Below are 100470 nucleotides of genomic sequence, written 5' to 3'. Positions count from 1 at the left end.
CAGTGGGAGAGGGAGAAAAGCGGGCCGGAGCAGTGAATAAAAACGGCATCGGACGGTTCCCTCTCTCCAGTGGGAGAGGGAGAAAAGCGGGCCGGAGCAGTGAATAAAAACGGCATCGGACGGTTCCCTCTCTCCAGTGGGAGAGGGAGAAAAGCGGGCCGGGGCAGTGAATAAAAACGGCATCGGACGGTTCCCTCTCCCCTGTGGGGAGAGGGTTAGGGTGAGGGGAATTACTGCTTACGGAAAAACTCGTTATACAACATATATAAATGCGCCGCGCTCCACGAGAAGTTGGGCGCTCCCTGCTGGGCGCCGGTCAGCGGATTGTAGTTCTCCTGAATAGGGCCATCGGCGGTTAAGCCTTTGGCGTGCTGGAAGAAGGCGTCCGCCAGCTTCAGCGCCTCATCGCGATGACCGTAGCGCTCCATTCCCTTCAGGCCGAACCAGAACTGATCCACCCACACTCGTCCGCGCCAGTAAATATCGGCGCCAAAGGCCGGGTTGGTCAGCGCGGCGGTACCCAGCGGCACAAAGGTGTTGAACTCTTTCGGGTCGAGCATCACCGAAACCACATCGTCAGCATGTTGCTGCGTCGCTGCGCCGTTAAACAGCGGCGACCAGCCTTCCGGCCCTTTGCCGCGCTCGACGATCGGTTTACCGGCGCAGCCGTTGGCCAGCGGTTGTTCCTCGATACGAATGTCGTAATAGAAGCGGGTCTGCGGGTCGAACATGCAGGTATTGATATAATCCGCCAGCTTCGCCGCCAGCGCCTGATAGCGCTTTGCCTCTTCCGCTTTGCCAAGAATGGTCGCCATCTGCGCCAGATAGTGGTTATCGCTGTACATATAGCTGGCCTGATCGACCGACTCCTGAAGCAGCGAATACCCCAGTAGGTTGCCGTTGCGGTCGCGGTTTTCGGCGAATTTCACCGTCCAGTCGCTGCGTTTGCCGCCGTTGGCGACGTATTTATCCAGCTGTTCTTTATCGATAAAACCAAATACCGCCGCATCGTCGCGCCCGGATTCCCACGATGCCGCTACCTGCGCCGGGATTTCGAGGCTGTCGTAATCGCTTTTGGCCGTCACCTGCTCGTAGGCGCTAAGGCCGGAAAGCGTCTGCTCGGTTTGCCCTTTTTTCACCGTGAACAGCATGGCGCCGTCGGTGGTGTTGTGCGCCTTATCGCGGGTCGCGCCATATTCCGGCACGCCGTTACCGTTATGGTCGCGGTTGCGTAGCCACCAGTCGTGATAGGCCACCAGCTTCGGATACATCTCTTCCAGCCATGCTTTATCTTTGGTGACGTTATACACCTCCATCACCGACCAGGCCGCGAGGCTTGGCTTGGTGTTGCGTTCGTTCCAGTTGCCGCCATCGCCGCCGCGCTCGGGGCTCAGGTTCCAGGCAATCAGATCGGGCACAAATCCGGCATCCTGCGGGCGCACCTTATCATTGGCTTTAATCTGCCAGGAGAAGACGGCGCGGATATTCTCTTTGGCGATATCCGGGTTGAAGTGGGCCATGGCGTAGGCCTGTTTCCAGGTATCCCACGGCCAGGTCTGGTTGCCGGAGAACCAGCGGCCGGTCACGGATGGGGTGACGGTGTGGTAATGCACCGCGCCGCCCGGCGCGCGCCAGTTGCCGTTGAGCGTCTCAATGGCTTTCACCGCCACGCGGGTCTGTTCAGCGGTAGCGTCTGGATTGCTGAGCCCTTTTTGCAGATAGCCGTCCCAGCGCTGTTCGGAGGCGGTGAGATAGTAAGCCGGGCGCGCCAGAATATCGCGGATCTGCGCTTTTTCCCGCCGCGCTTGCTCCGCGGTGAGCAGGTGCGAATAAGTGGTGTAGAGGGTGGTGGAGCCGCGGATCTCCGCGCTGCTGGTGAAGCGGTGACCGTCGATACGGGTCTCGGTTGCCAGCGAACGGTGGATCTGATACTGCGATTCGCCGGAAGTCATCAGGTCAGAGGCGGCGCGAACTTTACCAAAGCTGACCGTCAGGCCGTCGGGCGTGGCGTTCAGACGGCGCTGATAGTCCGGGAAGGCTTCATCAATGGTTTTGCCCGATAGCGCTTTACCCTCTTTGGCGGCCAGTTTTTCCAGTAATTCGCCATCCCATACCAGCTTCAGTGGAGTGTTGCTGGTGATTTTGGTCTCCACTAGCGAGGTATGGGCGCTGGCGAAGCGCAGCGTCATCTCCACCTTCACGCCGGGGGCGGTCAGCGTTTGTTTCAGTGCGCCGGGCAGGCTCCAGGCCTGCAGGGTGAAATCGACCTTTTTGCCGTTCTGATACACCGTCAGGCGATCGAAGTTGGTGGCCATAAAGTTGATGTACTCTTCGGTCAGCAGCGCCGGTCCGGGGAAACCGCCCATGGTCGCCGGGCCGTCGGGCAGCAGGTGGCCGTGCCACGCCCCGAGGTCGAAAAAGGGGTTGAAGCGCTGGTGGTCATCGGCGTCGAAATCCTGCATATACTGCGGCGCGCCGCTACGATCGATGACGTTTTTAAACGCCTGCGCGGTGACGGCGTGGGCGGAAAAACTCAGAATCAGCGCGCAGGCCAGCGGCGTCAGCGTAGTGGTGAGGTTCATGGTATCTCGGCTCCTTGTTACCAGTAGAAGTATTGCATCAGGAAAATTTTGTCGCTCGGGTCGCCGCTGGCGTTGCTGGTATAGAAACGGCTGTCGGCGGCGGTGGCGAAACGCCCGCCGCCGTATTCGTACCAGATGCCAAATTGCATAAACGCGGTGGTTTCATCAGCGGCGTGGTCCGGGCGGTGTTTGGCGTAGCTGTATGCGGTGGAGAAGTAGAGCCCGCTTAATGCTTCATACATGGCGCTGGCCATAAAGCCGGTTTCACTGCCGGGAACATCCAGCCCTTTGGCGCGACCGGTATGATGCCAGGCGCGGAAGGCCAGATTGGGCGACAGAACGCCGGTCAGGAATAGCTGTCCGGTGCCGTCGGTCACTTCAAGGCCGTTCATCCAGGTGACATCTTTGACGATGTCGTACTGCACGTAGCCGTTGATCATCGCCGGATAGGTGTACTTATCGTCATAGCGATCATATTTGCCGAAGTGAAGCCAGGCCTTGCTTTCATCGTGATGACCGGCCGGCGTGGCGGTGACGCTATAGCGGAAATCGCCGATGCGGTTTTGTACCTTCAGCGCGTACATGATGTCGCGGGTATTGGGGATCACATAACCCAGATCGGGGGTAAAGTCGCCCCACCACTGCAGGTCGTCCAGCGACGAGTCCTGGCGCAGGCTGAGCATGATCTCGGTGTTGTTATCGGTTTTATAGCCGCCATAGAGGCGGTTAAGGCCGCCTTCCACGCCGCCCCAGCTGTGGCCGGGCGTCCAGGCATTGCCCTGGCTATCGGCCTGTACCGTCCAGGCTTCGCCATAAATCAGCCCGAACCAGTGGCCGTTTTTGACTTCCAGCCCGCCCTCGATATAGGTGCCATCGCTGTATTTATGTTTGTCCTCGCCTTCTAAATCCATGTATCCGCCAACCCCCAATTCGCCGTAAAAGCGATAGGAGGTGGTGGTTAATTCCGGCGTTTTGGTATCGTCGTGCTCGGCCGGATGGACGGCCTCAGCGGCCGCCGCAGGGGCGCAAAAAGCCAGGGCAACGAGTGCCCCGTATAAGTAAGTGTGAGTTTTCATTTTTTTAAGGTTTTTAAGAGGTATGGGAAGCCGGAGCCGCTTCTATTTGTTGTTGTTCCTGGGTTAATCCTTTGACGTATCTGCTGTATTTCCACCACGCGAAGCCAAGGAAAATCACAATCCCGCCAACGTTGTAGAAAATAATGGTCAGGATGTTGCCGCCGGTTGGGAAGGTTGAGGCGACGAAGCCGATGGCGAAAATCACAATCAGCATGGATACCACCACGATGCCGGTGGTACGCGAGCCCATGCGGAAATCGCGCGGCAGATGGTCGAGTTTGCGTCGCAGGTTGAGGTAGGCCAGCATGATGAACAGCGGCGGCAGCATTGAAGCGGCGGCGGTCATGTTGATGATGGTGTTCATCAGATCCTGCACGGTGTTTGATCCCAACGTCGGGATGATCATCAGCGGAATGACGATCAGATACTGGATCCAGGCCGCGCGCGCCGGGACGCCGTTCTCATTGAGCTCGACGGTTTTTTTACCAAAGATGCCGGAGGGAATTTCCGAGAAGAAAATTTTAACCGGGGTGGCGGTCCACATCAGCAGCGAGCCAAACATCGCGGTAAACGAAACGAGGCCGACGAAGCGGTTCATCAGCATTTCCGGCAGGCCAAAGTAAGCCGCCAGGCCGTGGAACACCTGCACCGATCCGCCGGTAAACTTCAGCTCTTTGCTGCTGACGAAGACGTTGATCAGCACGGAGGAGATCGAGTACAGCACGCCGATGAAGATCCCGGCGAGGATGATCACTTTAACGAAGGATTTCGAGCCGCCTTTCACATCGTTGACGTACACCGCCACCGATTCCGCGCCGCCCGCCGCCATAAAGATCCACGTGGTAATACCGAGGAACGCCCAGTTGAAGTTAGGGATCATCGCCTCGACGGTGATCGGATCCGCTGGCTGCACGCCACCCACCAGCGCGGTACCGGCCAGCAGAATATAAGAGAGCGTCAGCAGCAGCATCAGCGATGAGGTGACGGAGGTGATAGGCCCCAGCATTTTCGCGCCGTTGGTGGAGATCCAGGTGGAGAAAGCGAACAGCGCCATGCTCAACACGGTGGTGGCGAACGGCGTCAGAATGTATTCGTAGCCGAGGAAGGCGTAAGAGGCATAGGCGATCACGCGCGGCAGCAGCGAGGTGAAGAAAAACAGGTTTACGAACCAGTAGGTATAGGCGGTGATAAACGCCCAACGGCCGCCGAGCGAACTCTTCACCCAGGCGTAAACCCCGGCCTCGGAGTTTTTATTCAGCGACACGAACTCGGCGATAATCAGGCAAAACGGAATGAAGTAGAACAGGGTGGCGAGGAAGAACATCGGCGCCGACGCCAGCCCCAGTTCGATATTGTTGTTGATGACGTTATTGAAACTGTAAACGGCGGCAAAGGTCAGCGATAGCAGGCCGAACTTGCCGATGGTATTACGTTTAGTATCAGACATAACACATCTCCACACATTGTCCTTCAGAGGGTCGCTGAAGGGGGTTGTGTTGTTTGTAGGGTAGAGGTAGTTAAGAATTAATGTTGATTTTAGTAAAAGTTTTAGTAAATAGAAGTAAAGAAAACGAATAGCTTTAACTCGATCACGAAAAAGGTTGAGTAATACGTAATCAGGCGGGGTTAAAAAAATCCCGCCAGCCGACGAGGGGCTGACGGGACGACAGGAACGTTATTTACCGGCGGCGGCAGCGTTAACCGGCGCCGCGGCGCGCAGACGTTGCTGCTTTTTTTCAAAGCGGGTGATCCACCACCACGCCAGGCCGGAGAAGACTGCGGTCATAAAGACGTTGATAAAGAAAGCGTTAACCAGATCGACGCCCGGCGGGAAAGCCGAAGCAGTCATGCTGATGACGAAAATAACCATCAACATGGTGACCACGCTCATGCCCACTTTTCTTGAGCCCATACGGAAATCGCGCGGCGTGTCATCGTGTTTCCAGCGGAAGACGAAGTAGGCGGCCATGATGAACAGCGGCGGCAGCATGGCGGTGCCGGCGGTGAGATTAATGGCGGTGTTCATCATCTGCTGCACGCTGGCGGAGCCGAAGCCGTTAACAATCAACATCAGGAAAACGAACAGGAACTGCCACCAGGCGGCGCGTACCGGCACGCCGTGGGCGTTCAGCTCGGTGGTTTTTTGGCCGTAGATACCCTTCGGGATTTCCGAGAAGTGGATTTTGACCGGCGCGGCGGTCCACATCATCATGCTGCCGAAGATAGCGATAAACAGGATGATGCCGACGAAGCGGCCCATCAGCGCTTCAGAAATGTGGAAGTAGGCACCGAGACCGGTAAAGATTTCCACCATTCCGCCGGCGTAGGTCAGGTTTTCACGGGCGACAAAGACGTTAACCAGCAGCGAACCTAAGGCGTACATACCGCCAATCAGCACCCCGGCGGTGATGATGACTTTAATAAAGGATTTCTGCCCGCCCTTGGTGTCGTTGAGGTAGGCGGCAACGGTTTCCGCGCCGCCCGCGGCCTGGAAAATCCAGCACATGATACCGAGCGTCGCCCAGTTGATGGTCGGCTCCATCGCCGCCAGGGTAATCGGCTGCGCCGGGACGTGACCGGAACCCAGCGCGGTCAGCGCGCCGACGACGTAAATCGCGAACAAAGCGAACACGCCGTAGGCTACGCATTCGGAAATTTTACCCAGCCAGGTCGCCCCTTTGGTGGATATATGGGTAGCCATGGCGAACAGCACGATGGAGATAAGCGAGGTCACCATCGGCGAGAAGGGGATCGCGTAACCGGTGATCGCATACGAGGCGTAGGCCACCACGTTCGGCAACAGCGAGAGGAAAAAGAACAGGTTCACAAACCAGTAGAGGAAGGAACCAAGATAGGCGGCGCGGGTGCCCAGCGGCTGCTTCAGCCACGCGTACATCCCGGATTCGGAGTGTTTGTTGGCCGAGACGAATTCGGCGATGATAAACACGAACGGGATAAAGTAAACGATAGTGGCGAATAAGAAGATAGGCGCGGAACTGAGGCCTAACTCAATGTTATTATTGACGATATTTCGCACGTTAAAGACGGCGGTAAAGGCCATCGATAGCAGCGCGAACTTGCCGATTTTGGCACGTACAGATTCGGACATACGTCCTCCAATCATTCATCTACCCGCCGCAGCGGGCTGGAACCGAAAGGCCAACGGGCGTACCCGTTGACCTCCCTTGTCGCTTAACGCGGGTTTACTTATTGAGGAAGTATCCGTCTTCAACCGTGACTCGCAGCACCACTTTTTTTACCGGCGCATCGCAGATAAAGCGGTAGGCTTCGTCGATATCGCAAATCACCATCTGCCCTTCGTGAACCTTCACCGTTTCACCGATCCCTTTCAGGTATTCGCGATCGGTTTCGTCGCGGTAGCAGGCGACGGTTTGCAGATTTTCTTTGGCGGCAAACTCGATTTTCTGCTGCCCCTGCAGGTAATAGTGCACCTCAAAGTAGCGGCGGTTGCCGACAAATAGCGCATCGGTCGTACTATCGGTTTCCACCCGATAGGAGAGCGAATCACCAATGGAATGCGCCACACCCGGGCGGATGTTGTCGATGTTATTGATGGCTTCCACGCAGCGCTGCCATTTGCGGCCGCTATGATAAACCTGCTTAAACTGTTCTAAATTATCGAGAATTCTCATTGTTCAGCCTCGCTGTGTGCAACGGGGGAAAAGAAACCGGCGCCGAAGCTATGGTTCGCCAGTACCTGCGAGGTGCCGCATCCGCCCTCCAGCGGCAGCAGCGTAAAGCCATAGTTGAAGGTGTTGAGCCAGACGCGCCAGCTATCCAGCACTTCGCTGCCCCAGGAGTTGGAGCCGAGACCGAGCAGTTGCGCATCGATATTCAGGGTGATGTCATCGCTGCGCTGCAGTTCGTTGCAGTGCTGGGCGGCGTGCAGATTTTCTGCCGTATAATGCCAGGCGCTGACGTTGAGCGGATTGCGCGGAACGACCAGCAGACCGCTGCCGTGGCGGTCGCTGAACGATGCCCAGCGCACGTGCTGACGATTACCGTTGTTCTGCGGGAACGGATAATTGACGAACATATCGTCGACGGTGGTATGCCAGATATCAATGATGTTGCTTTGCTGGCTGTCGGCGTAGTTCTCGCCCGGCCCGCGGCCATAGTAGTTCACCTGGTCGAACTCACCGTTAATGCCCAGCATAAAGCCGATGCACGGGACGATGTGTGGATAGTCGCCGTAGCGCTCGCCGGCCAGCTCAACGTTGATGTGGCCCTGTGGGGTAATCTGCCAGCGATAGGTACAACGCATACCGAAGTCGAACACCGGCGGCGCAATCACGCTGCGGGTGGTGATCACCACCGTTTCGCCCTCTATTTCAGCGCTGAATTCGCGCAGATGCTCCTGCATTATCTGCAGGTGGGCCGGCTGCCACAGTCCTTCGTATTCCTGTTTATGGTTATCAATCATTGGTTTGAAGAAGTTAATCTTCGGCTCGCGGGTTACCTGGTCGACGCCGTTGACCTGCCATTCGCTCAGTTTGCCGCTGACCTTGCTGAACACCACGCGGAAGTTATGGCCGCAGATGGTGTAGCTGAGGCGTTCATCGACAATCTGCAGCGGCGTGGCGCTGGCGTTTAACAGCGGCGTTCGCGCGGCGGTTCGCGCTTTAAGCGGGAACTGATAGACGGCGATATCGTGATTGGCTTCGCTATACGGGGTGCGCGAATCTTTGGTCACCATGATGTTGACGAAAGCCTCACGCTCGTCGAGCTGCGGCAGGGCGATTTGCAGGTCGCGGCCGCTGTTCGGCGCCAGGTCTTTCACTTTCAGCAGCTGACTGGAGAGCGTTTCGCCTTCGGCGCGCACTTCAACGCGCAGGGTGTAGTCATCGAGAGTGGAGAACCACAGTTTGTTTTCCACCCGCAGTTCGCCGCGGCAGATATCCCGCGCCTGCACTTTTACCGGGGCGATGACCTGTTTGTATTCGCGCAGGCCCGGCCCCGGCGTCTGGTCGGAGAAAATCAGCCCATCAAGGCAGAAGTTGTAGTTGTTCGGGTAGTCGCCGTAATCGCCGCCGAATTTGTACCACACCGCGCCGTTATCGTCGCTGGCCTGAATCCCGTGGTCGCACCATTCCCACACGTAGTGGCCCTGGATGCAGTCGTGCTGGTAGAAGACGTTCTGGTATTCGGTTAATCCGCCGGGACCGTTGCCCATCGCATGGGCGTACTCACAGATAATGCGTGGTTTTTCATGCGGATGCTCGCCAAATTCGTTCATCAGCGGCACGCGGGTGTACATCGTGGAGATGATATCCACCACCTCGGCGTCGCGATCCTCTTCGTAGTGCACCAGTCGGGTATCATCCAGCGCTTTGGTGGCGTGGTACATGGCGCGGATGTTGCAGCCATAACCGGATTCGTTACCCAGCGACCAGATGACGATCGACGGATGGTTTTTCTGCGCGTGCACGTGGCGCACGATGCGCTCAACGTAGATGTGTTCCCAGGCCGGATCGTCGGTGATGGCGCTGAGGTTGCCGACGTTGGCGAAACCGTGGGACTCCACGTCGGTTTCCGCCATCACGAACAGTCCGTAGATATCGCACATTTCATAGAAACGCGGGTCGTTCGGGTAGTGGGCGGTGCGCACCGAGTTGATGTTGTGCTGCTTCATCAGCAGCAGATCTTTTTCCACGCGATCCATGCCGACCGCGCGGCCTTTCTGATGATCGTTATCGTGGCGGTTTACGCCGTGCAGCATCACGTAGCGGTTATTGATATAGAACAGGCCGTCACGCACTTTAATATCGCGGAAACCGACGCGCTGCGGGATGATTTCCAGCACCTCGCCGGCGGCGTTCTTTAACGTCAGCACCAGATGATAAAGATACGGGCTTTCCGCCGACCACTGCTGCGGCGCGCTCACATCAATCGTGAAGCCGGTGTTCAGCTGCTGGCTGACCTGCAGTTGACCGACGTTGCCCGAATAAAGCGCTTTTTCGCCGTCGAACAGGGTATATTCCAGCGTCGCCGCCGCCGTCTGCGGAGCCAGGTTTTCCAGCGTCAGCTGGCAGGAGAGGGTCGCGTCGATGTAGTCATCGTTAAAATCGGTGCGCACGGTGAAATCCTGCACGTGCAGCGGATTTTTCCCCACCAGATAGACGTCGCGGAAAATGCCCGCCGACCACCACATGTCCTGATCTTCAATATAGGTGGAATCCGCCCACTGCATCACGCGCACGCACAGCAGGTTGTCGCCAGTTTTCACCGCCGCGCTGATATCGAACTCGGCGGTCAGGCGGCTGCCTTTGCTAAAGCCGATGTACTGGCCGTTAACGTAGACTTCGAAATAGGTTTCGACGCCATCGAATTTGATGATGGTTTGCTTGCCCTGCCAGCCGTCGCCGAGGGTGAACAGGCGCTGGTAGGCGCCGGTCGGGTTATCGGTCGGGACATAGGGCACGTCGATGGGGAAGGGGAAACCTTCGTCGGTGTACTGCAGCTGGCCGTGGCCTTCCATCTGCCACATACCCGGTACGGTAATCGGCCCCCACTCGTTCTGATAGCATGAGGTAAAGCTCTCCGGTACCAGCAGCGGGTTGGTGAAAAAGCGGAAGTTCCACTGCCCGCTGAGGGACAGGAAGCGGCTGCTGGTTTCGCGGGCGAAGGTCCGCGCCTGGGCCAGTGAGTCGTAAGAGAAGAAATACGCCCGCGGCGGCAGCCTGTTTTCATGAGTGAGTTGAAGGTTTTCCCAGCGATTCATATCGCCTCCCTGAACGGCTTAATAAGATAAAACTCATTTTAGTAAAACTTTTACTAAATAAAATCGCCAGGGATGATTTACTTTAACTTGATCACAAAATGAGCCACTTTATGCCGGGTGGCGGCTGCGCCTTACCCGGCCTACAGAATGGCGTTCCGGCCAGGACCGGTAGCCCGGCTAAGCGGAGCGCCGCCGGGATGGGGTTGGATTAACGGGTGGTGCCGCGCAGCTTCAACACGCTGGGAACAAAAACGTTAAGCGGCAGGGCGCGGCCATCGCGGGCCTTCTCGATCAGCAGGTTCACCCCCTGACTACCCATCATTTCGGAGTGGATCCGCACCGTCGACAGCGGCGGGAAGGTAAAGCGCGCGGTGGGGATATCGTTGACGCTAATCAGCGAAATATCTTCCGGGATCGCCAGCCCGCGTTCGTGAATGGCGCGCAGCACGCCAATGGCGATGGAGTCCGAGGCGACAAACAGCGCCCGCGGAAATTCCGCTTGCGCCAGCATCTGCTTCGCCAGCTCATAACCGGACGAGCTGGAAAAACCGCCGCGCCAGATATCATCGGCTGAAACCACGCCCTTCAACTGGCCGTACTCCACAAACGCCACTTCGCGAATATCGGCCTTGCCGGGCTGGTCCTGGCCGCCGATAAATCCAATACGCGACGCGCCCTGCTGGATAAAGAAGTCGACCACCTCTTTAGCGATACGTACCAGGTCGATATCCACCGCATCGTACGGGCTGCCGGCTTCGTGGAAATCAATAAAGCAGATATTGTCGGTCAGCGCGCTGGCGGTTTCGCGCAGCTCGCGCGTCGGCTGGCCGATAATCAATACGCCGGTGACCTTTTTCAGCTCGGGCAGGGTGTTATTGAGATAGCAGTTGGTGAGCTCGATGGCCAGCTTTTCACACTGGGTTTCAATACCGTGGCGAATGGCGAGATAGTAAGGGTCGTTAATTTCCAGCTCTTGCTGGTAGCTGTACAGCGCCAGGATATGATGGTGGCCGACGGGTAGGACCTGCGTTTTACGCGCGCTGCTGCTTTTATACTCCAGCTTCTCCGCAATCTCGAGAATGCGATGCTTGGTCTCTTCTTTCACGTTCAGGGTGGGATCGTCGTTTAACACCCGGGAAACCGTCGCCAGCGAAACACCCGCTTCGGTCGCAATGTCTTTTAGCGTTGCCATCTTTTTCCTTTATCGGACGTTGCCCATGTTTGCTCATCCATTGTAAAGCAAGCGTCGCGTCCTGCACCTTATTTCAGTAAAAAACGCCTGCGCGCGAGGGCTGTTTTCCCCGGCGATAGCGTGACAGAAGTAGCATTATTCTCAGCATTATGCAGACGAACGGCAAAAACTTGCTATCTTTTAGTAAAAATTTACTGGAGGTGAGAGATGGATACCGTAGCTTACGCTGATTTTGCCAAACTGGAGATGCGCGTCGGCAAGATTGTCGAGGTGAAGCGCCATGACAATGCTGACAAACTGTACATTGCGCGGATTGATGTCGGCGACCGCACGCTGCAGACGGTCACCAGCCTGGTGCCCTACTACAGCGAAGAGGAGCTGCTGGGGAAAACGGTGGTGGTGCTGTGTAATCTGGCGAAAGCCAAAATGCGTGGTGAAACTTCTGAGTGCATGCTGTTATGCGCGGAAACCGAGGATGAAAGCGAAAGCGTGCTGTTGACGCCGGAGCGCGCCATGCCGGCAGGCGTGCGGGTGGTATAACGCGAAAATACCCTCTCCCAGCGGGAGAGGGTCGGGTGTGAATTATGTCTCTTCGACCGAAACGCGCAGTGCCGCCAGCGCCTTGCGCGCCGCCTTCAGCACCTGTTCGCACTGTTCGAGGGTGAGCGTCAGCGGCGGTTCAACGCGGATCGTCTTGGCGTTGTTTAACGTCCCGGCGACCAGCACCCGCTGTCTGAACATCTCGCTGGCAAAGTTATAGCCAATCTCGTTATCGACAAACTCAATGGCCATCAGCATGCCTTTCCCACGGACTTCATTCACCAGATCCGGATATTCGCGCGCCAGTTGACGGAAGCCGTCCAACAACAGATCGCCTTTTTGCTCCGCCTGCGCCGGCAGGTTCTGCGAGAGCAAGACGTTGATCGTCGCCAGCGCCGCCGCGCAGGCCAGCGGGTTGCCGCCGAAGGTGGTGGTGTGCAGGAATGGGTTATCGAACAGCACCGAGAAGACCTCTTCCGTCGCCACCGTCGCGCCGATCGGCATTACGCCGCCGCCGAGCGCTTTAGCCAGACATAGAATATCCGGCTGCACGTTTTCATGCTCGCAGGCGAACATCTTGCCGGTGCGGCCCATGCCGGTCTGTACTTCGTCGAGGATCAGCAACGCGCCAAACTCGTCGCACAGTTTACGGACCGCCGGTAAGTAACCCGCCGGCGGCAGGATCACGCCGCCTTCGCCCTGGATAGGCTCAAGGATCACCGCCGCGACGTCATCACCGGTTTTCTTGCATTCGCTCAGAATGGAACGCATGGCGTTGATATCGCCGAACGGCACGTGGCGGAAGCCCGGCAGCAGCGGCATAAACGGTTTACGGAAGGTCGATTTCGCGGTGGCCGACAGCGCGCCGAGCGATTTACCGTGGAATGCGCCGCTGGTGGCGACGAAGGTAAATTTGCCGCGCGGAGACTGATAGGCTTTTGCCAGCTTCAGCGCCGCTTCCACCGATTCCGTGCCGCTATTGCAGAAGAAACTGTATTTGAGCTTGCCGGGCGTTAGGGCCGCCAGCGTTTTCGCCAGCATCGCCCGCAGCGGGTCCAGCAGCTCCTGGCTGTGAAGCGGTTGTTTCGCGAGTTGATTTTCGACGGCGGATACCACAACTGGATTACGGTGCCCTACATTGAAGATGCCAAACCCACCAAGGCAGTCGATAAACTCCTGTCCCTGGGTGTCGACAAGCGTATTTAACCCTCCCGCTTGCCACTCTACGGCTCCGTAATCCCCGCCGGCTGTGACCGATTTTCTATACTCCAGAAACCCCGGGTTCACATGTTCTTTAAAGTATTCTCTCACCTCCTGGTTCAGTGCTTTCATTTCGTCATGGGAGAGCGATTGCTTCTCGATGAGATTCAGTGCGTGCGCGCTGCAGGCCAGAGCCGATGCGCTGGAAGGTAACCTGTTCAAAATGTGCTCCTGGGGGGGCGTATCACATGATACTGAATTAAGTATTGCAGGGATTACGCCAGCCTGGCAGCGACGATGAAAATCGGGATAAACGCAAAGTTAAGGCGCAAATGTGCAAAATTTAATCTCATAACTTAATTATTGGCACGTTTTATTCCTGAGGCTGCAAGATAAACTGCCGTTGGGGTGTGAAGCGGTATGAATTGGGGTGGTGCAGGCTGCCGCGTGATGGAGCAGCCTGGGAACTATTGTGGTGCGAGAGGTTAATCGAGCTGGGAGATTTCCATCGCCGCGCGGTCAATCACGCCGATGATCTGTTTCAATTGAGCGTCGCTGATGCTCTGCTGGTTGACCTTCAGGTCCAGCACCGCTTTAAAGTTCTCCAGCGCGCGTTTCATCTGCGGATTTTTGCGCAATTCGCAGCCGACCATGCGTTCCTGCAGGCGCGTCTGAATTTGGCTTAACAGCTCGCCGCTTTCGGCGCGCAGGCGGCGCCCCTCTTCAGTGATAGCGATTTTTTTACGCCCATTCTCCTCTTCTACGCTAATCAATCCCTGATCCTGCAGCAGGTCGAGCGTCGGATAGATGACGCCGGGGCTGGGGCTGTAATTGCCCTGCGTCAGCGCCTCAATCTCTTTAATCAGCTCATAGCCGTGGCTGGCGTTGCGCGAAAGGATATCGAGGATCACCAGGCGCAATTCGCCGTGGCCAAAGAAACGCTGGCGGCGTCCGCCGCCGCGACGGCCCTGTTCGCCGTGGCCCTCTTCGTGATGATGTCGCATCGATGCCTCCTGTATTTTTGATATATCTAATTTATATCTAAAAAAATAATAAATGACAACGGTTTATTTTTAATTTATTGATAAGAAAGAGTTTATTTTTGCTTTTGGCTTTATTGTGACTTTCTCTCGCTTTATATCAAAAAAAACTTGCCATTTTCACTAATGGCAATCATTATCATTTGCACTGAGTTTAGATATATCTATTTACCCTTCAACAAGGCGACGACGGATGACCACAATTAAACAAGCAAAATATCCGCAGCGCGTGCGTAACGAACTACGTTTTCGCGAATTAACCGTGCTGCGCGTTGAGCGTATCGGCCAGGCGTTCCAGCGGATCGTGCTGGGGGGCGAGGCGCTGGATGGCTTTGTTTCACAAGGTTTTGACGACCACACCAAACTATTTTTCCCGCAGGCGGGCAGCGTATTTACGCCGCCGGAAGTGACCGACGAAGGCATTAACTGGGGCGAGGGCGTGCGCCCGGCGACCCGCGACTACACGCCGCTGTACGATGCCGAACGCCACGAGCTGGCCTACGATTTTTATATCCACGATGGCGGTATTGCCAGCCGCTGGGCGCTGGAAGCCAACGTCGGCGATAAGCTGGTGATCGGCGGGCCGCGCGGTTCGCTGGTGGTGCCGGAAGATTACGCCTGGCAGCTTTATGTCTGTGACGAGTCGGGCATGCCGGCGCTGCGCCGCCGCCTTCTGGGATTACGTCAGCTGCCGGTGACGCCGCAGGTGACGGCCATCGTCACCATCGCGGATGCTTCGTATAAAGATTATCTGGCGGATCTCGACGGCTTTAATATCGAATGGGTGGTAGGCCACAACCCGGCGTTCGTCTCCGAGCGGCTGGCTCAGGTTAAGGTACCGTCAGAAGATTATTTTATCTGGCTGACCGGAGAAGGCGGCGTGGTGAAATCGCTGCTGGCGCGCTTTGAGGTGCCGAGTATCGATCAGCAACTGGTGCGTTCGCAGGCGTACTGGCATAGCAAATAATAGATAGAACGGTAAACCCGGATGGCGGCGCGTTGCGCCTTCTCCGGGCTACCTTTCAATGGTGTTATGTCGCCCCGGTAAGCGCAGCGCCACCGGGTGAGGCTTAGCGTTCCGCCAGCGCCTTAAACACCATCGCCACCGCGTGGGCGCCGGGGTCCATATTGCCGAGCAGGCTCTCGCTATTGAGATAGGAGGCGCGGCCGGCGCCGGCTTTGCTCGACTGGCAGGTGCGATCCGCGCCGGCCTGCGCCGCGACAAAAGCGGCCTGCAGGTTATCCGGCTCGGACAGCAGCGCCGCCAGCGCCGGCTGCAGGGCATCAATCATCGTCCGGTCTCCCTCATCGGCGCCGCCGTAAAATTTCATCTGCCCCAGACCGGCATTTAGCGCTTCCGCCATGCTGGCGCCTTGCTCCAGCTTCTGTCCGGTGGCGGTGAAGAAAATCGACATCAAGACGCCGCTGGAGCCGCCCATTACCACCGTGAGGCGTTCGCCAATCAGTGCGAACAGCGTGGGTAAATCATTGAGCGGCAGTTGCTGGCGTTGCAGCAGAGCGGCAATCTCGCGCGCGCCGGCGGCGAAAGTGGAGCCGGTATCGCCGTCGCCCACTTTGGCGTCCAGCGCGTTGAGATGGGCTTCGAGGCCGGAGAGGGTGCTGGTCACCTGCGCCACGTAATCGCCCACCTGCGGGTTGGCCGATGGCGTAAAGGCGACGCGTGCGCTGGCGAGCGCGGACGGCATGATATTAACGGCCCGCGGCTGCACCGGCTTCTGCCAACTGGCAGTTTCGACATCCGACAGCAGCGCCTTTTCAATGCTCTCTTCCAGTACGATAGTGGTCAGCGAGAAGCCTTTCATATCCAGCGCCGTTACCAGCGAAGCGGGGCCAATCAACCAGTCAACGCGCGCATGGAGTGGGGTGTTGGCCAGCTCGCGGGTCAGAATCGCCATCTCGGCCACCGACACGCCGCCGAGATTATTGAGCATCACCGCCAGGCGGCCGGTTTCAGGTAGGGCGGCGGTTAGCTTCTCTACCATAATCTGCATGATTTCCGCGCTGTTATGGGTCGCGATCGTCGAAGCTCCCGGCTCGCCGTGGATGCCCATCCCCAGCTCGGCGTGGCCAGGCTGATGGCGCGGCGCGCTTTCCGCTTCCTGCGGCAGGTGACAGCTGGCCAGCGCCACCCCGATGCTGGCGGTATGGTTGGCGGCGTATTGCGCTTCGCGCAGGACGGTGGCGAGGTTGAAGCCGCGCTCGGCGAAATAGCCCGCCACTTTATGCACCAGAATGGTCCCGGCGATACCGCGCGGCTGTTTGTTATCCGGCAGCGAAATATCGTCGCCGACGATCAGCATCTCCACGTTGTAGCCAAGACGGCGCGCTTTCTCCGCCGCGAGGCCGAAGTTAAGCCGATCGCCGGTGTAGTTTTTAACGATCAGCAGACAGCCCGCCTCGCCGGTCACCGCCTGAATCGCGGTGAGTACCGCATCGACGCTCGGCGAGGCGAACAGATCGCCGCAGACCGCGGCGGTCAGCATGCCTTTACCAATAAAGCCGACGTGCGCCGGTTCATGGCCGGAGCCGCCGCCGGAAATCACCGCCACGTTGTTTTTATTCAGATCGCGGCGCACCACCACGCGGATCGCCGGGTCGCTCTCCAGCCTGGCGAGGTTGTTCCACGGGCTGGCAATAATGGTTCCCTCGATCACGTCGTTAACGAGGCTGGCGCGCTGGTTAAAAAAGAATTGAGACATAGTGGTTCCTGAACAGTAAGCGAAAACTCACCCTCCGGAGGCGGGCCTCCGGAGTGGTAACGGTCAAAGTGGATTTAGCGACGAATAAGACGTTGCTGAAGCATATCGAGCGTGATGGCTTCGCCAGGCTGAATATCATTCAGCGCGTTGCCCTGCTGGCATAGCCAGGCGATCCCCGCCGCGCGGGCGATAATCGCGCCGTGGGCCTGTTCGCTGCCGTCGCGCAGGCACAGGCCGGTGACCTTGCTGGCATCCAGTTGGAGTACGGTCGAGGGATAAATATTGTCGGCGATAATAATCGTCGGCTCACTGGCGAATGGCAGCGTCTCCTTAATACCCTGCAGATGGCGTAGCGTGCGCTGCAGAATATCTTCGATATCGATATAGCGCGCCTGCAGGTAGGCGTCATCCAGCTGGCGATACTGTTGGCTGAGCTCCATCAGCACCTGATGCCACGCCCATTCCGCCGAGCACTGTTCGGTGAGCAGACGATCGTTGGCGGCATCAAACAGATCTTCATCGTCGAGTAAAGTGTGATGACCGGCGAAGATCGCCGCGATATCGGCGTTAAATTTGTTTTCCGCCAGCTCGGTGAGCGCATTGAGATCGGCCAGCGTCTGGTCGATCGCCTGGCGCAGGCGCTGCTGCTCGCGGGCGATGTCGGCGGCGGCGGGGAGCGCCGGTTGGATCGGCGCCAGCGGATAAAGCAGCGCCGCGCCTTCAACACGCGCAGGTATGGCGGGTTCCGCAGTCGGCTGCGCCTCCGGCGACTCGCCGAAGTTATCGGCGGCTAGCGCCTGAAACGCCGCCAGCGCCGCATCGGCGTCCGGACCGCGGGCCAGCAGGCGCAGCTTATCGTGGCGGCGCACCTGCAGCAGAGCGATTTGATTCAGACTGTCCGGGGTAACGCATTTGCCGTTTTTCTCCAGCACCAGGTCGGCGTTAAAACCCGCCAGCGCGGCGACCAGCTTCGATGCCGGACGCACGTGCAGGCCGTTGTGATTGTTAATAATGACTGAAACCGATTTAGCGTCGCCGTCGTCAGCAAGCGTTGGGGCGGCGGCGTCAGGCGTGTGCGAGGGTAAACCCAGCTGAACCCGCTTGGCTTCCAGGGCGTTCATGGCATCGGCGATAACCTTGTCGATCCCGGCGCCGGAGGCGGCGCTGACGGTGGCCGCCAGCGTCCCTTCGACCAGCGGCGCGGCGCACAGCCGCACCTTTGCCGCAATCGCCGGATCGAGCAGATCGAGGGCGGTTTCGGCGCTGAGCAGGGCGCTGCCGATATCCATCATCACCAGTACATGGTCGGTATCGGCGACGGATTCAATCGCCTCCATGACTTTAATCGGATCGGTGCCGATCGGGCAGTCGGGATCGTCGATCCCGGCGGCGATCGCCAGCTTACAGCCATCGTTCATTAACATCTGCCGGGCCAGTTCTCCGACACCTTCGCCCAGCCGGGCGCTATGAGAAACAATAACCAGGTTTACCATCGCGATTTCCTTACTCTTTGGCGGCGGCAGCCAGCATCTGAACCATAAACAGCACCGAGGTCGCGCCGGGATCCTGATGCCCGATACTGCGCTCGCCGAGATAGCTGGCGCGGCCTTTACGCGCCTGCATGGTGATGGTGGCGTGGGCGGCGCGCTCGGCCACTTCGCAGGCGGCATCCAGCGCGGCGGGGATAGACAAATGCTGCTCGCTGGAATGACGCAGGGATTCCACTACCGGCAGCCAGACGTCGCACATCGTCTTATCGCCCGGCTCCGCTTTACCGCGGTTGACGACGCCGTCCGCGCCTTCGCGGATCATCTGATAAAGCTCGTCGAGGGTCAGGCTCTGATGCGCCTGGGTGACCTGGGCGGCGCGGATAAAGAAGGTGCCGAACAGCGGGCCGCTGGCGCCGCCGACGTTGGAAAGCAGCGTCATCCCGGTATTCTTGAGAATAAAACCGATGTCTTTATCGGCGATCGACGGCAGCTTTTCGACGACTTTGCTGAAGCCGCGATGCATATTGAGGCCGTGGTCGGCGTCGCCGATCTCTTTATCAAGGCCGGTGAGAAAATCGCTCTGTTTGGTGAAAATGTCGCCGCAGCGGTACAGCCAGTCGACGATTTGCGTTCTGTTCAGTGACATGTCGTGCTCCTTATTTTCCCCAGTTCAGCGCCGGGGTATGGACCGGGGCGTCCCATAACGCCAGCGTGTCATCATCCGCTTTCAGCAGGGTGATGGAGAAACCTGCCATATCCAGCGAGGTGCAGTAGCTGCCGATGAGGTTGCGTTCAATCACAATGCCGGAGGCTTCGCAGCGCTGGGCAAGGCGGTTGTAAACGCCATACAGTTCGGAAAGCGGCGTGGCGCCGAGGTTATTGACCAGCGCGATAACCCGATCGCCGTTTTGCAGCGCGGTTTTGCTCTGTTTCACTTCCTGCCACGCCCCCTTGACGTTATCCCACTGGCGCAGCGTGCGGCTGTATGCGCCGTTTTCCAGCAGGGTATCGAACATCTCATCGACGGTTTGGTCGAGCGAGCTGAAGCGGCGGCGGTCGATACCCGGCTCGCCATGGATGCCGACGCCGAACTCCATCTCATCATCTTTCAGGGTAAAGGAGGGCTGTCCGGCGGCCGGTACGGTGCAGGCGCCCAGCGCGATGCCAATCGAGTGGCCAAGGTTATTTAAACGGCGGCCCAGTTCGGCGCAGGCTTCCAGCGAGTCGCCGCGTTCGGCGGCGGCGCCGACCAGTTTTTCAATCAGCACGGTATTGGCGACGCCGCGGCGTCCGGCGGTGTAGAGGCTATCTTTTACCGCCACGTCGTCATCCACCACGACGGTGGTGACCTTAACGCCGCTTTCGTGCAGCAGCTCGGTGGCGGTCTCAAAATTCAGGATGTCGCCGGTATAGTTTTTGATAATCAGCAGGACGCCTTCGCCGCCGTCAATCTGCATCGCGCATTCGAACATTTTGTCCGGCGTCGGCGAGGTGAAAATTTCCCCCGGGCAGGCGCCGGAGAGCATGCCCTGGCCGATGTAGCCGCAGTGCATCGGTTCGTGTCCGCTGCCGCCGCCGGAGAGCAGCGCCACTTTGCCGGCGACCGGCGCATCGGCGCGGGTGACATAGACCGGGTCCTGGTGCAGCGTCAGTTCAGGATGCGCTTTCGCCAGGCCGACGAGTTGTTCGCTGAGTACATCTTCCACACGGTTAATCAGTTTTTTCATTGTTTATGCTCCGTAGGGTAGGGGAGGTCGCCTGTCTATAAGGGTAGCCCGGCGATGTAATGATTCTGGCTGAGCGGGCGCAAAATAAAACGCTGTCAAAATGAGTTCCATAACGGAACGTAGAAAATGATTTTTGTTCCTTTATGGAACGTTATTCGCCGATAAACAGGAAAATTGCGAGCCAGCGCTAATAATGTGGCCGTTTTTTTCTGCTATCAGAGATGAGGCTATGATGATTTTTTTCGCCATTGTGCCGCATTGAGGCGATTTTCTGCGTTAAAGAGGAGGGACGATAGCGGCTTTTTTGCCAAAATGAGCCGATCGCGATCGCAATCCCATCGCTTTCTCAGTCATGTCGTTTCAATGTGAAACGCATTATTTTTTTATCTGTTTCAGAACAGAACAAAAAAGGGAAAAATTTTTTTCGCTTTTGCTCGCCCTACAGTGGATGCATCGCTCCGGCAGCGTGGCTGTAGGCGCCATTGATACCAGGCGCCGCGGCATGACGGCCAGGGCTCACGTGTCAACATATGCACTTATTTGAGGGTGAAAGGAATGCTAAAAGTTATTCAATCTCCAGCCAAATATCTCCAGGGACCTGATGCCGCCATGCTGTTCGGCGAATACGCTAAAAACCTGGCCGACAGCTTTTTTGTTATCGCCGATGACTTCGTGATGAAGCTGGCGGGCGACAAAGTATTGAACGGCCTGCATAGCCACAATATTAGCTGCCATGCGGAACGGTTTAACGGCGAGTGCAGCCATGCGGAAATCAACCGCCTGATCGCTATTCTTAAGCAGCACGGCTGCCGCGGCGTGGTGGGTATCGGCGGCGGGAAAACCCTCGATACCGCTAAGGCTATCGGCTATTACCAGAAGCTGCCGGTGGTGGTGATCCCGACAATTGCCTCAACCGATGCGCCGACCAGCGCGCTGTCGGTTATCTACACCGAGGCGGGCGAATTTGAAGAGTATCTGATCTACCCGAAAAACCCGGATATGGTGGTGATGGACACGGCGATTATCGCCAAAGCGCCGGTACGCTTGCTGGTGGCCGGGATGGGCGATGCGCTCTCCACCTGGTTTGAAGCCAAGGCCTGCTTCGATGCGCGAGCCACCAGCATGGCGGGCGGGCAGTCCACGGCGGCGGCCTTGAGCCTGGCGCGCCTGTGCTATGATACGCTGCTGGCGGAAGGCGAAAAAGCACGCCTGGCGGCTCAGGCTGGAGTGGTGACCGATGCGCTGGAGCGCATTGTCGAAGCCAACACCTATCTGAGCGGTATTGGCTTTGAGAGCAGCGGCCTGGCCGGCGCGCACGCGATTCACAACGGTTTCACCATTCTTGAAGAGTGCCACCATCTGTATCACGGCGAAAAAGTCGCTTTCGGCACCCTGGCGCAGCTGGTGCTGCAAAACAGCCCGCTGGAAGAGATCGAAACCGTGATGGGCTTCTGTGAAAAAGTCGGCCTGCCGATCACCCTTGCGCAGATGGGCGTGAAAGAGGGTATTGAAAGCAAAATCCACGCGGTCGCGAAAGCCACCTGCGCAGAAGGCGAAACCATCCACAATATGCCGTTCCCGGTCACCGCGGATAGCGTCTACGCCGCCATCCTTACCGCGGACCTGCTTGGGCAGCAGTGGCTGGCGCGTTAATTCGTTTTCGCCTGACCGAGACGCCGCAGCATAATGCGGCATGAACTTTCCCCTCCGGCAGCCGCTGCCGGAGGGTTTTGTCGTTTTAACTGTGTTAACTACAGCGGAAAAGGGATATGACAGCTCAGACTCAGGGCGCGGAAAATGAAGTTTCAGCCGTTATCAGCCAGTCGTGGCATCGCTGCAGCAAATTTATGCAGCGGGAAACCTGGCAGGCGCCGCATCAGGCGCAGGGGCTGACCTTTGAATCGATCTGCCGTCGCAAAACCGCGCTGCTGACCATCGGTCAGGCGGCGCTGGAAGATGCGTGGGAGTTTATGGCCAACCGCCCCTGCGCACTGTTCATCCTTGATGAGTCGGCCTGCATTCTGAGCCGCTGTGGTAACCCGCAGACACTGGAACAGCTGGCGGAACTGGGATTTCGCGACGGCAGCTACTGCGCGGAGAGCATTATCGGCACCTGCGCGCTGTCGCTGGCTTCGATGCTTGGACAGCCGGTCAACACCGCGGGCGACGAGCACTTTAAGCAGGCTCTGCGGCGCTGGTCGTTCAGTTCGACGCCGGTGTTCGATAACCATGGCCGCCTGTTTGGATCGATTTCGCTATGCTGTCTGCGCGAAGAGTGGGCTCCGGCGGATCTGTCGCTGACCTTGGCCATCGCCCGCGAAGTGGGTAACTCGCTGCTTACCGACAGCCTGCTGGCGGAATCTAACCGTCACCTTAATCAAATGTATGGCCTGCTGGAAAGTATGGACGACGGGGTGATGGCGTGGAACGAGCAGGGAGTGCTGCAGTTTCTCAACGTGCAGGCGGCCACGCTGCTGCATCTCGATACCCAGGCCAGCCAGGGGCGAAATATCAACGAACTGCTGACCCTGCCGGCGTTGCTGCGCCGCGCGATTAAACAGGCCCGCGGCCTTAATCATGTGGAAGTGACCTTCGAGAGCCAGCATCAGTTTATCGACGGGGTGATCACCCTGAAGCCTATCGTGGAGGAGCAGGGCAATAGCTTCATTTTACTGCTCCACCCGGTGGAGCAGATGCGTCAATTAATGACCAGCCAATTAGGCAAAGTGAGTCATACCTTCGAACAGATGTCGGCGGATGACCCGGAAACCCGCAGGCTGATCCACTTTGGCCGCCAGGCGGCGCGCGGCGCTTTCCCGGTGCTGCTGTGCGGCGAGGAAGGGGTGGGTAAAGAATTACTGAGCCAGGCTATCCATAACGAAAGCGAGCGGGCGCCGGGCCCGTATATTTCGGTTAACTGCCAGCTGTACGCCGACAGCGTACTGGGACAGGATTTTATGGGCAGCGCGCCAACCGACGATGAAAATGGCCGCCTCAGCCGACTCGAACTGGCTAACGGCGGCACGCTGTTCCTGGAAAAAATAGAGTATCTGGCCCCCGAACTGCAGTCGGCGCTGCTGCAGGTGATAAAACAGGGCGTGCTGACGCGTCTTGATGCCCGACGGCTGATTCCGGTAGATGTGAAAGTGATCGCCACCACCACCGTCGACCTCGCCAACCTGGTGGAGCAGAACCGCTTTAGCCGCCAGCTGTACTATGCGCTGCATTCGTTTGAGATAGTCATTCCGCCGCTGCGGGCGCGGCGCGGCAGCATTCCTTCGCTGGTGCATAGCCGTCTGCGTCGGCTGGAGAAACGCTTTTCATCGCGGCTGAAGGTCGATGACGACGCGCTGGCCCAACTGACCGCCTACCCGTGGCCGGGCAATGATTTTGAGCTTAATAGCATTATTGAGAATATCGCGATGAGCAGCGATAACGGGCATATCCGCTTAAGCAATCTCCCCGAACATCTCTTCTCTACCCGGCCTGGTAGCGAAACGGCCTCATCGCTACTGCCGTCGAGCCTGTCTTTCCGCGCCATCGAGAAAGAGGCGATTATCCAGGCGGCGCGAGTGACCAACGGCCGGGTACAGGAGATGTCGCAGTTGCTGAATATTGGCCGTACCACGCTGTGGCGCAAGATGAAGCAGTACGATATCGACGCCGGGCAGTTTAAGCGCCGGGGGCAGGATAAGGGTTAAGCCAGCGGCGTTAATATTTTTCCGGCAGCTCGTTGACAATATCGACGAGCTCGCCGTTTTTCATCGTGATATAGCCGCCATTTTTCAGATCGGAAAGTACCTGAAACAGATAGCTACGCGACATTTTCGTGCGTCGCAGGATAAAGTTTGCCAGGCTCGGGTCGTGTAATACGCCCTCATTTTTCTGCTTGAGATAGCGATAAATCATGGAGCGAATGACAAAATAGCGGGTGCCAATAGCTCTTTCGTCATGCGCATCGAGCAAAAACGCCAGCGTGATGGCCATCATGTTCATCAGGAAGGTGAATTTATCGGGCTGAGTAAAATGTTTCTCAAAGTATTCGAGATTACAGCTGAACACTTTGACATTTTTTTTGGCGGTATAGTGCAACTGAATGCCCGGACCATAATTCTCGACAATACCAAAAAACATCCCTTTGATGCCTTTGCCGATCTGAAACAACTTTTTCGGTTGGGTTTTCGCTTTTCCAGAGGTGAGAATAAAGTTGTGCTCCTGCATCTCAACGGCAATGACGCCTTCAAGAACAATAATAATCTCGCCTGTACTCAGGGTGAAAGGCGTATCATCAGCAATTTGGCGTATATTATTGCTGTGAGTTAACGAGTCTATCGCCTTTATATTCTTTGAAATCATCTTATTATATTCATCGATGATGTGGGAATAGGGCGTTTGAATACGACTCATTTTCTCTCCGGACTTAACTCTACCGCTTTATTACTCTTTGCTATTTTGCAGTGGCGATACTTTATATTTTAACGGCGCGGAATTACGCCTGATACAAAATATCTAAATTTAAAAGCTAGCGCCAGATAGCAAGCATCACTTTTGCAGTCCGTTAACGGACTGATCTATCGCTCTTTTTAAAACACTCACTTAGACTGTTTTAGTGGGGTAGTTGGGCTTCTTTTTTTAGTAACTAAGAATCCACTTAAATATTGAATGATAATATTGCTTTTGCCGCGGTTTTATTTAGTGAAACGGTGATGGTGATTGGCTTTGCATAAATGAAAAAATAAAATTGTACGTGTGGATTTTTATTGCTTTCTCTACTTCACTTAAGCGGAATCGCCTCAGTAGCGACAAGGTTTTCGCTGATGTCGCTCATCTCATGTTGAGACTTATCTAATCTGACAACGCCTGCCTGACATTAGCCAAATCGTAAGTGAAATCAGGCGCATTCTGAGCAATGAGGTTTGAAGATGAATAAAAAATATAAGGGTATCGGCGTGCTGGCATTTGCCGCCGGCTCGCTCTTACCCGGCGCGACGGTCAATGCCGCCGATCAAAATGCGGTCGCTCCCAGCGATGGGGCGGCAAAGAAGCCCAATATTATCCTGATCGTCTCTGACGATACCGGCTATGGCGACCTCGGCGTCTACGGCGGCGGCGAAGGCCGCGGTATGCCGACGCCAAACCTCGACAAAATGGCCGATGAGGGGATGACCTTTTTCGACTTCTATGGCCAGCCAAGCAGTACGCCGGGCCGCGCGGCGATGCAGACCGGGCGCATTCCCAACCGTAGCGGTATGACCACCGTGGCCTTCCAGGGGCAGGGCGGCGGTTTGCCGAAAGAAGAGTGGACGCTGGCCTCGGTGCTGAAAACCGGCGGCTATAAAACCTTCTTCACCGGTAAATGGCACCTCGGTGAAGCCGATTACGCGTTACCTAACGCGCAGGGCTACGACGAAATGAAATACGTCGGCCTCTACCACCTGAACGCCTATACCTATGCCGATCCGACCTGGTTCCCGGATATGGATCCGCAACTGCGTGAAATGTTTGCTCGCGTCACCCGCGGCGCGCTCTCCGGCAAGGCAGGCGAAGCGCCGAAGGAAGAGTTCAAAATCAACGGCCAGTATGTGAATACCCCGGTCGTTGATGGCAAAGAGGGCGTGGTCGGCATCCCATTCTTCGACCGCTACGTCGAGAAGGCTTCGCTGGACTATCTTGAAGCAAACGCAAAATCTTCCGAACCCTTCTTCATGAGCATCAATTTTATGAAGAACCACCAGCCGAACATGCCGGATCCGGATTACGTCGGCAAGTCGATGTCGAAGAGCAAATACGCCGACTCGATGGTGGAAATGGATGCCCGCGTAGGCCATATCATGGATAAGCTGCGTGAGTTGGGGATCGATAAAAACACCCTTGTGGTATGGACCACCGATAACGGCGCCTGGCAGGACGTTTATCCGGATGCCGGCTATACGCCATTCCGCGGTACCAAAGGCACTGACCGCGAGGGCGGCAGCCGCGTTCCGGCTATTGCCTGGTGGCCAGGCAAGATTAAAGAGCACAGTCGTAACCACGATATCGTTGGCGGCCTCGATCTGATGGCGACCTTTGCTTCAGTGGCCGGGATTAAGTTACCGACCAAAGACCGCGCTGGGCAGCCGATTATCTTCGATAGCTACGATATTTCGCCGGTACTGTTCGGCACGGGCAAAGATCCGCGTACTTCCTGGTTCTACTTCACCGAAAACGAGTTGACCCCGGGGGCGGCGCGCGTCGGCCACTATAAGGCGGTGTTTAACCTGCGCGGCGATAACGGCGCGAAAACCGGCGGCCTGGCGGTGGATTCCAACCTCGGCTGGAAAGGGCCGGAGTCGTATGTCGCGACGGTACCGCAGATTTTCGACCTCTGGCAGGATCCGCAGGAACGCTACGATATCTTTATGAACAACTATACCGAGCATACCTGGACGCTGGTGACCTTCAACGAAGCCATCACTAAGTTGATGAAAACCTACGTCGAGTATCCGCCGCGTAAGCCACAGAGCGAAGCCTACAGTGGGCCGATTACCCTGTCGCAGTACCAACGCTTTAGCAATATTCGTGAACAGTTAAAACAAGAAGGGTTCCAGTTGGCGATGCCGACCGGCAACTAAAATGACGTTGGCCCGGGCGAAATGTCCGGGCCTTTTGCTGTTGTGAGCATTCTCCGAAATGGGTTCTGGTCGATGAAAAAAAGCACCACCATTCCATTAACGCCTTTGCAGAACCAGGGGCGCTATCTGCCCGCCTATAAACGTCGCTATCACATGATGGCGAAGCCTAGCGGCTCCACCTGCAACCTGGACTGTCAATACTGTTTTTATCTGCATAAAGAGCAGCTTCTGCATCAGCCGCACGACAAAGGAATGAGCGATGAGGTACTGGAGAATTTCATTCGTCAGTACATTCAAAGCCAGGATGGCGAAGAGATTATTTTCTCCTGGCAGGGCGGCGAGCCAACCCTGATGGGGCTGGAGTTTTTCGAAAAGGTCGTTGCGCTGCAAAAGAAATATCAGCCGAAACACCAGCGCATTGAGAACGATCTGCAGACCAATGGCGTGCTGATTAACGATAAGTGGGCCGCCTTTCTTAAGCAGCACAATTTTCTGGTCGGCGTGTCTATCGATGGCCCGCGTGAGATCCACGATCGCTTTCGCGTGACGCGCAGCGGCAAACCGACCTTCGACAAGGTCATGGAAGGGATCGCGGCGCTGAAGCGTCACGGCGTGCCTTTTAACGCCCTTGCGGTCGTCAACCGGGTCAATGCCCGTTTCCCGCGCGAGGTATATCGTTTTCTTACCCGCGAACTGGGCGCTACCTATATCCAGTTCACGCCCTGCGTAGAGGCCGCCGAGTTTAAAACTACCGCGCCGCAATTCTGGCGCGAAGAGACGATCCCCATCACCGGCAGCCGCCGGGCGAAACCGGGGGATCTGGATTCGATCGTCACCGACTGGTCGGTGGATCCCGACGATTGGGGACATTTTCTGACCGAAGCTTTTGATGAATGGGTGACCTGTGATCTGGGCCGCGTGCAGGTCAATTTGTTTGAAACCGCCGTGGTGCAAACCATGGGACTCCCATCCCAGTTATGCATTACCGCGCCGTTTTGCGGTAAGGCGCTGGCGATTGAGAAAAACGGCGACGTCTACTCCTGCGATCACTACGTCTATCCGGAATATAAGCTTGGCAATATTAAGGCGCACAAGCTGGCGCATATGGTCTTTTCCGAGCGGCAGAAAGTGTTTGGGATGGGCAAGAAAGAGACGCTGCCGGCCTACTGCAAAAGCTGTCCGCATCTGAATTTATGCTGGGGCGAATGCCCGAAAAACCGCATCGTGCGCGCCCCGGACGGCGAAGAAGGACTCAATTATTTATGTCCTGGCTTTCGCCATTTTTACGCGACGGTTAAACCGACGCTTGAGAAAATTGCCGCCATGCTGAATTAGGTCTGGCTTTCGGCGGTGGAATAAGAAGGATAAACAATGAAAAAAACAGTATTGCTCAGCATGCTGCTATTGAGCTTCACCAGCGCGGCAGCCACCGATATGCTGCCGGCATGGAAAGATACCCCTGCTAAACAGGCAATTGAGCAATGGGTGCAGGGGGCGACGCGTGAAGGCGGAGCGGACTTTATTCCGTTAGATAAGCGCTACGTGGTTTTTGATAATGACGGCACCCTGTGGCCGGAAGCGCCGCTGACTTTCCAACTGCAGTTCGCAGTGGATGAAGTGAAAAGACTGGCGCCGGAACATCCGCAATGGCAAAAAGATCCGCTGGTGGCGGCGGTACTGAACAACGATTTGAAAACAGTAGCGGCGGGCGGTGAAAAAGGGCTACTCAAGTTGCTGGCGTTAACCCATAGCGGCATGACCACCGAAGAGTTTAGTCAGCGAGTCAGCGCATGGTTTGACAGCCATCAGGATAAACGTACTGGTTGTCGCTATGACCAGTTGGGATATCAGCCGATGCGCCAACTGCTGGACTATCTGCGCGCCAATGGCTTTAAAACGTGGATCGTTTCCGGCGGCGGAATTGACTTCATGCGCGTGGTGTCGGAGAAAATGTACGGTATTCCGCCGGAGCAGGTTATCGGTTCGTTCGCGCTCAGCGAGTTTAGCCTGACGGATAATGGTACCGAGCTGCGCAAAACGATGAAAGGCGCATTCAATGATGACGCCGCGGCCAAACCGGTGGCGATCCACCTGTTTATGGGCCAGCGCCCGGTTGCGGCTTTTGGTAACAGCGACGGCGATTTGGCGATGCTGCAATACACCGCAGCCAACCCGAACTATAAAACCTTTGAGCTGCTGGTCCACCATACCGATGCGGCGCGAGAGTATGCCTACGACAGCCATCCTTCCGCCAGCGGCAAGCTGGTGAAAGGATTGACCGAGGCGAAACAAAAGGGTTGGACAGTCGTCGATATGCAGCAGGACTGGAAGACGGTATACGACCCGGCGCAGTGTAAGGCGAAATAAAAAACGCCCCATGTTGGTCCGGGCAATGGCGGTGAGTTCGGATCCGTATTTTTGCCGGATGGCGGCTGCGCCTTATCCGGCCTACGGTCCGTGTGCCTGGCTGAAACTGTCGGTGTTGATCGCCTCAAAATCCCCGGTGGCGCTACCGCTTACCGGGGCTACAGTACTGTGCGGTCTGGTAGCCCGGATAAGGCGCAACGCGCCGCCTCCGGGAAAATCCCTGGTGGCGACGGGCCGCCCTCTGTGCGCTCCCTGCGCCACGGATAATTGTCTAAGGGGCCAGCGGCGGCAACGGCTGCGGCTGCCAAAATCGCCGCCAGCGCCGGTTGATGCCGAGAAGCGTTCGATAACTCCAGCGGCGGCCAAACCATCCGCCTCCGACCGCCGCGGCGGCAATGAATACCCACATCAGACTTTGCCAGGAGACCATTCCCGTTGTTCCGCGCAGCGCTTGCTCCGCGCCGCCCTGTCGCGCCGCGGCGACGTTCAACGTTTCTCCCGCCAGCTTCGCCGTTCGCCATTGATGATTAACGGTATCCCACCAGCGCAGGCTAATCGGCGGTAGTACCAGCGTACCGCTATGACTGGGTAAATAGCGCAGTCGTTCCACCCGGTGGGCGCCGATGACATCGCCGCGCTCGCTTTTTAATGCCTCACTGACCGGCGCCAGACGCTGGCTCTCGCTACCGCTAATGGCGTACAGCAGCGGTGGAATTTGCCCCGGTAGCGCATCCCGCGCCTCGACGGTCACGATACGGTCAACGACATCACCGACCCGCAGCGTGGCGTCTTTTCCTGCGTGATACTGTTGAATTTGCTGGTTGAGCGTCAACTGGCTGGCCGGTAAAAAATGGTCTGCCTGAGTGGTATTGGCAGGCCAATTAACCGGGCGTTCCAGTGCCGGAAGATGCACCGTGACCGGCGCCTGATTGGCGGATGACGCGGTGATATCGAGCGCCGGCAGGCGCAGCACGCCCTGCTGCCAGGCGCTGACCTGACGTTCAAGGCGAATGCCGCTCCAGACGATCCCGTTCTTTTTGCGCGTCACCAGCTGTGAAGGCAACGCGGTAGGCAGGAGTTCGCCGTTTTTGACCGCAAACTCGGGCCACTGCGGCGGCGGGTTAAACCAGCTATCCGTCCACCAGGTGACGGCCACCCGAACCGGCTGGCCGGGGACGATCTGCGTCGGCGCTTCCAGTTCACGGGTGATGTCCATCGCCGCATGCGCCGGCAGGGTGGCGGCCAGCAGAAAAAGTAGCGCTTTGTTCATGGCGTGGTATCTCCCGAGCCGTTGCGATACAGGCTTTTCAGTAGCCCCGTTGGCGAAACATCCAGTGCATCAAACCATTGATTAACCTGCGGACTCTCCCCGGCGATGGCGCCGATTTGCTGCTGATCGATGCCCTGGTTTTTCTGCAGGTCGTGGACCAGCTTATCCGGGCCGTCGTCCATCGCATCGCCCTGCGCCTGTTGGCGCTCGCGCTCTTGTTGGCGAATGCCCATCACAATCTGCGAGATTTTATCGCGATTTTGCAGCGCCATGGGCCAGTCAGGATGTAGGTAGAGGGCGCGATCGTAGCTGTCGAGCGCCTGCTGCCACTGCTTTTGCTGAGCATAGCTGTTGCCCAGCCACAGCAAGGTTTCCGCGGTTGGCGGCGCGGCGCGAAACGCGCCGGTGGCGGCAGGAAAGTTGCCCGCCCGATACCAGGCGATACCTTGCCATAAAGGGTCGTGATAATGCCCGGCGGCAGCGGCGTAGTCGCCGCGGTTGAAGGCGTGCTGCCCCTGGATATCCGGGCGAACCCAGGCATCGAGCCAGGCGGCATCGCTGTGCGGCGACCACAGCAGCGCGGGAAATAGTAGCGCTACCATCAGTAACTGGCGTCGCCAGAACAGCAGCAGGAACAGCATCGGCACGATCAGCAGGTAGCCGCTGTTTTTCCAGTGCAGATCCTGGCGGGCGTTATTTTGCTGAGTCACCGATTGTTGAATGTGGCTGGCGATGACGCGCAGATCGTCACCATCATCGCTGACCAATGTCACCGGGATCCCGGCGTCGCGCAGCTGGCGGAAACGATCGACGTTTAGTCGGGTATCGATGCCGAGGCTGGCGTACTTATCCGGCAGCGTTCCACCCGCGGCGGTGCCGGGGACCCAAATTTGCAGCGGTAGATGTTGCCCTTTCAGCCAGGCGACATCGGCAGGCGATAGGGTATCGGCAACGAGGATCAGGCTACGCGGGCTGTCTTTGGCTGTGGGCCGGTTTTTTAACGCCAGTGCGACGGCCTGCGGCAGGGCGGAACCGCTACCTTCCGGCAGCAAAGAGGGCGACTGGGCGTTGAGAAATAGCTGATAAAACTGCGGATCCTGGGTTAACGGCGTGGTGAGAAAGGCCTGGCTACTGTAGACCACCAGACCGAAATGCGACCCGGGCTGCTGTTGCATCAGCGCGGCGATTTTATGCTGCATGCGCTGATGACGCGAGGGGGGAAGATCCTGGGCATACATCGCCAGATCCTGCTGCAGGATCACCATCACGTTGCTCTGCGGGGTGAGCGCCGCCGGGAGTTCGCGCTGCCAGCTTGGGCCCGCCAGTGCGATGACACCGAGGGCCAGTAGCCACGGCAGCAGCCGGGTTAACCTGCGACGGCGCTGAATAATCAACGCGCGAAAAGGTTTATCCATTAGCGTTGACCAGGCGCAGGCGCCGTAGCCTGGAAGCCAGGCCACCAGCACACACAACAGCAGCGCGGTTAAGCGCCACGGATAGAGGAAGTGAAAATCGCTCATGCCATTTTCTCCCTGAGGACACGCCCGCAGGCGGCCAGCAGTAACAGTAACAGCGCAGAGGCGAGCGGCCATGGATAGAGCGCCTGATGCCATGACCAACCGAGGCTTTTAACCTGCGCCGGGGTGAGGGCGTCGATTTGTTGCCAGACGCTATCCAGCGCGCTGCCGGAATGCGCGGCGGTCCAGCTCTGGCCGCCGGTGGTTTTCGCGATGCGCTGCAGTAGCGGCAAATCGACTTTGTCTTTGCTGGTATCGCTGAGGTCGCCGAAGGCGATGGTATGAACCTGGACATGGTGGTCGGCGGCAAGCTTTGCCGCCAGTTCAGGCGACAGCTGCGAAGCGGTATCGTTGCCGTCGGTGAGTAAAATCGCCAGCTTATCGGCCTGCTTATCAGGGCCATTATCCAGTACCTTAACCGCCACGCCCAGCGCGTCGCCGATAGCGGTTTGCTGGCCAATCATGCCCGGCGCCAGTTGATTAATGCGCGTTTGCAGCGCCTGTTTATCTTCGCTTATCGGCGCGAATGGCCAGGCTTTGCTGGCGAAGATTACCATGCCGATGCGGTCGGATTGCCGGGCGGCGACAAACTTGCGCACCGATTGCTGTACCGCCTGCAGGCGCGTATTACCGCCCTGGATGTCATTTTTGGCCATTGAACCGGAGACATCGAGGATCAGCACGATGTCGCGCATCGGCCTGCTGATGTACTGCGGCGGCGTCAGGTATTCCGGCCGCGCCAGCGCGCAGACCAGCAGCGACCAGATAAGCCAGAACAGCACGGCGCTGGCCCCGCCACCGCGTTTCGGCCGGGTATCGAGCTGTAACGCGTCAATTAGCGAGGGTAAAAACGGTACCCGCACGCGCTCGTCGGTGGAAGTTGCCGGGAGCGGGAGAAAACGAGTGAGCAGCGGCAGCGCCAGCAGTAGCGCGGCCCAGGGCCAGGCGAAATCAATGTGGGCGAGCCATTCAGACATGTGGAAGCTCCTTTAGCCACTGCGCTAACTGAGCGCGAAGCCGCGCCGTCTGCTGGTCGTTCAGGGCGTTGTCTGCCCGGCAGTAACGGGAGATGAGCTGGTCGCGCAGGTCGGTATCCAGCGTCAAAGACGCCAGCACGGCTTCCGGCGCCAGCGTTTGGCTAACCGTGCGACGTGGCTGGTGGACCAGTTGTACGCGTTTAATCAACTGCATCCAGCTATCGGCGGTATGCTGATGATTGAGCGCCAGCAGCGCTTCCCGCCGCCAGCGATTGCGACGCCAGCGGGCGTAGCGGATAAGCAGGAGCAGCGCTGCCAGGCTTGCGGCAATCGCAAGCAGAATCAGCCAGCCGATTGGTAGCGGAAACCCACTGGGGGCGGAGGGGAGCGCGGGCGTTAGTAGATCCGGCACCGCATAGCCTTTCTCAAACATTTAAAGCCCTTTTTGTAACTGACGCAGCAGGTCCTGAGTTACCGTCAGATGATTAACCCGAATACCTAACTGGTTGAGTTGCTGCTGCTGACGCGCCAGCCGACCGATGATGTGTTGGCGAATATCGGCGCTGAGCGCAGAGGTGAGAGTGACGCTGGCGCTGCGCCCGCCGTAGCAGGCGGCCAGCGTGCCGGAGCGCGGCAGGCGAAGATGAAGGTCGTCGAACAGCACAAATGCGCTGACTTCGCAGCGTCGGCGCAGATGCGCCAGCATGGCCTGCGCTGGGGCGTCGAGGTCATGAAAATCGCTCAGGATCGCGACCCAGGCGCCGCGTGGAATCGCGCTGACGGCGCGCTGCAACGCCTGCGCCAGCGTCTGCGCGCGCTGAGGCTCATGAGGATATTGTTGGGCCAACAGCTGATTATAATGCGTCAGATTATCCAGCAGCTCGGGTAGCGCGCGCCGTGGGGCGCTACATGGTTGCAGCGCCAGCGTGGTATCGTTAAACACCAGGCTGCCGAGGCGATCGCCATCATGATGGCTGCGCCAGGCCAGCAGCGCGGCGGTTTTTGCCGCCGCCGCCGATTTCGTTTGTCCGCGGGTGGCGAAGTACATATCTAATCGTTGGTCGACCAGCAAAAAGACCGGGCGTTCTCGCTCTTCATTGTACTGGCGCAACCACGGCGTACGTAGACGGGCGGTTGTCTGCCAGTCGATCATTCGTACATCGTCGCCGGGTTGATAACGACGCAGGCTATCGAAGTTGAGCCCACGGCCCTGCTGGCGGGAGGCGCGTTCGCCGGACAGCGCACCTGGCGGGATCTGCCCGGGCGGGTTTGCAATCAACCGCGACTGTGGCGCGAGGTCGAGCAGAATCTGGCGATTAACGCAGAGATCGCTCATTAGATCACCACGGCGTTCAGCAGCATGGTAATCACATCGTCGGCGCTGCAACCATCGGCGCTGGCCTGATAGCTCAGCATCAACCGGTGGCGCATCACCGCTGGCGCGATAAAACGCACGTCTTCCGGACGAACCGCGTCACGTCCCGCGAGCCAGGCCTGCGCGCGGGCGCAGCGCTCCAGCGCTAAGGTACCACGCGGGCTCAGCCCGTAGGCCAGATAGCTGGCTAACTGCTCGCTGATGCGCTGCGGCTGGCGGGTGGCGTTGACCAGTTCGACTATCCAGGTTTCGATAATCGGCGCGACGTGGATTGCGCTTATTTCCTGCCAGCAGGAGGCGATCTCCTGTTGGCTGAATTGCAGAGATTCCACTTCCGGCGCAGGGGCGGTTTTTGTCGCCGCGCTGTATTTCGCCTGCTGCTCGGCGCGAACCAGTTGCATCACCTGCTGTTCATGCTCTTTCGACGGATAGTCGACCTGCACTTTCATCAGAAAACGGTCAAGCTGGGCTTCCGGCAGCGGCCAGGTTCCTTCCTGGTCGACGGGGTTCTGCGTCGCCAGCACCATAAAGACACCCGGCAGCGGCCAGCTTTTGCCCGCTACGGTGACGTGGCGCTCTTCCATCGCTTCCAGCAGCGCTGATTGTACGCGGGCCGAAGCGCGGTTGATTTCGTCCGCCAGAATCACGTTACCGAATACCGGCCCCGGGCGAAAACGAAATTGTTCTTCTTCGCGGCCGGCGTTTTGCTGATAAATTTCGCTGCCGGTTATATCCGAGGGCAGTAGATCCGGAGTGAATTGGATACGGCGGAATTCACCGGCAATATGCCGCGCCAGCTCGCGGACGGCGCGGGTCTTCGCCAGCCCCGGCAGCCCTTCCAACAGGATATGCCCATCGCAGAGCAGGGCGATGAGCAGCATTCGAACGACGTTTTCCTGACCGAGCACCTGCGTGTTCATGCGCTGCTCCAGCTGTAGCATTTTCTCGCGAAGGCTCATCGATTGACTCCTTTAAAATCGCGTTTCACCAGGGTGACAATGCCCGCCAGAATCGGCTCGGCATAGTTGAAAAAGGCCTTAATGCCCGGACAGAGATAGTTCAAGCCGGCTTCGCCGTCGGCGGTGAGCACCAGACGGTTTTTCGGGCATTCGCCGTGGCAGAGCTTCAGGTAAGGGCACTGCTTGCACTGCTGCGGTAGCGTGTCGCATTTACCCATACCGAAAGCCTGCTGACGTTCGGAGAAAGCCATCCGCGCCAGGCTGTTATCGGCAATATTGCCGATTTGATATTCGGGATAGACGTAGTGATCGCAGGAGAAAACATCGCCGTTTTTCTCGACCGCGAGGCCTTTGCCGCAAAATTCCGCGGTGGTGCAAATTTGCGCCGGCATGCCCATCATTTGGGCCACGGCGGTTTCGAACAGATTGACCTGTACGCGGCCAAGATCGTTGTTCACCCACTCTTCGAAAGTCGCGATCAGGAAGCGTCCCCACTCGTCCGGGTCGACCGACCAGTCGGTGACGATAGCGTCTAAATCGCCGGGGCGCGCGCGGCGGCTGCCGACGGTGGGGATGCTGTCATCACGCCAGAAATGAGGCGCGGTCTGGGTAAAGTCCACCGGTTCGACGCAGGGGTTAAATTGCACGTAGGTCGCCCCCAGTTCGCGGGTAACAAAGCGGTAAACCTCTAATGGGAAACGGGCGTTGGTACGGTTGACGGTGACCAGCGCATTGAATGGTACGCCGTGGCGTTTCAGGGCGTCGACGCCGGCCATCACTTTATCAAATGTCGGTTTGCCGCTACGGGTGATGCGATAGCGGTCGTGCAACTCTCGCGGGCCGTCGATCGACAGGCCAACAAGGAAATGATTTGCTTTGAGGAATTCAGCCCAGGCATCGTTAATCAGGATACCGTTGGTTTGCAGATCGTTTTCGATCCGCTGGCCGGGCTTTTTATACTGCTGTTGGAATTTCAGCACTTTGTGGAAAAACTCCAGTCCCATCAGGGTCGGTTCGCCGCCCTGCCAGGAGAAGACCACCTGTTCGCCATCCTGTCCATCGATGTACTGGCGGATAAAGTTTTCCAGCGTTTCATCGCTCATGTAGCTGCGCTTTTCCTGCTGGAGTAAGTGTTCTTTGTGCAGGTAAAAGCAGTAGCTACAATCGAGATTACAGGCGGAGCCGCTGGGTTTCGCCATCACATGAAAGCGACGTTGGTAGGCGGGGCCGTTACCCGCGTACTTTTCTGCCGAAGGTAATGCGTTAACAGGCACGGTGGTGCTGTGTTTCATAAATAACTCCCGGATTAGTCAGGTCGAGGGTAAGGCGAGGAGAAAAACAGGGCGGCGAACCGCCCTGGGAGATGGATTACCGTTACTTGCCGGTTTTCGCGCTCTGGTCAAGCATTGCGCTGACATCGGAGACGGTAAAGGAACCCGGCTTCTGACGCGGCGGGAATTCTTTAAACGTCGCCAGCATATCTTTTGCCGACTTCTGCGCGCCGCCCAGCAGGAACAGACGATCGTAGAACCAGGTGTCGTAGCCCATGCCGTCGGAACCTTTCTCCAGCGGATCGACTTTCAGATCGAAGATCAGCGGAGTGCGCAGTTTGGTGAACGGATAGCGCCACAGATCGAGGCCGGTGTGCTCCTGGATCATAAAGTGGATCTTCCAGCGGCCCTGACGCATCGCCAGCAGATCGCCGTCATCGCTCCAGTAGAAGAATTCATTACGCTGGTCTTTCCCTTTGCCCTGCAGGAAGTCGAGCTGGTTATAGCCATCAAGGTGAACCTTGTAGGTAATTGACGGCGTTTTATAACCTTTCAGCATTTCCTGTTTAATGTTGCTGTCGCCGGCAGCGGCAACCAGCGTCGGGAACCAGTCGTAACTGGCGAACATATCGTTCACCACGGTGCCTGGTTTGATGTGGCCCGGCCATTTGATCATCGCCGGAACGCGGAAACCGCCTTCCCAGCCGGTGTTTTTCTCCCCGCGGAACGGGGTTTCGCCTGCGTCTGGCCAGGTGGCGGTCATCGGACCGTTGTCGGTGGTGTAGATAACGATGGTGTTATCTTCGATACCAAGATCTTTAATTTTCTGCAGCACCTGGCCGACGATTTTATCGTGCTCAACCATGCCGTCGGCATAGGTTCCTAACCCGGTGACGCCGACGCTATCGTCTTTGAGGTGGGTTTTGTTGTGCATACGGGTGGTGTTGAACCAGGTAAAGAATGGTTTACCGGCTTTCACCTGACGCGCCATAAAGTCGTTGTTGGCGGCCAGCGTCTCTTCATCTACGGTGCCCATACGCTTAACGGTCAGCGGACCGGTATCTTCGATCTTGCCGTCAGCGGTGCTCTTGATCACGCCGCGCGGGCCAAACTGTTTACGGAAGTTCGGATCTTTCGGGTAATCCGGGTTTTCCGGCTCTTCTTCGGCATTCAGATGATAGAGGTTGCCGAGGAATTCATCGAAACCGTGCGCGGTCGGCAGGAATTCATCACGGTCGCCCAGGTGGTTTTTACCGAACTGCCCGGTGGCGTAACCCAATTGCTTGAGGACGTTGGCGATGGTCGGATCTTCTTTCTGCAGACCCTGCGGCGCTCCCGGCATACCGACTTTACTCATCCCGGTACGGAATGGCATCTGGCCGGTAATGAAGGCGGAACGACCTGCGGTGGAGCTCTGCTCGGCGTAGTAGGAGGTAAACTTCGCGCCCTGCGCGGCGATACTGTCAATGTTTGGCGTCTGGTAGCCCATCAAACCCTGATTGTAGGTGCTCAGGTTCAGGTAGCCGATATCATCGCCAAAGATAACTACGATGTTAGGCTTTTTAGCATCCTGCTTCGGCGCTGCCGCGTCGGCTGCGTGAGCAACGGTCACTGCGCCGGAAGCTAATGTCAGCATACTGGCTAACATTGTTCTCTTAAAGGGAATGTTTTTAAACATAGCTCGCTATCCTTTTATTTTTCCGGATTTTGAAATGATCTGGAAAAATAGGTTGTTAACGAAGCGTCTAATTTATTTTTAAATTAGCAAGGATGTTTTAGGTTAAAAATAAATTAGACGCTTCAATGGGCGAAACCGTGTTACGGTTCTCGTCGGTGTTGGCATTTTATTTAGACGTATCGGTCGATACGAGAGTGGAGTCTCTAAACGGACTGAAATAAATGGCAGGATGAACTAAAAATGCTATCTTTAATTGACAGGGTTAACTTTGCCAGATTATTTTTATGCATATTTAAATAAATAGGTATTAATGGGGCAACATGAAAACGACTTATTCCGATGTTATTGATCAATATAACCATGTTGTCGCCAGCGATCTTGAGTTGATTCAACCGTTGATCTCGGCAAATCAGCCACGAATCATCAAAGATAACGGTGTGTTTAAAATAGAACCCGGCGAAGTGGTTATTGTTGTTGAAGGCATAATTGCGATAGAAGTGGAATACAATGCGGGTTTTGGTTCCGCGAGTAAACGCGGCGCGCGGAGTAAAACGCTGGACATGCTACAGATCGGTAAAGGAATCCGCGGTATGATTTTCGGGCTTATTGAAAGCTATGGTCCGGCGCTATCGCTAAAATATACGGCGAAGAAAAATGTCAAAATTGTGACCTGCAGTAAAGAAGCGTTTGAACACTATTTTATTCAGCGTGAGCGCTTTGTTTATCTGATGGAAGTCATGGCCTTTCAGTTATCGCTGATTATTGATGCGCATCACGAAAAGAATTTACCTTCACGCTACGATACGATTAAATCGATGATTTATCGTTACAAAAAACAGCAGGATGCGGGAGTATTGCATGATGAAAGCCTGGCAAGCTTTATTCTAAAAAGAACCAAGATGTCGCGCAGCTACCTTTTTAAAATTCTTGCTGAGCTAAAAGAGGGGGGATATATCAAAATGGAGAACGGTGAACTGGTCGATATTGTGCACGAGCTGCCGGAGAAATTTTAAACTGCTGTTGTTGCGCTAAGGTCATTTCAGACGCGCGGAGGTCAGCTAACAGAACCAGGGATTACTTTACTCTTCATTACGCTTGCCCGCAGGGGGGCGATATGTTTCGCCGAAGCCAGTTATCGTGCGGGATCTTGCCCGTCGTGTTTCTTCTACCGCGATGAGAATGCGGTGATAGTTGCCCTGCACTGGCAGTTTATGGGTTTGATTTTGTCTGTGCATGGCACTAAAATGCAGTCAATTATTCTGTTGTAAATTCATCCTGCTAGTGAAATAAACCATTGTTTTTTCGTTTTAAAGGATACGATTTTGCTGAGAAGGGAGGCTTCTTTGTGTTCAATGGTGCAGCGCGCTCTGACGTAAACAATTTCATTAATATAGAAAAGGGAAGGCGCGGTAGAAAGAGCCAACCGTTTATCTCTTTCTCCAAAAACGGGGGGCATGTCAGGATCGCGACTTTCATTGCTCGTCACGGAGAACATGTTGATATTCAAATAGATTATTCCACAAGAACCATCCGGGTTAAGAAGGTGGAGCACCACGGCGTGCGTATTAACGTCGGCGGCGTCTTTACCCGTAAGGTGCTGGTGAAACAGTTTCTGTTTGGCGAGAAGAAGACTATCCGCGTTGATCTCACCAAACAGGACGATGGCTGGTTTTATGGCGACTTGCCGGTAGAGTTTACGGCCAATTGCGCATAGTGCGTTATTGCCTGAATTAGCCATTATTCAGCTATGTCGATATGGAGATAGCTGAAGATGGCTTTTTTATATCAATGGGATATAAATACGAGTCATTATAGTTTCGTATTAAAAATTTATTTTTAAGTAAATAAGTGCCATTAAACTCTATTAAATAATAGTTATTTCCAATGATATCTTTGCAATAATTAAGGGAAAATAGAGAGGCAAAAAAGGAAACGATAATTAATGGAAAATTTACTCAGACACTGTGAACAGGTTGCTGCTGGCCCCTATAGCCGCGACGCCCGCGCGCTGGCGCATGAAGTGATCGATACCATCTCGGCGGGCGTCCCGCCGGAGCAGCTGATTCTCCCGTGGATGTCCGTTAAAGAGGGGCTGCCCGACGCCAATAGCGGGCGCTACGTGTGCGCATATACGCCAGAACAATCTCAGGACCGCCGCTATCAGCTGGTCTCCGCAGCCATGTTCCGCGCCGTTTGTCGGGACGCCACCCACTGGTTTTATATGTGGGAAGCGCTGTGAGTGGGGAAGATAGGATGCTGTTCTACTGGCTATTTTTTAACAATAATGTTGTCGTAAAAATAAAGAGTATGGAATCAGTATCGGGGCATGGCAAATGGATGTTTTATGCCGCCTAAGGTGTCCCTGAGCGAACACCTAAGGCGAGTATTATTAATTAACAGCGTCCTGCGGCTTTTGATAATGCATCACATGTTTTACTAGTAGAACTTGCTACACCACCAGCGCAAATAGCATCAGAAACCGTACTGCTTCCCCCTATTGATATCAGTCCATAAAGTTTTGGTTCTGCAGCTTTAGTGACATAACAACGGTGTGCTTTCTTACCTATTGTCGCCACAAAATTGGTTTTAACGCCATTTTGCTGAACATCTGAAATTGTCACGTCAGAAGCATTGACATTTAATGTAAACGCTGCGGCATCTCGCATTTCGTTTTCTGTCGCGATCGGTGGTTTTGATACGCATCCGATTAATAAAATGGCGGGAAGTATGCATGTCGTTAATTTAAAAATTTCCATTGTGTTATCCATTATATAATTATGCGAAATGTATATATAGATTACAGGTTGATACATTTCTTTGATTTTGGACATCATTTTATATGTGCAATGAGAGTTGTGTTAATGCCAATGGGTTAATGATAATTTGGAAAAAGAAATTTGAGGTTAGTATTCATTTTGGTGATGTTGTAGATGTTTGATTGAAGGGCTTTATTTAATTAAACCATTGAGTTTGTGAATGCTTTTGTTTTTAAAAATTAACTTCTTCCATTTTTTCATCAAAATAATAATTTATGTCTGTTATATTTATGGCGTAAGGTAAGATAGTTATCAATACATTTAAATAGCAATCTCCCTTTACGCATTCGCCATTTATTCGGGCTCGCCGAATTTAGTGAGACAGCGATGCCGGTGACCGGATAGTGCGACTGACGATCACAAATCCGCGATTCTTAATCGATGCCGGGTAAAAAATGGCTTATCGTGCCGTGGTGCGCGAAGCCGTTTGGGCAGCGTCAATGGCTACACTGAATACTGCATATTATTCGCCAGTCGCGGCGGTTTTCATTTTTACGCCAAGTGGCGCGCGGTGTCATAAAGGATGAGAGATGAGTAAATCAGAGAATCAGACAGAGCGCGATGCAGGCTATCGCCGCGTGCGGCTGGAGGATATCGCTACCCGTTGTCGTACCTCGCTCAGTACCGTGTCGCGGGCGCTATCGGGCGAAAAAGGGGTCAGCCACGAACTGCGCACGCGTATTCAGGAAGTGGCGCGGGCCATGCGATATACGCCGGCTCAGGAGCTGGGCGGCGCGCGAATTGTGCTGGCTATTTCACAAGTGGCGATGCTGGATTACAACCGCTATCAGTTTAGCTGGTACGTCCTGCAAGGGCTAAAAGAGCGAGCGAAGGTGCTGGGCGTTGATCTCATTACTCATCAGCTCAGCGATAATGACAATGGCGCCCTGCAGGCGCTGCTGGAAGAAGCGGACGTAGGCGGCGTGCTGGCGCTGACGGTGGACGACAGCGGTTTTCTGAATACGGTGGCGAACCTGAAAAAACCGGCGGTGTTGGTGAATACTGACGATCCGTTAATGCGCTTGTCCAGCGTGCTGCCCTGTAACCGTTCGGCCACGCGCATGGCCTGTGAATATTTGCTCGAGCGCGGCCACCGCGACATTCTTTTTTTAACCCACCCAGGCAGGCGAACCATTGAACAGCGTGAAGATGGTTGGCGGGAAGCGATGCGCGCTCGCCAGCTGTTGTGCGACGATTCGCGGATCCTGACGGTAACCGACTGGCTGCCGGAGCTGGCGGAGCAGGCGGTGATTGCGCGTTTCCGTGATACTCCGCGCGAGTGTACGGCGATACTGTGCGCCAATGATTCGCTGGCGATCGGCGCGATCAACGGCGTGCGGGCCTTAGGACTGCGTGTGCCGGAAGATATCTCGGTGGTCGGTATGAATAATCTGCCGCAGGCGGAGTTTGCCACACCGCCGTTGACTACCGTTCACCTTCCGGTACACGAAATCGGCACGCTGGCGCTGGAGCTGCTGCAGGATATGATTGCGGGTAGTGTCGAAATTCCAAGGCGGGTTGAGCTGGCGTGCGCCATCGTCGAACGTCAATCGGTGGCCCGTATCGCCTGATACGCGCCACCGGTAAAAAGAGCGGGTTAGTCGAATTTAGCCCGCTCCATCTTCGGCACTAACAGCAGATACATAATCGCCCATGCCAGCAGATAAGCTACAGAGCTGATGGCGAACAGCGCCCAATAGTTACCAGAGGCTTCAAGCACGGCGCCAATCACCGTAGAGAAGATCACGCTGCCGATCATCCCGAAGGTACTGCCAATTCCCACGACCGAACCGACGGCTGCGCTCGGGAACAGATCGGATACCGAGGTCAGAATGTTGGCAGACCACCCCTGGTGCGCCGCCGCAGCTAACCCGACCAGCGCGACGGCGGCCCACAGATTTTCGACCTGGGTGGCGGCGAAAATCGGCAGGACCAGGCAGGCGCAGATCAGCATCGTGAGTTTACGTGCGCTGGCGGTGCTAAATCCTTTACTCATCAATTTGCCGGGTAACCAGCCTGCGCCGAGGCTGCCGACGATGGCGAAGAGATAAATAACGATCAGCGGCAGTCCCAGACCTTCCATGTTGATACCGCGGGATTCGTTGAGCCATTTTGGCAGCCAGAAGAGGAAGAACCACCAGATTGGGTCGGTCAACATTTTGCCTAATGCCACGGCCCACAGTTGGCGATAGCCCAGCAGATGCGTCCATTTAATGGCCGAAACGCTGACGGCGTCTTCTTTATCCTGAGCAATCCACGCCTGCTCTTCGGCACTGGCCTTCGCTTTCACCGGACCAAAGGCGATGAACCAGGGAATCAGCCACAGTAAGCCAATGGCGCCGAGAATTAAAAACGCGCCGTGCCAGCCGTAATGCACTGCGATAAGCGGGATCAGCGCAGGCGAGATAACTACGCCGATATTGACCGCGACGCCAAGAATGCCGGTCGCCAGCGTGCGTTCCTTTTTAGGATGCCACTCGGCAATCACCTTCATCGCCGCCGGGAAGTTAGCGGACTCGCCTAGCCCAAGCAGGACGCGAACCAGCGCAAACCCCGCCACCGAACCGACGACCGCATGCGCCATCGCCGCGACGCTCCAGACGACCATCGCCGCCGCATAGCTGATTTTGGTCCCCAGTTTGTCGATAATTCGCCCGCATACCAGCGTGCCGACGCCATACGCGACGGTAAACGCATTGACCAGCCAGCTATATTCCATTTGCGTCCAGCCGATATCTTTTTGCAGCATCGGTGCCAGCAAGCCGAGGATCTGGCGATCCATATAGTTAACCGTTGTGGCAAACACCAGCATGGAGCAGATGACCCAGCGATAGTTGCTTTTCGGTTTAGCCATTTCTCGAGCGGGATTGTGCAGCGTATTCGGATTAACATCATCAGAGGCCTGCCCGGAAGGCACCGCCTGTTTGTCGATTTGCGTATCCATTATTATTTTCCTTGCCCGGTCTCTGCCGGGCGTTGGTTACAGAGGAAGTTCACGGCTGCTGCCCACGACGCTCCACTGCTGTGGGTCCAGCGTGCGGTTCTCGGCGCTCACTCGTCCATCGGCCAGGAAGCGCACCGTTCCGTACTGCGGATCGTTCACTTCAATACTGCCGTCGTCGTGCTGCATCATGGTCAGGTCGCTGAAACATGCGCTGAAGGTCTCGAGGGAGCTATCGACTCGATCGTTGATGCGAACCAGCCAGCGGGTTTGTTGCCCGTTAAGGCGTATTTCACAGCCGCGGGTTGGCCCCGTATTCACCGTTTCAAACGGCTGATTACCCACCAGCAGCGCCATACCGTCACCGCTGCGTACCGCCGCGCGCTGGCCGCTAATAACGACCTCATCAAACTGGCTTTGCGGCAGCCAAGCGTGAGTAAAGTCAGGCTGATCGGCGTGCAGATTGAAAGTCAGCACCGCCAGCCCGCGATATTGCTGCACGCGCGGCAGCGTGCCGCAGCCGCCCCAGTAAGAGGGGCGACCGAACCCGCCGTGCAGGGTCTCGCCTGGATGGTTGATCCAGATCTGCGCTTCGGGTTGGTTGCCAAGACGTAAATGGAACGGCGTCTCCTGATAGCCCCATTCTCCCCAGCGATAGCCGGCGATGGACCCCATCGCCGCATGGTGATTTTTGTAGTGATAGAGTTTGGCGATCCGGTTAGCGCCCTGGGCAAAACACCACTCGATGGCGCTCTCTTTTTGCCAGGCGGCAACTTCTGCTAGTTCCGCCGGAACGGTGAGCAGGCCATCACGCAGCAGCAGGGCTAATTGCGGCAGCGTATGGAAACGACAGCCATAGTTACCTTTGCCCCACAGCAGACGCGAAATCGCCGCCAGTTCCAGAGAGCGTCCGGCGCGTAGGGTGTGTTCGTAAGAACGTCCCTGCGAGGCGGTCAGAAAACCCTGGTGGGCGGAGTGGGCAATCTGCGCCAGCAAGCGCGTGATTGCCGCGATGGCGCGCTGGCTTATTTGCGCGTCGCCGGACAGCGCCGCCAGCGCGGTGAGACCTTTTAAATCAATGGGGAAGTAGGGCGCTGAGTTCCATTCGGCCATTTCACACTGCTCGAAATGGTCCAGCCAACTGATGACCCGCGCTTTACCCGCCGCCGCCTGCTCGCGCCCGCTGCGCCCGGAACGGGTGAAAGTCGCGTCCGGGAAGAGATTGCCCGCCAGCAGCGCCGCGGTGTGGAATAACAGGGCGTGGTTCTCAGAGAAGTACCACTGTACATCGTTACCGGGTTCGTCCATCCAGTAACGAAAACGCAGTATGGCGTCATCGATGTGCCCGCGAACCGCAGGATCGATCTTGTCGCCCCATACCGTCCGGCACCACAGCAACGGCACAAGGGTAAAGTCGGCGCAATCGTGACAGTCGAGCACCGACGCCAGGACCCCATCCAGCATCTGCTGGGTTTGCTCATCGTTCAGGCCGCAGGCCAGGCGCGCCAGCGCTTTGACGCTGCTGTATTCACCTTCATGAGCGACTACCTCCAGCGCTTCCGCGATCCGCGCTTCCAGCGTTGTCGGGATTGCCGTCTGGCGGTCGGCGTGGCAGATTTCGACGCCCAGCGTGCGGCTTATCTTGAACCCTTCACGCTGCAGCGTAATGTGGAAATTGCGGAAGTCCGCCGGGATAGCTTCGCTTTCGGCAATGGCGACCAGCGACTCGCCGGCGGAGAGTCGGCTATCGAGCGTGACCGGTTCATCCAGCGAGATAAAATCCCCCAGCACGTTGACGTGCAGGCAGTAGTCCGTCGACGCGGGTTGAGGAAATACGAGGCGAATGGTGCCGCGGTTATATACCGGATGCTCGAAGGAAACGCCGTCCAGTAACTGCTCCATCTCTTTGACCTGCGCGTCGGTCAGCGGCGTTGCCAGCGCAATACGCAGCGGCTCGCCGTCAAGGTAGTCGAGTTGGAAAAAGAAGCGAATATCGCGTTCGGCTAAGTCATCAAACCACAGTTCCAGCTCGTTTTTCCCCGCCTGTAGCGACAGGCTGAATTCACGCTGGTTTTCGAGGTTACGCTGATAATCAGCCATCCAGAGTACTTCTTCGCCGTTAAGCTTCAGCAGCGCGCCGCCGCAGGTGGCGAGGCGAAAACGATACTCGCCCGCCTGTGGGCAATCGAGCAGCGTTCTGGCCCAGGCGCCGACGCGGGTTGGGCGAAACCAAAAGCCGGAGAGATCGACCCTGTCGGAAGCAAAAGGGAACCACCAGCGAGAGTAGTTTGCGCTGGCGAAAGGCTGCGGTTTTTTTTCAGCAAAGTGCTGGCGAAAATCGTCGCGGCACGGGTAGGTATGAGGAATGAAGTTTTTATGTTTACTTAAAAAGAAAAACGGGTCCATTTCGCCAGCCATCGGCGTGTCCGCCGTGTCATAGCGTAAACTGGTAATATCGGATAGCTGCCAGTAGCGCACGGCATTACCCGCCGTTAAATTAAAATTACTATATTCGATAGCCATTATTATTTTCTCCAAAAGAGAAGGGCGGTATTTTATTTTTTATCAGCGAGGCGCAAACCTTCGCTCAGGCATAATATTGCTAATGCCTGTCCATAGCCGGTAGGTTGTAATGGAATATCTTTATAAAATTGCAGGGTGCGCCCCATTCGGGTGCCATAAGAAACATTGTGTACCGTTCCTGCGGCATCAATATTATCCTGAACAATCTCCAGCGCTTTCATACCCGCCTGTAGCCATCGTTCATCGCCAATGCCAATACGCGCGCCTTTTAATAAGCCATAGCCAAAACCGGCGGTGGCGGAAATTTCGATGTAAGAGTCAGGATGGTCGAGCAGGGTGTGCCAGGCGCCATTAGCGGCCTGCAGGTCGATTAAGGTATTAACCTGCTTTTTCAGGCACTCTATCAGGTACTCCCGAACGCCCGCGCCTACGTCGGCTAGTTCCAGTAATTCGAGTATACCGACGGTAATCCACGCATTACCGCGCGCCCAGCGGGCTTTAGCGAAGTTGCTGTTCTCGACAAAGCTCCAGCCGTGGTACCACAGCCCGGTTTGCGGATCGTTGAGATAGCGCGCATGCAGCAGGAACTGCCGAACGGCTTCATCTACCAGCTCCTGGCGCCCGGAAACCGTACCGTAGTGCGCGAGGAACAGTACCACCATGAACAGCGTATCGTCCCAGATCTCCATGTCGTTAATGCCGTCGGAAACCACATGCTGGAAGCCTTGTTCCGGCGTACGCGGCAGTTCCGTCATCACGCGATTTGCCCAGTTATCCAGCACCTGCTGGTAGTGCGGCTGCCGGTTATGGGACCAGAAAAGCGAGAGGGGAAGCATCGGCGCGGTGGTATTGACGTTGAGGCCTGGGAGACCTTTTTCGATATTTCCCTGAAACCACTGGTCAATAATTTGATATAGCTCATCAGACTTCGTGTTTTCCCATAAACGTACCAAACCAAATAGCCCTACGCCCTGCGGCCATTCCCAACTGGAAAATGAAATATAATCCCCGGCGCTACCGTCAAGATTGGGTTCATTAAACCGTCCGTTATCTTTTAATTCAGTAAATCCGCGCAGCAGTAAATCAATATTTTTATTCAGTGAACGCTTTTCCATTTTTTATTCTCATTCTAGCTCTAAGGATGATTTGGCTATAAGAATTAAATCACTACGCATTTCATATGCGCAATACGAAAAAATTTTGCGTTTATATTTTGTGAGCCTTGCCGATATTTTATTGCCCTGCGCGGGCGTCGTTTTTTGCGAAACAGGGACAAGAACTGTTGATAAAACAAGAGGTTGTTGGAACATTGTTTCATTTTTGATTTTGGAAGCGCTAAAATTTTTTGCGTAGTTACCAAAATGGCGTTATGCATGTCGAACAGCGATTAGGAATCACATGCCACTATTGAACCAACCGCCTGATTCATCTAGCCGTGTTTGGCGAACCACTCTACTCATAGCCACTATTCTGGTTCATCTCTGTTCCCCGTAACTACTGCAAGGGCAAAGCCATCCCATCCTTTAGAACCCACTGTTTGTATGGCCGTGGCGGTAAGCAATGGATGTTTGGCCAGCAAAGAAAGAAATGTGCGAATCCCTTTGACATTGTCGTCTGAACTTTCGCTTTGCAGTATTTCACCGCCGCGAACAATATTATCGGCAATGATAAGCGTCCCAGAACGAGAGAGACGCAAAGCCCATTCCAGATAAGCGGGATTATTTTTTTTATCAGCGTCGATAAAAATGAGATCGAATGGCCCTTTCAGTGAAGGTAATATGTCAAGAGCCTGCCCAATACGAAGGTCTACACGGTCGCACAGGCCCGCGTCATGCACATTGTGTAACGCGATCTCCGCATGCCGTTTCTCGGCCTCTATAGTGGTTACTCGACCGCCTGGCGGTAGCGAACGGGCCATCCAGATCGTACTAAAGGCACCCAGCGTACCTATCTCAAGAATACGTTGAGCCTGTATTAATGTGATAAAGAAGGCGAGCGTTTTCCCTTGCATTATGGATATATCATGTTCCGGCAACCCCGCGTCGTGGTTCGCCGCCAGTATCTTGTCTGACATATCATCTGAAGGGGAAAAAAGAGTAGAAAACCATGCGTCGACTGCTAACCATTGTTCTGATTGTGCTGCGGAAGTGGGAGTACTCTTCACGGGATATCTTCCTTATCATCTGTTTAATCAGATTACTTAAGAATAGTTGTACCCAAGTATTTTGCAAACCAGCACATCTATACATCATTATTATTTTAAATTATAATATAATCTAGCATTTTCCTTGTTAAGGTTGTGGGTAATGGGTATGAAATCAAAATATCACGATATTATTAATTCATCCGCTCTTCTTTTTAATGTTGAAGGTTATATATTACCCAGTATTGACAAGATTTCTGAAGCTGCCGGTATATCTAAAATGACCTTTTATCGTTATTTTAATGATAAAGAGTCATTAATCCGAGCTATTCTTGAAGATAAACATCATAAGTTTATTTCAGAGCTTGTGGCTATAACCGAAAAGGAAAATACTCCGAAAGATAAACTTTTCGCAATATTCAATTTTTATCATGAGTGGTTTGCGCGTTCTTATTTTCATGGTTGTATTTTTTTTCGTGCTGTGGTGGAGTTGGGAAATAGCATGCCAGCACTCTGTAACATCGTTTTCGATTTCAAAAGTGATTTACTTAAGGTCGTGAGGGATATATTAAACGAATGTCTGAAGCCAGAGCCGGCTGAGCGTGTTGCGGTTATTATTGTTATGCTGATTGATGGTGCCATCTCGATGAGCCAGACAATGGACAAAGAGGTGCGGGAATATCCTGCGGCCATGACTGCGTGGTCAGCAGCAAAAGCTGTAATTTATTCTGAAGGTGGAGAGTTAGAGTGACAATCGCGGCGCTTGTATGCCCTAAACACTGACATTGATCGGAAACTCAGTTTTTTTATCCGACTTATTTAAAATTCTCATCTCAACAACCTCTTTTTACCCCTAATGATACATATGTGTAACATTTTTGTTGCATGTATGTTGGCGTCTGAGTAAAGTCGAAACTCTGGGATAGTGAGGGGTTAATCATGATAAATAAAAGTGAATCTTTATCGGTAATTGACAGAGATATAGCCTTAAAATTTGAAAATAAACTGGATGCTTTATTTCTCCAACTAATTGATAGTAATGATATTAATTCAATTTTTGAACGGCGGCCACAGACAGCGCAGCAGCTAATGAGCTTAGCGTCGGAAGCGTGTTTTAATGCCTTTGAGCATCAGAATGAAGAGGCGCTCCGTCAGGTTCACCAGGCGCTTTTCTACGCATATCACTCTCATCTCGCCGAACCACTTTCTTGTTCTAGTCGAAATCAATACCATCCGGTATTGTTGCAGGTACGTACTTTTCTTGAGTCGCAGTGGCTTTTTAGCGAAAAACGCCGTGTAAGATCTCAAGCATTGTTTTTATCTCCGGGAAATATTATTGAGGAACTTCAGCGACTATGGAAGAGCCATTCAGTTTCGTCTCATGCGTTGTTTGATTTTTTGGAGCATGAAGCTAATAGCCATCAGCTCTATTATTTTTTCAAAAGCGACAGTGCATTAAATTTACTTTTCTTTGATCTGGTCGCGATGACGTTGGTTGGTTCTTTCCCCGAAACTCGTGGTGAAATTAGTCAGAATTTATGGGATGAGATTGGACAGGGTAGCAATGAATTTACCCATGTAAATTTATATAAGGATTTGCTTTATCGTCGTGGTATTAATTTACCAGACGATCACTATACCCATCTGTATGACTGGCAGGGGCTGGCCGGATATAATCTATTTATGATGGGGGGCGTCACTCGCTGTCATTACTATAAATTGATCGGTATGATGGCAATGACCGAATTGCTCGACCCGTCACAATATGAAAAGCTTGTTAACGGTAGTCGTCGCCTTGGTCTTTCGGCGCGAGATGTGCATTACTATAGTGAGCATATCTCTGTTGATGTCGACCATGCTGATGGCTGGCTTAACAATGTCATTATTCCCGTCGCTGAACGTTATCCTGAGGCGTTGGAGGAGATCTACTTTGGCGCCCAGTTACGTTTGCAGACGTGTCAGGATTATTACGATAATTTGCTCAGAACGCTAAAGGCTTTGTAAAATGTATCCGCCGGGGCACCCGGCGGATACATTTATTTATGCCAGATGTTCGCGCAAGGTTGTGCCTGTGTATTCGTCGCGGAATAATCCTCGCCGTCTTAATTCAGGTACTACCCAGCGGGTAAAATCCTCAAACCCGCCAGGTAACCAGGGGGCCATGATGTTAAAACCGTCTGTTGCCCGTTGACGAAACCAGTATTCCATCTCATCTGCTATTTGTGCTGCCGTTCCCACGAGCTGCCAGTGTCCTCTGGCACCTGCAACATGTTGACAGAGTTGGCGCAGCGTATAACCCTGACGCTCGGCCAATTCCAGCAACAATTGACGACGGCTACGGCTGGCGTTGCCTTCGGGAAGCGGCGGAAGAGGAGCATCCATGGAGTAGGACGAGAGATCTACGCCACCAAGCTGCACCTGAAGGAGAGAAAGCCCCACGCTATCATCAATCAATGACTGTAGCCGAGCGTGTTTTTCCTCCGCTTCTTGAATGCTTTGTCCTACAAACGGGAATAGCCCTGTCATGATTTTTGGCGCTGGGCGACTGGCTAGCGCCGCACGACGATGAATATCCTGATAAAATTCTTGTGCACAGGAAAAATCATGTTGTGCTGAAAAAATGACTTCACTTGTGCGCGCAGCAAGTCTGCGCCCGGCATCAGAAGCGCCCGCCTGAACGATAATCGGATCGCCGCCTGGACAAGCGGGAACATTCAGCGGCCCTTTCACCCGGAAATTTTCGCCACGGTGGTCCAGGATATGCAGCCCATCGACATTAAAAAACTGTCCGTTCTTCTTGTCATAACAGAAGGCCGAATCATCCCAGCTGTGCCATAACCCTTTAACGACGTCGCAAAACTCTTCAGCACGTTTGTAGCGATCGGCATGGTCGGGATGATTTTCCAGACCGTAATTTCCGGCCTCAAAGGGATTTTGTGAGGTAATGAGATTCCAACCCGCTCTCCCCTGGCTGAGATGTGCCAGCGAAGCAAATTGCCTGGCCAACGTGTATGGGCTGTTGTAGGTGGTCGTGGCGGAGGCAACCAGGCCGATTCGTGTGGTGACGGCACTGAGGGCAGAAAGTAGTGTCAGTGGTTCAAATTGACCCACGTAGCGATGCGCGCTCTTGCTGAGCGTCTGCCAGTCATCTCCTTTTACAGCCAGACTATCCGCCAGAAAAATAAAATCGAATGAAGCTTGTTCTGCCTGACGCGCGAATGCCATGCAGTGTTCGATATTGACCCCCGCGTTAGCGGGAACGTCCGGGTGTCGCCATGCAGCAATGTGGTATCCGGTTGGGTACCAGAACGCACCCAGTTTCATCATCGAAGGAGAAGAATGCATATTATGGCTCCGGCTCCGGCTCTGGCGTGAGAGGTAAAGGTGATGATGCGATAACCGACTGTAAATACTCGATCTCTTCATCGCTGAATATACCCACACCGCCAAGTAAAAATGTGCCCGCTTGGGTGGTTAGTAGCCTGTAACGTCCCCTTTTTATCAGCCGCAGCGGTTGTGGATGAGAGCTCATCGGAATCCCGTAAATAGGTATGGCGAAATGCATTGCCAGGCGAATTGCCCAAGGTCTATCAAAAATACTGTATAGCCGCAGCAAAACGTCGGCGTTCTGGCAAGCGCTATCGAGACGTTTTCGAATTCGGTTACGCCAGTTGCACTTACCTGATGGCCCACGTGTTCGAACCTTTTTCTCAAGCTGGAGTAGTTTTTGCGGAGTGGGGTGATTAAAGCGATTAAAGGCCGCGATCAGTTTTATGACCTGCTCGCCAAGCTGCGCCTTATTCAGCGCCGTGACCAGCATATCGAATTTATCCTGGTCCGTGAGCGTCATGCACAGGCAGTAACCATCATAGAGATCCCTCAGCATGCATTCCGGGCGGGTGGCAAGTTCCATGAAAAAAACGGTGAGCATCATCGTCGTATCAGGCATGCAAAGCGGAAGCTCCCCAAAGCGTTGTACTGTGGCCTGCGCGTGCAACGTAGGCCAACTAAGCTTGTGGGCTTCATCGACCGCAAACTGACCGATATGCAGTTCAACCCCGCCATCTTCATTTCCTTCCCGATGAATGAAGCGGGCCAGTCCCTGCCAGCTTTTCAACTCTTTACGCCAGATAAACTGCGTCATAAATGGCAAATGAAAGCCATTATTAAGTAACTGGTTAGCTATATCGCAGAAGACAGTGAAATCAGCCACAACAACATCCATATCTTTTGCGAACCGATCTATCTTTTCAGGGTAGAGGAGCTCATGGCCAAAGCCCTTCATTAACATAGCATTAGCGCTTTGGCTGAAAGGGGCGGCTAGCCGTAGAGCAGCGAGCCAACTGGAGCGCTCCAGCGTATGCGTATGCAAAATTGTTTGATAGTTTTCCGGCAGCGGTAAGGCCTGATACTGCTGGTAGAGCATCGCGACGTGCGGCAGAATTTTATGGTTGACGGCGCGTTCGAGGCAGTGTTGCCACTGTTCTGCCGACAATGTTTGCGTCAGTTCTCCGGCATGCTGCGGATCAAACAATAAACGGCATAAAAGCCGGTCGAGGGGGGCTTGTGCGATATTCATGGCGTTTCTACCTTCAGGGCCTGTTCCAGCCGCTGCATTCTACTGGTCTCCAGCGGTACGCTGAGACGTAACAGAGTGGCGGAGGCGTTAGTTTCCTGCCAGAAGTGGTGCTGTTTTCCAACAACACCTCGTTTTTGCAGCGCTGATTCCTTGTCACTGGGGAGAAAAATATAGGGCATGGCTTCGCTGGAGGAGATCACTGGCCATCCGGTAAATAGACCGAGCGCGGCCTGCTTTTGTTGTTGGATTCGCGCGCGCAGGCTGGCTGTGCTATCCCCCGCCATTAGCAGATTGTGGGCGATCCTTAGTGTTAAAGACGGATTAAGTAATGGCGGAATATGTTCCCGAAGCATGTTTTTGAGCGCAGGAGAGGAAAGACAAAACCCCATACGTAGCCCACCTAATCCCCAGGCTTTTGACATACCTCGTAGTACGATAATGTTTGGCAGACAGGCCAGTAAATGAACGGCGCTACAGGAGGGGGGAAGGTAATTGGCGTTGGATTCATCAATCAATAGTCTTATTCCCGCTCGCGCCATGGCTACTCCCAATTCATAAACACTATCCAGAGACATGACTGAGCCACTCTGAAGCGCGGGGCGTTCTATGAAATAGAGATCGCTTTCCAGACTGATAACCTGCTTTATCCTTTCCGCCAAGGGCTCGGATGCGATTCGTTCTGCGCGTCGCCCCGAATGTTTTAACCACCAGGGAAAGTCTGGATAAACTTCACCGTCGACGGCGACATGCCGTCTGGCACTTAGCGCGGGTAAAATACTCAATAATTGAATGACGCCGGCTCCACAGGCCAGCGAGAATGCTTTTTCCTGAACGCCGAAATAGTGGGCAACGGCTGGGGTGAGACGCTGTTCTCCCCAAGGATCGTCGACGGCATAATGCCAGGTTGCAGGCAGTTGTCCATTGATTTCCTCCTGCAGGCTGCACGTAATAAGCTCGTTCAGGGAGGGAGTAATAAAATTCCGTTCATCCTGCGTCCAGGCCAGATTTAGCAGTTCTGGCGTATCGTCAAGCTTAAGATGGTGGTAGGAATCAATAGCCCGCTTTAACATGGTGTCTCCCATACGGCATAAAAGACGTCGAGTTCGTCGGGCTGGCGTGAGCCATGTTCATACCGGTAGCCCGGAGAGGCAATAAATCGTTCGCCACGCGCAATAAGCACCAGGTTGCCCACGCGAGCAGGCATATCATCCAATTCTGTGGCGTAAATGATCTCGGCAAACTCCCCCAGGCGATCGGTCAGGCGACGATGGAATTCGGCTACTCTGTCATCCGGGACATAGAACCAGCGCGTCAGACCTGCTCCTCCCATGGTCGCGCCGAACTGTTCGCACAACAGGTCAATCTGGTGGGCGATCTGCTCATCGTGGATCACGGGTACCAGGCCATGATCGGAATGGGCGATGACATCGCAACCCTGTTGCGTCAGAGCGCTGGCGAGTTCATCAATACCCAGCAGAAAGGCTGTAACGTGAGCGTCATAACCTTGCGTGTGGACGTAATGATCGATATCGATAAATATCCAGACCAGGGTTGGGACGTCTGTTCTCTCGAGCGCGCTTTTAATAGCGGTTTTAAGTGTTTCTAGAAGTGCCCAAACCGGTTGTGGTGGCGAAAGGGTAAAAAAAACGCTTCGGTCGATGATTTCCACACCATCCAGTAGGGCGCGCGTCCAGGTTCCCTCGATGGGGAGCAGATCCCCTATCACAGCTTGCGGTAAATAACCGCAGCGGCGTGCGTCATGGAAAATGTTGTCTGTGGGAATTGCCAGCGCTTCCCCCTGATATTGGCAAATATTGATAAGCGAATCCGGTTGGTCGTTATATCGGAACACGACGCCGGGAATACCGTGTTCTTCAACGCCGAGCCCGGTCAGGCTGCTGAGCCAACCAGTGGTTGAGGTGGCGGGAAACACTGCATGCCAGCGTTCTATGACTGGCGTTTGCCACAGAGTATCAACCAGTTTGCCGGGAATGCCATCCAGGGCAAACACGATCTGGTGCGTGTTGCGCGACAAGCGAGCTCTTACACGCTCACGAAAATGCCGCTGGCTTAAACGCGACGCTGTTTCCACTTTTTTCATAGCCGCTCCGGTTCTGATATCGCCAACGCGTTTTCAGCCATTTGCGTCAGCAGGTCTGTTGCCCAGTTATTTATGGCGCTAAGGATTGCGCTATTGGTGTCGGGGCGCGCGGCGGCATTCTGGAAAAAACAGAGTCCTTCGGCGGGCGCCCCGAGAAACGTTAATCGCCTCTCGATGTGGTTTTGGCGATTAATAGGGTGAAAATCGCGGGTGAGGTCCAGGGCGCCCGGCATAAAGCGCGTTCCGTCTCCGCCACGGTTTTCCCACATGCGGACCAGACCTGTTGCGAGCAGGGAAGGGTAGAGAGAATTACGTTGCCGATGCGCATCGAAGGGGTGTAAACGTGCGCAACATAGATGGTCAACCCGTAGCCGATATTGTCGACCCGTGAGCCGATAACCGCTAAAGGGGCCGCAAGAACGGATGCGGGTGCCGCCAGGCGCGATTGCCACCCGGCCACTGGCAATCAAGCAGCCTAGCTTTTCCATCGCTTCTGTACCGGCGCCGTTGGAAAGCCGATTATAGTGGGAGAGCCAGTGGCGGATAAAATCCTGCTGAGAGGCGGGCGTCAGGCCTCCAAAATCTGTGGCTGCCGAGAAGACGGCGCGTAAATCGCGCCAGACGCCATCGCAGGCGGCCTTCAGGGGATTAGAGATATTGCCCTGTGCGGCAAAAGCCAGATCGCGTGCCAGTGCGTCCAGGTGCTCAGCTTTACGTGGCCGACGCCCCCGCGTTTTGGGATAGAAAATAGCCTGCCAGTCGAAGTAGTGGTGATAAATATTCCGGGCATGGCGCCATTTTATCTCCTGCCTGGGGAGCGAGCGCAGGCGGCTAATCGCCTGTTCCGGCGTGATGTGTTCATCTGTTAGCGTACAAAAAAACGCGGCCGCGGCCTCCTGAACGCCCCGATCGGGGCATACTGTTCCCTGACAGGCCTCGTTCAGCGCAGTCGCCATTTGACGAAAATGGTCGTTCCAAAAAGCCATTAGCGTCTCAACGTTGCACTGTATCTCCGATGCCGTATGTGTCAAAAACGCCTGATAATGTGGAGCGAGCGCCGCGCTGACGTTCTGTGCAAACCGTTCGCCAAACAGGGTACGGTAATAGATCCACGCCATTTCCAGGACGATTAAGGGAAAAACATCCTGCCTGAAATCGATCTGTCGACAAACGGTGCCATCACCTAGCACGGTGTATCGGCCACGGTGGCGCCGCAGGGATGCAATTGCCTCTTCACAAAAAAAGTGTGGGCGGTGAAGATTGACTGCTGTTTTTTGGTTGCGTGCCCGGGCGGTGTAAAGCTGGCCGCTTCGGCTGAGCGCGATGATTTGCGATGGTTCATTGCCGCTGGGTTGATAACGCAAGTCCCCCTCTTCTGTACGGAGGAAACGGCCTCCCCGTCCTTCTGTCAAATGTAGACAGATGTCGATGGCGGTGAGGCCCATACCGCAGAGGGCGATGCTGCTTCCTGCGCCTACGCTGTTTAGTTGGTCCAAGGGATAGGCGTACGATGTATAACGTAAGCCGCGTTGATAACGGGCTTCAGCCGTTTGCCAATGGGCGCGGCAAGGCGTATGCCCGGTCACAAAGAGCGCGTAGTCGGCGCGCAAACCTGCCGGCATTCGGGGGGTATGCAGTAAAAAATCGGAATTATTGCGCGTGACGCTAATAACCTCTTCTGCATGAGTCGTGACATCTATGCCGGGCAGTGCCCGAAGGGCGTTGGCGTAGGTATCGAAATAATCGCGCAGCGCGAGACCGTGTAAATATCGACGAGGAATGTCATGGGGCTGTAAATCAAATCGGGCATCGCCTGTTGCATAAAAACGTTGTCGGCACCAGTGATAAAAATTGAGGCGCAACGGCGCGGGAAGCAGCTTATTGGTCGTGCTGATGGACTCATCTGCGGCAAATGCAATTTGATCGACCGGGCGATTCAAATAGCAGCTTTTGCTCTGTAGATCGCTGTGCGCCATCCCTGCGCCAAAACGTCCAGTATTATCAAAGATATGAATAGATAATTGGCGTACGGGCAGATGGTTGGTCAATAGCACCAGTAGACGTTCCAGGGCGTACACTGCGCGCGGACCACCGCCGACGATTGCCACTACCACGTTCTCCATACGCATACCATCCATTATGATTTGGCTTTTTTATGCCAATGCAGGCCTTGAATCGTCATTGAACTAGTATCATTAGCAACATCTAGCAGAGACTGGGCCCATAATCTTAGGCGCTTGCGGTTATCCTGTTTTTTAAAGTTCAGCATAAAGTCCATATCCTGGTACTCAGAAAAACGGTCGCCAAAAAAGGCCGGGAAGGAGGAGTAATGCACGGTAATGGCATCCATTCCAGTTTGTTTGGCAATTTCCAGAAATTCGGGCTTCATGTACCCCGCAATGCTGAGACGGCTGTCGCTTAGCGTTTGGCGCAGCGTCTTAAGCATGCCGATAATGGCGGGATGGTTATGGCGATCAAAACCACTACCTCGGCTGGCGCCTACAACCAGACTACTCAAATCATTCATGCCAACCAAAAAGTTTTCCAGACCGAGCCGCTGGATATCTTTGGCATGCCAAAGGGCGGCAGGGGTTTCCATCATGCATGACACTTTGTTGGGGAAGCTGAAGCGGCGCACATAATCCATGCCAAATTCGATTTCTGACATTTCGCAGATGTAGGGAAACATGATGTGCAAGTTTTTATGCTTCCTGGCGAGCGTAGTAACCACATCAAATTCCAGATCGAAGGTTCGTGGCAGCTCCATTGCACGGCGCATTCCGCGCAACCCGATAGTTGGAAACTCTTCTAATACATACTCGTCATAGCCTTCCAGCATATTAATTTCATTTGCTGGCGCGTCGATAAAACGGTACCAAACATCCTTGTCCGGAAAAGTTCGCAGAATATTTTCGATATATTCTTCCATCAGCTGTCGTCCATCGGGAGCCGTCAGGTATTTTCCGGCGCGGCGAAAAATATACTCGCCCCTCAATAGACCTACGGCAGAGACTTCCTCATAAATGCGCGCGTCGGGGAGTTCGCCGCTCAAAGAGACTTCTATTTCCATAATTGGCTCCTGATCAAATAATAATTTTCAACGTGCGGGTTCGAAGGTTGCAGTGATAGTTTGGGTAATCGCCTGAAACACCTCCGTCGTAGTTTTTTTACCGTCGATTCGTGTCCAATTTTGTTCCCGGCTCTGCCTGAGCAAAATTCGGTATACCTTATTCATTTGCTCCAGAAAAAGGGCGTCGCTGCAGTTTGATTGGTTCCCGCACTCGTAGGGAGCATGAGTGCCATTTTTTTGCCTACGCCATTCGAGGATGGTATCCGGATCCACGTCGAGGAATATCGTCAGGTCGGGTTTAGGGAAAATGTCGGCCAGATTAGTCAACCATTGCTCATCAAGGCCCAATGCCATCTCGGTGGCGACATGTTTTTGCCAGCCACCATCCAGAATCACAATCTCATCGTTTTGTACCGGCTGATGGCAAAGCGGTATAGCAAGCAGATTAAAGATAAACAGAGCCCGGCTTGCTCCACGCATTTCAGGCAGGATCTCGAACATCAGGGTATGGTAGTCGCAGCCAAAATAGCGAGCTTCAGGGATGGCGTTGATGTTCAACGCATCTTTTTTCGAAATTGACCGGACTGGCTGAGAATAGTGGGCTTCCAGCCACGGGATAACCTGACGCAACTGGGTTGATTTTCCGCAGCCGTCACAACCCAATAAGTTAATTAACATAAATACCTCAGGCTGGTGTTGTCCCGGCGCAGTGCGCCGGGGCCGGGATTAACGCTGCGTACGCAGAATGTCCTCTGCCTGCTCGTCCAGGCTGACCCCTTGGGCATCATTGAGCATTTTTTTAAACTGATGGCGTAGCGCCAGTGGAACCAATCGTTCTACATAAAAGCCGAGTTGTTCATCCAGGTGGTACTCCACTGGATTCTGTTCTGCCAGCAGAGATAGTCCTCTGGCCATTTGCTCCGGAAATCCCGGGTAGCTCGATTGCAGCGTATAAATGACGCTGTAGTACAGATTGCGCCCCAGGGAGAAGCAGGGGTAACGCGCTTCGTAATTGTCGAGGGAGTATTTAGGAAAACAGCCGTCAATGATCCGTTTCGGGCACATCCAAAGGGGCATTACCAGTGTCATATCGCCAATTTTACGAGCGGGACTGGAAGCTGGCTTTAATCCGGTCGTCACGCGATAGAGATTTTCACACAGCACATCTTCCAGATTCAGACCGGTGCTGATAAAGGTGGTATTCAACTCTCGCGCATAGCGAGTCAGAGAGAGACGAATAAGCAATGTTCCGAGGAATTCAAAGTCGTCACCGACAAAATGTCGCTCAAAGCGATCAATAAGGCTTTCGCCGTCGGAAGGAATACCTAGCAGGGATTTAACTTCTGTTTCGTCAAAAACTTTAAGGTCGAGCTGATATTTTTCACACAGCGCTTTGGCGCGCGGCACGCCTTTATCCCAATCAGGGATCCCCATAATGATGACGGGATGAATATGCACATAGTCGCGGATGAGGCTCAGACCGTGCAGCATGGCATTACTGTCACCGCCACCGCTGACCCCCACCACCAGATGAGCCCCTTCCGGCAAATTTTCTTTAATGGTATCGGCAACCCGCTGGGCAATAATCGACTGACACTCTTCCGGCGTCAGTTTTTTCAGATAACTTTGGGCGCTGGAGTCGCTGTTTTGTAAATCCTGATAGATGTATTCCGTCGACTGTTGCTCGTCCTCTGATGCCGGCACGATGCGAAAATTCTCTGGCGAGAATTTAAAAGGATTTACGTTACGATTGAAATAAAGCAATAGTTCATCAGCGTTAAACTCAGACATGCTCTTTTCCAGGCCAGAGCAGAGGTGTAGCGTTTCGTCATCTTCATTACGCTGGTAGATAGAGACTGCAGACCACGGAACATTATTACGGTTGAGGACGTCAATTAAGCGCTCATCTTTATTACTGATGAGTTGCTGGCGTCCATGTGCCGTGACAACCGAGATTGCAGGTCCCTCTGAATTTAAAGATAACTTTGCTGACATTGCATCACCTCGCATTACCCTGAATAGTAAGTCGTTATAGGATTATTAGATTATCGGTTAAAGATGTATGATGAAAGTAAGGCCACATGGGAATGTGGCCTTGGTTTTTACTGTGCGCCGGTTTCGCAGCTGGCACCGCAAATAGTTTCAATCCCATGCCGTGAAGCCGGAATAAATGCGCGATTAGCACGCATTGATTCCAGCTCACTGACGGACAGGTCGGCATACTGATGATGTGCGCCATGTACGATCAGATTTACAGCTTCATTTTTCAGGTTGAAATTATTACTTGGATTTTGTTTTAAAGCAGTTTTCATTCTCACGTCCTCATTTGAAAGTGGAATACCGGTTAGGCTACATATGAGAAACAATCACTCAACATTTACGTAGCAAGAATAGTTATATCCCTGTCGACTACTTTGTCAAGCAAGAATGTTACTACTTAGTATCGATGTGTCATCTTCGTCGATGACCATTGCTGCAGGACACACTGCAATCTCCGCTGCTTCATCGTTTTTTCATCATAAAAATGATACTTGTTAGTAACTTTTTATTTGACAATTGTTATCGCTGTGATAAGACTAAACTCCTGTTCGTTCTCAAATCTGTGAATGAGCGGAGCGTAATGCATAAACCTGAATGTTAATTAAGGAGAGTCATTATGAATACGAAGAAACTGAAGAAAGTACGTCGTGGTGGTGCCGCGTTGTAATTGTTAATGACGCGAATTAGTGGCACAGGGATTTGTGCCATTAATTATTACTGAATCTTATCGTTGTTGCCTTTCATTAGGGGCTGCTGATGATCTATTTACCCTCCGATGTGAAAATAAAGTTTTGTGGCCATGTTTTTTTATTTTATGTGTTTGAGCAGGTGTTCGAAATAAGTTTTGATGATGAAGTTCAATATATTTCTGCACAGCAATTGGCTGATGCATTAGTCAAAAAAGGGTGCGCCGAGCGGGATCAAACCCATTTTTGTGAATATCTCATAGAAAACAATCTTGTTTTTGAACATACCGGTAGTTTTGCTCCCGTCAGCGAATTGGGGAGTACCGGAAATGCTTTTTATAACCATCTGTTTAATATAGTTAATAATAAATGGTTGTTAGAACGGGGGGAAACTCCGCTTGCGCTGGCACTGCTGGAACCTGAAAAGCACCGAGCCCTGCTGTTGGGCTGGACGCTGGAATATTTTCACGTCACCCGACTGGCCATCACCTCGCTGATTGGTATTCTTGGACACAACTTCTCTCCAGCACTTGCTGCGCTTGCCCGGGATTTTGTTAAAGAAGAGCTATTTCATGAGCGTATTATGGCCAAAGCTTTTCAGGATACGCCATGGAATGACAGCCAAGTGTTTGCCTCGCAACCGCTCCCCTCAACGCAAGCCTATATGGATTTTCTCAAGGATATTGCTTTTCGTCGCCCTCACTCGTTTTTTGCCAGCCTGTTTTTCTATGAAGGTGATGATGAAGATATGCTGATGTTCTCCGAGCGAATTCCCGATATCCCTGGTTTTCGTCGGATACGTGACAGTCATCTGGCGCATGCCCGCATTAATGTTCAGGGCGATCACGCCAATTTTTCACGCCACTATTTCTCGGAAATCTCTCTGCTTACTCACGAGCAGCAAAACGAAATTCTGGATGATATGTCATATCTCAATTTCCTTTTTTATGACATGCAGGATGAAATCTATACGTTTTATCGTGACGAACAGGCGGTTGAGGAGCGGTTATGTATCAATCAATGATGTTTCAGATGATCAGCCTTGGCATTGCGATGAACGCGGATCCACTGGTTGATTTGCGTAGTGTATGGAAAAAAATGACGCTGCTGGAAGGCATCGAAACGCCGCTAAATTTTCAGCAACGGGCAATTGTTACGCGCGGACGGATCGCCATGCTCGAGGGAGAGGGACGCTTTTTTGCTTTTTTACGCACGCTCTGCCAGTCACTCCCTGAGTCGCCCTGGCGGCAGGAGGTAAGCGAATTACTCGGTAAGGTTGATTTACCCGTGTTTATGGAAGATCGCGCGTTTGTAGCTCGCTTTTTGAAGGACCGTTCTTTGTCATGACCTTACTGATAATTATTACAATGCTGAAAGCTGTTGCCGAGAAAATAAGTAACTTTATTTTGCCGTTATGGGCATTTCAGCAGACTCAGTCCAATGATTTGATGAGCTATGTACGCATGTTTGAATACCTACCTTTTATGGTTTTAGGATTCATTATTGGTGCGCTGGTGGATAGAGTCGGCAGCTGTCGCGGTTTTACGTTAGGGACTCTGGGACAGACAGCGGTGTTGGCGGTGCTGGCGTGGTATGGCGCTCCATCGCCACATTTGCTTTTTCTTCTGGTATTCGTGCTAATGGGGATGACGTATTTCGCAAATAACTCGCTCATCGTCCAGTCCCGAACTGCTTTACCTGATAACAGACTAATCACCTATAACCGCTATACGAATATGGTGACTAACGTCATGGAAAGCGCAGGACCCGCCATAATTGGCGCTTTATTGCTGGTATTAAGTTATACCCAGGCGCTGCATTTTTCTTGGGTGCTGCTGTCTGTCGCCCTGTTGCTTGGCATAATGACTTTCCGACGTCCGCCAACAAGGGGGAAAAAACCGTTTATACCCGATGTTATATACGGCTTTCGAGCCCTCTATCGATTGCGTAATCTTTGGGTTTTATCGTGGTGGACGGCCTTTGCTAATGCTGTGATTGTCGTCTCGGAAGTCGTGGTGATGTACTGTGCGAAGTCGACATTTACCTTCACCGATTTTCAGGTCGGGTTACTTTTCGCAGTTGGTGGTTTGGGCGCTATAAGCGGATCGTGGCTGTCGGAACATATTGAGCAACGCGTGGGAGTCATACGGGTGTTGGCCTACAGTATTCCTCTAATTGGGCTTGCCTACCTCTTCGCCAGCCTTCACGTTACGCCTGTAACCTTAGGCGCAATGTTGTTTTGCGAATCTTTTCTTTTCTCTCTCTATATTGTCTGCGTTCGAACCTACAGGTTGGTGGTGGCCCCGGCTGACGATCTCGGCAAAATTAATGGTATCACTGGCAGCATCTTCAAAATGTTCATCCCGGTATCACTAACGCTTTATGCGCTCTGGGGTAATCAGGTTTCGACAGGTGTGGTATTGGGTGTGATGGGAGGGCTGTTTGTGTCAGGTTCGATAGTGTTAGTGGCCTCCAACGTGCTCAGGATGCAGGAAAAATTGTCAGATAATTATTAACCGTGAGGCAAAGCATGACGCAGAAATGGCTTAAATGGGCGCTGAGTAACGGTAATGAAACGGAGATGTTCGATATTATCCATGGGCTTGGTGAGTTCGATCGTTATCAGGCCTCTCAGGGCATTATGTCTGCGGCGACATTTATCTCTCGCGTAGCAAAAGAGAAGGGGATGTGCGATGCGACAGTCCACCACTTCACTGCTAATGGCTCCCGAAGCTGGTGGGATTTCCAGGCCCCTGTGGCTTGGACGCCACTAAAAGCGACGTTGTCTCTGTTTCCCCCATCCTGTGTACTAGACCACCGGAGCAAACCTTTTACTTTGGCCACCTATTCAGCGGCGGCGTGTGGACAGTATCCCATGGTTTTCTTTGATGAGGTAAACGACCTCAACGGGAAAGTTGTCCTTATCCCCGCGTCGGACTATCAACCTGCTGGTCTGTTGGCGAGTCTGAAGCAACGGGGCGCGGCGGGATTTGTGACCGATGCCTTTGCCCGTTTTGATCCCGATAGCGGGCGTTACTGGCGTGGCCGCCTTGAGCTGCCGCCAGATTGCGAATTATTTGCCTTTAGCGTGCTTCCGGAAGAGCTACGAGACCTGGCTTGCGCCGAAACTGAGGCGTATGTCGAGATCGTGATTGATGATGATGCCTCCATGCCCGTAGTGAGTGCCTCAATTCCTGGTAAGACGGAGGTGCGGGAGATCTGGGTAACTGCACACCTATGCCATTCCCGCGCGGGGGCGAACGATAATGCATCCGGGGTGAGCGCCTCGCTTGAAGTGGCGAGACTGGTGCAGTGTTTGATAAAAACGTCCGGGACGCTGCGTTATCCTATTCGCTTCATCTGGGGGCCTGAATTTCTTGGCGTGGCGGCGATGCAGTATAAAAGGCGTCACCTGCCGGGACCGATTGCGGTAATTAATCTGGATATGGTGGGTGAAGACCCTGAGCGATGCGGGGCGCCAATGTGTGTTGAGCTCCCTCCAGACAGCTTAGCCTCCCCACTGGGAGAGATGGCAAAAATGCTGATGCAGAACGTTTTTGCCCTGACCGCCGGGTATCCTGGTTCCTGGCTTAGCATGCCTTTCCACGGTTTTTCCGATCACGCACTGTTTATGAACCATAGCGATGCGCAGCGTAACTGCCCTGCGGTACAGCTTTGCCACATCAACGATCGGTTCAATCATACCGCGGCAGATTTGCCCGATAAAGTCTCAGGTGTAGAGATGAAGCGTGCGGTTGCTGTGGCGTTGGCGCTAATTATGCAACTGCAGGCGCTACGTCCAGAACAGATTTTGCCTCATCGTCAAGAGCCGGCTCCTGAGGATGGCGGCTTGGTGGGGCGCTGGGAGGGGCCGCTTAACCTCAGGGGCCTTATCCAGCGGTTGGACAAACCGCTGCGACAGTCGATAGAAACGTTGATTTCACGGGATAAACGTTACCTTGCGCTTCTGCATCTTTGTGCGATTGGGGCTAATGGATGCCGGAGGGAGACGTTACTGCATGAATCGGCTAACACGATAGGTTTACCACTCTCTGATGAGGTGGCTGCATTACTATTCTCACTTTTTGATTCCTCTGATTATTTTCAGGTCTGTAGAGCAAATCACATTCCGGGGGGCGAAACTTATGGATCCACAACAGCTTTTTGAATGTTGTATGGTGAAAGAGAACATCGATGTGCCGGAGGCCTGGCGAGCGGGCACGTTACAGTGCGTTATTGAACTTCGTCATGCTGTGGAGCGGATTAGTTCTTGCCGCTTTGAGCAGACTGAGCCTGCTAACGGCTTTTTCCCTGAGGATATCGTCCACCATTATGAGGCAACCCGTGAATAAGGCTCTTCATCTTCTTTCGTTGGCCGAGTTGTCGCGGCAGTTGCAGCAGAAGTTACTGACTTCAGTGGCGTTGACGGAGTACTTCCTGGAACGTATTGAACGCTTTAATCCAACTCTACACGCATTTATACAGGTTGATAGGGAGCGCGCATACCGCTGCGCACGTCGCGCCGATGATATCCTGACCAAGGGAGGGCCGTGTAGTCCCTTAACGGGCATACCTTATGCCCTAAAAGATATTTTTGACGTTGAGGGTGAGCCGACAACCTGTCATTCGTATTTGATGTTGCAACATCGTGCGACGCGCAGTAGTACCGTGGAGTCCCGCCTGGCTGCCTCCGGCGCAGTATATTTAGGCAAACTGGCGACGCATGAGTTTGCTCTGGGCGGCCCGAGTATTGAGCTTCCTTTTCCTCCTGCGCGCAATCCCTGGAATACGGCACATTTTACCGGAGCATCTTCGTCGGGGGCGGGCGCTGCAGTCGCTGCGGGGTTGGTTCCCATCGCTCTTGGTTCGGATACCAGCGGTTCAATACGCGGCCCCGCCTGTTTATGCGGTATCGTTGGGTTTAAACCAACCTATGGAGTCGTCTCCCGGGCAGGTGTATTTCCCCTATCATGGACGCTGGATCATTGTGGGCCCTTAACGCGTTTTAGCGATGATAGCCGTAGGGTTTTACAGGCGATTGCCGGATATGACCCGGCCGACCCGACGACCAACAGCCGTAAACTGGATTTATCTCCCCGAGCGGTGACATGGCCCAGTCACCGCATAGCCTGGCCACGACATCTGTTAACGGATAATCCACATACCGACCCGGCACTGATCGCTGCGATGGATCGGGCGGTCGGATTTCTGGTTGACGCGGGAGCACAGGTCGAAGAGGTGAGATTTAAGGATTTTTCTCTGTTTAATGCCTGTGGGCGAATTATCATGGCTGCCGAATCTTTTGCTATCCATCAGCACAATCTGCGCACACGAGGAGCTGAATACGGTCGTTTTACCTATCAGCGGATCCTCCCCGGTGCAACAATTTCGGCAACTGAGCTATTGGATGCGTTGCGTTTACGTACGGAACTGACTGGCTGGCTGAATGCTGAATTATTTTCGCGCTATTCATTGTTGCTGTTTCCCGGCACGCTGCGGGCCGCACCGCACTTCAATGAGTTTTCACAGGATTGGCCACCGGCTAGCCATGTCGTACCAACGCAGACAATTCCCTTTAACGTGACGGGGAATCCTGCACTGAGCCTGCCGCTGGGGCTGACGGAGGATGGATTGCCTCTGGGGATGCAACTCGTTGGCAGATTATTTGATGACAGCTTTGTGCTGGACGCGGGCGAGGAGATGGAGAAATGGCTCGCAATGCCCGCACTGAGTGATGACGTTATGATATGCCAGCAGAAGGAAGCCGCAGCGTAAAACGTGAATAGCTGCGCGACAATAATTTCGCAAGCTGCTCATCCTTGGGGCTATGGCGTAAAATGAGATGTGCGAGGCTGAGGAAATATTGCACGTAAGGGACTCCAGTCCAGACGAAAAGAGATGTTTTTTCCAGTAGCCATTCTGGTGTTTTCGCGCTGTTGCAATAAATGGGATTGTGCTCCAGGGCATAGCGAAACGCCCGTTCTATACCGTTTTCAGGGGCCAGAAGCGGAAAAAGAGCGAAAACGGATTGCTTAATGGCTTCGAGAGACCATGCTTGCAGGCTTACGTGGGGATCTAACGCTGTACATAAGCGCCACTCTTCTTCAAAGGCCGGCAGTTCGGTATCCCAGAAAGGAAGCGCAAAATCTCCGCTGGGATAGGGGCTGGATAGGTGGTTACGACAGTGGCCAATTTCATGCGCTAGCTCAAGAGCTTCGCTCGGTGTCAGGCTGGTAAAGTCAGCGGCATTAAGCGCAATACTCGCGCTTCGCTGTTTATCGTCGAGACGGAGGTCGGCGTAGTTATCGCTATCCGTTATAATATCGACACGCGCTTGGTTAATCTCGATGGTTGCGCTGTCAGGTCTACAGTCTATGCAGTTAATATTAAGAGCCAGGCACACGTCCTCAACGGATTTCACTTTCTGTAGCGTAGCCTCAAGATATTCGGCACGCATATAGTGCGGATGTTCTGGCAAAAACTGCAGATCGTCCCAGTGAATTTTTTGCGCGATAAGGTGGGTGATGTCGACAATATCTTTTGCCAGCAATGATCGGTCTACGGTACCACCACAGAGGCTTAACGTTTGTTCGGTGTTCGCATAGATTTTATCAAATTTTTTATTTTTCGCTTGGGAGTTATGTTTACTCAATGTGTTTTCATATTCATCTAATAATCTACTTTCTCTGATGTTCGCAATTATATATAACCATGATAGCCTCTGCGGAAGTGGGATGTTCTTAGCTAAAGAAAATAAATACTGAGTAGGGACAGTATCATCGAACAGTAAAGCAATGTTATTTGCTGTAATCATTCTCTTTCCATGGTTAATTGTGGCGTGCATCTGTTAATTATTGACTTATCTGGTTTTTTGTCAAGTAATGCAGCGTTAATATTAGATGTTCTTCTGATGCGATGATTTTATTTATCCCTTTAAATCTCTCATGGATATAATACCTTGATATTTGAAATAAGAAATAGATCATCTTTTATTGTTGGTGGGTTATACCGTAATCTGTTTTTATTAAAATGAAACTTGTTAGCGAAAGATGTGGCACTCAGACTGCTTAAAAATATCTTATCAGGTATTAATCAGCATAATGTCGTTAGTCGAACTCATTCCTACTGAAGATGAACCGTGTAATGACTTCTCCCAGGGAAACTCGATTGCAATGAGTGGGGGTCTGGCGGGTGTGGCACTTTGAATCGAATGTTCTTTGTCTGTCGTGGCTCGGTGCAGTATCACTGATTTACACCATTGTCAGAGGGGGCAGATCACGAGATGAAGAGGGCGAGAAGGCGATTCTATACCGACTTAAATAACGAGAAAGAACAAGGGCTTAGATAATTTCTTATCTAAGTCCTTGTTTTATTTGGTGGCCCCTGTTGGGTTTGAACCAACGACCAAGCGATTATGAGTCGCCTGCTCTAACCACTGAGCTAAGGGGCCGTGGCGAGGGATTATAATGTAACTGCACGCTGCAATCCAGCGTAAAGCGCGCGCCTGCTGTTTTTATAAACAATGCATTTTCAATCCTTTATAATCAGCTTTTTAGTCATTCAGCCGGAGAAATTATGATTAGCGATATCCTGGCGCCGGGGCTGCGGGTGGTCTTTTGCGGCATCAATCCGGGGAAGTCCTCCGCGCATACGGGGTTTCATTTTGCCCATCCCGGCAATCGATTCTGGAAGGTTATTCACCAGGCGGGGTTCACCGAGCGGCAGCTGAAGCCGGAAGAGGAGCAGCATCTGTTGGATACCGGCTGCGGTATCACCATGCTGGTTGAGCGGCCGACGGTACAGGCCAGCGAAGTCGCTCTGCTGGAGCTGCGTAATGGCGCGCAGGAGCTAATAAGCAAAATTCAGGACTATCAGCCGCAGGCGCTGGCGGTGCTCGGCAAGCAGGCCTATGAGCAGGCGTTCAGGGTGCGTGGCGCGAAGTGGGGACGCCAGGAAGCGACCATCGGTGAAACTGAAATCTGGGTGCTGCCCAATCCAAGCGGTTTAAACCGGGCGTCGCTGGACAAGCTGGTTGAAGCCTATCGCGAACTGGATGAGGCGCTGGCGGGGCGAGGGCGGTGATGGCGCCCGAATCGCAGGCATAAAAAAAGCTCCCCACGGGGAGCTTTTTACTCTCTTTGCAGCGCGACGATTAATCGTCGAGGAAGCTACGCAGCACTTCAGAACGGCTTGGGTGGCGCAGTTTACGCAGCGCCTTCGCTTCGATCTGACGAATACGTTCGCGGGTAACGTCGAACTGTTTACCCACTTCTTCCAGCGTGTGGTCGGTGTTCATGTCGATACCGAAACGCATACGCAGCACTTTCGCTTCACGAGCGGTGAGGCCCGCCAGCACGTCGTGCGTTGCCGCACGCAGGCTCTCGGTGGTCGCAGAATCCAGCGGCAGCTCGAGGGTGGTATCCTCGATGAAGTCACCCAGATGCGAATCTTCATCGTCGCCGATCGGCGTTTCCATGGAGATAGGCTCTTTGGCGATTTTCAGCACCTTACGGATTTTGTCTTCCGGCATCAGCATGCGCTCAGCCAGTTCTTCCGGCGTCGGCTCGCGACCCATTTCCTGCAGCATCTGGCGGGAGATACGGTTGAGCTTGTTGATAGTCTCAATCATATGCACCGGAATACGGATGGTGCGCGCCTGATCCGCGATGGAACGGGTGATCGCCTGACGGATCCACCAGGTGGCGTAGGTGGAGAACTTGTAACCACGACGGTATTCAAACTTATCTACCGCTTTCATCAGGCCGATGTTGCCTTCCTGAATCAGGTCGAGGAACTGCAGACCGCGGTTGGTGTATTTCTTGGCGATAGAAATAACCAGACGTAAGTTCGCTTCAACCATCTCTTTCTTCGCACGACGGGCTTTCGCTTCGCCGATGGACATGCGACGGTTGATATCTTTAACCTGCTCGATGGTCAGGCCGGTTTCTTCTTCAATCTGCTGCAGTTTCTGCAGGCCGCGCTGAACGTCTTCTTTAACGTCATGCAGCTTCTCGGACCACGGCTTGTTCATCGCCACGGCGGCGTTGAACCAGGTTTCGCTGGTTTCGTTGCCGGTGAACAGGGTGATGAAGTTTTTCTTCGGCATTTTGCACTGTTCAACGCACAGCTTCATGATGATACGTTCTTGAGTACGAACGCGATCCATCATGCTGCGCATGCTGTTGACCAGGTAATCGAACTGTTTCGGCACCAGGCGGAACTGTTTGAAAACCTCGGACAGCTTGAGGATCTCTTCCTGCGCGGCGGCGTGGCTGCGGCCTTTCGCTTTGATGGTGTCGCGAGTCAGCTCGTACTGGGTGCGCAGCTCGGCGAATTTCTCGCGGGCCAGCTCCGGATCGATGCTGTTATCGTCATCGCTGTTGTCGTCGTCGTCATCTTCTTCTTCATCTTCGTCGTCGTCCATCTCTTCCTGAGACAGCTCTGAACCGACGTGAGTGGCGGTCGGCGCCATATCTTCTTCAGCGTTCGGATCGACGAAGCCGGTGATCAGGTCAGACAGGCGAGCTTCTTCAGCTTCAACGCGGTCGTACTGCTCCAGCAGATAGGTGATGGCTTCCGGATATTCCGCAACGGAGCACTGGACCTGGTTGATCCCGTCTTCGATGCGTTTAGCGATGTCGATTTCGCCTTCGCGGGTCAGCAGTTCAACGGTACCCATTTCGCGCATGTACATGCGCACCGGGTCGGTCGTACGGCCAATTTCAGATTCAACGCTCGACAGCACCTGTGCCGCCGCTTCTTCTGCGTCTTCATCGGTATTATTGGAGGTTTCAGCAAGCAGCAGATCATCGGCATCCGGTGCTTCTTCCATCACCTGAATACCCATGTCGTTGATCATTTGGATGATGTCTTCGATCTGATCGGAGTCGACGATATCTTCCGGCAGATGGTCATTGACCTCGGCATAGGTCAGATAGCCTTGCTCCTTACCACGTTGGACAAGAAGCTTCAGCTGTGACTGCGGGTTTTGCTCCATAAGACGGTATCCACACTTAATTCGTTTGATTGGTGCAGGCAGACGAACTGCCAACATTTAAAGCGAGGGCGTACTTATATTATTGCCGCTGCGCCTCAGCGCGGCTGTCGGGGGCTTCCCGATCGATATTCGGCACTTAAGCCGTTAAATTCATTTTTTGGCCAGTTCCTGGCTGATAGTCCAGAGTTCCCGGCGCTCCTCACTGCTTAAACCATGTGTGCGATCGCGAGCTATCAACTCTTCTTGTCGCAGTTCCAGCAGTGAGTCAAACATATGGTTGAGCGAGTCGGTGAAGGTTTGTTCAGCGATATCCTTATCTGCTATATCGTCCCACATCGACAGTTTTTCAAGGGTTGCCGCTTCATTTGTCCCGCGATACTGCTCTAAAAGTTGCCCGGTGGTCAGACCTGGCTGCGCCAGACACGTATTGACCAGTTCGCTGAATAAACCAAGCCCTGGCATCTTCTGCTGATCCAGACCGGCTAAGGGCGGAACCAGCGGCGCCAGATCGGGGTTCTGCACCAGTAACCCTATAAGTATACGCATGGTCGTGCGTTTTAGCTGCGGCGCCGGGCGCGAAGCGCTATTTTCCGCCTGTTTCGGCATTAAACGTTCAAGCTGGGCGTCATCCAGAATGCCCAGTTTGTTGCCCAGCTCCTGACGCAAATAGATGCGCAGCGTTTCGCCCGGCACCTGGGTAATCAGCGGCAGCGCCAGCGTGCTCAGCTGCGCGCGCCCATCCGGGGTGCTCAGGTCGACCTGCGGCATCAGACTATTGAATAAAAACGTGGAGAGCGGCTGTGCCTGCTCCATCCGCGCTTCAAACGCCTCTTTGCCCTCTTTACGCACCAGCGTATCCGGGTCTTCGCCGTCAGGTAAAAACATAAAACGCAGCTGGCGGCCATCGGTCATATACGGCAGCGCCGTTTCCAGCGCTCGCCATGCCGCGTCGCGGCCAGCCCGGTCGCCGTCGTAACAGCAGATGACCTGATTGGTCGCCCGGAACAACAGCTGAATATGGTCGGCGGTCGTCGAGGTGCCCAGCGAGGCCACGGCATAATTAATGCCGTACTGCGCCAGAGCGACGACGTCCATATAGCCTTCGACCACCAGCAGACGCTGAGGTTCGGCGTTATCCTGCTGCGCTTCATACAGGCCGTACAGCTGGCGGCCTTTATGGAAAATATCGGTCTCCGGGGAGTTCAGGTACTTTGGCAGCGCATCGCCCAGCACGCGCCCGCCAAAACCAATCACCCGGCCTCGCTTATCGCGAATCGGGAACATCACCCGTTCGCGGAAGCGGTCGTAACTGCGCCCCTGATCGTTGGTGACCAGCATGCCCGCATCAATAAGCGACTGGCGGTTTTCCTGATTGCCGCCAAAACGTTTTAAAACGTTATCCCAGCCTGGGGGAGCGAAGCCTATTGCGAAGCGGGTAATCACCTCGCTGCTTAAGCCGCGTTTTGCCAGATACTGGCGCGCGGGTTCGGCGGCGGGTTGGTTCAGAGACTGTTGGTAAAACGTGTTCAGACCGTCCAGCAGTTGATAAAGATTCTGCCGCTGATGCCGTTCTATCTGGCTCGGTCCATTACCTGCTTCATAGGGCACTTCAAGGTTGTGCATGGCGGCCAGCTCTTCGACGGTTTCGACGAACTCGAGCTTGTCGTAGTTCATCAGGAAGTCGATGGCGTTGCCGTGCGCACCGCAGCCGAAGCAATGGTAAAACTGCTTTTCACCGTTGACGGTGAAGGAGGGGGTTTTTTCGTTATGGAATGGACAACACGCGTGATAATTCTTGCCCTGCTTTTTCAGCTTCACCCGAGCATCGATCAGATCGATGATGTCGGTGCGCGCCAGCAGGTCATTGATAAATACGCGTGGGATTCGTCCAGCCATATGCCCCGTAATCTATACACTGCATCCTGCAAACGGCCTCGATATGTCGCCTGAAGACAGTTTGAACGATCTCGTGTATCTGCTAATGCATAAACGAAAATAAGCCGCGCATTCCTTTCGGAAGCACGGCCTTACAACTACAACTCGGTCTGAATTGAGAGCTTCGCTCTCAACAGATTAGTACAGACGAGTGCGGCGTGCGTTTTCGCGAGCCAGTTTCTTCGCGTGACGTTTCACTGCAGAAGCTTTAGCGCGCTTACGTTCGGTAGTCGGTTTTTCATAGAACTCACGACGACGAACTTCCGCCAGAACACCTGCTTTTTCGCAGGAACGCTTGAAGCGACGCAGAGCTACGTCGAACGGCTCGTTTTCACGTACTTTAATTACCGGCATGTGCCTCTCACCTTTGATTAATTCGGTTTGCCGCTGGCCGCAATGCCAGCTTATTTCAAAATGGTGCGGAATTTTACTGCAACTACTGCTGCTTTGTAAAGCACCGGCGCCTTTTTTGAAAGGGGACTTTTATAAGGGTGAGGAGTATACACGAAGAGAACACCAGGGGTGAGCAAAGTTTTACATCGCCGGTCATTGGTCCTACACTGCGCGGTATTGAAACGAGGTAAAACAACTCATGCGTGTACTGGGAATTGAAACATCCTGCGATGAAACCGGCATCGCTATTTACGACGATAAACAAGGTCTGTTAGCCAACCAGCTGTATAGTCAGGTGAAATTACATGCTGACTACGGCGGCGTGGTGCCTGAACTGGCGTCGCGCGACCACGTGCGTAAAACCGTTCCGCTGATCCAGGCGGCGCTCAAAGAAGCGGGCCTGACGGCGAAAGATATTGATGCCGTTGCTTATACGGCAGGCCCTGGCCTGGTGGGCGCGCTGCTGGTCGGCGCGACCGTTGGCCGCTCGCTGGCGTTCGCCTGGAACGTGCCGGCGATCCCGGTACACCATATGGAAGGACACCTGCTGGCGCCGATGCTGGAAGATAATCCGCCGGCGTTCCCGTTCGTCGCTCTGCTGGTTTCCGGCGGTCACACCCAGCTGATTAGCGTCACCGGCATTGGTCAGTATGAACTGCTGGGCGAGTCAATCGACGATGCCGCTGGCGAAGCCTTTGATAAGACAGCGAAACTGTTGGGGCTGGATTATCCCGGCGGGCCGATGCTATCGAAAATGGCGTCTCAGGGCACCGAAGGCCGCTTCGTCTTCCCGCGGCCAATGACCGATCGTCCGGGGCTCGATTTCAGCTTCTCCGGCCTGAAAACCTTCGCCGCCAATACCATTCGTAACAACGGCGACGATGAGCAAACCCGTGCCGATATCGCCCGCGCATTTGAAGACGCGGTTGTCTATACGCTGATGATTAAATGTCGCCGCGCGCTGGAGCAAACCGGCTTTAAGCGTCTGGTGATGGCGGGGGGCGTAAGCGCTAACCGTACGCTGCGCGCGAAGCTGGCGGAAATGATGAGCAAACGCGGCGGCGAAGTGTTTTATGCCCGTCCTGAGTTCTGTACCGATAACGGCGCGATGATCGCTTACGCCGGGATGGTCCGCCTGCAGGGCGGCGCCAATGCCGGACTCGGCGTTACCGTGCGGCCGCGCTGGCCGTTGGCGGAACTGCCGGCCGCCTGATAACCACAAAGAAGGAAAAACCACGCTTTTTCCTTCTTTGTCAGCAGTCTGAAGCCGCCCATCGAGGCGGCTTTTTTACGCGTGGATTAAGGCTGCTGATAATCCTCGGCGTCGATGTCGTAGCCCGACGGCTCCCAGCGTATCGCCAGCAGCGACAACAGCCCAATCAGCGGCGCCGCGGCGATGATCCAGAAAACGCGGGTATCCAGCGCGGCGACCAGCAGCGGGAAGAGGAATAAAGAAAGCGTCGAGCTGCCGCGCATAAGCGTCTGGTTGAGCCCGACGCCAACGCCGCGCAGCGATGTGGGATAGCTTAACGAGGCGAAGGTCATAGTGTGCGCGCCGGGGCCGAATCCCTGGCCGAAAAGGAACAGCGCCAGCATCGCCACGGCAGCGACGCCTTCGCCTGCGCCATCAGGGCGGCCAATCAGCGCCAGGCCGAGCAGCGCCGTCAACTGGCAGCCATAACCCGCCAGCGACATCCGCCAGGCCCCGAAGCGCGGTACCAGCCGTACCGCCAGCATTCCTCCCACGAAAGCGAACAGCAAATTCAGCGCCAGCGAAATCAAAATCGTCGTCAGCATCGACTGTACGAAGAAGCTGGAGATGATCACCGGCAGACCAAACGCGACGGCGTTATAGGCAAACGAGGAAACCACCGACAGCAGAGTGGAGAGCGTCGTGCGGCGCAGGTAGACGCCGCGGAACAGGCGCAGATAGTTACTCCATTGGGCGCTACGAACTTTGGGCGCCGGTTTTTCCAGCGCGTCCTGGGCAACGTGTGCATTGATGTTGTACGCCTGGCGTAGAATGGAGGCCGCTTCACGCAGGTTGCCCTGGTTGGCGGCCCACACCGGCGATTCGCTCATGTAGCGGCTGCGGATAGCGATAATCACCAGCGCCGGGATCGCGCCAAAGCCAAGGATGATTCTCCATAGCCAGTCGCTGTGGCTTTCTGGCAAGACGGCATAAAAAAAGAGTACCAGCAGATAGGAAATGCTAATTGCCGCGTACCAGGTCGGGCACCACATCGCCACGCTGGCCGCCTTGTTGCCGGGGCCTTTGAGCCTCGCGAATTCGCTGAGGAACGCCATCGCCACCGGCAGGTCGATCCCGACGCCGAGGCCCATCACGAAGCGCGCGCCGGTAAGGACGTATTCATTCGGCGCCAGCGCGCAGGCGATTGCCGCTACCACGAAGAACAGCATATCCGCCATAAACACGCGATAGCGGCCAATTTTGTCCGTCAAGTAACCGCCGAGCAGCGCGCCAACGATAGCGCCGAAGGTGATGGCTGAGGCGACCATCCCGGTACCGGCAGGCGTCAGGTTGAATTCCCGGGTGATATCTTTCAGCCCGAAGGCCAGTGAGCCGAGATCGTAGGCATCAAGGAAAATACCGCCGAGGGCGATACCCATGACGATACGCGCGTTATTGCGCCCGCTGCTGCCTTCATTAATGAGGCGCGAGACGTCCGCCGCGCTGCCGATCCATTTTACTTCCCCGCCGGGCGACGCAGAGTTTGCCGCGGGCGTCGCGTTAATTACATCAGTCATGGTGTTGTGCTTTTTTCTCTTATAAAGAGCTTCAGAGTAAACAGCGACGCGGGGACGAAAAAATCACTTTTGGTTATAACTCATAACTAAGTCATTGTAGTGAAAGGATTATCTTTGGTTTTCTCTTTTGCCGCTATGATTGGCTAAAAAAGTGGGAAATAGAATGTGTTTGTGGGGGCAAAGAAGCCCGGCACAGGCGGCCGGGCGCGGAGATTATTTCTGCTCTGGCGTTTTTTTCTTCTTTTTGAATCGTGACCAGATTTTCGTTTCCTGACGGCGCCACAGGCGCTGGATGTTGTCGTGATGGCGCAGCAGGATCAGGCAGGAGAGCATCGAGACCGGAAAGGTGTACTGCGGCTTGAACCACCAGACGTAGAAAGGGGCTACCAGCGCGCTGACGATAGCGCCCAGCGATGAATACCCGCTGAGCAGAATAGTCAGCAGCCAGGTGCCGGCCATCACGCCGGTGAGATCCCAGCCGATGGGAGCGATAGCGCCAAATGCGGTCGCCACGCCTTTGCCGCCGCGGAAATTAAAGAACACCGGCCAGATATGGCCTACGCAGGCGGCGATCGCCACCAGCCCGAGCCAGAATGGCGTCAGACCGAGAGCCCAGGCGCCCCATACCGGCAGCATCCCTTTCAGGACATCAAAAATTAATACCGTTACGGCTGCTCCCTTGCCGCCAATTCGGAGTACGTTCGTCGCCCCTGGGTTGCCGGAACCGCTATCGCGAGGGTCGGGCAAACCAGCAAGACGGCATACCAGAATGGCGCTGGAAATTGAGCCGCAGAGGTAGGCGAGGATAACCAGTCCAGGCGCGATTGCACTCATCAGCTGTTCCATTTTGAAAACGTCGTTAGGACCCCACCCATTTTCGTGTTAACAGCTTGTTGGCTTTCTTTGCGCGATAGGTTACATAGTGATGCTGCTATGTTCCCGAAATCTTGCTGCGTCGCCGCTGTCAGGGCACGTGAATTCTTTAGGGGATGTCTTTGCATCTGTGGATAATACGCATAATTCGCCGGAAGTGGTATCCGGTTTAGCCAAAAAGCAGGCAGGTCGTGATGGATATTGTATTTATAGAGCAACTTTCGGTAATCACCACTATCGGTGTTTACGACTGGGAACAGACCATCGAACAGAAGTTAGTGTTCGATATCGAAATGGCGTGGGATAACCGCAAAGCGGCAGCCAGCGACGATGTCAGCGATTGTCTGAGCTATGCTGATATCAGCGAACTGGTTATTAACCACGTCGAGGGCGGGCGTTTTGCGCTGGTCGAAAGGGTGGCCGAAGAGATAGCCGAGCTGCTGCTGCAAAAATTCAATTCTCCGTGGGTGCGGATTAAAGTCAGCAAGCCTGGCGCGGTGGCCCGTGCGGCCAACGTCGGCGTAATCATTGAACGTGGCAGTAATCTGAAACAAAACGTTTCTCGTCATAATGTTTAAACAAATTTGTTTTATACCGGTCTTAGTGCCTGGATTTTAATTTTACTTTTTATTTTAAGGGTTTATTGAATGGGCGATTTACACTCGCTGCTGATAGCGGCAATTTTGGGTGTGGTTGAAGGGTTGACGGAGTTTTTACCGGTTTCCAGTACGGGACATATGATTATCGTTGGCCATCTCCTTGGTTTTGAAGGGGATACCGCCAATACTTTTGAAGTCGTGATTCAACTGGGTTCTATACTCGCCGTCGTCGTGGTGTTCTGGCGTCGACTGTTTGGCCTGATCGGCATTCATTTTGGCCGTCCTCTGCAGCATGAGGGCGTAAGCCAGGGGCGCTTGTCGCTGATTCATATCCTGTTAGGCATGATCCCGGCGGTGGCGCTGGGGCTGGTGTTTCATGACCTGATTAAATCGCTGTTTAACCCGGTTAACGTGATGTACGCGCTGATTGTCGGCGGCTTCCTGCTGATCGCGGCGGAGCTATTCAAACCGAAAGAGCCGCGCGCGTTGGGTCTTGACGACATGACCTATGGTCAGGCGTTTGCCATCGGTTGCTTCCAGTGTCTGGCGCTGTGGCCTGGCTTCTCACGCTCCGGGGCGACTATTTCCGGCGGCATGCTGATGGGCGTTAGCCGCTATGCGGCATCCGAGTTCTCATTCCTGCTGGCGGTACCGATGATGATGGGCGCCACCGTGCTGGACGTTTACAAGAGCATCGGCTTTCTCAACTCCAGCGATATCCCGATGTTTGCCGTTGGTTTTATCATGGCGTTCATCGTGGCGCTGATTGCGATTAAAACCTTCCTGCAGCTGATTAAACGTATTTCGTTTATCCCATTTGCAATCTACCGCTTTATCGTCGCGGCAGCCGTCTACGTGGTCTTCTTCTGAGGTCATGGCCCTCAGCCTTGCGGCTGGGGGCACCGTTGTTCTTTCCACCGCGTCACGGCAATAATTCTGCGCCGCGTCAGCTCTTCGCGAATCTCCGGTCCTTTGAAACCTTCCGCTACCACTTCTTTAGTGGAAACCGCCTGCGCCACTTCCCAGGCCTCAAGCAGCAGGCGCCCCTGCGGATAATCGCAGGATTCAAAACCGGTGCGTCCGCGCACGTCTGCCTCGCTGGTGAGGGCGATTTGCTGCACGCGCTGCGGCTTGCGCCAGGCATCGATGCTATCAAACAGCTTCACGATAGTTTTTGGCTGCAGGATCGGCAGGGTGTGGATCAGATCGTGGAATTCGGCGACCAGTCTGGCCAGATCGCGGATATCGTTCGGTACCCGCAGGCGCTGGCAAATCTGTTCCACCAGCTTCACCCCCGCCGGGCCGTGGCCGTGGTGGCGCGGCCAGAACTCTTTGGGCGTTAAGCCTTTGCCAAGATCGTGGCACAGGGTGGCGAAGCGGACGTCGATGGCCGGCGATAGCATCGCCGCCATGGTGAGCGTCATCAGGGTGTGAACACCGGTATCGATTTCCGGATGCCATTTGGCGGGCGCGGGGACGCCATACAGGGCGTCGATTTCCGGGAACAGCACCTTCAGCGCGTGGCAGTCGCGCAGGGTCTGGAAAAAGACCTGTGGATTACGCGTGCCAAGCGCGTTTTCCGTCTCTTTCCATACCCGCTCCGCCGTCAGATGCGCCAGTTCGCCGGCGTCGGCCATCGTACGCATCAGCGTCATGGTTTCATCGGCAATGCGAAAACCGAGATGGGCATAGCGCGCGGCAAAACGCGCGACGCGCAGTACGCGTAGCGGATCTTCGCTAAAAGCCGGGGAGACGTGGCGCAGCAGGCGCTGACGCAAATCGGCCAGGCCGCCGTAGGGGTCGTAAATCTGACCGTCAGAGTCCTGAGCCAGCGCGTTGATGGTGAGATCGCGGCGCAGTAGATCTTGCTCAAGGGTGACGTCAGCGGCGGCATAACAGGTGAAACCGGTATAGCCGGAGCCGGATTTACGTTCGGTACGCGCGAGCGCATACTCTTCACGGCTTTGCGGGTGAAGGAACACGGGAAAATCGCGGCCTACCTGCTGGTAGCCCGCGTCGAGCAACTGCTGGGGCGTGGCGCCAACCACCACCCAGTCTCTGTCTTTGACCGGTAGTCCTAATAACGCATCTCGTACTGCACCACCGACCAAATAAATCTTCACGCCTCTTTCTCCCGCATCGACTTTTCGCAAGATGATACGTAAGTCTGGCAGAGAAGACGAATTAGTTCATCCACCGGTCTTTACGTTTGCGGCTCGGTACCAGATGCGGCAGCACCAGACCAAGGATCAGACCGACGCCAAGCACGCCGCCGCCGTACATAAACCACTGCATGATAATGGTGCGCTGTTTATCATCAAGCTGCAGATTCGCCGCGTTCACCTTCTTCTGAGCGACAACCAGCTCGTTTTTCAACTTTTGGTTCTCTTCTTTCAGGGCGTTGATCGCGCCATCGCTACCGGCGACTTTTTTCTGCATGTCGGCGGTACGCTGATTCCAGGTGGCGTCAATGTTGTTCAGCTTGTCGGTCAGGGTTTTGACCTGATTTTCCAGATCCGGCACGCGAATGCGCAGGCTGGGCTCGTTGCTCAGCTCTTTCAGCGGGATCCAGGCGGTACGGCCGTTGCTATCGCGTACCTGTGCGTAATTCGTGCTGTCGTTGGTTTGCAGAACGTCGACGGCCTCGCCGGCGTTAATGGTGCCGACCAGACGATAGTTATCGCCAGGACCGCTGCGAACCCAGGTGCTCAGCTCATCGGAAACGTAGCGCTTTTCTTCTGCGTGAACCGCCGTAGCGGCGCTAAGCGCTAGCAATGTAAAGGTAATAAGGCGTAATTTTGGCATCAGGTCATCGTTTGGTCATAAAAAGTTGAACGATAGTAGTGGCATCGCCAGAGCGACGCAAAGTTTTCCGCCACAATCGGAATCATCCAAATGCAGCTGGCAAATGCGCATTGCATGGCGATTCGCCGCAAAATACTATTTACTGACAAAAAATATCGTCATTAGTTCGCCGCATTTTCCCGGCGACGCTTATCAGGTGGAAGAATTCAGCCATGGCTCAAGAAATCGAACTGAAGTTTATCGTTGCCCACGACGGCGTTGAGGCGCTGCGCCAGCATCTCAATTCGCTGGATGCGCAGCACACGCCGGCAGGCCAACTGCTGAATATTTACTACGAAACCGCCGATAACTGGCTGCGCCGGCACGACATGGGGCTGCGGATCCGCGGCGATCGGGAGCGCTATGAAATGACGCTGAAAATTGCCGGTCGGGTGGTGGGCGGCCTGCATCAGCGTCCGGAATACAATATCCCGCTGGAAAAAGCAGAGCTGGCGCTGGATAAACTGCCGGCTGAAGTCTGGCCGCAGGGGCAGTTGCCGGCAGAACTGGCGCAAAATGTGCAGCCGCTGTTCAGCACTGATTTCCTCCGTGAAAAATGGGTGGTGAAAGAGGGCGACAGTCAGATTGAGATAGCCCTCGACCTTGGCGACGTCAAAGCCGGTGAGCATCAGGAAGCCATTTGCGAACTGGAGCTTGAGCTGTTGAGCGGCGATACCGCGGACATTCTGGCGCTGGCGCATCGTTTACTGGCAACCGGCGTGCTGCGCCAGGGCAGCCTGAGCAAAGCGGCGCGCGGCTATCAGCTGGCGCAGGGCAACGAAGCGCGCCCGGTTAAACCGTTAACGGTCGTGCGCGTGGCGGCGAAAGCCAGCGTCGAGCAGGGGCTGGAAGCGGCGCTGGAAAGCGCGCTGGCGCACTGGCTCTATCATGATGAAGTCTGGAACCGGGGTAACGCGGCCGCTAAAGGTGAAATCCAGCAGGCGATGGCCCGCGTGCGCCACGCGCTGGTGCTGTTTGGCGGCATTGTGCCGCGAAAAGCCACCGTGCAGTTACGTGAATTGCTCACTGAGGCCGAAGCGGCGCTGGACGGAGCGGAAAAAGCCGAAGCGGCGTTATTCAACCGCGCCACGGTTGGCGCCAAACTGCTGCTGACCGAGTGGCTGGTTACCCGCGGTTGGCGTTCGTTCCTCAACGACGCGGGGCAAAAGAAAATCGCCGGTTCGTTCAAACGCTTTGCCGATATCCAGCTGTCGCGAGCGGCGGCGGAGCTGAAAAGCAACTTCCAGCAGACGCAGGACGACTATAGCGATCGGCTCACGCGTCTGGCGCGCGAGATCGACACCGTTCAATTGCTATCCAGCGCCTATGCCGAGGTCGCCGAGAGCTGGCTGGAAAACTGGCAAGAGGTGCGCCGCGCTATCGAGAACAATGACCGCAGCGTCATCGAATATTTCCGTCGTCAGGCGCTGGCCGCGGAACCATTCTGGCTGCATAGTGGAAAACGATAATTTCAGGCCAGGGAGACCCCTATAATGGCGCTTTCTTCGCAGTTACAGCAGCACTGGCAGACGGTTGTAAACCGGCTTCCGGCAGATTTTCCCCTGCAAACGTTAAGTTCGCAGGCGCAGTCGGTGATGACATTCAGCGAGTTCGTTGAACAGAGTCTGGTCGCTCAGCCGCAGTGGCTGGCTGAACTGGAAAGCGCGCCGCCGCAGGCCGACGAATGGCGTCATTACGGCGACTGGCTGGCGGAACAGCTACAAGAGGTGACTGACGAGGCCGCGCTGATGCGCGAGCTACGCCAGTTCCGCCGCCGGATAATGGTGCGTATCGCCTGGGCGCAGGCACTGCTGCTGGTAAGCGAAGAGAGCAGTTTGCAGCAGCTCAGCGCCCTGGCGGAGACTTTAATCGTCGCCGCCCGCGACTGGCTGTACGCCGCCTGCTGCCGGGAGTGGGGGACGCCGTGCAATGCGCAGGGCGAAGCGCAGCCGCTATTGATTCTGGGCATGGGGAAACTGGGCGGCGGCGAGCTTAACTTCTCTTCCGATATCGATCTCATTTTCGCCTGGCCGGAACACGGCGCCACCCAGGGCGGACGCCGCGAGCTGGATAACGGTCAGTTCTTTACCCGTCTGGGCCAGCGGTTAATCAAAGTACTCGATCAGCCGACGCAGGATGGTTTCGTCTATCGCGTGGATATGCGTCTGCGTCCGTTTGGCGACAGCGGCCCGCTGGTGTTGAGCTTTGCGGCGCTGGAAGACTATTACCAGGAGCAGGGGCGCGACTGGGAGCGCTACGCGATGGTGAAAGCGAGGATCATGGGCGATAACGACGGCGTGTACGCCAACGAACTGCGCGCCATGCTGCGCCCGTTCGTCTTCCGCCGCTACATCGATTTCAGCGTCATTCAGTCCCTGCGTAACATGAAAGGGATGATCGCCCGTGAAGTTCGCCGCCGCGGCCTGACAGACAATATCAAGCTTGGCGCGGGCGGCATTCGCGAAATAGAGTTTATCGTTCAGGTTTTCCAGCTGATCCGTGGCGGTCGCGAACCGGCCTTGCAGCAGCGTGCGCTGTTGCCGACGCTGGCGGCGATTGACGAGCTGCATTTGTTGCCGGAAGGCGATGCCGCCCAGCTGCGTGAAGCCTACCTGTTCCTGCGTCGTCTCGAAAACCTGCTGCAGAGCATTAACGACGAGCAAACCCAAACCCTGCCGCAGGATGAACTCAACCGCGCGCGTCTGGCGTGGGGGATGCGCGTCGCCGACTGGCAGACGCTCAGCGCACAGCTGGAAGAGCAGATGCGCCGCGTGCGTCGCGTCTTTAACGAACTGATTGGCGATGATGAAGCGCAATCGCCGGATGAACAGCTGGAAGAGTACTGGCGCGAACTGTGGCAGGACGCGCTGGAAGAAGACGACACAACGCCGGCGCTGGCGCACCTCGACGACAACGACCGGCGCAGCGTGCTGGCGCTGATCGCCGATTTTCGCAAAGAGCTCGACCGGCGCACCATCGGCCCGCGCGGGCGGCAGGTGCTCGACCAGCTGATGCCGCATTTGCTTAGCGAGGTCTGCTCACGGGCGGATGCGCCGCTGCCGCTGGCGCGGATCACCCCGCTGCTGACCGGTATCGTCACCCGTACCACCTATCTGGAGCTGCTCAGCGAATTCCCCGGCGCGCTAAAACACCTGATTAGCCTGTGCGCCGCTTCGCCGATGGTCGCCAGCCAGCTGGCGCGCCACCCGCTGCTGCTGGACGAACTGCTGGATCCGAACACGCTTTATCAACCGACGGCGACCGATGCGTACCGCGACGAGCTGCGCCAGTATTTGCTGCGCGTGCCGGAAGAAGACGAAGAACAGCAGCTGGAAGCGCTACGCCAGTTTAAACAGGCGCAATTGCTGCACATCGCCGCCGCCGATATTGCCGGTACGCTACCGGTGATGAAAGTGAGCGATCACTTAACCTGGCTGGCGGAGGCGATGATCGACGCGGTGGTACAGCAGGCGTGGCTACAGATGGTCGCCCGCTACGGCCAGCCGACTCATCTGCGCGACCGTCAGGGACGCGGTTTTGCGGTAGTGGGTTACGGTAAACTTGGCGGTTGGGAGCTGGGTTATAGTTCCGATCTCGATCTGGTCTTCCTCCACGACTGTCCGATGGAGGTGATGACCGACGGCGAGCGGGAAATCGATGGTCGCCAGTTTTATCTGCGCCTTGCACAGCGGATCATGCATCTTTTCAGCACCCGCACCTCGTCGGGCATCTTGTATGAAGTGGACGCTCGCTTACGTCCATCCGGCGCGGCGGGCATGCTGGTGACTACCGCCGACGCCTTCGCCGATTATCAGCGCAATGAAGCCTGGACCTGGGAGCATCAGGCGCTGGTTCGCGCCCGGGTGGTGTATGGCGACCCGGCGCTGCAGGCGCGCTTCGATGCGATCCGCCGCGATATCCTGACCACTCCGCGTGAAGGCGCGACGCTGCAAACCGAAGTACGTGAGATGCGGGAAAAGATGCGCGCCCATCTCGGCAATAAGCAGCGCGATCGCTTTGATATCAAAGCCGATGCCGGCGGTATCACCGATATTGAATTTATTACCCAATATCTGGTGCTGCGCTATGCGCATGAAAAGCCAAAGCTGACGCGCTGGTCCGATAATGTGCGTATTCTGGAACTGCTGGCGCAGAACGACATCATGGATGAAGAAGAGGCGCGGGCGCTTACCCATGCTTACACCACGCTACGCGATGCGTTGCACCACCTGGCGCTGCAGGAGCAGCCGGGCAACGTTGCGCTGGATGCTTTCGACGGCGAACGCCAGCAGGTGAGCGCCAGCTGGCAGAAGTGGTTGATGGCTTAACTAACAAAGCGGGTGTGCTATTATCGCGCGCAAAGTTTGCATCTCGCAGGAGAGAGTAATGAAAGTAACGCTGCCAGAGTTTGAACGTGCAGGAGTGTTGGTGGTAGGCGATGTGATGCTGGACCGCTACTGGTATGGCCCTACCAGCCGTATTTCCCCGGAAGCCCCGGTGCCGGTGGTGAAGGTGGAAAATATCGAAGAACGTCCTGGCGGCGCGGCTAACGTGGCGATGAACATTGCTTCGCTCGGCGCGACTTCTCGTCTGGTCGGCCTGACCGGTATCGACGATGCCGCACGCGCGCTGAGCAAAGCGTTGGCTGACGTAAAAGTGAAATGTGATTTCGTGTCGGTACCGACGCATCCGACCATCACCAAGCTGCGCGTACTGTCGCGCAACCAGCAGCTGATCCGCCTCGATTTTGAAGAGGGCTTCTCCGGGGTCGATCCGCAGCCGATGCATGAACGTATTCAGCAGGCGCTGGGTTCGATCGGCGCGCTGGTGCTGTCTGACTACGCGAAAGGCGCGCTGGCCAGCGTGCAGACCATGATCAAGCTGGCGCGGGATGCCGGCGTGCCGGTACTGATTGACCCGAAAGGTACCGATTTTGAACGCTACCGCGGGGCGACGCTGCTGACGCCGAACCTCTCTGAATTCGAAGCCGTCGCCGGAAAGTGTAAGGATGAAGCGGAAATCGTCGAACGCGGGATGACAATCATCGCTGACTTCGAGCTTTCCGCACTGCTGGTGACGCGCTCCGAGCAGGGGATGACGCTGCTGCAGCCGGGTCGTCCGCCGCTGCATATGCCGACCCAGGCGCAGGAAGTGTATGACGTCACCGGCGCAGGCGATACGGTTATTGGCGTGCTGGCGGCGACGCTGGCGGCGGGCAACACGCTGGAAGAGGCCTGCTATTTCGCTAACGCCGCGGCCGGTGTCGTGGTTGGCAAGCTGGGGACGTCCACCGTTTCGCCAATCGAGCTGGAAAACGCGGTGCGCGGGCGTGCCGATACCGGTTTTGGCGTGATGAGCGAAGAAGAGCTGAAACAGGCGGTTGCCGCGGCGCGTAAGCGCGGCGAAAAAGTGGTGATGACCAACGGCGTCTTCGATATTCTGCACGCGGGTCACGTCTCGTATCTGGCTAATGCGCGCAAGCTGGGCGATCGTCTGATTGTCGCCGTCAACAGCGATGCCTCAACCAAACGTCTGAAAGGCGAAACCCGCCCGGTGAACCCGCTGGAACAGCGGATGATCGTGCTGGGCGCGCTGGAAGCCGTCGACTGGGTGGTGTCGTTTGAAGAGGATACTCCGCAGCGGCTGATTGCCGGGATCCTGCCGGATCTGCTGGTGAAAGGCGGCGATTATAAGCCGGAGCAGATCGCCGGCAGCGAAGAGGTATGGGCCAACGGCGGCGAAGTGCTGGTGCTCAACTTTGAAGATGGCTGCTCGACTACCAATATTATCAAGAAAATTCAGAAAGATAGCGATAAGTAATCAATACGCTTTACCGCTCTGAACGGGGTGGTCTACAACGGTCTGCGGGGATACCTTCGCGGGCCGTTTTTATTTAATCATGCGGAAAATGATTTAGCGCAATAAATAACCCGGTTAAGCGCATTTTTCGTACAAGGTGCGTTAAGGTAAGCGTAAATACTGAAGTTAGTAAAAGGCATATGACCAATCAGAACACCAACGGCTGAAGGAGTATGCGGATGAACCATAACGATATGTATTCTATGAAGAACTTCGATTTTCTGGCACGTAGTTTCGCCAGGATGCACGCGCAAGGCCATTCAGTCGATCTTCAGGCTATTGTCGGCAATATGGATGAGGAACATCGTGAATGGTTTTGCCAACGCTATGAGCTTTATTGTCGCCAGGTGAATAGCGCGGTCGAGTTAGAGCACTAAAGCAAAATGAAAACGGGCCATCAGGCCCGTCAGACTGCTGACAAGGAAGGAAAAAGCGTGGTTTTTCCTTCCTTGTGGTTATCAGCCGAAAATCAATAAATTGATTTTCCATGTTTTTTACCTGGTGCAATCTGTAAGCGCAAAGGTTGCATGAGCTTTGCCATCAATCTCAAACGGGCCATCAGGCCCGTTTTTTTATTGCTGTTCTTCGCTCTTCGGCGTGGCTGAGCGGCTTTCCAGATCGCTAATACGCTGCTCCAGTAAAGCCAGCTTTTCGCGGGTGCGCAGTAAAACCTGAGTTTGCACGTCGAACTCTTCGCGGCTAACCAGATCCAGGCGAGTTAACTGCGATTGCAGCACCTGGCGGATTTTCTTTTCTACGTCATCTCCAAGATCGCGAAGGCCTTTCGGCATCGATTCATGGACCTGGCGGGCGATTTGTTCAATTTTTTTCGGGTCAATCATGGTGGATTCCTGCACTGATCTAGTTACCGTTCATTGTAGTGCGAACGGGAGCGCCTATAAACCACAAATGTAAGATGTATAGCGAGTAGCCATTGATGAAGATAGTTAATGGCGTTATAGTTATCTCGCTTATTCTCAGGGCGGGGCGAAATTCCCCACCGGCGGTAAATCAACCTACGCGTTGAAAGCCCGCGAGCGCTTCCTGTGAAAACGGGAAGGTCAGCAGATCCGGTGTAATTCCGGGGCCGACGGTTAAAGTCCGGATGGGAGAGAGTAACGGCTCAGTCGGATTACGTTCCGCTTGCGTTGACTTTTGCCGCTAAACCGGCACTCCTAAGACTGCCCTGATTCTGGTAACCATAATTTTAATGAGGTTTTTTTACCATGAATCAGACGCTCCTTTCTTCTTTTGGTACCGCTTTTGAACGTGTGGAACACGCTTTAGACGCACTGCGCGAAGGCCGCGGTGTGATGGTGCTTGATGATGAAGACCGTGAAAACGAAGGCGATATGATTTTCGCCGCCGAAACCATGACCGTTGAGCAAATGGCGCTGACCATTCGTCACGGCAGCGGTATTGTCTGCCTGTGCCTGACCGAAGATCGCCGCAAGCAGCTTGACCTGCCAATGATGGTTGAGAACAACACCAGCGCCTACGGCACCGGCTTTACCGTCACCATTGAAGCGGCAGAAGGCGTGACCACCGGTGTATCCGCCGCTGACCGCATCACGACCGTGCGCGCCGCCATTGCCGATGGCGCGAAACCCTCCGATCTCAATCGTCCGGGCCACGTCTTCCCGCTGCGCGCGCAGCCTGGCGGCGTAATGACCCGCGGCGGTCACACAGAAGCGACCATTGACCTGGTGACCCTTGCGGGCTTCAAACCGGCAGGCGTGCTCTGTGAACTGACTAACGACGATGGCACTATGGCGCGCGCGCCGGAGTGCATCAAGTTCGCTCAGCAGCACAACATGGCCGTGGTTACCATTGAAGATCTGGTGGCTTACCGCCGCGAGCACGATCGCAAAGCCAGCTAAGATGCCGCTGTTCTGATGATAAGCCCACTTTACGGTGGGCTTTGTTGTTTCTGGGCCGAGCCAATAGGTTTTCTCCGCGGGTAAAAAGGGAGAGAGTTTTCACATTCAAATTTTCTGATGATGATCATCACGCTTATCTGAGTTTATCTGCGGTTAAAAGCGCGTAATGTGAAGGAATCAAATACTCCCTACTGAAGGATACCATTATGTCCCGTACCCGTATGCCAGCGTTGTTTTTAGGCCATGGTAGCCCGATGAACGTGCTGGAAGATAATATCTATACCCGCGCCTGGCGCCATCTCGGTGAAACGCTGCCGCGCCCGAAAGCTATCGTGGTTATCTCCGCGCACTGGTTTACCCGCGGCACGGGCGTGACGGCGATGGAAGCGCCGAAAACCATTCATGACTTCGGCGGTTTTCCGCAAGCTTTGTACGATACGCACTACCCGGCGCCGGGATCGCCGGAGCTGGCGCAGCATCTGGTTGACCTGCTGGCGCCGGTGCCCGTCGCCCTCGATAAAGAGGCGTGGGGGTTTGACCACGGTTCGTGGGGGGTGCTGATCAAAATGTATCCTGATGCCGATATTCCCATGGTTCAGTTAAGTATCGATAGCACAAAGCCCGCGGCGTGGCATCTGGAGATGGGGCGTAAGCTGGCGTCGCTGCGTGATGAAGGTATTATGCTGGTGGCGAGCGGCAACGTGGTGCATAACCTGCGTACCGCGCGCTGGCATGGCGAAAGTACGCCGTATCCGTGGGCCGAGTCGTTCAACGACTATGTGAAAGCGAATTTAACCTGGAAAGGGCCGGTCGACGAGCATCCGCTGGTGAACTACCTGAGCCATGAAGGCGGATCGCTCTCTAACCCGACGGCTGAGCACTTCCTGCCGCTGCTCTATATTCTGGGGGCGTGGGATGGCGAAGAGCCGATAACCATCCCGGTCGAAGGGATGGAGATGGGATCGCTGAGTATGCTGTCGGTGGTAGTGGGCGCCGCGTAACGGCAGCTATCGCACATGAAAAAACCCCGGCCACGCAGGTTGCCGGGGTTGGCCGTTATTCGACGAAAATGTGCGGATAGAAACGCGAAAGATCCTGGGTGATCAGCGCCCGATCTTCACGAATGCCGATCCCGGCAGGCTGGTCGTTAATAAGCCAGCTGCCAATCAGCGTATAGCTATCGCCAAATTTCGGCAGCGAATAAAACTCCTGCACGATGGTGCCTTCTTCCCCATATGGGCCTTCCACCGCTTCCACCACTTTGCCATTTTCAACGATTGACACGTTAGCGCCTTCGCGGGAGAAAATCGGCTTAATGACGTACTTCTCAAGCTGCGGATGGTTATCTTCGCTAAAGTAAGCCGCCAACAGGTTAGGGTGGTTGGGGAACATTTCCCACAGCATCGGCAGCAGCGCCTTGTTGGAGATAATGCTCTTCCACGCCGGCTCCAGCCAGCGTACGCCGGCGTCTTCCAGCTTGGTGGAGAACATCTCGCGCAGCATAAATTCCCACGGATAAAGCTTGAACAGATTGCCGATGACCTGATCCTGCAAATCGGTGAACTGGCCTTTCTCGCCAAGACCGATATCTTCGATATACAGGAACTCGGTGGCGACGCCCGCTTCTGCCGCGCAGTCCTGCAGGTACTGCACGGTGCCGCGGTCTTCAACGGTATCGCGGCAGCAGGCCATATGCAGCAGCTGGAAGCCAAACTGTTCACGCAGCTCGCCGAAGCGTTCAATCAGTTTTTCCTGCAGGCTGTTGAACTGATCGCTGTCGGCAGGCAGATTACCGGCGTTAAGCTGATCTTCCAGCCAGATCCACTGAAAGAACGCTGCTTCATATAGTGAGGTTGGCGTATCCGCGTTGTTCTCCAGCAGCTTCGGCTCGCCCACGCCATCCCAGGCCAGATCCAGACGCGAGTAAAGCGACGGCTGGTTGGTTTTCCACGACTGACGCACAAAGCCCCAGGTGTGTTTTGGGATGCGGAATTTGGTCATCAGCTCGTCGCTGGCGATCACTTTCTCAACGACCTGCAGGCACATTTGATGCAGCTCGGCGGTGACCGCTTCGAGCTTTTCAACCTGCGCCAGCGTCAGCTTGTAGTAGGCCTCTTCACTCCAGTACGGCTCACCGTACATGGTGTGAAAATTGAAGCCATACTCGGTCGCTTTCTCGCGCCAGTCCGGGCGCTCGGTAATGCTGATTCTTTCCATGCCGCTTAACCGCCCATCGAGCGTGAAGAGGAGCTGGAGCCCGCGGCGCTACGCTGCATCGTCGATTGCTTAGCAACAGATTCGCCAAAACCGCCGCGGGTGACAGTCGTGGTGGTTGCCGGTTTCGGCGCCATCGCGGTTTTCGGTACGTTCATGGTACGGCCCGGTTGCGCCGCGCCGTAGCTCTTACCGCTGGCATCGGTGTACTGGCCGTAGGCCGGGCTAGCCGGGTTTTTCGAGCTAAACAGCGGCTGCTGCGCGGCCATGCCGCCGCCCATCAGGCGGCCCATCATGTAACCGGCCATCAGCGGCATCCAGAAGCTGCCGCTGCTTTGCGCCTGCGCCTGGTTTTCCGGGGCGACGCCCGCCTGAGCTGGCGCCTGCTGGCATTGGCCTTCGCCGAACTCGGCGACGCAGTCTTCGCGGGTGGCGTATTTCGGCGCGGTGCGCGCGGCTTCTTTCACCGCGTTGTTGTAGGCGGTGGTGCACTCTGCGGCTTTGCTTGGGTTAGCCGCGGAGCAGTCATCGGCGTTCTGATACAGAGAAACCGTCTCGTCAGTTTTTTCGCAACCGGCGAGCATAAAGACGGCGGTGACGGCAAGGGCGACCGGCGTCAGGTGGCGAGCGCTCCAGCTTTTGCGGAACGACGCATGATTAATATTTTTTGTCCGTTTCATATTTGTCTTCCAGGACCCAGTGGTAGTGCGTTTGTCAACGCTCAGGATAGAGTATGAGTGGTGGAAATTGAAGCGAAAGAGGGGAAAAGCGGGGGTCTTTACGTTGTCTTACGTTTTACGCCCGCCTGACCCGAAGGCCAGACGAGGCGTAATCGCATTCAACGATTAGTGACTAAACGGATTGGAACCGCTGGTCTTCGTCGTACGGGCGGCAGCCGGCTGTGCGGAGGCGGTGTTCGCATAACCGTCAGCGGCGGCGTCCTGCTGCGGGTTTTCCGGCGCGACGCTGTCTGGTGAAGTCGGGATCGCTTTACCCAGCGTGTTGTTCAGCGCAATCAGATCCTGCTCGTTTAACGTGCCGAGAGCGGACTTGATGTTCAGCTCGTTGATCAGGTAGTTATAACGGGCGTTGGAGAGCTGCTGCTTGGCGTTGTACAGCGTGGTGGTCGCATCCAACACGTCAACGATGGTACGTGTACCCACCGAATAACCCGCTTCCATCGCATCCAGGGAGCTCTGCGCAGAGACCACCGCCTGTTTGTAAGCGTTGATGCTGCTGATGGAGGCATTCACGTTGTTAAACGACGAACGCACGGTCTGCACCACGCTGCGGTGCGCGCTTTCCAGCTGCTCGCTGGCGCCGACGAAGTTGTACTGCGCCTGTTTCACCTGCGAGTTAACCATCCCGCCCTGATACAGCGGCAGAGAGAAGTTCAGGCCGATTTGGTTCTGGCCGGCATCGTTATCTTTATACTGTTGAATGCTAGTCTGAGAATTAGCATGAGTTTTTGAACCACTATAACTGGTATTCGATACCGAACTTGAAGCGGATAGACTAAGTGTTGGCAAATGACCATCCTGCGCCTGGCGAATCTGCTCACGCGCCAGATCCTGGTTCAGACGCGCCTGCAGCAGCGACAGGTTGCGGTTTTCCGCTTCCTTCAGCAGCGCGTTCACCGCCTGCGGTTTGTTGGTTTTGAAACCGTTAACGTTCAGCGACGCCAGCTCCGGATAGTAGTTGCCGGTGACCTGACGCAGCTCTTCAACGGCGTTGTCGAGGTCGTTACGCGCGGTCACTTCATTTGCCAGCACGGCGTCGTATTGCGAGCGGGCGTTCTGCACGTCGGTGATGGCAACCAGGCCCACGTTAAAACGCTGGGTGGTTTGATCCAACTGGCGGTAGATGGCCTGTTTCTGGGCTTCGGTATAGGAGAGCGTATCGATAGCGGCCAGAACTTTAAAGTAAGCCGTCGCGGTATTCAGAATCAGCGTTTGCTGGTCGGTTTGATAGGTGACATCCTGAATGCCCGCCGCTTTTTCCTGCAGGGTCAGCGCGCGCCATTTCGACATATCGAACAGGGTTTGCGTTAACTGCAGTGAACCACTGGTGACATTGGAATTAAGACCGTTACTGTCACGGAATCCATTGGTATAGGTATAATCCGCGCCCAGACCGAGTTGCGGCAGTAATGGGCTACGCGCTTCGTTGATTTTTTCGAATGCAGCATCGCGATCGGCTGCCGATTTACGCAGATCAGGGTTGCTAATACGCGCCTGCTGATAAACCTGCAACAGGTTCTCTGCCTGGCTCATGGCGCTGAAGCCAGTCAGGCCCAGGCCGATAAGGATGGGAAAAAGTTTCTTCATTTGCATTCCTTGTTGTGAAGCATTTAGCGCTACTCAAATTCTAAAAATAATCGCTGATTGTATCGACTCTGTCGCCGTAAAAAGTTGGCGTTACGTGCCATAGGGCGGTAATTTGCACCAATCTAACATACAGGCTGTAAAACGGTAGCCAAACGGCCTATAAATCCCTACTTTCGGATGAGCAGGACACAGACAATGAGCAAACCCAATCAGCAGGGAATTACCTTCTCTAAAAACGATGTAGAAATTATTGCACGCGAAACGCTTTATCGCGGTTTTTTTTCGCTCGATTTGTATCGTTTTCGCCATCGCCTGTTTAACGGCGGGATGAGCGGCGAGGTTACCCGCGAAATTTTTGAGCGCGGGCACGCCGCGGTCTTGCTACCCTTTGACCCGGTACGCGATGAAGTTGTGCTGGTCGAGCAGATCCGCATTGCCGCCTATGATACCAGCGAGAGCCCGTGGCTGCTGGAAATGGTCGCCGGGATGATAGAAGAAGGCGAAACGGTAGAGGATGTCGCCCGCCGCGAAGCGCTGGAAGAGGCCGGGCTTGAAGTTGGGCGTACCAAACCAATATTAAGCTATCTGGCAAGCCCAGGCGGCACCAGCGAACGGTTATCGATCCTGGTGGGCGAAGTTGATGCATCGACGGCAAAAGGCATTCACGGCCTGGCCGAAGAAAACGAGGATATTCGGGTGCATGTGGTGAGCCGGGAACAGGCTTACCAGTGGGTAGAAGAGGGGAAAATCGACAACGCGGCTTCTGTCATCGCCCTGCAATGGCTGCAGCTGCATTATCATAGCTTACGAAACGAGTGGAAATAATATGAAGCGTTATACACCTGACTTCCCGGAAATGATGCGCCTGTGCGAAACCAATTTCGCCCAGCTGCGCCGCCTGTTGCCTCGCACTGAGGCGGTCGGCGATATGGCGAACTATCAGGTGGGTGCGGCGCAATACCGATTAACGGTGGTCGAATCGACCCGCTACACTACATTGGTGACAATAGAACAGACCCAGCCTGCGGTGAGTTACTGGAGCCTGCCGTCAATGACGGTGCGCCTGTACCACGACGCGATGGTGGCTGAAGTGTGTTCAAGTCAGCAGATTTTTCGCTTCAAAGCGAGATATGATTATCCTAATAAAAAGTTGCATCAACGCGACGAAAAGCATCAAATTAATCAGTTTCTGGCCGACTGGCTGCGTTACTGTTTAGCACATGGAGCGATGGCGATTCCGGTTTGTTAGCGTCGTGAAACCTAAGGACACCATTTGGAAAGCCTGTTAAACCTACCTCTGGCTGGTGAGGCCAGAGTCAGGATATTACAAATTACTGATACTCACCTGTTTGCTGAAAAACATGAAACGCTGTTGGGTATCAATACCTGGGAAAGTTATCAGGCTGTATTGGATGCGATACATGCCTCACAGCGTGAATGCGACCTGATTGTAGCAACAGGCGATCTGGCGCAAGACCACTCCGCCGCGGCCTATCAGCATTTCGCTGAAGGCATCGCGAGCTTTGCCGCACCCTGCGTCTGGCTGCCGGGAAACCATGATTTCCAACCGGCGATGTACAGCACGCTGCACGATGCCGGCATCTCCCCCGCCAAACGCGTCCTGTTGGGCGACCATTGGCAAATCCTGCTGCTCGACAGCCAGGTCTTCGGGGTGCCCCACGGCGAGCTGAGCGATTTCCAACTGGAGTGGCTTGAGCATCAATTGAATGCTGAACCTGAGCGCTACACGCTGCTGTTACTCCATCATCATCCGCTGCCGGCGGGTTGCAGCTGGCTCGATCAGCATAGCCTGCGCAATGCCGGGGCGTTAGACCAAATCCTGAGCAACTATCCGCGGGTTAAGCACCTGCTATGCGGCCATATTCACCAGGAGCTGGATCTCGACTGGAACGGGCGGCGGATGATGGCGACGCCATCGACCTGCGTGCAGTTTAAGCCGCACTGCGCTAATTTCACCCTCGATACCGTCTCTCCAGGCTGGCGCTGGCTGGAGCTGCATCCCGATGGCGCGTTGACGACTGAAGTCTGTCGTCTCAGCGGCGCCGAGTTTCACCCGGATATCGCTTCAGAAGGATACTGATGTCTACTCTTCTTTATCTGCACGGATTTAACAGCTCGCCGCGCTCGGCAAAAGCGACGGCGCTGAAAACGTGGCTGGCGCAGCACCACCCGGAAATTAACATGGTGGTGCCGGAACTGCCTGCTTTCCCGGCGCAGGCGGCAGAGATGCTGGAAGCTATCGTGCTGGAGCACGGCGGCGAGCCGTTAGGCGTGGTGGGGTCGTCGCTGGGTGGCTACTACGCCACCTGGCTGTCGCAATGTTTTATGCTGCCGGCGGTGGTGGTTAACCCGGCGGTGCGGCCATTTGAACTGCTGAACAATTTTCTTGGCCCCAATGAGAATCCGTACACCGGGCAGCAATATGTGCTAGAGTCTCGCCATATTTACGATCTTAAAGTCATGCATATCGACCCGCTGGAAGCGCCTGACCTCATCTGGTTATTGCAGCAAACGGGCGATGAAGTGCTTGATTACCGCCAGGCTGTTGACTACTTCGCCTCCTGCCGTCAAACGGTCGAGGAGGGCGGTAATCACGCATTTGTTGGCTTTGAAGATCATTTCACCCAGATTATCGATTTTCTGGGCCTGCGCTAAGCGGTTCAGAACGACCTACGAATACACACCATGACGCAATCTTCATATAACGCTGATGCCATTGAGGTACTCACCGGGCTTGAGCCGGTTCGCCGCCGCCCGGGAATGTACACCGACACAACCCGTCCTAACCATCTTGGTCAGGAAGTTATTGATAACAGTGTGGATGAAGCACTGGCCGGTCACGCCAAACGCGTGGAGGTCATCCTTCATGCCGATCAATCGTTGGAAGTCATTGACGACGGACGCGGGATGCCGGTTGATATCCACCCGGAAGAAGGGGTTCCGGCGGTTGAGCTGATCCTTTGTCGGCTGCACGCAGGCGGTAAGTTTTCCAACAAAAACTACCAGTTCTCCGGCGGCCTCCATGGGGTAGGGATCTCGGTCGTCAACGCCTTGTCTAAACGCGTGGAAGTCAACGTGCGCCGCGACGGCCAGGTCTACAGCATCGCCTTTGAGAACGGGGAAAAAGTTGAAGACCTGCGCGTCACCGGCACCTGCGGTAAACGCAACACCGGGACCAGCGTCCATTTCTGGCCGGATGAAAGCTTCTTCGATAGCCCGCGTTTCTCCGTCTCGCGGCTAACTCACCTGCTAAAAGCGAAAGCGGTGCTGTGCCCGGGCGTGGAAATTGTTTTCCGCGACCAGGTGAACAACAGCGAACAGCGCTGGTGCTATGCGGACGGCCTTAATGATTATTTGTGCGAGGCGGTCAACGGCCTGCCGCTGCTGCCGGAAAAACCGTTTGTCGGTAACTTCTCCGGCGAAACGGAAGCGGTGGATTGGGCGCTGCTGTGGCTGCCGGAAGGCGGCGAACTGCTGACCGAAAGCTACGTCAACCTGATCCCGACCATGCAGGGCGGTACCCACGTTAACGGTCTGCGTCAGGGTCTGCTCGACGCGATGCGCGAGTTCTGCGAATACCGCAATATCCTGCCGCGCGGCGTGAAGCTGTCGGCGGAAGATATCTGGGATCGCTGCGCGTACGTACTGTCGGTGAAGATGCAGGATCCGCAGTTCGCCGGGCAGACGAAAGAACGTCTGTCGTCGCGTCAGTGCGCGGCATTCGTCTCCGGGGTGGTTAAAGACGCCTTCAGCCTGTGGCTGAATCAGAACGTACAGGCGGCGGAGCTGCTGGCGGAAATGGCCATTTCCAGCGCCCAGCGCCGCCTGCGCGCCGCCAAGAAAGTAGTGCGCAAAAAGCTCACCAGCGGCCCGGCGCTGCCGGGTAAGCTGGCGGACTGCACCGCGCAGGACCTGAACCGCACCGAACTGTTCCTCGTCGAAGGGGACTCGGCGGGCGGTTCGGCGAAACAGGCGCGCGACCGTGAATATCAGGCGATCATGCCGCTTAAAGGCAAGATCCTGAATACCTGGGAAGTTTCTTCCGATGAAGTTCTTGCTTCGCAAGAGGTGCACGACATTTCGGTGGCGATTGGTATCGACCCGGATAGCGATGATTTAAGCCAGCTGCGTTACGGTAAAATCTGTATTCTCGCCGATGCCGACTCGGATGGTCTGCACATTGCTACCCTGCTGTGCGCGCTGTTCGTGAAGCATTTCCGTACCCTGGTGAAAGAGGGGCACGTGTACGTCGCGCTGCCGCCGCTGTATCGTATCGACCTGGGTAAAGAGGTTTACTACGCGCTGACGGAAGAAGAAAAAGCCGGCGTGCTGGAGCAGTTGAAGCGTAAGAAAGGCAAGCCGAACGTACAGCGCTTTAAAGGGCTGGGCGAGATGAACCCGATGCAGCTACGTGAAACCACGCTCGACCCGAATACCCGCCGCCTGGTGCAGCTCATCATCACCGATGAAGACGAGCAACAAACGACCGCGGTGATGGATATGCTGTTGGCCAAGAAGCGTTCGGAAGACCGCCGCAACTGGCTGCAGGAAAAAGGCGATATGGCGGATCTCGAAGCCTGAGCCGACGTCAGCCGCCAGATACGAAAAAGGGAGCCCCAGGCTCCCTTTTTTGCTTTTGCCGGGCTTATACGCCAGCCTGCAAAATGCGGATGCTGGTTTCCAGCACGTCGCCTTTTACCGCTTCGGCGTAAGCCTTCATGTGCGGCGTTTGCAGATGCGCTTCGAGATGCGCGACGCTTTCCCACTGCTCGACCATGACGATCGAATCCGGGGCGGAGGTCTGGAAACTCACGCCGGCGGCGTGGTCAACCAGCGGCGCGTAGCCGTGGCAACCCTCTTCCTGCAGTACCACAGGGACAATTTTAGCGAACTGATCCAGTACCGCCTGACGGTGGTGCTGGCCCGGACGGGTACGAATTTCGGCAATCACTGTTAACATGGTTAACTCAACTCCTTCTGTGTGTAAACTCGCCATACTTCAAGGTTAGTGACTTGAATAACAGCGAGTGTAGACATCTAGTTAACCAAAAATCTCGGCCAGATGCTTGCGATATTCTGCGATGACGTGTGGAACGTCAGGCATTTTAATCACGTCGTTGGCGATAAAGGTCGGCATCGCGCTCATGCCAAGGAACTGATTGGCTTTGTGGAACGGCAGGTAAACGCCATCAACGCCGACGCCGTGGAAGAACTGATCTTTATCGGTGAAAGCTTCCATCGGCGCGTTCCAGGTCAACGACAGCATATACTGTTTGCCCTGAATCAACCCGCCGGAGCCATATTTTTTGCTGTCATCGGAGCGGGTACGGCCATCGCTGGCGTACAGAGAACCATGGCCTTCGGTGAAGACATCATCCATGTACTTTTTCACGGTCCACGGCGCGCCCATCCACCAGCCCGGCATCTGCCAGATAACCACATCGGCCCACAGGAAATTCTGCACTTCTTCTTTTACATCGTACTCGCTTTCCGCGCGGACGATTTTAACATCATGCCCGACGTCGCGCAGATAACCATCCGCGACCTCGGTCAGGGTGTCGTTTAATTGGCCATTAGAGTGAGCGAATTTTTTCGCCCCGTTGATAATCAGGATGTTGCTCATTTTTTGCCCTCAACCTATTAAATTTGTCGGCAATTTTACCCCGCGAAGCGGGGCAGTAAAATGAGCAAAATGTGCAAAGTCTTTTGCATTTTTGGCAATAATGAGGCTACCAGTAAACGCGTGCCTCGAAGCCGCCGTCCGGCGCGTTAGCAAAATCAACCCGCATACCGTGCAGCGAGGCGATGCGGCGAACGATCGATAAGCCTAATCCGCTGCCGGGGGCGTCCTGGCCCGGCGGGCGATAAAAACGCTCGCCAATGCGCGCCAGGGCTTGCGGACTAATGCCTGGACCATTGTCGCGAACCCGGAACTCGCGGGCGGAAAGCGTGATATCCACCCGGCTACCGCGCGGGCTATAGCGCACGGCATTATCCAGCAGATTGCGTACCAGCAGGCTGAGCAGCAGCGGCTGGCCGGTACGGACGATATTGCTGGCATTCAGATGCAGGCGTAGCTCAATGGCGGACTGCTGGGCGTGGTGATACATCTCCATCACCGCCGACTGCAGCCGGTCGTCGATGGCGACCGGCTGCACGTCATCCAGTTGGGCAAGGGAATCCAGACGCGACAGCGTAAGTAATTGATCGACCAGCCGAGTGGCGCGGTCGATGCCCTGATGTAATTGCGCCAACGCTTTATCCCGGCCTTCGGGATCGTCCATCGAAAGCTGGGCGACTTCGGTTTGCACCTTCAGCGCCGCCAGCGGACTGCGCAACTCGTGGGCGGCATCAGAGGTAAAACGGCGCTCGCGCAGCATGGTTTCGTGGGTACGGCTGAATAGCTGATTCAGGGCATCGACCAGCGGGCGAACTTCCGAAGGGATTTTGTCGTCCGACAGACGTTCCGCCGAGTCCGGCGCGCGCTGGCGCAGGGTTCGAGCCAGTTTCTTCAACGGCGCCAGCTCGCGGCTTAATAGCACAATGAGTAACAGGAACATCAGCGGCAGCGCGACCAGCCACGGCGTGAGCTGCGAGGTGACGATATCCACCGCCATCTCCCGGCGATAATCCCACTCCTGACCGACGGCGATACGATGTCGGCCATCGGCGGTGGTCAACCACAAGAAGCGCCATTCGTCGTCATCGCCGCGCAGATAGCCGTCACTGAAGCCTTCGCGTTGCGATCCCCATTGAATATCTTCGCCGTTTTCACCATCGTTGAGCACCATTTTCCCGTCGCGGGTGAAGATAGCGAAGGCCAGCGCGTCATCATCAAGATGGCCGTGTTTTACTTTTTTCTTTTCGCGGATTTGCGTCGGTCGCGCCTGTAGCTCATCGACATTCATCGCGCTCAGGCGGCGGGCGAAGAGCAGTTGTTGGGTATCAAACAGCTTATCCAGCTTTTCGCTGGTCTGCTGCCAGGCGATCACGCAGGCGATCCCCCAGGCGGCGCTGGTCAGCAGGACAAACAGCAGCGTCAGTCGCAGGCGCAGGCTTAAACGGGCGAGTCGTTTCATGCGTCACCCAGGGTATAGCCGATGCCGTGCACGGTGCGGATAAAACCGCTGCCGAGTTTGCGGCGCAGATGATGAACGTGTACTTCCACGGCGTTGCTGGAGACCTCGTCGTCCCAGTTATAGAGCTTTTCCTCGATAAGCTTACGCGGCAATACGCGCCCGGCGTTGCGCATAAGCAGTTCCAGCAGGGCGAACTCCTTCGGCTTCAGCGCCAGGCTTTCGCCGTCGAGGCTGGCGGTTAAGCGGTTTGGATCGAGGCTCACCTTGCCGTGGCGTAGCTCGCTGCTGCTCTGGCCGTGAGCGCGGCGGATCAGCGCTTCGAGACGCGCCGCCACCTCAATCAGGGCGAAGGGTTTACACAGATAGTCATCGGCGCCGAGCTGTAGCCCTTCAACCCGCTGGCTCAGCGCGTCGCGGGCGGTGAGGATCAGCACGGGTTCATTACGG

The 100470-nt window shown here is 55.0% G+C and carries 88 protein-coding genes, 1 tRNA gene and 1 riboswitch (1 of these 90 cut by a window edge); of the genes, 34 read left to right on the top strand and 55 right to left on the bottom strand.

What is annotated here, in order from left to right:
* Nucleotides 1-230: 230 nt before the first annotated feature.
* The 7 genes from ygjK to ebgR all read right to left on the bottom strand — a co-directional run bounded on the left by ygjK (nt 231) and on the right by ebgR (nt 11592).
* Nucleotides 231-2582, bottom strand: a complete 2352-nt coding sequence (gene ygjK / locus PGR23_RS21425; RefSeq protein ID WP_396279371.1) for an alpha-glucosidase — start codon at nt 2580-2582, stop codon at nt 231-233.
* 17 nt (nt 2583-2599) lie between these two features.
* Entirely contained in the window at nt 2600-3658 is a 1059-nt protein-coding gene (gene ygjJ, locus PGR23_RS21420; RefSeq protein ID WP_396279372.1) for a protein YgjJ, read from the bottom strand.
* Nucleotides 3659-3671: 13 nt separating this feature from the next.
* Nucleotides 3672-5105: an amino acid permease gene (locus PGR23_RS21415; RefSeq protein ID WP_047065572.1), complete on the bottom strand. Its 1434-nt coding sequence runs from the start codon at nt 5103-5105 to the stop codon at nt 3672-3674.
* Nucleotides 5106-5333: 228 nt separating this feature from the next.
* Nucleotides 5334-6767 (bottom strand): amino acid permease, encoded by a 1434-nt coding sequence (locus PGR23_RS21410; RefSeq protein WP_047043183.1) that lies wholly within the window; start codon nt 6765-6767, stop codon nt 5334-5336.
* A 94-nt stretch (nt 6768-6861) separates the two neighbouring features.
* The gene (locus tag PGR23_RS21405) at nt 6862-7311 is read right to left on the bottom strand and encodes a beta-galactosidase subunit beta (protein WP_004900777.1); all 450 of its coding nucleotides are present in this window, start codon (nt 7309-7311) and stop codon (nt 6862-6864) included.
* The gene (gene ebgA / locus PGR23_RS21400) at nt 7308-10400 is read right to left on the bottom strand and encodes a beta-galactosidase subunit alpha (RefSeq protein ID WP_396279373.1); all 3093 of its coding nucleotides are present in this window, start codon (nt 10398-10400) and stop codon (nt 7308-7310) included. Before ebgA ends, PGR23_RS21405 begins: the two co-directional genes overlap by 4 nt.
* Before the next feature lie 208 nt (nt 10401-10608).
* Nucleotides 10609-11592: a transcriptional regulator EbgR gene (gene ebgR, locus PGR23_RS21395; RefSeq protein WP_009485173.1), complete on the bottom strand. Its 984-nt coding sequence runs from the start codon at nt 11590-11592 to the stop codon at nt 10609-10611.
* A 207-nt stretch (nt 11593-11799) separates the two neighbouring features.
* Between ebgR and PGR23_RS21390 the strand changes: the two genes are divergently transcribed.
* On the top strand, nt 11800-12132 hold the full coding sequence (locus PGR23_RS21390; protein WP_047043178.1) for a tRNA-binding protein: 333 nt from the start codon (nt 11800-11802) through the stop codon (nt 12130-12132).
* A gap of 42 nt (nt 12133-12174) precedes the next feature.
* Here the strand turns inward: PGR23_RS21390 and ygjG are convergent, their stop codons facing one another.
* Nucleotides 12175-13554: a putrescine aminotransferase gene (gene ygjG / locus PGR23_RS21385; protein ID WP_047043175.1), complete on the bottom strand. Its 1380-nt coding sequence runs from the start codon at nt 13552-13554 to the stop codon at nt 12175-12177.
* Nucleotides 13555-13817: 263 nt separating this feature from the next.
* A complete protein-coding gene (locus tag PGR23_RS21380) occupies nt 13818-14336 on the bottom strand; it encodes a PadR family transcriptional regulator (protein ID WP_015369599.1) in 519 nt (172 codons plus the stop codon).
* A 229-nt stretch (nt 14337-14565) separates the two neighbouring features.
* Here PGR23_RS21380 and PGR23_RS21375 point away from each other — a divergent pair, with 229 nt between their 5' ends.
* Nucleotides 14566-15339, top strand: a complete 774-nt coding sequence (locus tag PGR23_RS21375) for a siderophore-interacting protein (RefSeq protein ID WP_348876247.1) — start codon at nt 14566-14568, stop codon at nt 15337-15339.
* 103 nt (nt 15340-15442) lie between these two features.
* Here the strand turns inward: PGR23_RS21375 and PGR23_RS21370 are convergent, their stop codons facing one another.
* From PGR23_RS21370 to dhaK, 4 genes are all read right to left on the bottom strand, one after another.
* On the bottom strand, nt 15443-17092 hold the full coding sequence (locus tag PGR23_RS21370) for a glycerone kinase (RefSeq protein WP_396279374.1): 1650 nt from the start codon (nt 17090-17092) through the stop codon (nt 15443-15445).
* A gap of 74 nt (nt 17093-17166) precedes the next feature.
* Nucleotides 17167-18585 carry a dihydroxyacetone kinase phosphoryl donor subunit DhaM gene (gene dhaM / locus PGR23_RS21365; RefSeq protein ID WP_316422699.1) on the bottom strand — a complete coding sequence of 473 codons (1419 nt, stop codon included), beginning with the start codon at nt 18583-18585 and terminating at the stop codon, nt 17167-17169.
* A gap of 10 nt (nt 18586-18595) precedes the next feature.
* On the bottom strand, nt 18596-19228 hold the full coding sequence (dhaL, locus tag PGR23_RS21360) for a dihydroxyacetone kinase subunit DhaL (RefSeq protein WP_007372179.1): 633 nt from the start codon (nt 19226-19228) through the stop codon (nt 18596-18598).
* A 10-nt stretch (nt 19229-19238) separates the two neighbouring features.
* A complete protein-coding gene (gene dhaK, locus PGR23_RS21355) occupies nt 19239-20309 on the bottom strand; it encodes a dihydroxyacetone kinase subunit DhaK (RefSeq protein ID WP_047039461.1) in 1071 nt (356 codons plus the stop codon).
* A gap of 555 nt (nt 20310-20864) precedes the next feature.
* On the opposite strand from dhaK, the gene PGR23_RS21350 reads away from it, so the two are divergent.
* Complete coding sequence (locus tag PGR23_RS21350) at nt 20865-21962, top strand: glycerol dehydrogenase (protein ID WP_007372182.1); 1098 nt, start codon at nt 20865-20867, stop codon at nt 21960-21962.
* A 116-nt stretch (nt 21963-22078) separates the two neighbouring features.
* Entirely contained in the window at nt 22079-24010 is a 1932-nt protein-coding gene (gene dhaR, locus PGR23_RS21345; protein ID WP_396279375.1) for a dihydroxyacetone kinase operon transcriptional regulator DhaR, read from the top strand.
* 10 nt (nt 24011-24020) lie between these two features.
* Here the strand turns inward: dhaR and PGR23_RS21340 are convergent, their stop codons facing one another.
* Nucleotides 24021-24716 carry a helix-turn-helix domain-containing protein gene (locus PGR23_RS21340; RefSeq protein WP_047043142.1) on the bottom strand — a complete coding sequence of 232 codons (696 nt, stop codon included), beginning with the start codon at nt 24714-24716 and terminating at the stop codon, nt 24021-24023.
* Nucleotides 24717-25231: 515 nt separating this feature from the next.
* Between PGR23_RS21340 and PGR23_RS21335 the strand changes: the two genes are divergently transcribed.
* The 3 genes from PGR23_RS21335 (at nt 25232) to PGR23_RS21325 (ending at nt 29287) form a co-directional block, all read left to right on the top strand.
* Entirely contained in the window at nt 25232-26920 is a 1689-nt protein-coding gene (locus tag PGR23_RS21335) for an arylsulfatase (RefSeq protein ID WP_047043139.1), read from the top strand.
* Nucleotides 26921-26992: 72 nt separating this feature from the next.
* Nucleotides 26993-28255 carry an anaerobic sulfatase maturase gene (locus PGR23_RS21330; protein WP_316422695.1) on the top strand — a complete coding sequence of 421 codons (1263 nt, stop codon included), beginning with the start codon at nt 26993-26995 and terminating at the stop codon, nt 28253-28255.
* A gap of 36 nt (nt 28256-28291) precedes the next feature.
* Nucleotides 28292-29287 carry an HAD family hydrolase gene (locus PGR23_RS21325; RefSeq protein WP_047043132.1) on the top strand — a complete coding sequence of 332 codons (996 nt, stop codon included), beginning with the start codon at nt 28292-28294 and terminating at the stop codon, nt 29285-29287.
* Nucleotides 29288-29558: 271 nt separating this feature from the next.
* Here PGR23_RS21325 and PGR23_RS21320 read toward each other — a convergent pair whose 3' ends face one another.
* From PGR23_RS21320 to PGR23_RS21285, 8 genes are all read right to left on the bottom strand, one after another.
* Nucleotides 29559-30557: an oxygen tolerance domain protein gene (locus tag PGR23_RS21320; protein WP_316422693.1), complete on the bottom strand. Its 999-nt coding sequence runs from the start codon at nt 30555-30557 to the stop codon at nt 29559-29561.
* Nucleotides 30554-32077 carry a VWA domain-containing protein gene (locus tag PGR23_RS21315; RefSeq protein WP_396279376.1) on the bottom strand — a complete coding sequence of 508 codons (1524 nt, stop codon included), beginning with the start codon at nt 32075-32077 and terminating at the stop codon, nt 30554-30556. The genes PGR23_RS21320 and PGR23_RS21315 overlap by 4 nt, the downstream gene beginning before the upstream one ends.
* Nucleotides 32074-33051 (bottom strand): VWA domain-containing protein, encoded by a 978-nt coding sequence (locus tag PGR23_RS21310; RefSeq protein ID WP_289576033.1) that lies wholly within the window; start codon nt 33049-33051, stop codon nt 32074-32076. The genes PGR23_RS21315 and PGR23_RS21310 overlap by 4 nt, the downstream gene beginning before the upstream one ends.
* A complete protein-coding gene (locus PGR23_RS21305; protein ID WP_316422690.1) occupies nt 33044-33484 on the bottom strand; it encodes a DUF4381 family protein in 441 nt (146 codons plus the stop codon). The genes PGR23_RS21310 and PGR23_RS21305 overlap by 8 nt, the downstream gene beginning before the upstream one ends.
* Nucleotides 33485-34387, bottom strand: a complete 903-nt coding sequence (locus tag PGR23_RS21300) for a DUF58 domain-containing protein (RefSeq protein ID WP_396279377.1) — start codon at nt 34385-34387, stop codon at nt 33485-33487.
* Nucleotides 34387-35385 carry an AAA family ATPase gene (locus PGR23_RS21295; RefSeq protein WP_047043114.1) on the bottom strand — a complete coding sequence of 333 codons (999 nt, stop codon included), beginning with the start codon at nt 35383-35385 and terminating at the stop codon, nt 34387-34389. The genes PGR23_RS21300 and PGR23_RS21295 overlap by 1 nt, the downstream gene beginning before the upstream one ends.
* Nucleotides 35382-36677, bottom strand: coding sequence for an anaerobic sulfatase maturase (locus PGR23_RS21290; protein WP_316422688.1), 1296 nt, complete (start codon nt 36675-36677; stop codon nt 35382-35384). The genes PGR23_RS21295 and PGR23_RS21290 overlap by 4 nt, the downstream gene beginning before the upstream one ends.
* Before the next feature lie 82 nt (nt 36678-36759).
* Complete coding sequence (locus tag PGR23_RS21285; protein ID WP_045377786.1) at nt 36760-38334, bottom strand: arylsulfatase; 1575 nt, start codon at nt 38332-38334, stop codon at nt 36760-36762.
* Between the two features lie 320 nt (nt 38335-38654).
* On the opposite strand from PGR23_RS21285, the gene PGR23_RS21280 reads away from it, so the two are divergent.
* Nucleotides 38655-39347 (top strand): helix-turn-helix domain-containing protein, encoded by a 693-nt coding sequence (locus tag PGR23_RS21280; RefSeq protein ID WP_047078337.1) that lies wholly within the window; start codon nt 38655-38657, stop codon nt 39345-39347.
* 257 nt (nt 39348-39604) lie between these two features.
* Here the strand turns inward: PGR23_RS21280 and PGR23_RS21275 are convergent, their stop codons facing one another.
* Complete coding sequence (locus tag PGR23_RS21275) at nt 39605-39841, bottom strand: hypothetical protein (RefSeq protein ID WP_226473705.1); 237 nt, start codon at nt 39839-39841, stop codon at nt 39605-39607.
* 51 nt (nt 39842-39892) lie between these two features.
* Here PGR23_RS21275 and PGR23_RS21270 point away from each other — a divergent pair, with 51 nt between their 5' ends.
* Both PGR23_RS21270 and PGR23_RS21265 read left to right on the top strand, forming a co-directional pair.
* On the top strand, nt 39893-40048 hold the full coding sequence (locus tag PGR23_RS21270) for a hypothetical protein (RefSeq protein ID WP_223683739.1): 156 nt from the start codon (nt 39893-39895) through the stop codon (nt 40046-40048).
* A 228-nt stretch (nt 40049-40276) separates the two neighbouring features.
* The gene (locus tag PGR23_RS21265; RefSeq protein WP_396279378.1) at nt 40277-40573 is read left to right on the top strand and encodes a hypothetical protein; all 297 of its coding nucleotides are present in this window, start codon (nt 40277-40279) and stop codon (nt 40571-40573) included.
* Nucleotides 40574-40727: 154 nt separating this feature from the next.
* Here the strand turns inward: PGR23_RS21265 and PGR23_RS21260 are convergent, their stop codons facing one another.
* Nucleotides 40728-41000, bottom strand: a complete 273-nt coding sequence (locus PGR23_RS21260; protein WP_072047975.1) for a hypothetical protein — start codon at nt 40998-41000, stop codon at nt 40728-40730.
* Between the two features lie 680 nt (nt 41001-41680).
* Here PGR23_RS21260 and PGR23_RS21255 point away from each other — a divergent pair.
* Nucleotides 41681-42721 carry a LacI family DNA-binding transcriptional regulator gene (locus tag PGR23_RS21255; RefSeq protein WP_063416547.1) on the top strand — a complete coding sequence of 347 codons (1041 nt, stop codon included), beginning with the start codon at nt 41681-41683 and terminating at the stop codon, nt 42719-42721.
* A gap of 26 nt (nt 42722-42747) precedes the next feature.
* Here the strand turns inward: PGR23_RS21255 and PGR23_RS21250 are convergent, their stop codons facing one another.
* The 4 genes from PGR23_RS21250 to PGR23_RS21235 form a co-directional block, all read right to left on the bottom strand.
* The gene (locus tag PGR23_RS21250) at nt 42748-44094 is read right to left on the bottom strand and encodes an MFS transporter (RefSeq protein WP_080957239.1); all 1347 of its coding nucleotides are present in this window, start codon (nt 44092-44094) and stop codon (nt 42748-42750) included.
* 36 nt (nt 44095-44130) lie between these two features.
* Nucleotides 44131-46614, bottom strand: coding sequence for a hypothetical protein (locus tag PGR23_RS21245; protein WP_396279379.1), 2484 nt, complete (start codon nt 46612-46614; stop codon nt 44131-44133).
* Between the two features lie 32 nt (nt 46615-46646).
* Complete coding sequence (locus tag PGR23_RS21240; RefSeq protein ID WP_045392239.1) at nt 46647-47729, bottom strand: glycoside hydrolase family 88/105 protein; 1083 nt, start codon at nt 47727-47729, stop codon at nt 46647-46649.
* A gap of 350 nt (nt 47730-48079) precedes the next feature.
* On the bottom strand, nt 48080-48778 hold the full coding sequence (locus PGR23_RS21235; protein ID WP_396279380.1) for an O-methyltransferase: 699 nt from the start codon (nt 48776-48778) through the stop codon (nt 48080-48082).
* Nucleotides 48779-48926: 148 nt separating this feature from the next.
* Between PGR23_RS21235 and PGR23_RS21230 the strand changes: the two genes are divergently transcribed.
* Both PGR23_RS21230 and PGR23_RS21225 read left to right on the top strand, forming a co-directional pair.
* The gene (locus tag PGR23_RS21230) at nt 48927-49508 is read left to right on the top strand and encodes a TetR/AcrR family transcriptional regulator (protein ID WP_380377254.1); all 582 of its coding nucleotides are present in this window, start codon (nt 48927-48929) and stop codon (nt 49506-49508) included.
* 191 nt (nt 49509-49699) lie between these two features.
* Nucleotides 49700-50761, top strand: a complete 1062-nt coding sequence (locus tag PGR23_RS21225) for an iron-containing redox enzyme family protein (protein WP_396280085.1) — start codon at nt 49700-49702, stop codon at nt 50759-50761.
* Nucleotides 50762-50797: 36 nt separating this feature from the next.
* On the opposite strand, the gene PGR23_RS21220 is transcribed toward PGR23_RS21225, so the two are convergent.
* The 9 genes from PGR23_RS21220 to PGR23_RS21180 form a co-directional block, all read right to left on the bottom strand.
* Nucleotides 50798-52102 (bottom strand): LLM class flavin-dependent oxidoreductase, encoded by a 1305-nt coding sequence (locus PGR23_RS21220; RefSeq protein ID WP_380377240.1) that lies wholly within the window; start codon nt 52100-52102, stop codon nt 50798-50800.
* A 1-nt stretch (nt 52103) separates the two neighbouring features.
* Complete coding sequence (locus PGR23_RS21215) at nt 52104-53336, bottom strand: nucleotidyltransferase family protein (protein WP_430915656.1); 1233 nt, start codon at nt 53334-53336, stop codon at nt 52104-52106.
* Nucleotides 53333-54406, bottom strand: coding sequence for an aminotransferase class I/II-fold pyridoxal phosphate-dependent enzyme (locus PGR23_RS21210; RefSeq protein WP_396279382.1), 1074 nt, complete (start codon nt 54404-54406; stop codon nt 53333-53335). Before PGR23_RS21210 ends, PGR23_RS21215 begins: the two co-directional genes overlap by 4 nt.
* Nucleotides 54400-55437 carry an alkaline phosphatase family protein gene (locus tag PGR23_RS21205; RefSeq protein ID WP_380377236.1) on the bottom strand — a complete coding sequence of 346 codons (1038 nt, stop codon included), beginning with the start codon at nt 55435-55437 and terminating at the stop codon, nt 54400-54402. The genes PGR23_RS21210 and PGR23_RS21205 overlap by 7 nt, the downstream gene beginning before the upstream one ends.
* Nucleotides 55434-57560, bottom strand: coding sequence for an FAD/NAD(P)-binding protein (locus PGR23_RS21200; RefSeq protein ID WP_396279383.1), 2127 nt, complete (start codon nt 57558-57560; stop codon nt 55434-55436). Before PGR23_RS21200 ends, PGR23_RS21205 begins: the two co-directional genes overlap by 4 nt.
* Nucleotides 57561-57574: 14 nt before the next feature.
* On the bottom strand, nt 57575-58507 hold the full coding sequence (locus tag PGR23_RS21195; protein ID WP_213316635.1) for a putative PEP-binding protein: 933 nt from the start codon (nt 58505-58507) through the stop codon (nt 57575-57577).
* 27 nt (nt 58508-58534) lie between these two features.
* Complete coding sequence (locus tag PGR23_RS21190) at nt 58535-59185, bottom strand: dTMP kinase (RefSeq protein ID WP_396279384.1); 651 nt, start codon at nt 59183-59185, stop codon at nt 58535-58537.
* A 48-nt stretch (nt 59186-59233) separates the two neighbouring features.
* Nucleotides 59234-60502, bottom strand: coding sequence for a hypothetical protein (locus tag PGR23_RS21185; protein ID WP_213316633.1), 1269 nt, complete (start codon nt 60500-60502; stop codon nt 59234-59236).
* A 107-nt stretch (nt 60503-60609) separates the two neighbouring features.
* On the bottom strand, nt 60610-60819 hold the full coding sequence (locus PGR23_RS21180) for a hypothetical protein (RefSeq protein WP_380377231.1): 210 nt from the start codon (nt 60817-60819) through the stop codon (nt 60610-60612).
* Between the two features lie 484 nt (nt 60820-61303).
* Between PGR23_RS21180 and PGR23_RS21175 the strand changes: the two genes are divergently transcribed.
* From PGR23_RS21175 to PGR23_RS21150, 6 genes are read left to right on the top strand one after another with little or no spacing between them, the layout of a single operon-like run.
* The gene (locus PGR23_RS21175; protein WP_380377230.1) at nt 61304-62257 is read left to right on the top strand and encodes a hypothetical protein; all 954 of its coding nucleotides are present in this window, start codon (nt 61304-61306) and stop codon (nt 62255-62257) included.
* Entirely contained in the window at nt 62242-62580 is a 339-nt protein-coding gene (locus PGR23_RS21170; RefSeq protein WP_396279385.1) for a hypothetical protein, read from the top strand. The genes PGR23_RS21175 and PGR23_RS21170 overlap by 16 nt, the downstream gene beginning before the upstream one ends.
* Nucleotides 62577-63749: an MFS transporter gene (locus PGR23_RS21165; RefSeq protein WP_380377226.1), complete on the top strand. Its 1173-nt coding sequence runs from the start codon at nt 62577-62579 to the stop codon at nt 63747-63749. The genes PGR23_RS21170 and PGR23_RS21165 overlap by 4 nt, the downstream gene beginning before the upstream one ends.
* A gap of 14 nt (nt 63750-63763) precedes the next feature.
* On the top strand, nt 63764-65401 hold the full coding sequence (locus PGR23_RS21160; RefSeq protein WP_380377224.1) for a DUF4910 domain-containing protein: 1638 nt from the start codon (nt 63764-63766) through the stop codon (nt 65399-65401).
* Entirely contained in the window at nt 65379-65585 is a 207-nt protein-coding gene (locus tag PGR23_RS21155) for a hypothetical protein (RefSeq protein WP_380377222.1), read from the top strand. Before PGR23_RS21160 ends, PGR23_RS21155 begins: the two co-directional genes overlap by 23 nt.
* The gene (locus PGR23_RS21150; protein WP_380377221.1) at nt 65578-67008 is read left to right on the top strand and encodes an amidase; all 1431 of its coding nucleotides are present in this window, start codon (nt 65578-65580) and stop codon (nt 67006-67008) included. Before PGR23_RS21155 ends, PGR23_RS21150 begins: the two co-directional genes overlap by 8 nt.
* Here PGR23_RS21150 and PGR23_RS21145 read toward each other — a convergent pair.
* Nucleotides 66974-68047 (bottom strand): hypothetical protein, encoded by a 1074-nt coding sequence (locus tag PGR23_RS21145; RefSeq protein WP_380377219.1) that lies wholly within the window; start codon nt 68045-68047, stop codon nt 66974-66976. The genes PGR23_RS21150 and PGR23_RS21145 overlap by 35 nt on opposite strands.
* A 560-nt stretch (nt 68048-68607) precedes the next feature.
* Nucleotides 68608-68683 (bottom strand) — tRNA-Ile (locus PGR23_RS21140).
* Between the two features lie 125 nt (nt 68684-68808).
* On the opposite strand from PGR23_RS21140, the gene mug reads away from it, so the two are divergent.
* Nucleotides 68809-69315 carry a G/U mismatch-specific DNA glycosylase gene (mug, locus tag PGR23_RS21135; protein WP_045392228.1) on the top strand — a complete coding sequence of 169 codons (507 nt, stop codon included), beginning with the start codon at nt 68809-68811 and terminating at the stop codon, nt 69313-69315.
* Nucleotides 69316-69385: 70 nt separating this feature from the next.
* On the opposite strand, the gene rpoD is transcribed toward mug, so the two are convergent.
* The 3 genes from rpoD to rpsU all read right to left on the bottom strand — a co-directional run bounded on the left by rpoD (nt 69386) and on the right by rpsU (nt 73519).
* Complete coding sequence (gene rpoD / locus PGR23_RS21130; protein WP_015369628.1) at nt 69386-71230, bottom strand: RNA polymerase sigma factor RpoD; 1845 nt, start codon at nt 71228-71230, stop codon at nt 69386-69388.
* A gap of 150 nt (nt 71231-71380) precedes the next feature.
* Complete coding sequence (gene dnaG / locus PGR23_RS21125) at nt 71381-73126, bottom strand: DNA primase (protein ID WP_396279386.1); 1746 nt, start codon at nt 73124-73126, stop codon at nt 71381-71383.
* A gap of 177 nt (nt 73127-73303) precedes the next feature.
* Complete coding sequence (gene rpsU / locus PGR23_RS21120; protein ID WP_001144069.1) at nt 73304-73519, bottom strand: 30S ribosomal protein S21; 216 nt, start codon at nt 73517-73519, stop codon at nt 73304-73306.
* A gap of 238 nt (nt 73520-73757) precedes the next feature.
* Between rpsU and tsaD the strand changes: the two genes are divergently transcribed.
* Nucleotides 73758-74771 carry a tRNA (adenosine(37)-N6)-threonylcarbamoyltransferase complex transferase subunit TsaD gene (gene tsaD, locus PGR23_RS21115; protein WP_430915655.1) on the top strand — a complete coding sequence of 338 codons (1014 nt, stop codon included), beginning with the start codon at nt 73758-73760 and terminating at the stop codon, nt 74769-74771.
* 86 nt (nt 74772-74857) lie between these two features.
* Here the strand turns inward: tsaD and PGR23_RS21110 are convergent, their stop codons facing one another.
* Both PGR23_RS21110 and plsY read right to left on the bottom strand, forming a co-directional pair.
* Nucleotides 74858-76327, bottom strand: coding sequence for an MFS transporter (locus PGR23_RS21110; protein WP_047078348.1), 1470 nt, complete (start codon nt 76325-76327; stop codon nt 74858-74860).
* 213 nt (nt 76328-76540) lie between these two features.
* Nucleotides 76541-77161, bottom strand: a complete 621-nt coding sequence (plsY, locus tag PGR23_RS21105; RefSeq protein WP_015703522.1) for a glycerol-3-phosphate 1-O-acyltransferase PlsY — start codon at nt 77159-77161, stop codon at nt 76541-76543.
* A 233-nt stretch (nt 77162-77394) separates the two neighbouring features.
* Between plsY and folB the strand changes: the two genes are divergently transcribed.
* Both folB and bacA read left to right on the top strand, forming a co-directional pair.
* A complete protein-coding gene (gene folB / locus PGR23_RS21100; RefSeq protein WP_047065604.1) occupies nt 77395-77778 on the top strand; it encodes a bifunctional dihydroneopterin aldolase/7,8-dihydroneopterin epimerase in 384 nt (127 codons plus the stop codon).
* Between the two features lie 69 nt (nt 77779-77847).
* Nucleotides 77848-78669, top strand: a complete 822-nt coding sequence (gene bacA, locus PGR23_RS21095; RefSeq protein WP_045392213.1) for an undecaprenyl-diphosphate phosphatase — start codon at nt 77848-77850, stop codon at nt 78667-78669.
* Nucleotides 78670-78680: 11 nt separating this feature from the next.
* Here bacA and PGR23_RS21090 read toward each other — a convergent pair whose 3' ends face one another.
* Nucleotides 78681-79922, bottom strand: a complete 1242-nt coding sequence (locus tag PGR23_RS21090; protein ID WP_396279387.1) for a multifunctional CCA addition/repair protein — start codon at nt 79920-79922, stop codon at nt 78681-78683.
* A 61-nt stretch (nt 79923-79983) separates the two neighbouring features.
* Nucleotides 79984-80604: a TIGR04211 family SH3 domain-containing protein gene (locus PGR23_RS21085; protein WP_015369636.1), complete on the bottom strand. Its 621-nt coding sequence runs from the start codon at nt 80602-80604 to the stop codon at nt 79984-79986.
* A 212-nt stretch (nt 80605-80816) separates the two neighbouring features.
* Here PGR23_RS21085 and PGR23_RS21080 point away from each other — a divergent pair, with 212 nt between their 5' ends.
* Genes PGR23_RS21080 through hldE form a run of 3 tightly spaced genes read left to right on the top strand, consistent with a single transcriptional unit; the run spans nt 80817 to nt 86463 of the window.
* A complete protein-coding gene (locus PGR23_RS21080; RefSeq protein WP_396279388.1) occupies nt 80817-82112 on the top strand; it encodes an inorganic triphosphatase in 1296 nt (431 codons plus the stop codon).
* Nucleotides 82113-82133: 21 nt separating this feature from the next.
* Nucleotides 82134-84971 carry a bifunctional [glutamate--ammonia ligase]-adenylyl-L-tyrosine phosphorylase/[glutamate--ammonia-ligase] adenylyltransferase gene (gene glnE, locus PGR23_RS21075; protein ID WP_396280086.1) on the top strand — a complete coding sequence of 946 codons (2838 nt, stop codon included), beginning with the start codon at nt 82134-82136 and terminating at the stop codon, nt 84969-84971.
* 58 nt (nt 84972-85029) lie between these two features.
* Nucleotides 85030-86463, top strand: coding sequence for a bifunctional D-glycero-beta-D-manno-heptose-7-phosphate kinase/D-glycero-beta-D-manno-heptose 1-phosphate adenylyltransferase HldE (gene hldE / locus PGR23_RS21070; protein WP_396279389.1), 1434 nt, complete (start codon nt 85030-85032; stop codon nt 86461-86463).
* Between the two features lie 77 nt (nt 86464-86540).
* On the opposite strand, the gene PGR23_RS21065 is transcribed toward hldE, so the two are convergent.
* Nucleotides 86541-86690: a hypothetical protein gene (locus PGR23_RS21065; RefSeq protein WP_396279390.1), complete on the bottom strand. Its 150-nt coding sequence runs from the start codon at nt 86688-86690 to the stop codon at nt 86541-86543.
* On the opposite strand from PGR23_RS21065, the gene glgS reads away from it, so the two are divergent.
* Entirely contained in the window at nt 86682-86879 is a 198-nt protein-coding gene (gene glgS, locus PGR23_RS21060; RefSeq protein WP_045392198.1) for a cell surface composition regulator GlgS, read from the top strand. The genes PGR23_RS21065 and glgS overlap by 9 nt on opposite strands.
* Nucleotides 86880-87074: 195 nt before the next feature.
* On the opposite strand, the gene ubiK is transcribed toward glgS, so the two are convergent.
* The gene (gene ubiK, locus PGR23_RS21055; protein WP_045392195.1) at nt 87075-87344 is read right to left on the bottom strand and encodes a ubiquinone biosynthesis accessory factor UbiK; all 270 of its coding nucleotides are present in this window, start codon (nt 87342-87344) and stop codon (nt 87075-87077) included.
* A gap of 127 nt (nt 87345-87471) precedes the next feature.
* A riboswitch (FMN riboswitch) is annotated at nt 87472-87623 on the top strand.
* Nucleotides 87624-87728: 105 nt separating this feature from the next.
* On the opposite strand from ubiK, the gene ribB reads away from it, so the two are divergent.
* Both ribB and ygiD read left to right on the top strand, forming a co-directional pair.
* Entirely contained in the window at nt 87729-88382 is a 654-nt protein-coding gene (ribB, locus tag PGR23_RS21050; protein WP_015703517.1) for a 3,4-dihydroxy-2-butanone-4-phosphate synthase, read from the top strand.
* Nucleotides 88383-88588: 206 nt separating this feature from the next.
* Nucleotides 88589-89383, top strand: a complete 795-nt coding sequence (gene ygiD / locus PGR23_RS21045; RefSeq protein WP_045387321.1) for a 4,5-DOPA dioxygenase extradiol — start codon at nt 88589-88591, stop codon at nt 89381-89383.
* A gap of 55 nt (nt 89384-89438) precedes the next feature.
* Here ygiD and PGR23_RS21040 read toward each other — a convergent pair whose 3' ends face one another.
* From PGR23_RS21040 to tolC, 3 genes are all read right to left on the bottom strand, one after another.
* Nucleotides 89439-90599: a glutathionylspermidine synthase family protein gene (locus PGR23_RS21040; protein WP_045392189.1), complete on the bottom strand. Its 1161-nt coding sequence runs from the start codon at nt 90597-90599 to the stop codon at nt 89439-89441.
* Between the two features lie 5 nt (nt 90600-90604).
* Nucleotides 90605-91276 (bottom strand): DUF1190 family protein, encoded by a 672-nt coding sequence (locus tag PGR23_RS21035; RefSeq protein WP_045392186.1) that lies wholly within the window; start codon nt 91274-91276, stop codon nt 90605-90607.
* A 165-nt stretch (nt 91277-91441) separates the two neighbouring features.
* Complete coding sequence (gene tolC, locus PGR23_RS21030) at nt 91442-92923, bottom strand: outer membrane channel protein TolC (protein ID WP_045392183.1); 1482 nt, start codon at nt 92921-92923, stop codon at nt 91442-91444.
* A gap of 195 nt (nt 92924-93118) precedes the next feature.
* Here tolC and nudF point away from each other — a divergent pair, with 195 nt between their 5' ends.
* Genes nudF through parE form a run of 5 tightly spaced genes read left to right on the top strand, consistent with a single transcriptional unit; the run spans nt 93119 to nt 97525 of the window.
* Entirely contained in the window at nt 93119-93748 is a 630-nt protein-coding gene (gene nudF / locus PGR23_RS21025) for an ADP-ribose diphosphatase (protein ID WP_015369649.1), read from the top strand.
* Nucleotide 93749: 1 nt separating this feature from the next.
* Nucleotides 93750-94172: a DUF1249 family protein gene (locus PGR23_RS21020; RefSeq protein WP_045392180.1), complete on the top strand. Its 423-nt coding sequence runs from the start codon at nt 93750-93752 to the stop codon at nt 94170-94172.
* Nucleotides 94173-94196: 24 nt separating this feature from the next.
* Entirely contained in the window at nt 94197-95024 is an 828-nt protein-coding gene (cpdA, locus tag PGR23_RS21015) for a 3',5'-cyclic-AMP phosphodiesterase (protein ID WP_045392177.1), read from the top strand.
* Nucleotides 95024-95599: an esterase YqiA gene (yqiA, locus tag PGR23_RS21010; protein ID WP_045392174.1), complete on the top strand. Its 576-nt coding sequence runs from the start codon at nt 95024-95026 to the stop codon at nt 95597-95599. The genes cpdA and yqiA overlap by 1 nt, the downstream gene beginning before the upstream one ends.
* A 30-nt stretch (nt 95600-95629) precedes the next feature.
* Nucleotides 95630-97525: a DNA topoisomerase IV subunit B gene (gene parE, locus PGR23_RS21005; RefSeq protein WP_015369653.1), complete on the top strand. Its 1896-nt coding sequence runs from the start codon at nt 95630-95632 to the stop codon at nt 97523-97525.
* Between the two features lie 64 nt (nt 97526-97589).
* On the opposite strand, the gene PGR23_RS21000 is transcribed toward parE, so the two are convergent.
* The 4 genes from PGR23_RS21000 to qseB all read right to left on the bottom strand — a co-directional run.
* The gene (locus PGR23_RS21000) at nt 97590-97904 is read right to left on the bottom strand and encodes a putative quinol monooxygenase (RefSeq protein WP_015369654.1); all 315 of its coding nucleotides are present in this window, start codon (nt 97902-97904) and stop codon (nt 97590-97592) included.
* Nucleotides 97905-97985: 81 nt separating this feature from the next.
* On the bottom strand, nt 97986-98567 hold the full coding sequence (locus PGR23_RS20995; protein ID WP_020077910.1) for an NAD(P)H-dependent oxidoreductase: 582 nt from the start codon (nt 98565-98567) through the stop codon (nt 97986-97988).
* 106 nt (nt 98568-98673) lie between these two features.
* Entirely contained in the window at nt 98674-100023 is a 1350-nt protein-coding gene (gene qseC / locus PGR23_RS20990) for a quorum sensing histidine kinase QseC (protein ID WP_396279392.1), read from the bottom strand.
* On the bottom strand, nt 100020-100470 hold the 3' portion of the coding sequence (qseB, locus tag PGR23_RS20985) for a quorum sensing response regulator transcription factor QseB (protein WP_032712534.1). The gene runs 209 nt beyond the window's last position; only the last 451 of its 660 coding nucleotides appear in the window; its start codon lies off the right edge, out of view — the gene reads right to left on this strand; its stop codon occupies nt 100020-100022. Before qseB ends, qseC begins: the two co-directional genes overlap by 4 nt.

The organism is Klebsiella sp. 141162 (assembly GCF_050600755.1).
Classification (GTDB): domain Bacteria; phylum Pseudomonadota; class Gammaproteobacteria; order Enterobacterales; family Enterobacteriaceae; genus Klebsiella; species Klebsiella aerogenes.
This window is presented reverse-complemented; position numbering and strand designations above follow the sequence as displayed.

Coding starts and splice junctions, on each gene's coding strand:
- ygjK (WP_396279371.1), bottom strand. CDS start 2,582: ATGAACCTCACCACTACGCTGACGCCGCTGGCCTGCGCGCTGATTCTG.
- ygjJ (WP_396279372.1), bottom strand. CDS start 3,658: ATGAAAACTCACACTTACTTATACGGGGCACTCGTTGCCCTGGCTTTT.
- PGR23_RS21415 (WP_047065572.1), bottom strand. CDS start 5,105: ATGTCTGATACTAAACGTAATACCATCGGCAAGTTCGGCCTGCTATCG.
- PGR23_RS21410 (WP_047043183.1), bottom strand. CDS start 6,767: ATGTCCGAATCTGTACGTGCCAAAATCGGCAAGTTCGCGCTGCTATCG.
- PGR23_RS21405 (WP_004900777.1), bottom strand. CDS start 7,311: ATGAGAATTCTCGATAATTTAGAACAGTTTAAGCAGGTTTATCATAGC.
- ebgA (WP_396279373.1), bottom strand. CDS start 10,400: ATGAATCGCTGGGAAAACCTTCAACTCACTCATGAAAACAGGCTGCCG.
- ebgR (WP_009485173.1), bottom strand. CDS start 11,592: ATGGCAACGCTAAAAGACATTGCGACCGAAGCGGGTGTTTCGCTGGCG.
- PGR23_RS21390 (WP_047043178.1), top strand. CDS start 11,800: ATGGATACCGTAGCTTACGCTGATTTTGCCAAACTGGAGATGCGCGTC.
- PGR23_RS21380 (WP_015369599.1), bottom strand. CDS start 14,336: ATGCGACATCATCACGAAGAGGGCCACGGCGAACAGGGCCGTCGCGGC.
- PGR23_RS21375 (WP_348876247.1), top strand. CDS start 14,566: ATGACCACAATTAAACAAGCAAAATATCCGCAGCGCGTGCGTAACGAA.
- PGR23_RS21370 (WP_396279374.1), bottom strand. CDS start 17,092: ATGTCTCAATTCTTTTTTAACCAGCGCGCCAGCCTCGTTAACGACGTG.
- dhaM (WP_316422699.1), bottom strand. CDS start 18,585: ATGGTAAACCTGGTTATTGTTTCTCATAGCGCCCGGCTGGGCGAAGGT.
- dhaL (WP_007372179.1), bottom strand. CDS start 19,228: ATGTCACTGAACAGAACGCAAATCGTCGACTGGCTGTACCGCTGCGGC.
- dhaK (WP_047039461.1), bottom strand. CDS start 20,309: ATGAAAAAACTGATTAACCGTGTGGAAGATGTACTCAGCGAACAACTC.
- PGR23_RS21350 (WP_007372182.1), top strand. CDS start 20,865: ATGCTAAAAGTTATTCAATCTCCAGCCAAATATCTCCAGGGACCTGAT.
- dhaR (WP_396279375.1), top strand. CDS start 22,079: ATGACAGCTCAGACTCAGGGCGCGGAAAATGAAGTTTCAGCCGTTATC.
- PGR23_RS21340 (WP_047043142.1), bottom strand. CDS start 24,716: ATGAGTCGTATTCAAACGCCCTATTCCCACATCATCGATGAATATAAT.
- PGR23_RS21335 (WP_047043139.1), top strand. CDS start 25,232: ATGAATAAAAAATATAAGGGTATCGGCGTGCTGGCATTTGCCGCCGGC.
- PGR23_RS21330 (WP_316422695.1), top strand. CDS start 26,993: ATGAAAAAAAGCACCACCATTCCATTAACGCCTTTGCAGAACCAGGGG.
- PGR23_RS21325 (WP_047043132.1), top strand. CDS start 28,292: ATGAAAAAAACAGTATTGCTCAGCATGCTGCTATTGAGCTTCACCAGC.
- PGR23_RS21320 (WP_316422693.1), bottom strand. CDS start 30,557: ATGAACAAAGCGCTACTTTTTCTGCTGGCCGCCACCCTGCCGGCGCAT.
- PGR23_RS21315 (WP_396279376.1), bottom strand. CDS start 32,077: ATGAGCGATTTTCACTTCCTCTATCCGTGGCGCTTAACCGCGCTGCTG.
- PGR23_RS21310 (WP_289576033.1), bottom strand. CDS start 33,051: ATGTCTGAATGGCTCGCCCACATTGATTTCGCCTGGCCCTGGGCCGCG.
- PGR23_RS21305 (WP_316422690.1), bottom strand. CDS start 33,484: ATGTTTGAGAAAGGCTATGCGGTGCCGGATCTACTAACGCCCGCGCTC.
- PGR23_RS21300 (WP_396279377.1), bottom strand. CDS start 34,387: ATGAGCGATCTCTGCGTTAATCGCCAGATTCTGCTCGACCTCGCGCCA.
- PGR23_RS21295 (WP_047043114.1), bottom strand. CDS start 35,385: ATGAGCCTTCGCGAGAAAATGCTACAGCTGGAGCAGCGCATGAACACG.
- PGR23_RS21290 (WP_316422688.1), bottom strand. CDS start 36,677: ATGAAACACAGCACCACCGTGCCTGTTAACGCATTACCTTCGGCAGAA.
- PGR23_RS21285 (WP_045377786.1), bottom strand. CDS start 38,334: ATGTTTAAAAACATTCCCTTTAAGAGAACAATGTTAGCCAGTATGCTG.
- PGR23_RS21280 (WP_047078337.1), top strand. CDS start 38,655: ATGAAAACGACTTATTCCGATGTTATTGATCAATATAACCATGTTGTC.
- PGR23_RS21265 (WP_396279378.1), top strand. CDS start 40,277: ATGGAAAATTTACTCAGACACTGTGAACAGGTTGCTGCTGGCCCCTAT.
- PGR23_RS21260 (WP_072047975.1), bottom strand. CDS start 41,000: ATGCGAGATGCCGCAGCGTTTACATTAAATGTCAATGCTTCTGACGTG.
- PGR23_RS21255 (WP_063416547.1), top strand. CDS start 41,681: ATGAGTAAATCAGAGAATCAGACAGAGCGCGATGCAGGCTATCGCCGC.
- PGR23_RS21250 (WP_080957239.1), bottom strand. CDS start 44,094: ATGGATACGCAAATCGACAAACAGGCGGTGCCTTCCGGGCAGGCCTCT.
- PGR23_RS21245 (WP_396279379.1), bottom strand. CDS start 46,614: ATGGCTATCGAATATAGTAATTTTAATTTAACGGCGGGTAATGCCGTG.
- PGR23_RS21240 (WP_045392239.1), bottom strand. CDS start 47,729: ATGGAAAAGCGTTCACTGAATAAAAATATTGATTTACTGCTGCGCGGA.
- PGR23_RS21230 (WP_380377254.1), top strand. CDS start 48,927: ATGAAATCAAAATATCACGATATTATTAATTCATCCGCTCTTCTTTTT.
- PGR23_RS21220 (WP_380377240.1), bottom strand. CDS start 52,102: ATGCATTCTTCTCCTTCGATGATGAAACTGGGTGCGTTCTGGTACCCA.
- PGR23_RS21215 (WP_430915656.1), bottom strand. CDS start 53,336: ATGAATATCGCACAAGCCCCCCTCGACCGGCTTTTATGCCGTTTATTG.
- PGR23_RS21210 (WP_396279382.1), bottom strand. CDS start 54,406: ATGTTAAAGCGGGCTATTGATTCCTACCACCATCTTAAGCTTGACGAT.
- PGR23_RS21205 (WP_380377236.1), bottom strand. CDS start 55,437: ATGAAAAAAGTGGAAACAGCGTCGCGTTTAAGCCAGCGGCATTTTCGT.
- PGR23_RS21200 (WP_396279383.1), bottom strand. CDS start 57,560: ATGGAGAACGTGGTAGTGGCAATCGTCGGCGGTGGTCCGCGCGCAGTG.
- PGR23_RS21195 (WP_213316635.1), bottom strand. CDS start 58,507: ATGGAAATAGAAGTCTCTTTGAGCGGCGAACTCCCCGACGCGCGCATT.
- PGR23_RS21190 (WP_396279384.1), bottom strand. CDS start 59,185: ATGTTAATTAACTTATTGGGTTGTGACGGCTGCGGAAAATCAACCCAG.
- PGR23_RS21185 (WP_213316633.1), bottom strand. CDS start 60,502: ATGTCAGCAAAGTTATCTTTAAATTCAGAGGGACCTGCAATCTCGGTT.
- PGR23_RS21180 (WP_380377231.1), bottom strand. CDS start 60,819: ATGAAAACTGCTTTAAAACAAAATCCAAGTAATAATTTCAACCTGAAA.
- PGR23_RS21175 (WP_380377230.1), top strand. CDS start 61,304: ATGATCTATTTACCCTCCGATGTGAAAATAAAGTTTTGTGGCCATGTT.
- PGR23_RS21170 (WP_396279385.1), top strand. CDS start 62,242: ATGTATCAATCAATGATGTTTCAGATGATCAGCCTTGGCATTGCGATG.
- PGR23_RS21165 (WP_380377226.1), top strand. CDS start 62,577: ATGACCTTACTGATAATTATTACAATGCTGAAAGCTGTTGCCGAGAAA.
- PGR23_RS21160 (WP_380377224.1), top strand. CDS start 63,764: ATGACGCAGAAATGGCTTAAATGGGCGCTGAGTAACGGTAATGAAACG.
- PGR23_RS21155 (WP_380377222.1), top strand. CDS start 65,379: ATGGATCCACAACAGCTTTTTGAATGTTGTATGGTGAAAGAGAACATC.
- PGR23_RS21145 (WP_380377219.1), bottom strand. CDS start 68,047: ATGATTACAGCAAATAACATTGCTTTACTGTTCGATGATACTGTCCCT.
- mug (WP_045392228.1), top strand. CDS start 68,809: ATGATTAGCGATATCCTGGCGCCGGGGCTGCGGGTGGTCTTTTGCGGC.
- rpoD (WP_015369628.1), bottom strand. CDS start 71,230: ATGGAGCAAAACCCGCAGTCACAGCTGAAGCTTCTTGTCCAACGTGGT.
- dnaG (WP_396279386.1), bottom strand. CDS start 73,126: ATGGCTGGACGAATCCCACGCGTATTTATCAATGACCTGCTGGCGCGC.
- rpsU (WP_001144069.1), bottom strand. CDS start 73,519: ATGCCGGTAATTAAAGTACGTGAAAACGAGCCGTTCGACGTAGCTCTG.
- tsaD (WP_430915655.1), top strand. CDS start 73,758: ATGCGTGTACTGGGAATTGAAACATCCTGCGATGAAACCGGCATCGCT.
- PGR23_RS21110 (WP_047078348.1), bottom strand. CDS start 76,327: ATGACTGATGTAATTAACGCGACGCCCGCGGCAAACTCTGCGTCGCCC.
- plsY (WP_015703522.1), bottom strand. CDS start 77,161: ATGAGTGCAATCGCGCCTGGACTGGTTATCCTCGCCTACCTCTGCGGC.
- folB (WP_047065604.1), top strand. CDS start 77,395: ATGGATATTGTATTTATAGAGCAACTTTCGGTAATCACCACTATCGGT.
- bacA (WP_045392213.1), top strand. CDS start 77,848: ATGGGCGATTTACACTCGCTGCTGATAGCGGCAATTTTGGGTGTGGTT.
- PGR23_RS21085 (WP_015369636.1), bottom strand. CDS start 80,604: ATGCCAAAATTACGCCTTATTACCTTTACATTGCTAGCGCTTAGCGCC.
- PGR23_RS21080 (WP_396279388.1), top strand. CDS start 80,817: ATGGCTCAAGAAATCGAACTGAAGTTTATCGTTGCCCACGACGGCGTT.
- hldE (WP_396279389.1), top strand. CDS start 85,030: ATGAAAGTAACGCTGCCAGAGTTTGAACGTGCAGGAGTGTTGGTGGTA.
- glgS (WP_045392198.1), top strand. CDS start 86,682: ATGAACCATAACGATATGTATTCTATGAAGAACTTCGATTTTCTGGCA.
- PGR23_RS21065 (WP_396279390.1), bottom strand. CDS start 86,690: ATGGTTCATCCGCATACTCCTTCAGCCGTTGGTGTTCTGATTGGTCAT.
- ubiK (WP_045392195.1), bottom strand. CDS start 87,344: ATGATTGACCCGAAAAAAATTGAACAAATCGCCCGCCAGGTCCATGAA.
- ribB (WP_015703517.1), top strand. CDS start 87,729: ATGAATCAGACGCTCCTTTCTTCTTTTGGTACCGCTTTTGAACGTGTG.
- ygiD (WP_045387321.1), top strand. CDS start 88,589: ATGTCCCGTACCCGTATGCCAGCGTTGTTTTTAGGCCATGGTAGCCCG.
- PGR23_RS21040 (WP_045392189.1), bottom strand. CDS start 90,599: ATGGAAAGAATCAGCATTACCGAGCGCCCGGACTGGCGCGAGAAAGCG.
- PGR23_RS21035 (WP_045392186.1), bottom strand. CDS start 91,276: ATGAAACGGACAAAAAATATTAATCATGCGTCGTTCCGCAAAAGCTGG.
- tolC (WP_045392183.1), bottom strand. CDS start 92,923: ATGAAGAAACTTTTTCCCATCCTTATCGGCCTGGGCCTGACTGGCTTC.
- nudF (WP_015369649.1), top strand. CDS start 93,119: ATGAGCAAACCCAATCAGCAGGGAATTACCTTCTCTAAAAACGATGTA.
- PGR23_RS21020 (WP_045392180.1), top strand. CDS start 93,750: ATGAAGCGTTATACACCTGACTTCCCGGAAATGATGCGCCTGTGCGAA.
- yqiA (WP_045392174.1), top strand. CDS start 95,024: ATGTCTACTCTTCTTTATCTGCACGGATTTAACAGCTCGCCGCGCTCG.
- parE (WP_015369653.1), top strand. CDS start 95,630: ATGACGCAATCTTCATATAACGCTGATGCCATTGAGGTACTCACCGGG.
- PGR23_RS21000 (WP_015369654.1), bottom strand. CDS start 97,904: ATGTTAACAGTGATTGCCGAAATTCGTACCCGTCCGGGCCAGCACCAC.
- PGR23_RS20995 (WP_020077910.1), bottom strand. CDS start 98,567: ATGAGCAACATCCTGATTATCAACGGGGCGAAAAAATTCGCTCACTCT.
- qseC (WP_396279392.1), bottom strand. CDS start 100,023: ATGAAACGACTCGCCCGTTTAAGCCTGCGCCTGCGACTGACGCTGCTG.